Below are 111172 nucleotides of genomic sequence, written 5' to 3'. Positions count from 1 at the left end.
ATCGGGGCTGAACTGGCCTTCATGCTGACGGGTCTGGTGGTCATCGAGACCATCTTCGCCTGGCCCGGCATCGGCTGGCTGCTGGTGCAGTCCACGCTGAACCTGGACTTCCCCGTGGTGCAGGCCGTGGTCTTCGTCATGGTGGTCAGCGTCTTCCTCAGCAACGCCGTCACCGAGGCGGTGCAGGCCCTGCTGGACCCGCGCATCCGCAGCCGCGCGAGGGCTGCATCATGAGCCGCAGCCTGTCCCCCGCCATTGTCGGCGCCGGCGTGGTGGGCCTGTTCTGCCTCGCCGTCATGATCTTCGGCGACGCCCTGTCCGGCCACGATCACCGCGCCATCGATCTGTCTATGCGTCTGGCCGCGCCGCTGGCGCCGGGCCATCTGTTGGGAACGGACGAACTGGGGCGCGACGTGCTGGCGCGCCTGCTGAACGGCATGCGCTGGTCGGCAGGGTCGGCCCTGTGCGCTACCCTGATCGCCTTCAGCATCGGCACGACCTTCGGCCTGGCGGCGGCGCACAAGGGCGCCTGGCTGGGCGGCGCCCTGAAGCTGCTGACCACCTTCACCCAGTCCTTTCCGTCCTTCGTCATGGCGGTGACGGTGATCGCCCTGCTGGGCGACAGCGGCTTCTGGGCGGTCACACTGACGCTCGGCCTGGTGACCTGGCCGGTCTTCTCCCGCGTCGTCTACGCCGAGGCCAGCAGCCTGTTTCAGCGCGAATACGTCCAGGCCGCCGAAATGACCGGCATGAGCGTCGCGCGTCTTTACGCCCACCACGTTCTGCCGGCCCTGGTCCCGACGCTGTCGGTGCTGGTGGTCTTCCACTTCGCCGAGATGATCGTGGCTGAAAGCGCCCTGTCCTTCCTGGGCATCGGCGCGCCGCTGGGGGCCGCGACCTGGGGCGCCATGTTGAGCGAAGGACGCGCCTTCATGCTGCAGGCCCCATGGCTGACGCTGGGCCCGGCCTTCGCCATGGTCATCATCATCGTGGCCGCCCACAGCGTGGGCCAGCACCTGCGGAATCTGACCCGATGAGCGTTGCTGAGCTGAACACGGCGCACGAAATGGTGCTGGATATCCGCAAGCTGAGGCTGGAGACCGTCGCCGACCGCCGCGTCCTGATCCCCAACCTCGACCTGACGATCCGCCGCGGCGAGATCGTCGGCCTGGTCGGCCAGTCGGGGTCGGGCAAGACCCTGACCTGCTTCGCAGTCGGCGGCCTGGTTCCGCAGGGCGTGCGCGTCGCGGGCGGCGAGATTCATCTGGAAGGCCGCCGCATCGACAATCTGGCCGAGGCGGAATGGCGCGCCGTGCGCGGCGGTCGCATCGGCATGGTGTTCCAGGACCCCCTGTCCTCGTTCAACCCGGTGAAGACGGTCGGCTCCATTCTGATCGAGTCGGCGCGACGCCATCGCGGCCTTGACAAGGCGGCCGCCCGCGCCCTGGCTGTCGAAACCCTGCGCGCGATGCGCCTGCCGGGCGCCGACGCCTGCGTCGACGCCTTCCCGCACCAGTTGTCGGGCGGGCAACGCCAACGCGCCATGATCGGCCTGGCGCTGATCAATCAGCCCGCGCTGATCCTGGCCGACGAGCCGACCACGGCGCTGGACCCGACGGTTCAGTTGCAGATTCTGGCCCTGTTGCGGCGTCAGGCCCAGCAGGCCGCCGCCCTGATGATCACCCACGACATCGCCGCCGCCGGCGCCGTCTGCGACCGCATCGCCGTCATGCTGGAAGGCGAGATCGTCGAGGAAGGCCCCACGGCGCAGGTGCTGTACGAGCCCCGGCATCCCTTCACCCGCAGCCTGCGGGACGCCGCCCACCTGGGGAGACGGGCATGACCGCGCCGCTTCTGTCGATTCAGAACCTGGGGGTCGCTTACGGCAGCGGACGTGACCGCCGCTTCGTCCTGCGCGGCGCCGGTTTCGACCTGGCGCCCGGTCAGGTCATGGCCATCGTCGGCGAGTCGGGATCGGGCAAGTCGACCCTGGTCCGCGCCGTCGCCGGGCTGGCGACGCCCGCCGAGGGAGAAATCCTGTTTGAAGGCGTCGCCCTGCCGCCTCTGGGCAAACGCTCCAAGACTATGCTGCACGGCATCCAGATGGTCTTTCAGGACCCCGGCGCCAGTCTGAACCCGCGCCAGTCGATCCGCACCGTGCTGGAAGAACCGCTGATCGTGGTGGGCAAGCTGGACGGCGCGGCGCGACGGCGGCGGGTCGAAGAACTGATGGACCTCGTTCATCTGGACCATCGTCTGCTGGACCTGCGGCCCTCCGCCCTGTCCGGCGGGCAGAAACAGCGCGTCGCCATCGCCCGCGCCCTGTCCATGGAGCCGCGCCTGCTGATCGCCGACGAGGCGCTTTCGGCGCTGGACTTCGCCAATCAGGACAAGGTCTCCGCCCTGCTGCTGGAGCTGAAGGATCGGCTGAATCTGGCCATGCTGTTCGTCTCGCACGACATGCGCAGCGTGCGCCGCATGGCCGACCACGTCTGCGTCATCGAAGGCGGTCAGGTCGTAGAACAGGGGCCGGTCGCAGAGGTCCTCTACCACCCCAAGAGCGCCTATACGCAGTTGTTGCTGGCCGCCGCCCTCAACCCGGCCGCCGCCCTGGCCGACCCGCGCCTGAGCGCCGCCCTGGAAGCCGGCGGGCCGATCTCGGACGAGGCGCTGGCGGGCGTGATGGACATCATCGGCGCGAACGCCCTCATGCAGGAGCAGTCCCCCTCATGACGCCGAAAAGCCTTCGCCTCTTCATCGCCGCGTGTCTGGGAGCGGCCCTGGTCGCCGCCTGCGGACAGGGCGGCGCGAGCCAGCCGACGCCTGCGACCGGCAGCCAGGTGCTGCGCGTCGCCGCCGGCAGCCTGCCCTCCAGTCTGGGCAATCCGTTCCGGGGCAACAGCCGTCCCGGCTCCCTGCTGTGGCTGGCCATCTACGACGGCCTGACCGCCATCGACGACAACGACCAGCTGGGGCCGGGTCTGGCGACCGAATGGACGCTGGTCGAACCGACGGTCTGGCGCTTCAAGCTGCGCGAAGGCGTGCGTTACTCCAACGATCGCCCGTTCGACGCCGAGGCTGCGGCCGAGGTCTTCGCCTTCCTGCGCTCGGATCAGGGCAAGCGCAGCCTGATCGGCTCCGAAGCCCGCGGCATCGTCGAAGTGCGCGCCGTCGCGCCGCTGGAGCTGGAGATCCGCACCGAACGGCCCGATCCGGTCCTGCCGCGCCGCCTGGCCGCCATCATGATGATCGAGCCGAAGGCCCTGGCCGATATGGGCATGGACGCCTACGCCCAGAAGCCGGTCGGCACCGGCGCCTTCGTCATGACCGGCTGGGACCAGCGCACCCGCCGCCTGACCCTGGCCCGAAACCCGAAGTCGTGGCGCCCGTCGACGATCGACGGCGTGGTCTTCTATGAACTGCCGAGCGCGGCGGGGCGGACACAGGCCCTGCTGTCGGGCGATGTGGACCTGTCGCTGGTCGACCTGGAGGAGACGGAGCGGCTGGAGCGCAACGGCTTCCACGTCCTCTACACCCCCGCCATGCAGGTGAAGGCCTACTCCTTCCGCAATGTGGGCGGCGATCCGGCCTCGCCCCTGCGCGACGTTCGCGTGCGTCAGGCGCTCAACTACGCCGTCGACAAGGAGGCGATCGCCTCCCTGCTGCCGGAAAACGCCAAGCCGTCGGGCCAGCCTGCGGCCAGGGGGGTGTTCGGCTACGACCCGACCATCCCGCCCTACCCCTACGACCCCGCCAAGGCGCGCCGTCTGCTGGCCGAGGCCGGTTACCCGAACGGCTTCAATCTGACGATGGAGGTCCTGACCGACGCGGCGCCGGGCGACGACATGATGTCCCAGGCCGTGGCCGAATACTGGCGCGCCGTCGGCGTCGACACCCGCCTCAAGGTCATGACCATGCCGGACTTCCTGGTGAAGTATCAGACCAACAGCTGGTCGGGCGAGGCGCTGGCCCTGTCGTGGAACAGCTTCCAGTATTACGATGTCACTCGCGCGATGGAGGACTTCTCCTGCATGCGGCCGACGCCCTTCTTCTGCGACGCGGAAATCACCGACAAGCTGAAGATCGCGCGCGAGATCATGGATGATGACGAGCGGTTGAAGGCCTATCAGGCGCTGGGCCGTCTGTACCGCGAGGCGGCGCCCTCCCTGTTCCTGATCGAGCACCAAGACCTGTTCGCCTATGCGCCCAGGGTCGGCCATGTGAAGATTCGCCACCGCGTGCCGGTCTACGAAGAAATGACCCTGCGTTGAACATGACCTCAGGCGCCGCTCCCTGGGACCTCATCATCGTCGGCGGCGGCGCCGCCGGTATGGCGGCAGCCATCTTCTCGGCGGAACGTGCGTCCCGCGTCCTGTTGATCGACCACGCCGATGTGCTGGGCGGAACACTCTGGGTCGCCAACGGCCAGTTGAGCGCGGCGGGCACGCGCCTGCAGCGCGACAAGGGGATCGAAGACGACGCCCAGGCGCATTTCGACGATGTCATGCGCTTGAGCCGAGGCACGGTGAACAAGGCCCTGGTGCGGCTGGCGGTATGGAACGCCGCCGAGACGTTCGACTGGCTGATGGAACAGGGTTTCGACGTCGATCCCGCCTGTCCGGTCGACGGCGTCGGCCACGAGCCCTATTCGCGAGCCCGCTACTACTGGGGCCGAAACGGCGGCGCCTCGCTGCGCGACGTCATGATCCCGCGCATCGAGCAGGCCGTCGCAGACGGCCGGATCAGCCTGCGGCTGGGCCATGAAGCGCTGAGCCTGACGACCAACCCCGGCGGCGCCGTGACCGGGGTTGCGACCCGCGACGCCCACGGCGCCGAACATCATTTCGAGGCCGCCCAGACCGTGCTGGCGACGGGCGGCTATTCCGCCTCGCCTGACATCTATCAGGCCATGAACGGCGTCCCGCTCTACACCAATCTGCCCTATGTCTATTCGCAGGGCGTCGGGCACCGGCTGGGCTGCAGCGTCGGCGGATGGCTGCGCGGCCGGGAGAACTTCTTCATCAACTTCGGCTTCCTGCTGGACGGCGAAGGACCGCGCCCCGGCATGGTCGGCCGGTTGAACACCTATCCCCAGCGTCGTCCGCCGTGGGAGATCTACGTCAACGCCCACGGCGACCGCTTTGTGCGCGAAGACATGGAGTCGGTCGATGCCCGCGAAAACGCCCTGCTGGAGCAGCCCGAGCAACGTTACTGGGTCGTGTTCGACGAGCGGATCCTGAGCGAAGCGCCGCCGTTCATCGCCGGCTTCGACGCCGATGAAATCCGCGCTCTGTTCGAGGAAGACCGTCCCTTCTTCTACAAGGCGGACGATCTGAAGACTCTGGCCTCGGCGGCGGGCGTCGACGCGCACGGCCTGATGCGCGCCGTGCGCGGCTATAATTACGGCGTCCATTCCGGCAACGACTTCCTGGGCCGCCGCCATCTGCCTCTCCCGATCGCGCAGGGCCCCTTCTACGCCATACGGGTGCAGGGGGCGGCGGTCAGCAGCGCGGTCGGCCTGGCCGTCAACGACCAGCTTCAGGTGATCCGCCCGGACGGCTCGGCCATACCGGGGCTGTGGGCCGTCGGCGAACTGCTGGGCGCAAGCCAGACCATGGGACGCGCCGTCTGCGGAGGCATGATGGCGACGCCCGCCCTGACGTTTGGGCGCCTGTTGGGCCAGAGGCTCATCCCGTTGACCTCCCGAACATGAACTCCGCCTGGACCAGCGGGCGTCGCCGCTATGTCGACGGTCTCTGGGGGCAGGTCCACCTGCGCGAGTGGGGCTCCGGCCGCCCCCTGTTTCTGCTGCACCAGACGCCGTGGAGCGGGGTTCAGTTCCACCGCCTGGCCCCCTTGCTGGCGCAGACCGGCTGGCGGATCATCGCGCCCGATACGCCGGGCTACGGCCTCTCCGACCGCCCGTCCGCTCCACCGGCCATCGACGACTACGCCGACAACCTGGCCGTCGTGTTCGACAGCCTCGACGTTTCGGACGCCGTGATCGCGGGACATCACACCGGGGCGCTGATCGCCGCCGCCTTCGCCGCCGCCCGACCTGACAGGACCAGCGGCCTGATCCTCGACAATCCGCCCTTCTACACCGCCGCAGAACGCGCCCAACGTCTGGCCCTGCCGCACCACGCCCATGCGCCCGAAGAGGGCGGCGGCCATTTCACATCGCGCTGGCGTTTCATGCGAGGAATGGCGGACCCCAACCTCTCCGTCGCCGGACTGCACCTGGCCATCATCGCCCATCATGTGAACGACGCGGGCGCCGATCACGGCCATGCCGCCGCCTATGCCTGGGACATGGCCGACATCCTGGACGCCATCGTCGCCCCGACGCTGGTGTTGTCCAGTCGTGGCGATCCCGTTCATGCTCACGGCGCCCGTCTGCTGAAACGCAGACCCGACTGGCGCGAAAGAGATCTGGTCACAGGCACGGCGACGGCGTTGGAAACCCCCGAACGCTGGCGCGAAGCGGTCCTGCCCTTTTTGACCAGCCTAAGCGCCGCCACTCCAACCTCTGCTCGTTAAAAAGCACCACCGTTTAGAATCTCGAAGGCGTCAGCCCGAAATTATGCCGTCACCGGGCCTTCCACGCCCGCCGAGGCCATTTCCTGGGCCGCCTGCTGGAAGCCGAAGGCGGGGACCGCCTCGCCGGCGCGGTCGCTCGCCTCGCCCCAGCGCGCGATCAGCTGTTCGCCGGCGTCCTCGGCCCCGCCGATGCGCACGCCCTGCGTCAGGGTGATGTTGGACGTGGCGAAGTGGCCGGCGCCCGCGCACAGGATGGCGCGCGTCGGGGCGTCCTCGCTGACCAGGGCCAGCAGGCCGGGGCTGACCAGGGCCGGGTCCAGCGCCTTCAGCACCTCTTCGGACAGGATGCCCGCCGTCATCTGCGTCGCCGCCGTCGGGGCCAGGGCGTTGACCTTGATGTCGTATTTGGCCCCCTCGATGGCCAGGGTCTGCATCAGCCCGACCTGGGCCAGCTTGGCCGCGCCGTAGTTGGCCTGGCCGAAGTTGCCGTACAGGCCCGACGACGAGGTGGTCATGACGATGCGGCCGTAGGTCTGGGCGCGCATGATCTCCCACACCGCCTTGGAGCAGATGGCGGCGCCCATCAGGTGCACGTCCACCACCAGTCGGAAGTCGTCCATCGTCATCTTGGCGAAGCTCTTGTCGCGCAGGATGCCGGCGTTGTTGACCAGGATGTCGATCCGGCCCCAGGCCTGCATCGCCGCATCGACCATCGCCTGGACCGCGTCCACGTCGGTCACCGACCCGGCCGCCGCCATCGCCTGACCGCCCGCCGCGACGATCTCGTCCACGACACCCTGCGCCGCCGCCTCGGCCAGATCATTGACCACGACCCGCGCGCCCTGCGAGGCCAGATACAGCGCGTGACAGCGGCCCAGCCCCCCGCCCGAACCCGTCACGATCGCCACTCGGTCCTTCAGCAACATCCCTGCAAACTCCTACTCATGATGGAACACTAGACGCGACGTCTCAGGCCGGCGTCGCCAGAACCGCCTCGATCAGGCGGCGGAAGCCCTCGGCCCCCGTCCGGGTCGCCGCCACGTCGATGCAGCGCGCATCGTCCTCGGCCACGTGGTGGTAGCGGTGAATGCCGAAGGTGCCGGCGGCGGGCGCATAACCGGCGCGCACGACCTCATCGAGTTCTCCGGCCGTCATCACGGCGCTGGAGACCGGCGCCTCATGCCCCGGCTGTCCGGCGAAAAGGCTGCGTGCCAGAGGCAGGAACTCGGGCGAGATCGACAGATAGCGCTGGCTGTCCACGCTGGGCAGAGGCTCAAGGTAGCCGGGCAGTTCGTGCCAGTCGCGCGCGGCGAAGTTGGCGCCCAGGTGCAGCCAGAACCGGGTGCCGGCCGGGGGCGGGGCGATCTTCTTCATCGCCTCGGACGCCCCGAGATACTCATACTCATGACCCGTGTTGCAGACGAAGGCGAGGTCATGGTCCGGCAGGCCCTTCGCCGCCCAGCGCGCCAGCGCCAGCCAGGCCGCCGCCCCGCCGCCGCGCTCGGCCGCGCAGGTGAACCAGCCGGAGCGCGGCGTCGATACGGCCAGCCAGCGCCCCTTGCCCCGGTCGACACGGCCGACGAAGTTGAAGGCCGGTCGATGGCCGCCCGCGCCGTCGAGGGTCAGGCGCGCCTCCTGACGGGTGACGGCGCCGGTCAGGAACGCCCCGGCGTCCTCGGGCGCCAGCAGGGCGACCGGACCGCTGAACATCGGTTTGCGACCATCGGCGTTCAGGGCGATCACCTTGCCGGTCGGGCCGTTGGTGATGGCGACCACGGCCCTGGCCCCGGCGGCGAAGGCCGCTTCGACCGGACGGCGCGCCGCCGGAATGATCATGGTGGACCAGCGCCCGAACGGCAGGTCCACCAGGGCGATCGCCCCTTCAAGCGATCCGGCGTAGGCGCCGCGCGCATCAACCCGCACCAGCGGTCCGGACACGCCCTGCGGCCCCGTCGGGATGACGATCGGCTGAGGATAGACGGCGGCGCGCGCCTCTCCCATCGTCAGTTCCGCCGCCGTCGCCTCGAAATAGGGGACGTCATAATACTGGCGCTCGACGGCATAGCCTGCGGCGGTCAGTTCGGCCGCCATCCACTCCCCGCAGGCGTTGTCTCCCTCGCCGCCCGCCTGCTTGATGCCGAAGTCGATATAGCGGCGCAGGTCGTGCTCGACTTTTGCGTCGAAGCCGGCCGAGGTTGGGGCCTGCAAACTGGTCGATGCGGTCGCTGACGAGGCGCCCAGGCCGACGGCCCCGCCCACGGACAGCAGGGCGCTGGTTCCCAGAAAACGACGTCGGCTTGCATCAATCATGACAGTCTCCTTGATCTCTGACAGGCGGGCGCTGTCGACGCGCATTACTCGGCCATGCCCTGACGCAGCCGCTGGCCCAGCAGGATCACGCTCAGGAAGGACACGGCGCACATGGCGGTCAGATAGATGGAAATAGACAGGCTGGATTCGTAGCGCGCGAACAGGGCCGTCGCGATGATGGGCGCAAAGCCGCCCCCCACGACCGCCCCGACCTGATAACCCAAAGAAGCCCCGGAATAGCGGATCGACTTGGGAAACAGCTCGGCGAAGAGGGCTGCCTGCGGGCCGTACATCAGGCTGATGAACAGCAGTTGCACCGTAATGGCGGCGACGACCTGAACCGGCGATCCGCTGTCGATCATCGGGAAGACTGCAAAGGCCCAGCCCCCGGACACCACGGCGCCGATCAGGAAAATCCCCTTGCGACCGAAGCGATCCGACAGGGCGCCGCACGCCATCAATCCGGGAACCATCACCAGACTGCCGACCATCACCGCCCCCAGCAGCAGATTACGGTCCAGCCCTACGCTGGTCGCGCCATAGGCGACCGCATAGGTGATGGCGACATAGAAGCAGGTGTTGTTGGCCACGAAGGTGCCGCCTGCCAGCAGGATCTCACGCCAATGGCTGCGAACCGCCTGGAACAGAGGCGAGCGACGCCTGACCACTATCTTGGGGGCCTCCGCCTTGGGCGCATCCTTCCGGGGCGCGTCCGGCTCGGCCACCTTGAAGTGAATCAGCAGGCCGATGACGATCAACAGAACGCTCACCAGAAAGCCGATGCGCCAGCCCCAGACCATGAAGGCCGCGTCTGAAACCGAAGCGCTGGTGATCAGGAAGACCGTATTGGCCAGAACCACGCCCAGCGGCACGCCCGCCTGAACGAAACTACCGTATAATCCGCGCTTGCTCGCTGGGGCGCTTTCAATCGCCAGCAGGGCCGCTCCACCCCACTGGCCGCCGACCGCAAGTCCCTGAACGAAGCGCAGGGCCACCAGCATCAGCGGCGCCCAGACCCCGACCTGTGCATAGGTCGGCAGCAGGCCGATCAGCACGGTGGACACGCCCATGATGAGCATGGCTGCGACCAGAGCCCGCTTGCGACCGTGGGTGTCGCCCATATGCCCGAACAGCATCCCTCCGACCGGCCGGGCGATGAACCCCACGGCGAAGGTGCTGAAGGAGGCGATCTGCGCCACGAACAGCGGCAGGTCCGCCGGAAAGAACAGGTGCGGGAAGATCAGAGCCGCCGCTGTGCCGTAGATGAAGAAATCATACCACTCGACCGCTGCGCTGGCCGAGGCCATGACGGCCACCTTCAGCCCCGGCCTGCGGGTCGTCGCCGATATCTCCGCCATCCTGCCCTCCTCGCGTCCCCTGACGACATTCCCCGCTCAACGTCCGCCAGCCCTCCGGGGCTGTCAAGCAATTGCACGACAAGAAATATCTTATTGTTGGACATTAAAGCCTGGTGATGCACCGGGCCCTGCCCCCTCGCCTCTAATCAAGCCGCTAGGCCGGGACGCATGGCCCTCAGCTATAAAGTTATCCAATCTAGACACTATTGTCGTACAATGTTGACAAGCCAGGAAGGCGGAGAGATTGTCCCCCCTCAGCCGTCGCAAAGAAGTCGGCGTCATATGAGGGAGAGGAATCGGGCATGGCACGTTGGATTGCATGTTCATCAGCGGCGCTGCTGGCGGTAATGACGCCCGCCGTCGTCGTCGCGCAGACTCAGGACAGCCCGGCGCCGACAGCGGCGGATCAGGCGTCCGCGACCAACGTCGGCGACGTCGTGGTCACGGCGCGCCGTCGCGAAGAAGCCGTCCGCGACGTGCCCTCGACGATCACGGCCCTCAGCGGCGAACAGCTGGAGAAGAAGAGCCCGATCGAAGGCGTCGGCGATCTGCTCCAGACCGTGCCGGGCGTTCGCTTCAACGGCGTCCAGAGCGAAAACCTCTCTGAAATCTCGGTGCGGGGCTCAGGCACCCAGCGCGCCACCAGCGCCGATTCCGGCGTCGGCCTGTTCGTCAACGGCGCCTATGTCGGCAGCAGCACCCTGGGCGGGCGCAACTTCAAGCGGTTGGACTATTTCGACATCGCCCGCGTTGAGGTTCTGGAAGGCCCGCAAGGCGCCCTTTACGGCCGCAACTCCGAGTTCGGCACCGTCAACATCGTCCTGGCCGAGCCGACGTTCCGCAACGCTGGGCGTCTTTCGGCCACCTATACCGACGATCTGGGCCAACTGCGCGTCGAGGGCGTCGTCAACCAGAAGATCAATGACAAGGTCGCCGTGCGCGTCGGCGCCCAGGTCACCGGGCAGGGCGACGGCATCTATTACAACCCCAAGCGCGACGTTTATTACGACCACACCGACGGCTACATCGTGCGCGGCCAACTCCGCTACAACGACGGCCCGTGGGACGTGAAATTCCTGGTCGACGCCCAAGACATGAACCTGCCGACCTTCGCCAACCAGTGGGTCGTGCCGCCGGGCAAGCTGGCCAACCTGCCGCTGGGCTATACCGGCCCGCGTTATGACATTCCGCAGGACACCACCAACAGCCTGAACCAGAACGTCCAGCGCGCCATGCTGATCGCCAAATACGATCTGGGCTGGGGCGAGATCACCTCGACGACGATGGCCCAGCGCTATCGCTCGCGTCAGAACTTCTCGGCGGCGGTCGACCTGGCCACCCAGGCGATGTTCCAGTCCCAGGGCCAGGCCGGGCTCTACCCTCTGGGCCAGACCTCGACCGATGTGACGGACAAGACCTTCTATCAGGACATCCACATCACCAGCGAAGCCCTGGACGGCAAGCTGCAGTGGCTGGCGGGCACCGAGGTCCTGTTTCAGGACGACATGTATATTCGCGACTCGGTCACCAGCCCGTGCGTGATCACCGCCACGTCCGGCATCTGTGGCGGCACGCCGACGACGCCGATCTGCTATCAGCTGACGCCGAACTCCCTGCCCTGCCCGACGCCCTTCCCGCGCCCGTTCGGCGCCAAGCGCATCTCGCCGTCGGAATACGCCTCGGCCGCCGTCTACGGCTCTCTGAAGTACGACATCGGCCAGCTGTCGCTCAGCGGCGAGCTGCGTTATTCGCACGACGACAAGACGGTCAGCCAGGAAGACTATCTGCTGTACACGACCACCCTGTCGGGCACGCCGTCCACGTACAACTTCAAGCAGGACAACCTCAGCTACGCGGCCAGCGCCAGCTACCGCTTCGCCACCGAGCGCCCGACCCTGGTCTACGCCCGCACCGGCACCGGCTATCGCGCCGGCGGCGTCAACAACGGCCAGACCAATGAGAACGCGCCCAATCCCCTGCGGCCGACCTATGAGAACGAAAACACCACCAGCTATGAAATCGGCCTGAAGTCCGACCTGGCCAAGGGCGTCTTCCTGCGCGTGTCGGCCTATACGTCGCGCACCACCGACGCGATCGCCAGCGTGCTGGACGGCTGCACCGTGGCCAACGCCTGCGGACAGGCGGGCGCCAACTTCAACATCAACGGCGGCACCGTCGAGGTGAAGGGCGTGGAGGCCTCGCTGGATACGGTGTTCTGGATCGGTCAGGACCGTCTGGCCGTCAGCCTGAACGGCGCCAATCAGAACGCCGAGTTCACCAAGGTCGCCGCGGGCATCCCCGGCCTGCCCCTGCTGGGCAGCGCCGTGGCCCAGACGCCGGACTGGACCATGTCCGCCAACGTCAACTATCGCCACCCGATGGGCGACGACACGACCGGCTTCGTCAACGTCGCCTATAACGGCCAGCGTGGCGGCGGTCAGGACACGGTCACGGCGGCTTCGCCCTTCATCCCGCTGGAAGACATCGACAATGTCGACCTGCGTTTCGGCGTCGAGCACAAGCGTACCGCACTGGCCTTCTTCGTGAAGAACCTGACCAATGAAGTCGTGCCGGTGCTGAAGCTGCAGCAGGGCGATATTCCTCTGGCCTATCGCTACAGCCGCCCGCGCACCGCAGGCGTCACCCTGTCGTACCGCTGGTAAGTCAGGACAGAGCCTGAAAAACAGAAACCCCGCCGCTGTTCGACAGCGGCGGGGTTTTCATTGGGCGATCCGCAACGCCGCCGAGAGGGCGACTGCCGCCTCGGCGTCAGCTCAGGTCAGGGCCGAATAGATCAGGGTCTTCAGCTCGCGCCGGATCGGATACAGCAGCGACGGGCTGAGCTGGGTCATGAAGACCAGATGCAGCTTCTCGACAGGGTCGATGAAGAAGCTGGTCGAGAACATGCCGCCCCAATAGAATTCTCCGGCCGATCCGGGGATCATCGTCCGGGCCACGTCCTGGGTCACCGCAAAGCCAAGGCCGAAGCCGACGCCGCCGTTCTGCGTCTCGCTGAACAGCGACTGCGACAGGGTGGACAGGTCCGAGCGGCCCGGCAGATGGTTCATCGTCATCAGGTCGACGGTCTTGCGGCCCAGAAGGCGCACGCCGTCCAGTTCGCCGCCATTGGACAGCATCAGGCAGAAGCGGTGATAGTCGAGCGCCGTCGAGACTAGGCCGCCGCCGCCCGACAACAGCCTGGGCTTCTGCAACCACATGCTGCTTTCGCCGCGATCATACATGACCCGCCCGGCCGCAGGCCCGCCCCAGACATAGCAGTCGGTCAGGCGATCGGCCTTCTGGGCCGGCGCCATGAAGCCGGTGTCGTGCATCTTCAGCGGCGTGAAGATCTTCTCTTCGAAGAAGCGATCCAGCGTCATGCCGGACACCCGCTCGATCACCGCCCCCAGCACATCGGTCGCCACCGAATAGTTCCAGGCGGCGCCCGGCGCGAACTCCAGCGGCAGTCGGGCCAGGTCGGCGATGAAGGCGTTGATGTCGGCCTCGCCATACCAGTTCTCGACCGGCCCGGCGTTGGAGGCGCAGGCCCGATAGGCCGCGTCGATGTTGCTGCGATACTGGAAACCGTAGGTCAGGCCCGCGGTGTGGCGCAGCAGGTCCAGCATCCGCATCGGCTCGTCCAGCGGGCGCGTGGCGAACGGCGCCCCGGCCCCGCCGCTTTGATAGACGCCCACATCCTTGAACTGCGGCAGAACCTCATGGACCGGCGTGTCGACCGCGACCCTGCCCTCCTCGACCAGCATCATGAAGGCGACCGAGGTGACCGGCTTGGTCATGCTGGCGATGCGGAACATCGAGCCTTCGTCGATGGGCCTGTCCGACCCCTCCCGCGCCGCGCCCTGACTGCTGAAATGGACGATCTCATTGTCGCGGCTGATCAGGATCTGCGCGTGCGGCAGACGCCCCGTGTCCAGATAGCGTTCCTTCACAAAGGCGTCGACGCGGTTCAGCCGCCCGGCGTCGAAGCCGTGCTTTTCAGGCGCTTTCAACTGCATCGTTCCTCTTCCTCCGCTGGACGCTCAGCCGTTCTCTTCAGCCGCGAGCGCACGCCCTGCGGCAGACAGATGATGTAATACCATCGCATACTAATTGTCGTACAAAAACTTTGACAACCCCGCATGATGCGTCAAAGTCCATCCTAGAGCGCCGTCCGAGACGCGCCATCGGGAGGATGTATGAGGGATCGAATTACGGCGATGCGCGCGGCTGCATCCTGTGCCACGGGCGCGGCTTTCGGGGGGGCCCGCCCATGATCGAGCTTTATCACTGCGTCGACGCCCGCTCGTTCCGGGCCCTGTGGGCGCTGGAGGAGTTGGGGCTGGAGTATCGGCTGCACATGCTGCCCTTCCCACCTCGCGTCCATCGACCCGACTATCTGGAGCTGAACCCGCTCGGCACCATCCCCCTGCTGATCGACGGCGAGGTGCGGATGACGGAGTCCGCCGCGATTCCGCAGTATCTGGCGACCCGCTACGGCCCCTCGCCTCTGGCGGTCGAGGCGCACGAAACGGATTACGGCCTGTGGCTGGACTGGCTGCATCGCAGCGAGGCGACCCTGACCTTTCCCCAGACGATCGTCCTGCGATACACTCGCCTCGAACCCGAGGAACGGCGGCTGAAACAGGCGGCCGACGACTATACCCAGTGGTTCCTGTCGCGGCTGCGGCATCTGACCCGCGCGCTGGGCGACCGCGAGTGGCTATGCGCCGACCGCTTCACGATGGCCGACGTCTGCGTCGGCTATGCTCTTGTCTTCGCGCGGCTGCTGGATCTGGACCACCGGTTCAGCCCTGAGATCGCGGACTACTGGGCGCGCCTTTCCAGCCGCCCGGCCTTCCTGGCCGCCAAGGCGGCGCAGGACGTGGGCCTGCCCCCTCCCATTCCCCCAGCGCCCGGCACGAGCGGCGCCAGCGAGGCCTCGTCATGACCGCCGCCCCCGTGTCGCAGCCGACCCACAGCCGCGCCTATGCCCGCCTGGTGCTGGCCATGCTGCTGATCGTCTACATCTTCAACTTCCTGGACCGTCAGATTCTTGGGATCCTGGCCCCGGCCATCAAGGCGGACCTGGGCCTGACCAATACGCAGCTGGGCGCGCTGGGCGGCATCGCCTTCGCCCTGCTGTATTCGACGCTGGCCATTCCGCTGGCGGTCGTCGCCGACCGGACCAGCCGCAGTTGGGTCATCACCCTGTCGCTGACGGTATGGAGCGGTTTCACCGCCCTGTGCGGCATGGCCACAGGCTTCTGGAATCTGTTCTTCATGCGCGTCGGCGTCGGCGTCGGCGAAGCCGGCGGCGTGGCGCCCAGCTACGCCATCATTTCCGAATACTTCCCGCCCGAGCGCCGGGCCCGCGCCCTGTCGATCTATTCGCTGGGCATCCCGGTCGGACTGGCCGCCGGAGTCGTTCTGGGCGCCGCCATCGCCAGGGCGGTGGACTGGCGCGCCGCCTTCATCGTGCTGGGCGTCGCGGGGGTGGTGATCGCGCCGATCTTCCGTCTGGTGGTCAAGGAGCCGAAACGTCCCGCCGCCGCCAAGACCCGCCAGCCCATCGGCGCCGTCTTCTCGATCCTGGCGAAGAAGCCCAGCTTCTGGCTGATGGCTTTCGCCTCGGCCATGAGCAGCCTGGCAGGCTACGCCCTGGCCTTCTGGAGCCCGTCCATCCTGATGCAGATGTTCGGCTTCGACCTGACCACCACATCCTATTATTTCGGCTCCCTGCTATTCTTCGGCGGGGTGACGGGCGTGTTTCTGGGCGGGGTTCTGGCGGACAAGCTGGGCAAGATGGATCGCGGCGCCTACGCCAAGGTGTCCTTCATCGCCTGGGCCGTCACAGCGCCCTTCTTCATCGCCGGTTTCATGAGTTCATCGCCGGTTCTGGCCTGGTTCCTGCTGGTGATCCCCAACGCCCTGACGGTGCTGTTCGTCGGGCCGCTGACCACGGCCACGCAGCATCTGGTGCCGTCCCATATGCGGGCGACGGCGGCGGCCTGCTTCCTGTTCATCAATAATCTGATCGGGATCGGCGGCGGCTCGTGGCTGCTGGGCGGGCTGAGCGACGCCATGATCCCGCACTTCGGCGACCAGGCCCTGCGCTATTCCGCCGTCGCCCTGATGGGTTGCTATGTGATCTCGGCGGTGCTGGCCCTGCTGGCCGTTCGCACCCTGCGCAAGGACTGGGTGGAGGAAGGCGAAGCCTGATCCCCGCCGCCGTCGCCTGAAGAGCGGGTCGCCATGCGGCCCGCTCTTTTTTCATGTTGATGCTGGATCGGATAGCCGTTCGCCACGCATCAAAAAGGCCGCGCCCCCTCAGGACGCGGCCTTCTGGCTTTATGCCGAGCCCCTCAGCCCTGACTGTACAGCGCGCGCAGCTTCAGCTTGTCGATCTTGCCGGTCGAGGCCAGAGGCATGGCGTCAAGACGGATCACGGCGTCGGGCGTCCACCACGACGCGATCCTGCCCTTCAGCGCCGCCAGAATGGCCTCGTCGGATATGTCGCGGCCTTCACGCAGCTCCACAATCAGGATCGGGCGCTCGCTCCACTTCGGGTCGACGCGGCCGATCACCGCCGACAGCGCAACTTCGGGCAGGGCCGAGACGATCGCCTCGATGTCGGCCGGATTGATCCATTCGCCGCCGGACTTGATCAGGTCCTTGGAGCGGCCGGTGATCATCAGATCCCCGCGCAGGCTGATCTTCGCCAGGTCCCCGGTGTCGAACCAGCCGTCGGCGTCCACCACCGGCTCGCTCTGGCCGAAATAGCGCTCGATGACGGCGGCGCCGCGCACGAACAGGCGGCCCTCCTGATCGCGCTGCTGGGCCAGGGGCGCCCCGTCCTGATCAGCCACCATCAGATCGACGCCCAGCGCCGGTCGGCCCGACAGGGCGGCGAACCGTTCCGTATCGCTGAGGACGCCGAAGGCGCCCGTAGGCGACATCTCCGTCATGCCCCAGCTGGTCTGAACCATGACGCCCAACTGGCGCTCGATCCGCTCCATCAGGGCGGGCGGCATGGGCGCCCCGCCGACGATGATGCGCTCCAGCGACGGCAGGCGCGCGCCCGTCGCCTCCAGATGATCGCACATACCCAGCCAGACCGTCGGCACGCCCACCGCCACGGTCACGCCTTCGGACGCGATCAGCCGGGCCAGGCTGGCGCCGTCCATCTGACGGCCGGGCAGAACCATCTTGGCCCCCGTCGCCGGCAGGGCGAAGGGCAGGCCCCAGGCGTTGGCGTGGAACAGGGGCACGACCGGCATCACCACATCCACGCTGCGCAGGGCCAGCACGTCGGCCTGCAACAGCTTCCAGGTGTGCAGGAAGCTGGAGCGGTGGGTGTAGGTCACCCCCTTGGGCATCCCCGTGGAGCCCGAGGTAAAGCACAGGCCCGACGGCGCGTTCTCATCGAACTCGCCCCAGCGCACATCCATAGGGGCGTCGGCGATCAGGGGCTCGATCGCCTCGACACGGGCGCGAGGGTGAGCCAGGTCCGACGCGCCGTCGATGACGAAAACCTGCTCGACGCCCAGCGCCCGGTCCGCCACCTGCATGGCCAGCGGCATCAGATCGGCGCTGACGAAGACGATGCGCGCTTCGGACTGATCCAGCATCCAGGCCAGTTGTTCGGCCGTCAGGCGCGGGTTCAGGGTATGGCACACCGCCCCCATGCCCATGACGGCGTACCAGGTCTCGACGTGCGCCTGGGTGTTCCATGCCAGCGTCGCCACGCGGCTGCCCACCTCGACGCCCAGCCCTTTCAGGATGCTGGAGATCTTCAGGCCGCGCTGGCGCAGATCGGCATAGGTGACGCGGGCGTTGTCCTGCCCCTGACGGGCTGTGACCACCTCGGCCGCCGGATGCCATTTGGCGGCGTGCTCGACGATCTGATCGAGCGTTAGCGGGAAGGTCTGCATGCTGCCGTCAATCACGGGCTTCATCCTGTACTCTTGAGATCGGAACAGAAGCGGTCCGGGTCCCGGACAGGCTTCGGCGGCGCTCGCGACAGGTCACGAGCGGAATTTCGTCTGAAAAGGCGCGGCGTTTTAAGGTTCGGGCGCGGACGCCGGGCGGTCGCCCAGCACCTTCATCAACCGCAGCCAGAGTTGCTGATCAAAGTCCTTGTCGATGGCGGCCGCTCCCGTGCGGACCACCACCAGATTGTAGCTTGGCACGATGTAAAGGCGCCGTTCAAACAGGCCGTAAGCCCCCACCAGATCCATCGGAGCGGCTGCGATCAGGGGCCCCTCGGTCCGGCGATCGACGCCGCGCACCGCATAGTCGGCGCCGTTCAGCCACCACAGGCGCCCATAGGCCGGATTGGCCTGGGAGCGTTCGAACATGGCCGCCAGTTGAGCCTGGGACACCACCCGCGTCCCGTCCTGCGCCAGGCCGCCGCTCAACACCATCAGGCCCAGGCGGGCGATGTCGCGCGGCGTGGTCACCAGCGCCGTGTTGTTGCCGGCCGAGGCCAGGGCCGCCGGGCGCTGACGCCAGTCGGTGTCCTTCATCCCCAGCGGCTCGGTCAGCCAGGCGCGGGTCATGGCGTCCAGCGACTGACCCGACGCGGCCGTCAGCACCCGTTTGGTCACGGCGTAGACAGGGGTGTTGTAGAAGAACTGGTCGCCTGCGGGATGGGTATAGGCGAAGCCCTCGTCCAGCCCCGAGGTCATGTTCAGCAGATGCAGGACCGTGATGCGCCCTTCCTGCTCGGGCGTGGCCTTGGACCAGCCCGCGCCCAGATAGCGGCTGACCGGCTGGTCGACGTCCAGCAGCCCCTTGTCGACCGCGACCGCCGCCAGAACGGCGATAAAACTCTTCTGCTGGGACGCCACATCCTCCAGCAGGACACCATCGGCCGTATGCCCATACAGAAAGGCCGAGAACATCCGGTCGCCGACCGGCGGGCTCCACGCCTGATCGATCAGGGTGCGGTCGTCCTCGATGACGAGGAAGCCGGTCGTGTTCTGCGACCGCAGATAGTCTAGCAGCGCCTGCGTCCGCCCCTCGTCCGCAACGGTCGGCGCCGCCTGCGTCTGCGCGACGCCTGCCGCGCAACCCGTCGTGAACAGGAGCGCCGCAGCGGCCATGCCCGCCCCGGCCAGGCGCGAGATCATGCGCGGCATCAGCCCCCTCCTCTTTTCCTGGTCGAAGCCCTCTTCGACGCCGGCGGTTGCGCGGCCGGCGGCTCGGTCCTCAGGCGCGGTCCGCGCGCCAACATGATGCGGGCGACCTCGCCCTGCATGTAGTAGAGGATGTCGCGCGCGCCCTGGCTGGCCTTTTCGGCGTCGCGCGCCTCCAGCCCCTCGCGCACCTTGCGCCAGTATTCAAACGGCCCCGGCCCCTGAGCGTTGATTGCCAGAGCCACATAGGAGAAGTGAAAGCGCGTCTTGCGCCGCACCGCCTCGATCATGCGCTGGGCGTCAACGCTGGCGCAGTCGGCCATCTGGCTGAAGATGGCCTCGCTGGTCTCTATGATCTGCTCAGCCGGCGCGGTTTCCGCCGCCTGAGCCAGCAGGGCGTCGATCTTTTCAAGGATGCTGCGGATCACGGCGTCCGAACCGCGCAGACAGGCGAAACGCGCCGCCAGACCGTACAAAGCCGCCCGCACCTCATAAAGATCAAACACCTCTTCGACCGTCGTGGCCGACACGCAGGCGCCGCGATTTTCCTCGATCTCGATCAGGCCGTCGTCGGCCAGCGTCCGCAGCGCCCGGCGCACGATGGAGCGCCCGACCCCGAATTCATTGCACAGCTTGACCTCGCGCAGCCATTCGCCGGGGGCCAGCTCGCTTTTCTGGATGCGGATCCGCAGGACCTGGGCCAGGTCGTCCGCCGTGGACACGGCCGATACGGCCGCATCCGGCGCGTTCGCAGTTTTGTCCGTTGTTCCCAAAAGCCTAGCCTCCACGGCCCCCACGCTGCCCAGCCAGCGGTTTCACCATCCTGCGCCTGACATTCCTATTGCGACACCCCGGAATGAGCAAGCCCTTGTCGAACCTTATGGTCAGATTGTTGTACAATTGATTGCCGGCCGCCTCCGTCGACACGGGCGCTTTTCGCCGGATTTTCAGCTAAGGGGCGCGCATGAGCCTTCCCCTTCTTCCCAACCGGACCTGCGGCGGCTGCGTCGAGTGCTGCCGCGTGATCCCGCTGGACCTGCCCGAACTGGCCAAGCCGACGGGCGAGCTGTGCGGCTATTGCGTCGATGGGGCCGGGTGTTCGATGCACGCCATCCGGCCGCAGACGTGTCGCGTCTGGTTCTGCCTGTGGCGGGCGGTCGAACTGTCGGATGACTGGCGGCCGGACCGCAGCGGCGTCATCGTGCGGCCCGACGGGGTCGAGGATGGGGTGATCACCCTGTATGTGCTGCGCCGCTCGGATTTTCTGACGGGCATGGACTTCTTCGTCACTGTGGCGGGCTGGATCGCCGAGGGGATAGAGGTCGCCTTGAGCGTCCCCGGCCCGGTCGGGACCTATCCGGCGCGCGCCATCGTCACCGACTGGCTGCGCCCGGCGATCGAGGATGGCGACCCGGAGGATTTCCTCGCCCGCGTTCTGGCCTCGCTGGACCGGCTGGCGCAGCACGACTTCCAGCCGGACGGGATCACCGCCCGCTACGCGGTAGCATCATCCTTCTCCCACAAGGGGAGAAGGATGATGGATTAGCCCGCGATCTGACCGAAGTCGGCGACGCGGTTCATGACGCCGCGCACCTGAACAAGAAGCTTCAGGCGGTTTTCGCGCTCTTCGGCCACGTCGGAGTTGACCATGACCGCGGTGAAGAAGGCGTCCACCGGAGCGCGCAGGCGCGCCAGCGCCGTCATGGCGGCGGCGAAGTCCTCGGCCTCCAGCGCCGCGTCCACGGCCGAGGCGGCGGCGGCGGCGGCGAAGGCCAGGGCGGTCTCTTCCGCCGGCTGGTTCGGCAGGCCGGTGGCGACGGCGCCCTCAGGCAACGCCCCCTTCTTCTCCTCGGCCTTGAGCAGTTGGGCGGCGCGCTTGTAGCCCGCCAGAAGGTTCGCCCCATCGTCCGTGGCCAGGAAGGCGGCCAGCGCCTCCACCCGACGCACGATCCGCACCAGATCGTCGTCGCCCAGCGCAAAGACGGCGGCCACGAGGTCGTGGCGTTGGCCCTTGTCGCGCAGGAGGACGGTCAGGCGGTCGGCGAAGAAGGCGAGAACATCCCAGCCAAGCTGTGTGAGGCCAGCCTGATAATCCAGCGCGCCATGTTGCCAATCGGCGCCATCAGCCCCGTCAAGCATGGCCGCGATACGGATGCGATCCGCTTCGACCTCTTCCTTGCCCAGAACCGCCATACGAACCACAGAGGCGCGATCATAGTTCGGCAGCTTCTCAAGATTGCGCATGCCTGACAGATATTCGCCAGCGACGAACGCCATGCCCTGCAACGGCATCCGCACCCCATTCTCCAGCACCAGCCGGATCACGCCCAGCGCGGCGCGGCGCAAGGCGTAGGGATCCTTCGAGCCCGTGGGCTTTTCGTCGATGGCGAAGAAGCCGACCAGCGTGTCCAGCTTTTCGGCCATGGCGACGGCAACCGTGACCGGGGCGGTCGGGACAGTGTCGCCCGGTCCCTGCGGCTTGTAGTGGTCGCGGATGGCGTCGGCCACGGCGTCGGGTTGGCCGGCCAGACGGGCGTAGTAGCCGCCCATGATCCCCTGCAGTTCCGGGAACTCGCCCACCATGCCCGAGGCCAGGTCGGCCTTGGACAGGCGCGCGGCCTGGTCGGCCTGAGCCGGATCGGCGCCGACCAGCGGAGCGATCTCACGCGCCAGCGCCGCGATGCGGTCCACCCGCTCGGCCAGCGTGCCCAGTTTGGCGTGGAAGGTGACGTCCTTCAGTTTGGCGTTCCAGGCGTCGAAGCCGACCTTCTGGTCCTCGGTCCAGAAGAACTCCGCGTCGCTCAGACGGGCCGACAGCACCTTGGCGTTGCCCGCCGCCAGAGCCTGCCCCCCGTCGGTCGCCTCGACGTTGGCGACGACGACGAAGTGCGGGGCCAAGCCTTCCTTGCCCGGTTCGCGCACGGCGAAATACTTCTGGTGCACCTTCATCGACAGCTGGACCACTTCCGGCGGCAGGGCCAGGAACTGCGGGTCCATGTCGCCCAGGATCGGCGTCGGCCATTCGGCCAGACCCGACACCTCGTCCAGCAGGCCGTCGTCATCGACCAGGGCCAGCCCCCTGGCCGCGCAGACGGCCCTGGCGCCTTCGAGGATGCGCAGCTTGCGGTCGGCGGCGTCCAGCAGGACGAAGTTGCGCTCCAGCTTCTGGCGATAGTCGGCGAAGTCCTTGACCGCGAACGGCTGGCCCGCGCCCATGAAGCGGTGGCCCTCGGTCACGTCGCCCGATTGGATACCGTCCACCTCGAACGGAATCACCGCCCCGTCGAACAGGGCCAGGATGCGCTTGATCGGCCGCACCCAGCGCAGGGTTCCCGTGCCCCAGCGCATCGACTTGGGCCATGGGAAGTGGCGGATGATGTCGTCGACGCTCTCGGCCACGACCTCGGAGGTCGCGCGGCCCTTGCTGCTGATCTGCGCGAACCAGACGCCGTCGCGCTCGACCAGCTGGTCCTGCGTCAGGCCGGTCTTGCGCAGAAAGCCTTCCAGCGCCTGCGCCGGCGCCGAGGTCTTGGGCCCCTTCAGCTCTTCATTGCGGTCAAGCGTGGCGGCGGGCAGGCCGTCGATGACCAGCGTCAGGCGGCGCGGCCCAGCGTAGGTCGTCAGCGCGTCCCAGGTCAGGCCCGCGGCCTTCAGACGGTCGGACGCCATGCGCTCAAGGTCGCGCGCAGCGCCGGGCTGCATACGGGCGGGGATTTCTTCGGAGAAGATTTCGAGGAGAAGCTGGGACATCAGGCGGTCGCCCGTTCGTGTTCGACTTGAGCGAGGGCGCAGGCTTTGCACAGGTCGCGGATGCGGCCGATGTAGCTCTGGCGTTCGGCGACGGCGATGGCGCCGCGGGCGTCCATCAGGTTGAACAGGTGCGAAGCCTTCAGCACCTGATCATAGGCGGCCAGCACCAGCGGCTGCCCCTGCGGTCCCTTCATGGTCAGGAAGTGCGCGGCCTCGCGCTCCATGTCCTCAAAGCGGCGCTTCAGCGCGGCGACGTCATAGCCGTGGAAGTTGGCTTCCGACTGCTGGCGCTCGTTCTCGAGGAAGACCTCGCCATACGTGAGCCCCTCCTTGTTGAACTTCAGGTCATAGACGTTGTCGACGCCCTGAACATACATGGCCAGACGCTCCAGCCCGTAAGTCAGTTCGCCCGAGACCACGTCGACCTCGATGCCGCCGACGCCCTGGAAATAGGTGAACTGCGTCACCTCCATGCCGTCGCACCAGACCTCCCAGCCCAGCCCCCAGGCGCCGACGGTGGGGTTCTCCCAGTCGTCCTCGACAAAACGGATGTCGTGCAGGCTGGGGTCGATGCCGATGGCGCGCAGGCTGTTGAGATACAGCTCCTGCAGGTTGTCGGGGTTCGGCTTCAGGATGACCTGATACTGGTAATAGTGCTGCAGCCGGTTGGGGTTCTCGCCATAGCGGCCGTCGCCGGGGCGGCGCGACGGCTGGACATAGGCGGCCTTCCACGGCTTCTTACCCAGCGCCCGCAGCACGGTGGCCGGGTGCAGGGTGCCGGCGCCGACCTCGATGTCATAGGGCTGCAAAATGGCGCAGCCCTGCTCGCTCCAATAGTGGTGCAGGGTCAGGATCAGGTCCTGAAACGATAGAGGTTCAGCAGCGGCCACGGTCGACATTTCGGTCCGATTTCGGGAGGCGCGGACCATAGGGCCGCCACGCTTCGCCAGCAAGGCGAGGCGGCGCAATCCTTCACCCTTCTGCAAGCGCCGATGCGCTAGAAGGCGCCCATGATGCAGCAACGGATCGATCAGATGCGCCGCCGGGCGGCGCGCTACATGGGCGTCAGGCCGGTGACGGTCGCGCCTGCGCGCGGCATTCTCAGCCTCAGCTTCGATGATTTCCCGGCCAGCGCCTGGACCGAGGCGGGGCCGATCCTGGCCGAACACGGGATCAGGGCGACCTATTACGTCGCGGGTGGGCTGTGCGGCGGCGAGAACATCGGCAAGGCCCAGTTCGAGGTCGAGCACCTGCAGGCCGCGCATGAGGCCGGGCATGAAGTCGGCTGCCACACCTTCGACCACGTCAGCGCCCTGCGCCTGAGCCCCGCCGAACTGACGGACCAGTTGGCGCGCAACGCCGAATGGGTGGGCGAGCGGCTGAACGGCCACGTCATGACCACCTTCGCCTGGCCCTTCGGCGACGTGGCTTTAGGCGCCAAGGCGGTGATCGACGAGCGGTTCCTGCTGGGTCGCGGCGTGCGCGACGGGGTCAACGCCGGACGCGCCGACCGGGCCAACCTTCAGGCCATCGGCCTGGAGTCCCGCCGCCTGCCCCACTACGATCTGGAGGCGCTGGTCGCCCGCGCGGCCAAGTCGCCCGGCTGGCTGATCGCCTATGGTCATGACGTCGAGAGCGCGCCCACCCCCTACGGCTGCGCGCCCGAAGACCTCGACCGCCTGATCCGCCTGGCCAAGGCGGCGGGGCTGGAGATCCTGCCGGTCGGCGAGGCGTGGGAGCGCGTGAGCGGCGGCGCCAACTCGGCTCATCACGCCTAAAGAAAAACGCCGCCGCCCGCTGAGGGCGACGGCGTCTGTCCGTCAGGATCGCCGGAACCGAAGCCCCGGCGTCCGCACTGATCAGAACCGGAAGCTGACGCGGCCGGTCAGGCGATGATCCTTGTAGTCGTCGTTGAAGACGCCCGAGTAGCCGACCTCGATATTGGTCGACTTGTTGGCCTCGATGTTGAAGCCCAGGCCCGCCTGCAGGGCGCCCGAGTTCAGATCGGCGCCTTCGATGCGGAAGACCGGACCGTCCGCGAAGGCCGCGTTGAACACGGGGCCGTCGCCGCTCAGGTCTTCGGTCCAGGCCAGATGGCCCACCGCCGACAGCGCCGGACGGCCGTTGCCGCCCGCCAGATAGGTCTCGGTGCGCAGACCCGCCGTCAGCAGGTCCGAGGTCTGGGAGACCTGGCCCGACAGGGCCGCATCGCCGCCGCGCTCGACCACGTCCGCATCATACTCGACACGGGTGTAGTTCAGGTACGGCTCCAGAACCGTCGAGCCCATGACCGGCTTGCGCCAGGACACCTCGCCATAGGCCTGCCAGGCCTCGCCGTCGTAGCGGCCGGTCAGTTGCTCGTTGAAGCGGTTCAGCGAGGCCGTCCGGTCGGTCCGGGTGCGCGAGTCCATCCAGGCGCCGCCCAGACGGAAGTCGAAGGCGCCCAGGCTGGCGGCGCCGTAGACGCCGATGTGCTGGGTCTTGACCTCGCCGGTCGAGCTCAGGCGGTTGGCGCGGATTTCCGACTGGCTTTCACCAACCGCGACGCCGATATGAGCGCGACCGTTCAGCGTCTTCTCGACCCCGGCCAGATAGCCCGAGGTTTCGCTGCGGAAACCGGCCAGTTCGCCGTTGTCCTGACGCCCGCTGCCGAAGACGCCCGAAGCCCAGACGGCGACGCCGCGACCGTCGACCGCCTCGGTCGTGCCGTTGCGGCCGCGCGTCAGCATGGCGTCGCGAATGAAGCGCGAGTCGCCCGTCGCCACGCCCGCCAGGGTCGCGTGGACCTCGCCCGTCAGACTGTTCAGCGCGCCGCGCACATTGTCGAAGCTGCCGTCCAGGATAGCGTCTTCAAGGGCCGTGTTACGGCCTGCGGGCGCTTCGGGGATGATCGACGCCGTCATGACGTCCAGGGCCCCGCCGACAGCCCTCGTGTTCGGGGTGGTCCCGGCCGAGGCGATGGTCACATCGTTGCGGACCAGGGTCAGCTTCACGGTGTTGGCGTCATAGGTCAGGATCGGCTTCAGGAAGGCCAGATCGCTCTTGGCGCCGGTGAAGGTCCCGGTCACGCCGCCCGCCGACTGCAGGATGTTCATGCGGGTGCGAAGGTTCCATTCGCCCTGGTCAGCCTTGAGGATGACCTCGCCGCCTTCCAGCGTGGTCGCGCCCTCGACCGCCACCCGCGAATGCTCGGCGCCGTTCACGCTGGAGCGGATCCACAGATAGGAGCCGTCCTTGAACAGCAGGTCGTTGGCGATGGTCAGCGTACCGAACGGATTGGCCGTATCGCCGGGCGACAGGACGCCGCCCTTCTCGACCACCACATCGGCCAGACGGCCCAGGCCGCCCAGCATCCCCAGCTCGGCCACGGTCGAGGTCGAGTTGATCAGGCTGCCGTTGACCGTCAGCAGGCCGCCTTCGACCCGCGTGGCGCCGGTGTAGTCGTTATTCCCCGTCAGGATCAGCTCGCCGCCGCCCTTCTTGACGATGCCGCCGATATCGTCCGGGAAGGAGGCCAGAACCTCGGCGGAATAGCGGTCGCGCGCATCGCCGATGTCGTTGCTCCACACGTCCACCGTGCCGACGCGGACATCGACGTCCCGAACGTCGCGCAGAGCCGTCGGCCCCTTGAGCGCGACCTCCATCTGCGGCGCCCCCCAGCCCGACATCAGGTCGACGCCCGGCGCGTCCAGGTCCAGCGAGCTGGACAGCAGGATGTCGCTGATCAGGGCCGTGTCGTACTCAGGGAAGTGCTCCATCAGCAGGGCCGCAAAGCCCGAGATGTTCGGGGCCGCCATCGAGGTGCCGGTGTAGGCCGCATAGTCCGGCCCGGTGTAGGTGATCAGGCTCTCCAGCCGCTGCATCAGCAGGGCGTTGGCCTGGGTCAGAACGTCGGATGAGAAGGCCGGCGTCAGGATGGCCATGTTGTTGGTCGAGGTCAGCAGACTGGCGAGTACGTCGGTGAAGCCGTCCGGATCGCCCATCCGGCCGCCCGAGATCAGAGTGATGGCGACCGCGTCCTCGGCCACCTGGCGACGCGCGGCGGCTTCATCGAACGGCAGGCCCGCAGCCTCGGCGGCGAACTTGGCGTTCAGATAGGCGTTCAGCGTTCCCAGGAAACGGTTGACGGCGGCGTTCTGAAGCGCCGCAACCGTCGTCGGCGTATACAGCGACATGTAATCTGTCGGCCGATACATGGCGACAATGGCGTTGAAGTCGAAATCAAACCCCGGCACCGCCGAGATGATCTGATGGCCCGGACCGGCCACGCACCAGGTCGCGGTCTGGCCGCAGAAGCTGGTCGAAGGGCTGGGGGTCAGGGCGCCGGTATAGTTGGCGACGGACAGCCAGTTTGCGCGCAGGCGCGGGTCGAACATCGGCGTCGCCGCATCGATGCCGGCGTGCGCGCCATATCCGTTGCCCGCCGAGAAGACGACCAGGACGTCGTTGTCGAGAACCGGCTTGTAGAAGTCGCCGTAGTTGCGGGCCAACGCCTGACGGACCAGCGCCTCGGGGGCGTCGAAGGGCAGGCTGTTGGACGAGCCCCAGCTGTTGTTGATAATCCGCACCTCGCCCGTGGCGGCCAGATCAATGATGTTGGTCTGGGCGGTGCTGACGATGTCGCCGTTGATATAGACGTCGCGGAACCACAGGAAGTCGCCGGCGGCGAAGTTGGTCGTGGCCGAATAAATGTTGGCGCCGAAGGCGTTGCCGAACATCAGCTCGCCTTCCATGCGGCCGCCGCCGATAGTGCCTGCGACGTGGGTGCCATGACCTTCCCAGCCGCGCCGCGGATTGATGCGACCGTCGTTGCCGTAGTCGTCGGAGACGACGGTGTTCAGGCCCTTGATCTTGCCCGCCCCGCCGAACAGCGGGTGATCCATGTAGACGCCCGCGTCATTGACGCCGACGGTCAGGCCCTTGCCCGTCAGACCCAGGGCGTAGGCGTGCTCCAGACCCAGATAGGCCTTGGAATAGTCGATCGAGAATTGCGCGTCTTCGCGCCAGGAGGCCAACGCCGCCTGATAATCGGCGGTGCGCGATCCGTCCGCCATATAGAAACCGCCTGCGGGCGGCGTGACCGGCGCCTGGGCGGAGGCGTCGCTGGCCCAGACAAGGGCCGATCCGGCGACTGCAACAAGAAGACCGGCCTTGAACGCGTTGATCATGGTTCCCCGCAATGGTGACTGCACAAAAAGGCGCGTCCGTCCCGATAGTCCCCTGACCGTCGATTCACGGCGCTCCCTCCACCTGCATTTGAGCCGGAAAGTTCCGACTACTGTCAATCACGGAACGGAGGTTCTTCTTCACGATGAGGATTTTACGATACGGCCACGCTTCGACTGTTTGAAATTAGAATTTTTCTCCGAACCCCGCTTTCTCGAGCGCCGCCGGCAAGCGAGCACGAGATTTCGTTCCTCGGCTCAGCCAAGAGATCCGGACACGGCGCGCCAAGATGTCGCACCTGATAGGTTGGAGTTTGCAGCCTCTCCACCCTCAGATGAGGCCGTGCTGCGTCGCCCAGCGGATCAGCGGCCTGCGCGGCCAGCACAGCAGCCAGGAGCAGGCGCTGTATTCGCCCGTCTCGATCATGGCGCGGCGCGTGGGCGAGGAGGCGGAGGCGCGGTCGTCGTGGATCTCGCCGCCGCCCTGATGGATCATGAAGGCCCCGTTGTTCACCGGCGTCGTCCGTAGATAGGTCAGGCGGGGGCTGATGGTCTCCAGCGGCGGATCGAAAAACCAGCTGGAGCCGATGACGCCCGCCAGTTCCGGCCGTGTCTGCAACAGGGCGGCGGCGGCGGCCCAGTTCCGCTCCCAGCCCGGCTCGTTGAAGTCCGACAGGTCGCGCGCCTCGGTGTGGGTCTCCAGCCAGGGCCGCCAGCCGCCCGCCTGGACCCAGGCGATCAGGGGGCCGGGTCCGCGTCCGCCCAGCATGTGCCGCACCACCAGACCGGGCCCGACGGGCGAAGACAGGTCCAGCATCTGGGTGTTGCTGCCCGGCACGCTGAGCGCCAGTGAGACGCGCACGTCCTTGGCCCAGAAGTCGGGGTCATACGGGTCCGTCCCGCTATCGAGATACGCCGCCAGCCGGTCCACATAGGTCGGATAGCCCGCCAGCACAGCCTGTGGCAGACGCTCGGCGGCGATGCGGCCGGGCAGTTCCAGCGCCCAGGCGGCGATCAGGCCGCGCCTCTGGTCGTCGTTCGCGCCGTCACCCAGAATCCCGTCCACCGTCCGCGCAGGCAGGCCGAAATCCCAGTGAGGGGCGACCTCGGCGGCGGCGCGGGCCGCAGTGTCCTTGATCTCTTCGACGCGGGCGCGGTCGACGGGCGACAGGCGCGACAGGGCGCGGTCAAAGGCGGCGATCTGTTCAAGGGTGAGCTGGGTCATGGCCGTCAACTTGACCGCAGGGGCTGTAAATCCGGTTAAATTACCGAACGCGGCTCGATATCCGGCGCGCCCAACACCACCGGCCGCGACCACCAGCCTGGCCTATCAAGCGCGAAGGCCGCCTCGATCGCCGCCGCACGGTCATCGAACAGGCCGAAGACCGTGGCTCCCGAGCCCGACATCCGCGTCAGGCGACAGTCTGGCGCAGCGCGCATGGCGGCCAGCGCATCTGAGATCCCCGGCGTGACCGACAGGGCGGGCGCCTCCAGATCGTTCCTCTGCGCCGACAGCCAGTCGATGACAGAGGCGACCGACCAGTCGTCAGGCGACGGCGGCCGACCCGCCCCGGCGGCGGGCGCGGCGTCATAGGCGCGATAGACGGCGCCCGTCGGCGACGGCAGGCCGGGGTTCAGCAAAACGCCGTGCAGGGTCGGCAGACGCGGCTCGTCTTCCAGCGCCTCGCCGACGCCAGAGGCCCAGGCCGGGCGAGCGCGCAGGCACATGGGTCCGTCCGCTCCGGCGGCAAGGGCGAGGCGTTCCAGTTCGTCTTCCGGCAGATCGAGCTCCAGCAGCCGCGCCGTCAACCGCAGCGCCGCCCCTGCATCCGCCGAGCCACCGCCCAGCCCCGCGGCGATGGGCAGGCGCTTGTCCAGCGTGACCGCCACGGGCGGCGCGCCGATTCCGGCCGCTTCTCCTAACGCGAGCAAGGCCTTGATGATCAGGTTGTCGCCCTCCGCCTCCAGCCCGGCCGCGAACGGCCCCTCGACCTCCAGCGACAGAGCCTGCGCGCGACGCACGGTCACCCGGTCGCCGACATCGGCGAAGGCGGCCAGACTGACCAGCGGATGATAGCCGTCGGCCCGCACCGCCCCGACGTGCAGCAGCAGGTTGATCTTGGCGGGCGCCAGTCCGCTCAGGACGTCATCGCTCGGGGCGTCATCGCTCAGGGCGTCAGGGGTCGACATGGCGTCAGTCGGCCGCGCCGCCCGCAGAGCCCAGCCCCTTGTCCCCGGTCGGGTCCTGGCCCAGCCTATCGCGCAGCTTGGCCTCGACCTCGGCGCGGCGCTTGTCGTCAACCTCCAGCGTCAGGACGCGGTTCCACTGGAAGCCCGCCTCGCGCTGACGCCCGACCGCCCAATAGGCGTCGCCGAGATGGTCGTTGATCTCGGCGTTGGCGGGCTCCTTGTCGACGGCGCCCTCAAGATTGACCACCGCCGTCTCATACTGTCCCTGACGGAACTGGGCCCAGCCGAGCGAGTCCTGGATGTTGCCGTCCTTGGGATCAGCGGCATGGGCGCGGGCGATCATGGCGGCGCCCTCCTCCACCCGCGTCCCCGTATCGACCCACAGATAGCCGAGATAGTTCAACAGGGTCGGATTGTCGGGCTGCATCTGCAGGGCGGCCCACAGCTCGGCCTCGGCCTCGGTGTCCCGATCCAGCGATTCATAGGCGGCGCCGCGCAGGAAATGAACCTCGAAGCCCTGATCCTCAGTATTCAGCAGAGGGCCGTTCAGAAGCTCCAGCGCTTCCTCGTGCCGCTGCATCTGCAACAGCTGGCTGGCCAACATATAGGCCACCGCCGCCTCTTCGGGCCGCACCGAAGCCGCGCGCTGCAGCTCGATCAGGGCCTCGTCGTCACGGTCGGCCTTGGCCAGGCTGATGGCCATCTGCACACGGGCGGCGGCGTAGGTCGCGGGCGACGCCGCGCTGACCTCGGCCAGGGCGGCCCGGCCCGCAGGCTCGATCCCGCCCTGAATCAGGGTCTGGCCGATCAGCAGCTGGGTATTGTCGCTGGGCGCCAGGTTCTGGGCCAGACGCAGATAGACGGCGCCGAACTCATAGGCGCGCTGGGCGATCATCTGATCGGCGGCGGTGCGCAGGGCCTGGGCCGCGCCCTCCCGGTAGTTCAGCAAGGCGGGCGGGCGGGCCTTGGACAACACCCGTTCGCGCCCCTCCATGACCCGACGGTCGGCGGTGCGGGCGGTGACGGCGGCGTCATACTGAACCAGAGCCTCGTCCCGGCGGCCGCGCCGCTCCAGGAACTCGCCATAGGGCAGACGGAACAGGGCGCCGGCCAGGGCGTGGCTGGTCAGGTCCCGCCATTCGGCGTCGGCCTCATCATAACGACGGCGCTGTTCCAGCAGGCGTGCGCGATTGCCGCGCGCCACCAGATTGCTGACCGGGTCGAAATCGGCCGGCGGCATGGCCAGGGCGCGATCCCAGTCCCCGGCTGCGGCGGCGATCCAGGCCTGGACATAGAAACCGGCGCGGTCGTGCGGCTCGCCCACAGGGGCGGCGATCAACAGGGCGTTGGCGCGGCGCGGATCGTTCCGGGCATAGGCCTGCACCGCCTGCACCAGTCGCCCGGCCTGAACGATGACCGGCGAGACCTCGGGATCGGTCGGGGCGATACGCCCCGCCTCATTCAGGTCGCCCGCCAGAAGGGCGGCGGTGAAGGCCTGTTCGCGCACGCGCGGCTGCTCGGGCGTCAGGGCGAAGACGCGAGCCAGATAATCGGCGCCGGTCGCGCTCTCGCCGCTGGTCAGGGCGTTGCGGCCCGCCAGATAGAGGCCGAAGGCGCTGTTCCGATGGGCGTCCAGCGGTATGGGCGACCATTCGGCGGGAATGGGCGTGACCTTGGGTTCTTCGGGCGTTTCCGGCTCATCGGCGATGATGATGTGCGGAACCGGGTCGCCGTTCGGCTCGGTGTGGGTCTCTATATCCTGAGAGGGGGCGTCCTGAGAGGGGGCGTCGGGCGCAGGTTCCGGCGCCGCCTCCTGCGCCAGCACGGGTGCGGCCAGCGACAGCGCAAGGGCGGAGGCCGCCAGAAACAGGATAGGGCGAGAAGAGACGAAACGCATGGCCGGACCCTTCACGCTTTCCCTTTCGCCCGCAAGAGTCTGAAAGCGCAAATCCCTCTCCCGCCGGGAGAGGGATGTCGGCTTACATGTTCGGATAGTTCGGGCCGCCGCCGCCTTCGGGGGTGGTCCAGACGATATTCTGCGACGGGTCCTTGATGTCGCAGGTTTTGCAGTGGACGCAGTTCTGGGCGTTGATGACGAAGCGTGGATCAGCGCGGTTCGCCTCGTCCGCATAGACGACTTCGTACACGCCCGCCGGGCAATACAGCCGCGCCGGTTCGCCATACTTCGGCAGATTGACGTTGATCGGCACCGACGGGTCCAGCAGCTTCAGGTGGGCGGGCTGGTCTTCGGCGTGGTTGGTGTTGGAGATGAAGACGCTCGACAGCTTGTCGAACGACAGCTTCCCGTCCGGCTTGGGATAGGCGATCGGCTTGTGCTGCGAGGCGGGCTCCGTCGAGGCCGCGTCGGTCTTGCCGTGCTTCATCGTGCCGAAGAAGGAGAAGCCGCCGGTCAGGTGGTTGACCCACAGGTCGAACATGCCGACCGCACCGCCCATCATGGTGCCCAGCTTGGACAACATCGGCTTGGCGTTGCGGACGACCTTCAGCTCCTTGTAGACCCACGAGGCCTTGTACGCCGCTTCATAGGCCTCCAGCACATCGCCCGAACGGCCCGCGATCACGGCCTCATAGGCGGCGTCGGCGGCCAGCATGCCGGTCTTCATGGCGTTATGGCTGCCCTTGATCCGGGGCACATTCACGAAGCCCGCCGAACAGCCGATCAGGGCGCCGCCGGGGAAGGCCAGCTTGGGCACCGACTGGAAGCCGCCCTCGGTGATGGCGCGGGCGCCGTAAGAGACGCGCGTGCCGCCCTCCAGATGTTCGGCGATCGAAGGGTGGTGCTTGAACTGCTGGAACTCGTCGAACGGCGACAGGAAGGGGTTCTTGTAGTTCAGGTGGACGACGAAGCCGACGGACACATAGCGGTCGCCGAAGTGATACAGGAACGAGCCCCCACCCGTCTTGTCATCCAGCGGCCAGCCGGTCGTGTGCTGCACCAAGCCCGGCTGGTGCTTCTCGGCCGGGATCTGCCACAGCTCCTTCAGGCCGATGCCGAACTTCTGGGGATCGGCGGCGTCGCACAGGTTGTGGCGGGCCATGATGGTCTTGGCCAGCGAGCCGCGCACGCCCTCGGCGATGAAGACGTATTTGCCGTGCAGTTCGAGGCCGGGCTGGAAGTCGCCGGTCGGCTTGCCCTCGCGGTCAATGCCGAACACGCCCGCGACGACGCCCTTCACCCGGCCGGTCTCTTCCTCCCAGACCACATGGCTGGCGGCCATGCCGGGATAGACTTCGACGCCCAGGCCTTCCGCCTGCTCAGCCAGCCAGCGCGCGACGTTGCCGAGCGAGGCGATATAGCAGCCGTCGTTGTGCATGAAGGGCGGCAGGGCGAACATCGGCAGGGACGCCTGCCCCTGCGGGCCCAGCACCAGGAACTTGTCCTTGGTCACCGGCGTCTCGAGCGGGGCGCCGCGTTCCTTCCAGTCGGGGAACAACTCGTTCAGCGCCTTGGGATCAATGACGGCGCCGGACAGGACGTGGCCGCCGATCTCGGCCGACTTCTCCAGCACGGCGACGGAGATGTCCTTGCCGTCCTTCTCGGCCCGCTGTTTCAGGCGAATGGCGGCGGACAGGCCAGCGGGGCCGCCGCCGACGATGACGACGTCATATTCCATGACCTCCCGCTCGGCGCCGACCAGAGCCTCCAGCGGGGGCAGGTTGTCGATGACGGCTTCCTGCCATGCGTTCTTGGCGCCGCCTTCGATCATTTCATCGGCCATGTCCCCTCAATCCTCATTGTCGTCGTGGTTATTCGCCTTATCGGGAGGTGACGCGGGGGCGGTCAAGGCCTATTGCCTAGGGTCCTATGAACGCCCCCTCCGTCGACATGGCTGCCGCAGAGGCCCTGTTCGCCTTCTGGCGCGATGCGGGCGTGGACGCCTGTTTCGAGGACGAGCCGATCGACCGGACCGTCTTCGTCGCCCCGGTCGCAGCCAAGGGACCGGCCACGGTGACGCCCCTGCGCGCGCCCGGCGCGGCGCCGTCCGTCGATGAGGCGGCGGCCGAGGCCCGTCGTCTGGCGGCGGGCGCGTCGACGCTGGACGAACTGGCTGAAGCCATCGCCGCCTTCGAGGGCTGCCCCCTGCGCGCCATGGGCGCCCGTCAGGCCGTGTTCGCGCGCGGCAATCCCCAAGGGGCGCTGATGATCATCGGCGAAGGCCCCGGCGCCGAGGAAGACGTGCGCGGCCAGCCCTTTGTCGGTCAGGCGGGACAGCTTCTGGACCGCATCCTGACGGCGGCGAGCCTGCTGGACGAGGCCTTCATCACCAACACCGTCTTCTGGAAGACGCCCGGAAACCGCGCCCCGACGCCCCAGGAACAGGCCGCCTGCGCCCCCTTTGTCGAGCGCGCCGCGACCCTGCTGAAGCCCAAGGCGGTGCTGCTGGTCGGGGCGTCAGCGGCCAAGGCCGTGTTGAACACCGACGAAGGCATCATGCGGATGCGTGGGCAATGGCGCGAATGGCTGCCCGAGGGCGGAATCGCCGCGCCCGCCATCGCCACCCTTCATCCAGCCTTCCTGTTGCGCCAACCCCAGGCCAAGGGTCTGGTTTGGAAAGACATTCTCGATTTGTCCGTCCGTCTGCGAAGCGAAGTGGTTGAGCCGGGCGCCTGATTCAGGCATCCTGCCCCCTTGGAGACCAGTCCGCAGAGCGTCGTAGAATCCCGAATCGAGACGGGGCCGACGCCGACGAAGGGGGCCGCCGCGTCATGTATTCTTTCCGCCGGGCGCGTCGTGCGTCTCTGTTCGCCTTCGCCCTGTGCGCCGTCGTTGCAGGCGCCGCCTCTGCCGAGGATGCGGATTCTTCCCGCCCCTATGTCGCGACGGCGGCTGTCGCCGAGGCCTCGCCCACGGCGCTGAGCAGCGAGGACCGCCTCAGCTACACCACCGCCTTCGACGCCCTGCGTCGCGGCGATCTGGAGCTGGCCCGCAACTCAGCGCGTCAGGCCAAGGATCGCGTCCTACTCGGTCAGGTCGAGTTCGAGCGCCTGTTCCACCCAAGCCACGTGGCCAATTATGACGAGTTAGCGGCCTGGCTTGAGACCTATTCCGATCTGCCGATGGCCAATCGGGTCTATACGCTGGCCATGCGGCGCCTGCCGGACGGCGCGGCCGAGCCCAAGCGCCCTGGCGGCCTTCTGACCCGCACCTGGGCCAGTCTGACCAATCCCGGCGACGGCGGCGTCAACGATCCCGCCAAGGCCGCGCGCGTGGCCCTGAACAACGACGACCTGCCCGGCGCCTATGAAATGGGTCAGCAGATCGGCGACTGGTGGACGGCCGGTCTGGCCGCCTGGCGGATGGATCAGCACGCCGAGGCATTCCGCGCCTTTGAACATGTGGCTCAGGATCCGACCGAGGATCCCTGGGTGCGCTCGGGCGGCGCCTTCTGGGCGGCGCGGGCGGCGGGTCAGTCGGGCCGCCAGGAGCGCGTCGTCGAATACCTGCGCCAGGCCGCGCGCTGGCCGGCCACCTTCTATGGACAGATCGCCCTGCATCAGCTGGGCGAGGAGCCTGTAATCGAGAATATGGGGCCGCGCCCCTATGAGGCGACGCTGCAACGCGCCTCCCTGACGCCCGAGCCCCTCGGCGTCGATACGCGCGCGCTCAACGCCTTCATCCAGTCCGACGAGGACGCCCGCCGCACGGTGGCCCTGTACGAGGTCGGGCGCCGCAGCGACGCCGAACTGGCCGCCCGCAACGGTCTGCGCGCCGCCAGCGGCGACAACGCGGCCCGCCAGATGTGGGCCGGTCTCTATCGTCTGGTTTCCTCAGGCCGCGCCGCCCAGTCCGAGGCCAGCCGCATCGACGCCATCCGCTACCCGATGCCCGAACTGCAGCCGATGGGCGGCTTCACCATCGAGAAGGCCCTCGTCTACGCCATCGCGCGCAAGGAGACGGACTTCAACGCCAACGCCCGCTCGGGCGCCGGGGCCTATGGGCTGATGCAGGTGATGCCGACCACCGCCGCCCACATGACCGGGGATCAGGGCTATGTCCGCACGCCCCAGCGCCTGCTGGACCCGGCGGTGAACATGAAGCTGGGTCAGGACTATGTGAACCGCCTGTTCCAGATCGAGTCCTTCCAGGGCGACCTGCTGAAGACGGTGGCCTCCTACAACGCCGGGCCGGGGCCGATGCTGGCGGCGATCCGCAAACTGGGCGCCGACGCCGACCCCCTGCTGCTGATCGAGACCATCGACGTGCCTCAGGCCCGCGAATACGTCGAAAAGGTCGTCGCGGCCTATTGGATCTATCAGCGGATGATGGGCGCGCCGGTCAAGACGCTGGAAGCCCTGGCCGCGGGCGCGCGCGCCGTGCCGATCCGCCTCGACTACGTCCCTCCCGCCCCGGCGCCGCTACAGGTGGCCGAGGCGGTGCTGGGCGGCGGCTCGCGCTAGAGCCGAGCCTCGACACATCCGCGCCGGCCACCCTATTGGCTGGAGGCGAGCTTCAGCACGACCAGGCCGCTGACGATCAACACGGCGCCGAGAACGCGCATCGGCGTGATCGGCTCGCCCAGCACGGCGATGCCGACCACGAAGGCCCCCACCGCGCCGATGCCGGTCCAGATCACATAGGCCGTGCCCAAGGGCAGCGTCTTCATCGCGATCGACAGCAGACCGAAGCTGACGATCATGAAGCCGATGGTGCCGATGGTCGGCCACGGCCTGGTGAAGCCCTCCGACATCTTCATCAGGAAGGCCCAGACGATCTCGAACAGACCGGCGAGCAGAAGGAAAATCCAGGCCATGACAGTCTCCCTTGCATGGCGTGCCGGGTCGTCCCGGCGTCATGCCCATAATGGGAGAGGTCGTCCTCTGAGCGCGCTCTATCTGGGACTGGGCGCTGGCCAGTCAAGATTTTCACGCTGCAGAATGCCGATCCGCGCGGAAGTGATGCCCAAAAGCCTCCACTTCGACCCGGCCAACCTTGACTCCCGGCCCCTTGCGAACGACACGACGCGTCCATGATCACGCGCTATTCCCGCCCCGACGCCGTCGCCATCTGGTCGCAAGAGACCAAGTACAAGATCTGGTTCGAGATCGAGGCCCACGCCGCCACGAAGATGGCCGAGCTGGGCGTCATTCCGACCGAGGCCGCGCAGGCCATCTGGGCCAAGGGCAAGGACGCGACCTTCGACGCCGACCGCATCGACGAAATCGAAAGCGTCACCAAGCATGACGTCATCGCCTTCCTGACGCATGTGGCCGAGATCGTCGGCGACGAGGCCCGCTTCCTGCACCAGGGCATGACGTCTTCGGACGTGCTGGACACCTGTTTCGCGGTGCAGCTGGCGCGCTCGACCGACCTGCTGCTGGGCGGCGTCGACCGGGTGCTGGCCGCGCTGGAAAAGCGCGCCAAGGAACACAAATACACCCCGACCGTGGGCCGCTCGCACGGCATCCACGCCGAGCCCGTCACCTTCGGCCTGAAGCTGGCCGGCTATCACGCCGAGTTCCAGCGCGCCAAACGTCGTCTGATCACGGCGCGTGAAGAGATCGCCACCTGCGCCATCTCGGGCGCCGTCGGCACCTTCGCCAACGTCGATCCGGCGGTCGAACAATACGTCGCCGACCAGATGGGCCTCAGCGTCGAGCCGGTCTCGACCCAGGTCATCCCGCGCGATCGTCACGCCGCCTATTTCGCCGCCCTCGGCGTCGTCGCCTCCTCGGTCGAACGTCTGGCCGTCGAAATCCGCCACCTGCAGCGCACCGAAGTGCTGGAAGCCGAAGAATTCTTCGACAAGGGTCAGAAGGGCTCGTCGGCCATGCCGCACAAGCGCAACCCGATCCTGACCGAGAACCTGACCGGCCTCGCCCGTCTGGTCCGCTCGGCCGTGACCCCGGCGATGGAGAACGTCGCCCTGTGGCACGAGCGGGACATCAGCCATTCCTCGGTCGAGCGCGGCATCGGCCCGGACGCCACCATCCATCTGGATTTCGCCCTGCACCGTCTGGCCGGCGTGATCGAGCGCCTGAACGTCTACCCTGAGAACATGCAGAAGAACCTCGACCGCCTGGGCGGCCTGGTCTTCTCGCAACGGGTCATGCTGGCCCTGACCCAGGCGGGCGTGTCGCGCGAAGACGCCTATGCGGCGGTTCAGGAGAACGCCATGAAGGTCTGGCGCGGCGAGGGCGTCTTCATCGACTTCCTGAAGGCCGACGCCCGCGTCACCCTGCCCCACGACGAGTTGGAGGCCCTGTTCGACCTCGGCTACCACACCAAGAACGTGGACGTGATCTTCGCAAGGGTTTTCGGCGAGGGCTGATCGCTTGACCGTGCCCCGCCGGGTCGGTTTTGCGCCTGTCGTTGACGAACGCACACGCGTTCTCATTCTCGGCAGTCTGCCTGGCGACGCCTCGCTGAGCGCGGGTCAATACTACGCCCACCCGCGCAACGCCTTCTGGCGGCTGATGGAGGCCTTGCTCGGCATACCGTTGGCCACCCTGCCCTATCCAGCCCGGCTGGAGGCCCTCCTGACGCATGGCGTCGGGCTGTGGGACGTGATCGCCTCGGCTGAACGTCGAGGTAGTCTGGACGCCGCCATCCGCAACCCCGAAGCCGCCGACCTGATCGCCCTCACGGCGCGTCTCCCGGCCTTGAGAGCCGTCGCCTTCAATGGCGGAACGGCGGCGCGCGCGGGGCGACGCATCCTGGAGGGCGCGACCACTGCCGCCCTGATCGACCTGCCGTCCTCCAGCCCCGCCCACGCCCGGCCCTTTGATGAAAAACGGGCGCGATGGTCGGTTTTGAGCCCCTATCTGGTCGCCGCCGACAGGTGATCGGCCCGACCTCCGTTCACGGATCGCGCCGGAAAATTTGATCTCGCGCGCATCCTTTTCGGGCGCTGAACCGTAATCCCTTCCGACGCGGGCGCCGCCCGTTCACCGAAGGAGAGAAGCCATGACGACTTATCGCACCGCCACGCTCGCGGCTGTTTCGAGCTTCGCCCTGCTGGCGCTAGCCGCCTGCGGCCAGAACGACGCCAGGAAGGAGCCCGCCCCGGTCGAGACGCCAGCCCCGACCGTCGCCCCCGCCACAACCGAGCCCATGATCGGCGGCGTAGCGATGAATCCGTCCGACAATCTGGTCGCCAATGCGTCCAAGGCGCCGAACCTGACCACCCTGGTCAGCGCCTTGCAGGCCGCAGGCCTGACCGAGCGGCTGCAGGGCCCCGGCCCCTTCACCGTCTTCGCTCCGGATAACGCCGCCTTCGAGAAGGTTCCGGCCGCAACGCGCGAAGGTCTGATGCAGCCGGCGCAGAAGGCGGCCCTGACCAAGCTGCTGACCTATCATGTCGTGCCCGGCCGCGTGACGGCCGCCGACCTCGCCGCCCAGGCTCAGGCCAACGGCGGGACGGCCACCCTCACCACCGTCCAGGGCGAGAAGCTGACCGCCAAGGACATGGGCGGCGGCAAGTGGGAGATCACCGACGCCAAGGGCGGCAAGGCCATGATCACACAAGCCGATGTGGCCCAGTCCAACGGCGTGGTCCACGTCATCGACACGGTGCTGATGCCGAAGTAAGGCCGCGAAATGAAAGAAGGGCCGCGACCTTGCCGGTCGCGGCCCTTCTGCATTCCCATCGCGGGGAAGAAAATTATTCGCCGGCGCGGATCTGTTCGCGGGCGATCGAGGCCAGTTCGTCCATCTTGGAGCGCAGCTCGCCCTCGGACACCGTCAGGCCCGAGCCCTTGAAGTCGCCGGCGACCTTGCGGAAGACGTCTTCCTCGCCCGGCTGCTCGAAGTCGGCGCGGACCACGGCGGCGGCGTACTGCTCGGCGCTTTCGGTCGACAGGCCCATCTTCTCGGCCGCCCACAGGCCCAGCATCTTGTTGCGACGCGCGATGGCCTTGAATTCCTGTTCCTGATCGAGGGCGTACTTGGCCTCGAAGGCCTGTTCCCGATCGTCGAAGGTCGTCATGCGCGTCGTAACTCCAGTCACGGGCTAGTCTCGCCCGCAAACGGCTCTATGGCCCCCGGCGCGAGCGAACGCAACCAGACTTCGGTCGCGGATGCTGACGCAGGGTCGCTTCAGGATATTTGTGTCACAGACGCCCTTCGGTTAAAGGGCGCGTGGCTCTGTTATAGCCGCCGTCGATTCAGGATCGCGCCGCCCCGACCTTCGGGCCGCGCGTTTTTCGTTTTGCGGCCATCTGTTTTTCTTCCCGTCCGGGACCCGATGATGAACACCAAGCGCAAGAAGCTCTACGAGGGCAAGGCCAAGATCCTGTACGAGGGGCCTGAGCCGGGCACGCTGATCCAGTATTTCAAGGACGATGCGACCGCCTTCAACGCCCAGAAAAAGGCGACGCTTGAAGGCAAGGGCGTCATCAACAACCGCATCAGCGAATTCATCATGTCGCGCCTGAACTCGATCGGCGTGACCAATCACTTCATCAAGCGTCTGAACCTGCGCGAGCAGCTGATCCGCGAAGTCGAGATCATCCCGCTGGAAGTGGTCTGCCGCAACGTCGTCGCCGGTTCGCTGGCCCAGCGCCTGGGCCAGGAAGAGGGCACGCCCCTGCCCCGTTCGATCATCGAATTCTACTACAAGAAGGATGAGCTGAACGACCCGATGGTGACCGAAGAGCACATCACGGCGTTCAACTGGGCCTCGACGCAGGAACTGGACGACATCCTGGCCATGACAGTGCGGGTGAACGACTATCTGTGCGGCATGTTCGGCGCCGTCGGCATCACCCTGGTGGACTTCAAGATCGAGTTCGGCCGCGTGTGGGAGAACGACTTCAGCCGCGTCATCCTGGCCGACGAAATCAGCCCCGACTCGTGCCGCCTGTGGGATTCGACCACGGGCGAGAAGCTGGACAAGGACCGCTTCCGCCGCGACATGGGCGACGTCATCGAAAGCTACACCGAGGTGGCCCGCCGCCTCGGCATCATGAAGGACATGCCGACCGTGATTCAGGGAGGGCTGCATTAATGGCCAAGGTTAAAGTTCACGTCTTCCTCAAGCCCGGCGTTCTGGACGTTCAGGGCAAGGCCGTCGAAGGCGCCCTGCAGGGTCTGGGCTGGGCCGGCGTCGCCAACGCCCGCGTCGGCAAGCTGATCGAGTTCGACCTCGACGACGCCGTCGCCGACAAGGATGCCGAGGTGAAGCGCATGTGCGAGACCCTGCTGGCCAATACGGTCATCGAAAGCTACCGGATCGAAGTCGCCTGACATGATCCTGCGGCCTGAAACGGAAACGGATCCGGCCGCGATCCGCGCACTGACGGCGGCGGCCTTCGACGGCCATCCGCACAGCGACGGCTCAGAACCGCGCATTATCGACGCCCTGCGCGAGGCCGACGCGCTGACGCTGTCGCTGGTCGCCGAGGTCGATGGCCAGGTCGTCGGACACGCCGCCTTTTCCCCTGTTCAATGGCCCGGCGAGGGCGACTGGTTCGGCCTCGGCCCGGTATCCGTCGCGCCCGATCGCCAGAACCAGGGCATAGGCCGTCAACTGATCGAAGCGGGCCTCGCCGACCTGCGCCGAGGCTGCGCGCGCGGCTGCGTCGTCATGGGCGATCCCGCCTATTACGGCCGCTTCGGCTTCGTTCAGGACCCGCGCCTGACCTATCCCGGCCCGCCGCCCGAATACTTCATGGCGCTGGGCTTCGGTCTCATCGAAGGGTCGGGCCACGTCCGCTATCATCCTGCTTTCGGCTGAGGCTTAGCCGCACAGATAGTCCCGGCTCAGCGGCACGGCGGTCTGCTTCTTCGTCAGCTGCAGCTGGAAGACCATGTGGCCCAGTTCGCGGAAGGCGACCTCGCTGCAGGCCAGATAGAACTCCCACATCCGGCAGAAGCGCTCGTCATACATGGCCCGCGCCTCGCCGCGTCGGGCCAGGAACCGCTCACGCCAATGCCGCAGGGTTTCGGCGTAGTGCAGGCGCAAGATTTCCATGTCCGTGACCCACAACCCCGCGCGCTCGATGGCGGGCAGAACTTCCGACAAGGCGGGGATATAGCCGCCGGGGAAGATATATTTGCGGATCCACGGCTGGGTGCGGTTCGGCGGCGAGTTGCGGCCGATGGCGTGGATCACCGCCACCCCGTCGTCGTCCAGCAGGCGGGCGACGGTGTCGAAATACTCCTGATAGTTCGGCACGCCGACATGCTCGAACATGCCCACCGAGATAATGCGGTCGAAGGTCTGGTCCAGGTCGCGGTAATCCTGAAGCCTGAAGTCGGCCCGGTCCGTGACGCCCAGCGCCGTCGCCCGTTCATTGGCCGTGCGGTGCTGTTCGGTGGACAGGGTGACGCCGGTCACGTGCGCGCCGCGCTCGACCATCGACAAGCCCAGCCCGCCCCAACCGGCGCCGATGTCCAGGGCGGTGTGGCCAGGCTCCAGCAACAGCTTGTCGATCAGGCGGCGCTTCTTGGCGACCTGGGCCTGTTCCAGACTGGCATCCGGCGTCTCGAAGAAGGCGCAGGAATATTGCAGGTCCTCGTCCAGAAACAGGCGATAGAAATCGACCGTCAGATCGTAATGGTGGTGGACGTTGCTGCGCGCATGCAGGCGGTCGTTGGCCTGTTCCGCCCCTCGCCGGATGCGCTGCATCCAGTTGAGCTTCGGCGAACGCGGTCGCAGCGCCATCTGCGAAGTCGTCAATTGCAGGAAGTCGTAGACGCTGCCGCCCTCGATCCGGAACGTCCCGTCCATGAAGGCCTCGCCCAGGGCGAGGTCAGGGTTGGCGGCGATGGCGACCGCCGCCTTCATGTCCGTCAGCACGGCCGTCAGCTCCGGCTCGCCCGGACCTGCCGTCAGTTCCCGACCGTCCGGAAGACGCACCCGGATCGCTCGCGTCTGAAAGGTTCGGTCCAACAGGGCTTGCAGCATCCCGTTCCTCCGCTCATCAAGACAGCTTGACCTTAGCTAGGGACAGAATGTCGCGACGCAACGTCCGTGGCGAGTCTTCCGTTAGCTCAAAGATCGAATTCGCCGCCAAAGGGAGAGCGCCGCCATGAGCTTCACCGTCACTTCGACCGATTTTTCCGACGGAGGCGTCCTGCCCGACGCCCAGGTCAAGGCGTTCGGAAACACCTCGCCGCAACTGTCTTGGTCCGGCGCTCCGGAAGGAACCAAGAGCTTCGCCGTCACCTGCTATGACCCCGACGCTCCCACCGGGTCCGGCTTCTGGCACTGGACCGTCGCCAACCTGCCCGCCGATGTGACCGAACTGGCCGCAGGCGCGGGCGCCGTCGGCGGCGGCGGGCTGCCTGAAAACGCCGTTCAGGGCCGCACCGACTATGGCGAGCCGGGCTTCGGCGGCGCCGCCCCGCCCCCCGGCCACGGCCCGCATCGCTACATCTTCACCGTCTTCGCGGTCGACGTGGAGCGGCTGGATGTGACCGAAGACAACTCGGGCGCCGTCTTCGGTTTCAACCTGCATTTCCACACCCTGGCCAAGGCGTCGATCACGGCGACCTACGAAAACCGGGGCTGAGCCTCGGCTGAGACCTCGACACAAAGCGTGATCGTCTCTGTGACGCCGCCCCGGTTGATGCCGTGGGCGGCGTCCCTATTTTGCAGCGCAACCTCTCCCTGCTGCATCGCGACACTCCATGCCCCCTGCCGACGCTCCCTGCATCGACAATCCCGCCTGCGCTGCGCCGGACAGCGGGATCGAGCGCGTGGCGGAACCGGGGAAGGCGGCGCTGGTGCTGCTGGCGCTGGCCATGGGCGGCTTCGCCATCGGCGTGACCGAGTTCGCCGCCATGAGCGTCCTGCCTGACTTCGCAGCGGGACTGGGCGTCAGCGAGCCGAAAGCCGGCCATGTCATCAGCGCCTATGCCGCGGGCGTGGTGATCGGGGCGCCGATTCTGGCCGTGTTGGGCGCGCGCCTGCCGCGCTGGCTGCTGCTGATCGGCTTCATGGCCCTGTTCGCCGTCGGCAACGCCCTGAGCGCCATCGCCCCGACCTATGAGTGGATGCTGGCCTTCCGCTTCCTCAGCGGCATTCCGCACGGCGCCTATTTCGGCGTGGCGGCGCTGGTGGCGGCGTCGCTGGTTCCGCTGCGGTTGAGGACCCGTGCGGTCTCGACCATCCTGCTGGGCCTGACCGTCGCCACGGTGATCGGGGTGCCGGTCGCCAACGCCGTCAGCCACCATTTCGGCTGGCGCTGGACCTTCGCCATCGTCAGCGTTCTGGCGGTGCTGACCATGGCGCTGGTCGCTCTGTTCGCGCCGCGCGATCCGGCCCATCCTGACGCCAGCCCCTGGCGCGAGCTGGGCGCCCTGAAGCGCGGTCAGGTGTGGCTGACGCTGGGCGTGGGCGCCGTCGGCTTCGGCGGCATGTTCGCGGTCTACGCCTATCTGGCCTCGACGCTGAAGGCGGTGACGGGCGTGGGGCCGGAGGTCCTGCCGTGGGTCTTCGCCCTGTTCGGCTTGGGCATGATGGCGGGCAATCTGCTGGGCGCCTGGGCCGCCGACCGCTTCGGCATGGCGGCGGCGGGCGGCCTGTTGCTGTGGAGCGCGGCGGCGCTGGCGCTGTATCCCTTCGCCGCGCCCCATCTGTGGGCGGTGATGATCGTCGTGCTGCTGATCGGCGGCGGCGGCGGGCTGGGCTCGGTGCTGCAGACCCGGCTGATGGACGTGGCCGGCGACGCCCAGACTCTGGCCGCCGCCCTGAACCACTCAGCCTTCAACACCGCCAACGCCATCGGCCCCCTGCTGGGCGGCATGGCGGTAGCGGCGGGCTGGGGCTGGACCTCGACCGGCTGGGTCGGCGTCGCCCTGTCGCTGGGCGGTTTCGCGGTCTGGGTCGTCGCCTGGGCGACGGGCCGCAAGGCGCCGCAAAGCGACGCCTGACATTCGTCACGAAGGGTGCTAGGAGGCCCGGCCATGAGCGCAGCCGTCATTGTATTCCCCGGTTCCAACTGCGATCGCGACTGCAAGGTCGCCGTCGAACGTTCCACTGGCGAACAGGTCCAGATGGTCTGGCACGCCGAGACCGAACTGCCCAAGGGCCTCGATCTGATCGTGCTGCCGGGCGGTTTCTCCTACGGCGACTATCTGCGCTGCGGCGCGATGGCGGCCCAGGCCCCGATCATGCAGGCGGTCAAGAAGGCCGCCGACGACGGCGTCACCGTGGTCGGCATCTGCAACGGCTTCCAGGTCCTGTGCGAAGCCGGGATGCTGCCGGGCGCCCTGATGCGCAACAGCAGCCTGAAATACATCTGCAAGCCCATCAGCATCACCGTCGCCAACGCCCAGACCCGCTTCACCTCGGGCTATCAGGGCCAGCGCGAGATCATCATGACCCAGGGCAACGCTGACGGGAACTATTACGCCGACGAAGAAACGCTGAAGCGCATCGAGGGCGAGGGTCAGGTCGTCTTCCGCTACGTCGACAACCCCAACGGCTCGGTCGGCGACATCGCGGGCCTGCAGAACGAGCGCGGCAATGTGTTGGGCATGATGCCCCACCCGGACCGTGCGTTCGAAACCGAACTGGGCAGCGCCGACGGCGCCATCCTGTTCCAGAGCATCTACGCGGCGGTTTAAACGCCCAGCCTGGGCGCGCCTGAGCCGCTGGCGTCGATCGTGGCGAACAGGGCGCGGATCAGGTCCTGTTCCTCGGCGGTGACCTCGGGCTTCCAGACATCGAAGATCAGGATGGTGCGGTCCTGGTCGCTGTCGTTGGCGGCCTCGTGCTCGATGGTGTCGTCGAAAGCCCAGGCCTCGCCCGCCCTCCACTGGCGTTCCTCGCCGCCCACGCGGAACCAGCAATCCGGCGGCACAACCAACGGCAGATGACAGATCAGCCGCGTGTTGATCAGGCCGTGATGGGGCGGGATCGTCGCTCCCGCCTGCAGCTTCGAGAACAGGATCGACGGCGAGCGGCCGGGAATGCGGCACAGAGGCGCCGCCGCCAGCGCCTTCATCGTCTGCGGGCAGCGCTCCGCGATCTCAGGAACCTCGACCCCGTCCTTCCACAGGAAGACCGCGCTCCAGGCGTCATTGCCCAGCAGGCCCGCCTGATCGTTGCGGGGACGGTTGGCCCGATCCTCAATATAGGGTGCGAACAGCGCCGGTTCGGACAGGATGGCGTCCAGTTCGGCGCGGATGGCGGGCGCCGCCGCCTCGATCTCGGCCAGCCAGGCAACGGTCTCGCGCGGCTGGAACTCGATCTGCGGCAGGCCAGGGAACATGTAGAATTTGGGCTGCTGATAATAGAGCCGCCGCCTGCCCGTCATCAGGTCCAGAGAGGCGGCGAAGCGCGAACTGGAGGTTGCCGGGTCGAAGCCGCGCCTGGCCAGCCCGTCACGCAGGCCCTGCTCGAAGAGGCGCGCGCCCTCGGCCTGGGCGGCGGCCGCGTGTTGCAGTTCCGCCCGCAGGTCCGGCGGCGGGGCGGCGATCGCCCGACCCTGAGCCAGGGCGGCGCCGTAAAAGCTCATGGCCGAGCGATGATCCCCCTGGGCGCTGAGGGCGTCCCCCTTGAACACCAAGGCGCGCGGCTCGCGCGGGTTGATCCGCAGCACGGCGTCGGCCGCCGCCGCCAGAGCGGCTGCATCCGACCGTTCGCGCGCCTGCCGCGCCTCACGGATGAGGGCGTCGATCTGAGGTCGTGGATCGTGGGAGCGAACGTCGGTCATGGACCGATGGAACCGCCCTCCGTCCCGACGGTCAAGCGCCTCAGCCGTCCTTGCGATCCAGGACGCTGGCGCTGCGGCCGGCGTCGCCGACTTCGACCTCTTCCTCGACCGGTTCGCCGTCCTCATCGAGGCGCTCCAGCGTACCCTCGGCGCCGGATTCATGGATGGCGGCCAGTTCGCGGGCGCCGACGCCCAGGCCCTGCTCCAGGGCGCGGTTGGTCTCGACCTCCTCCTCGAGCATCAGTTCGATAGGGTCCGGTTGTTTCGGGTCGGTCATGGCGGCCTCCTTCTCAATGGCCTGAAAGCAAGGCGGGAGGCCCGGCCGCGGTTCCATCGGCCGATGAACCTTCTTGGTCCCGGCGCGTAGATACGGCGAAGCTCAGCCGGAGAGACGCATGACCGCCATCGAACGTCCCACCCCCGCCCAGCGGACGCGACGCCTCGCCGTTCTGGCCGCCGCCGTCTTCGCCGTCATCGTTCCGCTGGTTCAGATGCTGGGCGGCTTCGGCCTGAGCCAGGCCGAGTTCGCCACCGATGGAAACCAGACGCTGCAGGTGGCCGGCTACGCCTTCTCGATCTGGAGCCTGCTGTATCTGGGAATCCTGATCTACGCCGGGCGTCAGGCCCTGCCCCAGACAGGCGAGAGCGTGTTGATCAACCGCATGGGCTGGCCCTCGGTCGTGGCGTTTTTCGGCATCGGCTTCTGGATCGTGATGGCGGCGCTGAACCTGAAGGCGGCCAGCGTTCTGGTCATCTTCGCCTCGCTCCTGGCCCTGCTGCTGCCGATGTTGGCCAGCGCGCGCACGATCCGCGCGACCGGGGCGATGGAGCGCGACCTGTGGTTCGTGATCTGGCCGCTGGCGGCGCTGGCGGGGTGGCTGACCGTCGCGGCGCCCCTGAACCTGATCACCGTGGCCACCGCGTTCGAGGCCCTGCCCGCCGCCCTGTCGCCGACCGGCTGGGCCGTGTTGGCCGTGGTCGTCACCACCCTTGTCGGGATCGGCGTGACCTGGGCGCTGCGGACCCTGGCCTATCCCCTGCCCATCGCCTGGGGTCTGGTCGGCGCCTTTGTGGCCGAGCAGGAAGTCAAGCCCGTGCTGGCTTTCACGGCCCTGGCGGCGGCGTTCGCGCTGGTGGTGGCGGGAGTCATCATCGTCTTCGGTCTGAGGCGCGCCGTCGAACGCCGTTGACGGGCTGACAGACGCCTCGGAGAGGGCTAGAAGGCCCGCCCATGAGCGCGCCCCAGAAAACCATCGCCCAACTGGCCGAAGAGTACGGCCTCGCCCCCAATGAATATCAGGTCCTGCTGGACCGGCTGGGCCGCGAGCCCAACCAGGTCGAGTTGGGCGTGTTCTCGGTCATGTGGTCCGAGCACTGCTCCTACAAGTCGTCCAAGAACCAGCTGATGAAGTTCCCCGTCACGGGACCGCGCGTCATCTGCGGGCCGGGCGAGAACGCCGGCGTGATCGACATCGACGATGGCGACGCCTGCATCTTCAAGATGGAGAGCCACAACCACCCCTCCTACATCGAGCCCTATCAGGGCGCGGCGACGGGCGTGGGCGGCATCATGCGCGACGTCTTCACCATGGGCGCGCGCCCGGTGGCCCTGCTGAACGCCCTGCGCTTCGGCGATCCGTCGCATGAAAAGTCGAAGCATCTGGTCAAGGGCGTGGTCTCGGGCATCGGCGGCTACGGCAACTGCGTCGGCGTGCCGACGGTCGCGGGCGAGACCAACTTCCACAAGGGCTACAACGGCAACATCCTGGTCAACGCCATGTGCGTGGGCCTGGCTCGCGCTGACGAGATCTACTATTCGGCTGCGCCGGAAGCGGGCCACGACGTGGTCTATTTCGGCTCCAAGACCGGCCGCGACGGCATCCACGGCGCCACCATGTCCTCGGCCGAGTTCGACGACGAGTCGGACACCAAGCGCCCCACGGTTCAGGTCGGCGACCCCTTCGCCGAAAAGCTGCTGATCGAAGCCACGCTGGAGCTGATGGCCTCGGGCGCCGTGGCCGCCATTCAGGACATGGGCGCGGCGGGCCTGACCTCCTCCTCCGTCGAGATGGCGGGCAAGGGCGGCGTCGGCGTCGAGCTGGACCTCGACAAGGTGCCCCAGCGCGAAACCGGCATGACCGCCTATGAGATGATGCTGTCGGAATCGCAGGAGCGGATGCTGGCCGTCCTGAAGCCCGGCTATGAAGACGTCGGCTATCGCATCTTCCAGAAGTGGGGTCTGGACTTCGCCGTCATCGGCAAGACCACCGACACCGGCCATCTGGTGCTGAAGCACCACGGTGACGTCGTCTGCGACGTGCCGCTGGCCCCGCTGTTCGACGATGCGCCCCTGTATGACCGCCCGTGGGTCCAGCCCGAGCTGCAACCGCGCCTCGACCCGGCTGAAGTGCCCGCGCCTGACAGCTGGAACGACGCCGTGCTGAAGGTCGTCGCCTGCCCCGACATGGCGTCCAAGCGCTGGATCTGGGAGCAGTACGACCGCCACGTCATGGCCGACACCCTGCAGGATTCCTCGACCGGCGCCGATGCGGGCGTGATCCGCGTCCACGGCACGGAAAAGGGCCTGGCCGTCACCAGCGACTGCACCCCGCGCTATGTCCAGGCCGACCCCTATGAAGGCGGCAAGCAGGCCGTGGCCGAGGCGTGGCGCAACCTGACCGCCGTCGGATCGCGTCCCATCGCCATCACGGACAACCTGAACTTCGGCAACCCGCAGCGGCCTGAGATCATGGGCCAGATCGTGCGCGCCACCGACGGCATGGCCGAGGCCTGCCGCGAGCTGGACTTCCCGGTCGTGAGCGGCAACGTCAGCCTGTATAACGAGACCAACGGCGTCGCCATTCCGCCGACGCCGACCGTCGGCGCCGTGGGCCTGCTGACCAACTACGACGTGACCACCGGCTTCGGCGGCGCGGCCGAGGGCGACCAGCTGGTGCTGATCGGCCAGACCCACGGCGAGCTGGGCGCCTCCATCTATCTGCGCGAAGTTCTGGGCCGCGAGGACGGCGCCCCGCCGCCGGTCGACCTGAAGCTGGAGCGCAAGACCGGCGACTTCGTACGCAGCCTGATCGAGGCGGGCGAGCTGACGGTCGTTCACGACCTGTCGGACGGCGGTCTGGTCGGAGCGGCGGCGGACATCGCCCTGGCCTCGGACGTCGGCATTGAGCTGAACGCCTCCAGCGCCGCCCACGCTCACGCCTTCCTGTTCGGCGAGGATCAGGCCCGCTATCTGGTCGCCGTGTCGGACGCCGACGCCCTGATCGCCAAGGCCCAGGAAGCCGGGCTGCACGCCTCGCTCGTCGGTCAGGTCAAGGGAACGGACTTCGCCTCTTCGGGTCCGAAGGGCGAGCTTTTCCGCATCCCGGTCGCCCATGTGCGGGAGTTCCATGAAGGCTGGATGCCCAACTGGATCGAAGGCTGATGCGTAGCGCCGCCCTCATCCTCGTCGTTGCGGGCGCCGCCCTGCTGTCGGCCTGCGAGTTCGAGGGCGGCGATCCGGTCCAGCATGCCCTGCGCGACGCGGCGGCCGCCCGGCAGGCCGCCGCGCTGAAGACCACCGAAGAAGAGGAGGCGCAGGCGATCCGTCGCCCGACCGCCTCCGGCCCGGCCCTGCATGAGGCGGACGAACTGTCGCGCCTGATCGCCGCCCGTCGTCAGGCGGTGCAGGAGACGCGCACGGCGCTGGCCGCCATCGCCGATCCGGCGCTGAAGGCCCAACTGACCGAAGACCTGAAGGCCGAAGAAGCCAGTCTGCGCGCGCTGGAAGCCCGCGCCGCCGCCAGAACCCCCGACTGACCGGAAACGCACAGGCATGAGAACCGCCGTCGTCATGCCTGTCGGCGCGCGCTTCGACCTGCACCAGCCGAACTCGATGGAGACGGTGGCGCGCACCCTGGCGCAGGCCGACAGCGGCGAGGTCCGCATCTTCTGCTGCGAAGGCGCCCAGGATCACGGCGACCTGCCGGTGCAGACCCTGCCTGCCGCGAACAGGCTGAAGGCGCTGCGGCAGGCGTTGAGCGTCTACCAACCCGACGTCATCGAGTTTCATCAACAGACGCAGCAGGCCGTCGCCCTGGCCCCGCATTTCCCGGCCGCGGCCATCACCCTGTATCGCCACAATGCCGTGAAGCCGCCGCGCCATGTCATCGACCGATGGCGCTATGAGCGGCGCTATGACCGGATGGACGGCCTGATCTTCGTCAGCGAGGCGGCGCGGCGTGATTTCCTGAAAGACTTCGCCCGACTGGAAGCCAAGGCCTTCGCTGTGCCCAACCCAATCGACGTGGAGCTGTGGCGCAGCCCGACAGACCAGCGCGAGCCGATGATCGCCTTCGCCGGTCGGGCCATGCCGGAAAAGGGCGTGGATCTGATCTGCGCCGCCCTGCCCTCCGTACTGGAGCGCCATCCCGACTGGCGCGCGGTGCTGATGCTGAACGACTGGGACAAACACGCCGCCTGGGCCGCGCCTCACCTTGCGCCGCTGGAGCGGTTCGGCGAGCGGGTGCGTGTGCTGAAGTCGGCGCCGCTGGCGCAGGTGCGCGCCGAGATGCAGCGGGCGGCCATCGCCCTGACGCCCTCGGTCTGGGCCGAGCCTCTGGGCCTGGTCGCGCTGGAGGCCCATGCGGCGGGCGCGGCGCTGATCTCATCGGGACGCGGCGGCCTGCGCGAGGCCAGCGGCCCGCACGCCGTCTATGTCGATGATCTGACGCCCAGCGGCCTGAGCCGTGCGATCGACGATCTGATCGCCGATCCCGCGAGTCGCCTCAGTCTGGCTCTCGCGGCGCAAGCCTATGTGAGCGCGACCCACACCCCCGAACATCGCGCCGCCCAGTTGCACAGCCTGCGCGGGCGCCTGTTTCAGGCCAAGCGCTCGTAACCGTCAGGCCTGAGGAATCGCCTGGCTGAGGCGGCCGCCGACGCGGATCGGCTCGACCCGCTTGGCCAAGCCGGTGCGGTCGTCGGTCTCGACGAAGACGCCGCAGATGGTGGCCGGGCCGCTGGCGGGGGTGTAGCGCCCGCCCGACAGCCGGGTGGTGAAACGGCGCAGCGGCTCTTCCTTGTCGTTGCCGATGACGGAGTCATAGTCGCAGCAGCCGCCAGCATCGGTCTGATAGGCCGTGCCGCCGGGCAGGATCTGCGCGTCGGCGGTCGGGACGTGGGTGTGGGTGCCGACCACCAGACTCGCGCGGCCGTCGCAGAAGTGGCCCATGCCCATCTTCTCGCTGGTCGCCTCGGCGTGCATGTCGACGATGACGGCGTCGGCTACGACGCCCAGAGGCGCAGCCTCAAGCTCGCGCTCGACGGCGCTGAAGGGGTCGTCCATCGGGTCCATGTGGACGCGGCCCAGCACGTTGATGACCAGCACCCGGCGGCCGTCCGGCGTGACGAAGACGTCGGCGCCGCGCCCCGGCGCGTCCATCAGGCGCGGATAGTTGGCCGGGCGGATCAGGCGCGGCTCGCGCACGATATAGGTCAGGGCCTCGCGCTGATCCCAGCTGTGGTTGCCCAGCGTCAGGACATCGGCCCCGGCGTTGAAGATGTCGTTGGCGGTGTTCTCGGTGATGCCGAAACCGCCCGCCGCGTTCTCCGCATTGACCACCACGAAGTCGAGCTTGAGGTCGCGCCTCAGTCCCGGAAGATGATCCGAAAGCCCATCGCGCCCGGACTTGCCGACCACGTCACCGAAAAACGCCAATCTCATGGGACCGCTCTATAGCCGGTCTCGGTCAAAACGCCATGCAGGCGGATATCGTGCGGCTCCAGATCAAGCTGCTCGACCTGCTGTCCGGCATAGGCGAAGCCGATGCGCTGGGCATCAGGCAGAACTGCGAAGGTCCGGTCGTAATAGCCGCCCCCCTGCCCCAACCGTCCGCCGAGGGCGTCGAAAGCCAGCAGAGGCGTCACGATCAGGTCCGGCGTCACGGCGTCAGCGAGCGGCAGAGGCGCCGGACATCCGGCCGCGTCCAGCTCCAGAGGCTCGCCCGGCGCCCAGGCGCGGAAGATCATGGCCGCGTCGCGCTCCAGCACCACGGGCAGGCACAGGCGGCGACCCGACTGATGCAGGACGTTTGCGAGGGCGTCCGTATCCAACTCCGACCCCATGGCGCGATACAGGGCGACGATCTCGCCGGGAGGAAGGGCGTCGGCATGGCCCGCGGCGCGCTCGGCGGCCTCGGGATCCGCTCCGGCCAAACGCTTGCGCAGGGCGCGCATGGCCGCGCGCAGTTCTTGCTTGGGGGTCATGGGACGCTCGTTTCTGCCGTCATCCTCGGGCTTGACCCGAGGATCCAGCCCAACGGCGCGCTGAACGCCGACAGGCAGAGCGCGTCGCCCAACCCGATCCTCGGGTCAAGCCCGAGGATGACGGAGCAGATGGAAAATCGGGAAGCGCGCTCAAGCAGTGAGCGACCGCGTCGCAAGCGTTAGCGCACAAAACACGCTCAAGCAGCGAGGCCCTGCGGGCCGAGCGTAGCGCACTAAAAAAGATGGGTTGGCGGCGCCGCGTGAGCCGTGAAGAACGTTTAAATCCTCTCGACCTGGGTAGCCAGGTGGGCTCCGTATGCCCAAGCCCTCGAGCCCGGACAGGGACAGATCCCTATGAGTGAATTAAGGTCAGAAGGATATGTTGTCTTCGACGTGAGCCGCAGCAGGACCCGCCATCAAGCAAGATAGGCGTTCGGACCGATTTCAACAATGGCGAACATCCCTCTCCCTCCCCTTTATGGGGAGGGTGGCTGAGGCCGTTAGGCCGAGGTCGGGTGGGGACGGCATGACCATTCAAGCGCCAGCTCCTGATCATCAGGCCCTCTCCCCACACGGTCGCTGCGCGACCACCCTCCCCATGAAGGAGAGGGAGAGACCGAGCCCCTATATCGTCTGTGTGATCTTCTCGATCCTTGCGGCCACGGCGTTCAGAGCCTCGGCCACGCCTTCGCTGACCGGGGCCGGCGTCACGGCGGCCGCAGCCGCCTTGGCGCGGCCAGAGTTCTGGACCGCCGCCTGACGTTTGGCCTCCTGAAGCTCGTCGGCCAGCATCAGAGCCGCCATCAGGAACAGGCGCACGTCGCCGACCTGTCCGACCTGATCGGCCACGCCCTGCACCCGTTCGTTGAACTGGGCCGCCAGGTCGCGAACTCGGGCTTCCTGACCGTCGGCGCAGCCCACCGCATAGGGGCGGCCGTGGACCTCTACCGTCACCGTCGCCATCAGTTCGCCTCCTCTTGTTGCGCCAGCACCTCGCGCACGGCGTCGGCCGCGCGGGCCAGCGCCTGGGCTGTTTCCTGACCGACATCTTCAAGCTCGGCGATGCGCGCCAGGTCGGCCGCGTTCGAGGGACGCGGCGCAAACAGGTCGTCGTCAGGGATGGGCGGCGCCGAGGCGGGCCTCGCCTTCAGCTCCAGCACCTTGCGCTCCAGATCAGCCAGCGCTCGATCAATCCGCGCCTTTGCAGCCGTAACGGCGTCCATGGGGGTCCTTTCTTCCAGATTCCGTGTAGAACCTGCCGGCGCGCCGGGGTAAAGCGGCGCCGCCCCCGCTTTATCCTGTTCCTGAGGAAAGGTCTCGCCGTGACCGACGCCCAAGCTGCATTCGCCAAGCCTTCGCCCAAGCAGATGGCCGACGCCATCCGGGTGCTGTCCATGGATGCGGTTGAAAAAGCCAAGAGCGGCCACCCCGGCATGCCGATGGGCATGGCCGACGTCGCCACCGTGCTTTACTCGAAATTCCTGAAGTTCGACGCCAGCCGTCCCGACTGGGCCGACCGCGACCGCTTCATCCTGTCGGCCGGCCACGGCTCGATGCTGATCTACAGCCTGCTGCACCTGACGGGCTACAAGGACGCGACGCGGGAGCAGCTGGAAAACTTCCGCCAGTGGGGCTTCAAGACCGCCGGCCACCCGGAATACGGCCACATGACCGGGATCGAGACGACCACCGGCCCGCTGGGTCAGGGTCTGGCCACCTCGGTCGGCTTCGCCCTGGCGGAGCGGCATCTGGCGGCGCGCTTCGGCAAGGATCTGGTCGACCACCGCACATGGGTCATCGCCGGCGACGGCTGCCTGATGGAAGGCGTGTCGCAGGAAGCGATTGCGCTGGCGGGCCGCCTGAAGCTGAACAAGCTGTGCGTCCTGTGGGACGACAATGAGATCACCATCGACGGCAAGCTGTCGCTGTCGGACGCCACCGACCAGTTGGCGCGCTTCAAGGCCTCGGGCTGGGCGGTCAAGGCCATCGACGGCCACGACCACAAGCAGATCCAGAAGGCCCTGGCTTGGGCGACCAAGCAGGACAAGCCGACGCTGATCGCCTGCAAGACCAAGATCGGCAAGGGCGCCGCCACTCTGGAAGGCAGCCACAAGACCCACGGCGCGGCGCTGGGCGCCATTGAGATCGCCGCTACCCGTCAGGCGCTGAACTGGCCGTTCGAGCCGTTTGAACTGCCCGAAGGCGTCAAGACCGCCTGGGCCAAGGTCGGCAAGCAGGGCGGCAAGGCCCGCAAGGCGTGGGAAGCCCGTCTGCTGAACCACGACCACCGCGACGACTTCACCCGCGCCATGGCCGGCGACCTGCCCACCGGCGCCTTCGAGGCGCTGGACGCCAAGCTGAAGCAGCTGGTCGCCGATCAGCCCGCGATGGCCACGCGCCAGTCCTCGGGCGAGGCGCTGGAGACGGTGTTCAACGCCATCCCCGAAATGGTCGGCGGCTCGGCCGACCTGACCGGCTCGAACAACACCTTCGTCAAGAACACCCAGATCATGGACGCGCCGGACTATGCCGGTCGTTACCTGAACTACGGCATCCGCGAGTTCGGCATGGCCGCGGCGATGAACGGTCTGGCGCTGCACGGCGGGGTCATCCCCTACGGCGGCACCTTCATGGCGTTCGCGGACTACAGCCGCCCGGCGATCCGTCTGGGCGCCCTGATGGGCGTGCGCGTGGTCCACGTCCTGACGCACGACAGCATCGGCCTGGGCGAAGACGGTCCGACGCACCAGCCGGTTGAGCATCTGGCGGCCCTGCGCGCCATTCCGAACCTGCTGACCATGCGCCCCGCCGACACGGTCGAGGCGCTGGAGTGCTGGCAGGTCGCCCTGCAGCACAAGACCACGCCGACCGCCCTGTGCCTGTCGCGCCAGAAGACCCCCGCCGTGCGCGTCACCGACGCAGGCGAGAACCTGTCCCGCAAGGGCGCCTATGAGCTGAAGGCCGCCAACGGCGAGGCGAAAGTCACCCTGTTCGGCACCGGCACCGAGGTCGCCCTGGCCCTGAAGGCGGCCGAGACGCTGGAGGCCGAAGGCACGCCCACCCGCGTCGTCTCGGTCCCCTGCTTCGCCCTGTTCGAGCAGCAGCCCAAGGCCTATCAGGACGCCGTCATCGGCCGCGGCACCGTCCGCGTCGCCGTCGAGGCCGCCGTCAAGCAGGGCTGGGAACGCTTCATCGGCGAGGACGGCGGCTTCGTCGGCATGACCGGCTTCGGCGCCTCGGCCCCGGCCGAAATCCTCTACCGCGAGTTCGGCATCACCGCCGAGGCCGTGGTCGAAGCCGCCAAGGCCCGGCTGTAAGCCTCATGCGCCGTCTCGCCCTCGCAATAAGCCTCGGCTTGTCGATGGCGGGCGGCGCAACCGCCCTCGCCGCAACGGTCGAGGACGCGCCCGCCGTCGCCGAGACGCCCATCGTCATCGGCCGATCCTACGCCCTGCCCTCGGCCGTCATGGACCAGACACGCGAGATCAACGTCTGGCTGCCGCCCGGCTATGAACGCAGCGGCCAGACCTATCCGGTTTTCTATGTGCTGGACGGCGGTCAGGATCAGGACTTCCACCACATCTCGGGCATCGCCCAGCTGGGTACCATCGTCGGCACGACGCGCGATGTGATCGTCGTCGGTATCGCCTCGGTGGACCGTCGCAACGAACTGGCCCTGCCGACCGAAGACGCCGAACTGATCGCCCGCTATCCGACGCAGGGGCATTCCGACCGCTTCCGCCGCTTCATCGGCGAAGAGGTCCAGCCCTTCATCACTGGCCGGTTCCGAACTAGCGGCGAGACGGCGCTGATGGGCGAGTCTCTCGCGGGTCTGTTCGTGGTCGAGACCTTCCTGAAAGAGCCGCAGATGTTCGACGCCTATGTCGCCGTCAGCCCCAGCCTGTGGTGGGACGGCGGCCAGCTGGCGCGGCAGTCCGGCGCGCATCTGCGCGACCATTCCAACGATCCGCGCACCCTGATCCTGACGCTCGGCGACGAGGGCGAAATGATGCAGGCGCCGATGGACGTGCTGACCGCCAACCTGCGTGATCACGCCCTGCCCGGCGTCAAATGGGACTTCACCCCGCGCCCCGCCGAAAGCCACGCCACCATCTATCACGGCGCGGCGCTGGACGCCTTTCGCCGCCTCTATGCCGTTCCGGCCACGCCCGGAAGCTGAGCGAATTATCGGAGCCTGACGCCATGAAGATCGGCACGCCGCTTACCGACCACGCCACACGCGTCATGCTGCTGGGCTCGGGCGAGCTGGGCAAGGAGGTCGCGATCGAGCTGCAACGCCTCGGCGCCGAGGTGATCGCGGTCGACCGCTACGCCAACGCCCCGGCCATGCAGGTGGCGCACCGCAGCCACGTCATCCCCATGACCGACGCCCAGGTGCTGAACGGCGTCATCCTGGCCGAGGCGCCGCACATCATCGTGCCTGAGATCGAGGCCATCGCCACCGACGTGCTGGCCGGCATCGAGGCGGCGGGTCTGGCGCGCGTCATCCCCACCGCGCGGGCGACACAGCTGACCATGAACCGCGAGGGCATCCGCCGTCTGGCCGCCGAAGAGCTGGGCCTGCCGACCAGCCCCTACGCCTTCGCCGCCTCGGCCGAGGAGCTGGCGGCGGGCGCGCAGGCCGTGGGCTTCCCCTGCTTCGTCAAGCCGGTGATGTCGTCCTCGGGCAAGGGGCAGTCCTATGTCGAAGGGCCCGAAGGCGTGGCCGACGCCTGGGCCTATGCCGAAGCCTCGGGCCGGGTCGCGGGCGGCGTCGTCATCGTCGAGGGCAAGATCGACTTCGACTATGAGATCACCCTGCTGACGGTGCGGTCGCTGCGCGACGGCGCGGTCCGCACGGATTTCTGCGCCCCCATCGGCCATCGCCAGCAGAAGGGCGACTATGTCGAAAGCTGGCAGCCGCAGGCCATGAGCCCCGCCGCGCTGAAGGCAGCGCAAACCATCGCAGCCAAGGTCACCGACGCTCTGGGCGGGCTCGGCGTGTTCGGCGTCGAACTGTTCGTGAAGGGCGACGAAGTCTGGTTCTCGGAGGTGTCGCCGCGCCCGCACGACACCGGGCTGGTGACGCTGGCCACGCAGGTGATGAGCGAGTTCGCCCTGCACGCCCGCGCCATTCTGGGCCTGCCGGTTGACGTTTCCTTGCGCGAGCCGGGCGCCAGCGCCGTCATCTACGGCGGCATGGAGGCCGAGGGCGTGATGTTCGAGGGCGTGGCCGAGGCGTTGTCGGTTCCGACCGCCGACCTGCGGCTGTTCGGCAAGCCCGAGGCCTTCGGGCGCCGCCGCATGGGCGTGGCGTTGGCGCGCGGCGCGGATACCGACGAGGCCCGCCAGCGCGCGACCGAGGCCGCGGCCAAGGTGGGAGTGATTAAGCCCTGATCCTTCTCCCTCTCCCAATGGGAGAGGGCTTGAGCCTCCAAGAGCCGAAGGCGATTGGCTAAGGCGAAAGGGTGAGGGTTCGCGGCTGAAGTCGGCCGAAGGCAGTAGCGCGACGGCTTACGCCGACGGAAAGGACAAACCCCTCACCCTTTCGCGCAAGAACGATCGCTGACGCTCTCGTGCGCTCAAGCCCTCTCCCGCCGGGAGAGGGTTGAGAATCCGGCCACGCTCGCGCGCGGCCAAGCTTCTTCGACTTTTGTCGATTGGCGCCGGGCGCGATTAAGGTCCAAAAAAGGCGGAAGGCCGCAGGCAGTCGGCCACGGAGGTACCTTTCGCCATGGGCAAGTTCAGGACGGCGCTGATTTTCGGCGCCATCGCCATATTGGGGGCCGTAGCCCTCGGCGTCATCGCCCTGCATCAGGGCGAGAGCATCAGCGCCGTGTGGATCGTGGTTGCGGCGCTGTGCGTCTACGCCATCGCCTACCGCTTCTACGCCCGCTATCTGGCCGGGAAGGTGCTGGGGCTGAACGCGCGCAGGCCCACGCCCGCCGTCAGACACAATGACGGACTGGATTACGTCCCGACGCCGCGCAACGTCCTGTTCGGCCACCATTTCGCAGCCATCGCGGGCGCGGGACCGCTGGTCGGGCCGGTGCTGGCGGCGCAGATGGGCTATCTGCCCGGCGTGTTGTGGATTCTGGTCGGCGCCGTGGTCGCGGGGGCCGTGCAGGACATGATCGTCCTGTTCATGTCGACCCGTCGTGACGGCCGATCGCTGGGCGACATGGTCCGCACCGAAATGGGACCGATCCCCGGCGTCATCGCCCAGGTCGGAGTGCTGATGATCATGGTCATCATTCTGGCGGTTCTAGCGCTGGTGGTGGTCAAGGCGCTGGCCGAGAGCCCGTGGGGCACCTTCACCGTCGCCGCCACCATTCCCATCGCCATCTTCATGGGGCTGTACACGCGCTATCTGCGGCCCGGACGCGTGGGCGAGGTGTCGGTCATCGGCGTGGTGCTGCTGGTCCTTGCCATCATCGGCGGCGGCCATATCGCCGCTGATCCGTTCTGGGGTCCGGCCTTCACCCTGTCGGGCACCACTCTGGCTCTGGCCATGATGGCCTATGGCTTCATCGCCTCGGTCATTCCGGTTTGGCTGCTGCTGGCGCCGCGCGACTACCTGTCCACCTTCCTGAAGATCGGCGCCATCGTCGCCCTGGCCATCGGCATACTGATCGTGCGGCCGCACGTGCAGATGCCCGCCGTCACCCCCTTCATCGACGGGACCGGGCCGGTCTTCTCGGGCGCCCTGTTCCCCTTCCTGTTCATCACCATCGCCTGCGGGGCCGTGTCGGGCTTCCACGCCCTGATCTCATCCGGCACCACGCCCAAGTTGCTGGAGAACGAGAACCAGATCCCGCTGATCGGCTATGGCGCCATGCTGTGCGAAAGTTTCGTGGCGATCATGGCCCTGATCGCCGCCACCGTGCTGGACCCGGCCGTCTATTTCGCCATGAACAGCCCGGTCGCCGTCATCGGCGATAACGCCGCATCGGCCGCCGCCGCCGTGGCCCAGTGGGGCTTCCACATCACTCCGGCCGAACTGGAACAACTGGCCAGGGACGTGGGCGAGCACTCCATCCTGTCGCGCGCGGGCGGGGCGCCGACCCTGGCCGTCGGCATGGCTCACATCCTGTCGGGCGTCATCGGCGGCAAGGCGATGATGGCCTTCTGGTATCACTTCGCCATCCTGTTCGAGGCCCTGTTCATCCTGACCACCGTCGACGCCGGCACCCGCGTCTGCCGCTTCATGATCCAGGACCTGCTGGGCATGGCCGTGCCGAAGATGCGCCAGACCCAGTCGTGGACCGGCAACGTCGTGGCCACGGCCCTGACGGTCGGGCTGTGGGGCTATTTCCTCTATACCGGCGTGGTCGATCCTCTGGGCGGGATCAACAGCCTGTGGCCCCTGTTCGGCATCGCCAACCAGATGCTGGCGGCGGTCGCCCTGATTCTGGGCACAGTCGTCCTGTTCAAGATGAAGCGGCAGAGGTTCGCCTGGGCCACGGCGGTTCCGGCGGTCTGGCTGCTGATCTGCACCGTCACGGCGGGGCTGCAGAAGCTGTTCCACCCCGACGTGAAGATCGGCTTCCTGGCTCACGCGCGGAAGTATCAGGACGCCATGACCGCAGGAGAAATCCTGGCCCCGGCCAAGACCATCGGCGACATGCACCGCGTCATCGTCAACGACTACGTCAACTCGGCGCTGACGGCGGGCTTCCTGTTCGTGGTGCTGACGGTCGTGGTCTATGGCGTCGGCGCCTGCCTCAAGGCGCTGCAGTCAGAACAACCCACCGTGGTCGAGACGCCCGCTGAGCACGAGCTGACCCTGGCCGACGAAGCCATGGACATCGCCCGTGCTTAGGTCGTCGTCATCCTCGGCCACCGGCGGCGCGGACCTGTTCTGCGCCTGCCGGGATACGCTGGTGCGGTGGGGCAAGGACGCCCGCCGCACCGCCGGGCTGATGATCGGCCAGCCGGACTATGACGCCTATGTCGCCCATGCGAAGGCGACCCACCCGGATCAGGTGCCGCTGGACCGGACCGCCTTCTTCCGCCTGCATGAAGCGCGGCGGTTCGGCGAAGGCGGCGGCTTCCGCTGCTGCTGAGGCAGGCTGACCGTATCCGGACGGTTACACCCGATCATACCTTGTTACGGCGACGGGGTTGCAACCGGGCGCTCTCCGTCCCACTAAGGCGCCCATCATAATCGCCCCTTGTTCAGGAGACTGCTCCCCATGACCGTTCGCGTCGCCATCAACGGCTTCGGCCGCATCGGCCGCCTCGTCCTTCGCTCGATCGTCGAGCACGGCCGCAAGGACATCGAGGTCGTGGCGATCAACGACCTGGGTCCGGTCGAGACCAACGCCCACCTGTTCCGCTATGACTCGGTGCACGGCCGCTTCCCCGGCACGGTCACGACCGGCGAGGACTGGATCGACGTCGGCACGGGCAAGATCAAGGTCACGGCCGAGCGCGACCCCGCCAACCTGCCGCACGCCGAGTTGAAGGTCGACATCGCCCTGGAATGCACGGGCATCTTCACGTCGAAGGACAAGGCCTCGGCCCACCTGAAGGCGGGCGCCAAGCGCGTGCTGGTCTCGGCCCCGGCCGACAACGCCGACAAGACCATCGTCTTCAAGGTCAACCATGAGACGCTGACGGCCGACGACATCGTCGTCTCCAACGGCTCGTGCACGACCAACGCCCTGGCCCCGGTGGCCAAGGTGCTGCACGACCTGTTCGGCATCGAGCGCGGCTACATGACCACCATCCACGCCTACACCGGCGACCAGCCGACGCTGGATACGATGCACAAGGATCTGTACCGCGGCCGCGCCGCCGCCCTGTCCATGATCCCGACCTCGACCGGCGCCGCCAAGGCCCTGGGCCTGGTTCTGCCGGAACTGAAGGGCAAGCTGGACGGCTCGTCGATCCGCGTCCCGACCCCGAACGTCTCGGTCGTGGACCTGAAGGTCGTCGCCGGTCGCGAAGTCACGGTCGAGGAAATCAACGCCGCCCTGCTGGCCGCCGCAAACGGCCCAATGAGCGGCGTCCTGGCCACGACCACCGACCCGCTGGTGTCGATCGACCTGAACCACGTCGCCGCCTCCTCGACCGCCGCCCTGCCGCAGACGCAGGTCGTCGACGGCAAGCTGGCCCGCGTCCTGACCTGGTACGACAACGAGTGGGGCTTCGCGACCCGCATGGCCGACACCGCCCTGGTGATGGCGAAGTTCCTCTGATGATCAAGTGGACGTGCACTGTTGCGCTTTGGGCAGCAGGCACGCTCCTTGGATTTCTACTCATGATGGGCGGCGAGATTTTTTCGCCGCCCATTCTGGCTCTTGCTTTCATTCTTTGGCTGGCTGGCGTCATCTGGTGCGCGAGCCACCATCGCGGCAGAGCCTACTGGATATTGATTGTTGGCAGCGCCGCGTCCCTGACCTTGGGGCCCATCCTCTGGCCGCTACTTTACGCGCTGACAGTGCTGCTTCACTGATCTGCCTCTCTCCCAACAAGGGCCCCTTCAAGCCATGACCTTCCGCACCCTCGACGACGCCGCTGACCTGTCCGGCCAGACCGCCCTGGTCCGCGTGGACTTCAACGTGCCGATGGAGGACGGGAACGTCACCGACGACACCCGTCTGAAGGCCGCCTTGCCGACCATCCACCGCCTGCGCGAAGCCGGCGCCAAGGTCGTCCTGCTGGCCCACTTCGACCGTCCCAAGGGCGAGCGCGTGCCGTCGATGAGCCTGAAGCCTGTGGTCGAGCCGCTGGAGATGCTGCTGCACGGCCCCGTACGCTTCGCCGACGACTGCGTGGGCGATGACGCCAAGGCCGCCGTGGCCGATCTGGACGCCGGCGGCGTGCTGCTGCTGGAGAACGTCCGCTTCCACAAGGGCGAGGAAAAGAACGACCCGGCCTTCGCCCAACAGCTGGCGGAGCTCGGCGACCTCTACGTCAATGACGCCTTCTCGGCCGCGCACCGCGCCCACGCCTCGACCGAAGGTCTGGCCCGCCTGCTGCCCGCCTATGCCGGTTGCGCCATGGCGCGCGAGCTTGAGGCGCTGGACGCGGCGCTCGGCAAGCCGCAGAAGCCGGTCATCGGCATCGTCGGCGGCGCCAAGGTCTCGACCAAACTCGACCTGCTGAAAAACCTGGTCGCCAAGCTGGACTATCTGGCCATCGGCGGGGGCATGGCCAACACCTTCCTGTTCGCCCAGGGCGTCGATGTCGGCGGTTCGCTGTGCGAAAAGGACCTGGCCGACACCGCCCGCGAGATCATCGAGGAAGCCCGCCGTCAGGGCTGCGAACTGCTGCTGCCGGTCGATGTGGTGGTGGCCAAGGGCGTCAAGCCGGGCATCGAGTCGGGCGTGCGCGCTCTGGACCGCATCGCCGCCGACGACCTGATCCTGGACGCCGGGCCGGAAACCGTCGCCCGCCTGAACCGCGCGATGGACCTGTCCAAGACCCTGATCTGGAACGGCCCGCTGGGCGTGTTCGAGGTGCCGCCCTTCGACAAGGCCACGGTCGAGGCCGCCAAACACGCCGCTGAACTGGCCAAGGCCGGCAAGCTGGTCGCCGTGGCCGGCGGCGGCGACACGGTCGCGGCCCTGAACCACGCGGGCACGGCCGATGACATGACCTTCGTCTCCACTGCGGGCGGCGCCTTCCTGGAGTGGATGGAAGGCAAGGTGCTGCCGGGCGTCGAGGCCCTGCGCGCCGCTTAAAAACGTCAAGGCGAGGGCTGCCCGCAGCTCTCGCCCCTGACGCTCGAAACTTAGTCTTCGCCGTCCATGTCGACAGCGCGCGCGACCAGATCGCGCCACGTCGGATCGGTGTCGTCCACCAGATCGACATCGTCCAGCAGGGCCACCGCCCCGCCGCCGTCGGGCAGGATCAGGCCCAGCACTTCCATCAGTTCGCCGTCGGGCCCGACATGGGCCTCGGCCTGCACGATCACGGCCGCCTGCTCGCCGTCCTCCTCCCACCAGATGACGGGCTGAGGCAGCTCCATATCGATGACGCGCGCCTCTTCGGTGTCGCCGAGAGCGAAGACGGCCTTGCCCGCCTGAACATCGTCCAACGTCGCCACTGCCCCGGCGAAAGGCGTCAGCCGCGACCAGTCGTCGACATCGAAACCACCGCCGTCTTCATCCAGCGCATCGTCGTTCTGGCTCATCGCCGCTCCTTGATCAGACGCCTCGCAGGCGCCGGAGCACTTAAGGCCTGCGCGTCCAAAGTCCACCACGCAGAAGCCGTGTCACGTCGGCGTGACTTCCCGCACCCGACCGGCTAAGACCTCAGGCAAAATCACTATCGGTTCAGGAGACTACCCATGGCGCGCATTACGCTGCGACAACTGCTCGACCACGCGGCGGAGCACGACTACGGCCTGCCCGCCTACAACATCAACAACATGGAGCAGGGCCTGGCCATCATGGAGGCCGCCGACGCCGTCAACGCGCCGGTCATCATCCAGGCCTCGCGCGGCGCCCGCTCCTACGCCAACGACGTCGTCCTGGCCCGCCTGATCGACGCCCTGGTCGAACTGTATCCGCACATCCCGGTCTGTATGCACCAGGACCACGGCAACGGCCCGGCCACCTGCGCCACCGCCATCCAGTACGGCTTCACCTCGGTGATGATGGACGGCTCGCTGGAAGAAGACGCCAAGACCCCCGCCTCGTACGAGTACAACGTCGACGTCACGCGCCGCGTCACCGAAATGGCCCACTCGTGCGGCGTCTCGGTCGAGGGCGAACTGGGCGTTCTCGGCTCGCTGGAAACCGGCATGGGCGAGGCCGAAGACGGCCATGGCTTTGAGGGCAAGCTGGACCACTCGGCCCTGCTGACGGACCCGGATCAGGCCGTCGATTTCGTCAAGGCCACCAAGGTCGACGCTCTGGCGATCGCCATGGGCACTTCGCACGGCGCCTATAAGTTCACGCGCCAGCCGGACGGCGAAGTCCTAGCCATGAACGTGATCGAAGAGATCCACAAGCGCCTGCCCAACACCCACCTGGTGATGCACGGCTCCTCGTCGGTGCCGCAGGACCTGCAGGACATCATCAACCAGTACGGCGGCCAGATGCCTCAGACCTGGGGCGTGCCGGTCGAGGAAATCCAGCGCGGCATCAAGCACGGCGTGCGCAAGATCAACATCGACACCGACAACCGCATGGCCATGACCGGCGCCATCCGTAAGGTGCTGGCTGAAAAGCCGAGCGAGTTCGACCCTCGCGCGTATCTGAAGCCCGCCAAGGAAGCCATGCGCAAGCTGTGCATGGAGCGCTACCAACAGTTCGGCTGCGAAGGCATGGCGTCCAAGATCCAGCCGCTGTCCACCGCCCAGATGGCCAAGCGCTACGCCGCCGGCGAACTGGACCCGCGCATCGGCTGATCGACGCAAAAGCGGGCCTGAGCCTCGCTGAAACGATTGAAGGGCGGTCCCGGCGGGCCGCCCTTTTTTCATGGCGTCCGCCAGCCGTGCTAAACGGACGTTGTGACCGACATCCTGCCCGCGCCCGACGACAAATCCGACCTGACGGTCCTCCACGCTCAGGTCGCGCCCGGCGCCGCGCGGCTGGACCGCGCCCTGGCCGACGCCCTGCCCGAACTGTCACGCGCCCGCATCCAGGCGCTGCTGGAGGCAGGGGCCATATCCCTGAACGGCGCCGTGGTGGCGGCCAAGGCCAAGCCCGCACCCGGCGACTATGAGATCATCTTGCCGCCCGCTGCTCCGGTCGAACTGCGCGCCGAAGCCCTGCCGCTGACCATCCTGTTCGAGGACGACGACCTGATCGTCATCGACAAGGCGCCGGGCATGGCGGTCCATCCCGCCCCCGGCTGCGAGACCGGCACCCTGGTCCACGCCTTGCTGCACCACTGCGCGACCCTGTCGGCCCTTGGCGACCCCGACCGTCCCGGCATCGTCCATCGGCTGGACAAGGACACCTCCGGCGTCATGGTCGCCGCCAAGTCTGATCGCGCCCACGCGGGTCTGGCCGCACTGTTCGCCGCCCACGATATCGAGCGCACCTATGTCGCCCTGACGCGCGGCGCGCCCTCGCCCGAGAAGGGCCGCATCCAGACCCAGATCGGTCGCTCCAGCGGCGACCGCAAGAAGATGGCGGTGCTGAAATTCGGCGGGCGAGAGGCCATCACCGACTATGTCGTCCAGCAGACGTTCGGCCGCCCGGCCAAGGCCTCCAACGCCCCGCTGGCCGCCCGCGTCGCCTGCACCCTGCAGACCGGCCGCACCCACCAGATCCGCGTCCACATGGCGTCTAGGGGCTCGCCCCTGCTCGGCGATCCCGTCTATGGCTCAGGCAGCCCCGCCGCCCCCGTGCGCGCCGCCATCGCCGAGGTCGGGCTGAAACGCCAGGCCCTGCACGCCGCAATCCTCGGCTTCGTCCACCCCGTCACCGGCCAGCCCCTGCGTTTCGAGACGGCCCCGCCCGAAGACATGAAGCGGCTGGAAGCGCTGCTGGCGGACCTCTGACGCCACCGCTTTATTCGCAACAACATCTGTGCTAGATAGAGACGGGCGGCGACACAGCATCGCCGTTCAATTGGGACAATTCGCCCCTTTCGTTTCGGGCAACGGATTCCCATCTTGTCAGTTGAGGGGCGAGGTGATGATGCACGTCATGTGGTCGGAGCCGTAGCGCCAGCTCGTGAAGCCGGAGGGACCATATGGCCAATAAAACGCTGACGGTGATGTCGCCTGAACAGGGACTGTCCCGTTATCTTACGGAAATCCGTAAGTTTCCCATGCTCACCAAGGACGAGGAGTTCATGCTCGCCAAGCGGTGGAGCGAACACCAGGATACCGAGGCCGCCCACCGTCTCGTGACCTCCCACCTGCGCCTCGTGGCCAAGATCGCCATGGGTTATCGCGGCTACGGCCTGCCGATCGGCGAGGTGATCTCCGAGGGCAACGTCGGCCTGATGCAGGCGGTAAAGAAATTCGATCCCGACAAGGGCTTCCGCCTGGCGACCTACGCCATGTGGTGGATCCGCGCGTCCATTCAGGAATACATCCTGCGCTCCTGGTCCCTCGTGAAGATGGGCACCACGGCGGCGCAGAAGAAGCTGTTCTTCAACCTGCGCAAGGCCAAGAGCCAGATTTCGGCCTTCGAGGAAGGCGATCTGCACCCCGATCATGTCGAACACATCGCCACCAAGCTGGGCGTAACCCATCAGGACGTCATCGACATGAACCGCCGTCTGGGCGGCGACGCCTCGCTGAACGCGCCCCTGCGTTCGGACGGCGAAAGCGAGTGGCAGGACTGGCTGGCCGACGACAACGCCGTCAGTCAGGAAACCGAACTGGCCGAGAGCGAGGAAAAGTCCATCCGCATGGGCCTGCTCGAAGAAGCCATGCAGGAACTGACCGACCGCGAAAAACACATCCTGACCGAGCGTCGCCTCAAGGACGATCCCGTCACGCTTGAGGAGTTGGCCGGCCAGTACGGCGTCAGCCGCGAGCGCGTCCGCCAGATCGAAGTCCGCGCCTTCGAGAAACTCCAGAAGGCCATGCGCGCCGCCGCTGAAGAGCGCAATCTGGTCGACGCCTGACGGCGCTTACCCGTCACCCTTCTTCGTAGCGGGAGAAGGGGGGCCCCTACCCGGCCCGCGCCAGACTCTCGGGCGAGGCCAGCTTCAGCACGGCCTGAACCGGCGCCGTCAATGCGGCCTTGGTTGGCGCTCCCGCGGCCAGCACCGTGTCCAGTCCTGCCGCCGCAATCGCCAGCGGCGCGTCGCCTGTCTTGATGGCCAGCGCTTTCAGCGTCTCGGCCTGCTGCTTGATGGCGCGCACCGCCTGCATGGGATCGCTGTCGAACTGGGTCAGGGCCGAGAACAGGATCCGCATCGCCTGATCCTTGACCGCCAGGGCCGCCTCGGCGCTGGAGCGCGGCTTGTCCGCCTTGCGCTTCTGCGGCCCGGCGTAGTCGTCCGAGTTGAAGCGCCGCCGGTCCGGCCCGATATAGCCGACCGCCTCGACCCAGTCGCGCGGCTTGGTCGCCAGGTTCTCGATCCGCCGCTGCAGATCGCCGCTGGTGAAGGGCTTCCTCAGGAACTCATGCACGCCGGAATCGCGCGCGCCCTTGATGGCGCTGGCGGTGGCCTCAGCCGTCACCATGATGATCGGCGCGCGACGGCATGACAGGCTTGAGCGCCGGATACGCCGCGCCAGCGCCTCGCCGTCCAGCTTGGGTCCGGTCCGCTCGGTGAAGATCAGCGCCGGCTCCATTTCGCGCGCCAGGTCCAGCACCCGCGCCTCATCGCCCTCGACCACGATCTCGCGCGATCCGAACCCCTTCAACAGGTCCTGCAACAGGCGCGCGGCGGCGGGATTGGGATCAACGATGACCACGCGCCGAACCACCGGCGCGATCCTCTGCATCGTCTTGGCGTCTAGGGCGAACACAGGGCGAGCTCCATTTCAGAGCGCCACCTTATGCCCTACCGGTTAAGGCGTCGTTGCCTCGACCAGAAATGTAAACTCAACCCTGAAACGGATCGCGCATCAAAATGGTGTCGTCGCGCTCCGGGCTGGTCGACAGCAGGGCCACTGGCGCCCCGATCAGTTCCTCGATTCGCCGCACATATTTCAGCGCATGGGCGTTCAGGTCTTTGAAGGTCCGCACGCCTGCGGTGCTTTCGTCCCAGCCGTCCAGTTCCTCGAACACCGGCTCAGCCGAGGCCTGATCCTTCAGACTGCTGGGCAGATAATCGAGCACCTCGCCGTTGATGCGATAGCCGACGCAGATCTTCAGCGTCTTCAGTCCGTCCAGCACGTCCAGCTTGGTCAGGGCGATGCCATCGATGCCGTTGATCGCCACCGACTGACGCACCAGCACCGCATCGAACCAGCCGCAGCGACGCGACCGGCCCGTGTTCACGCCGATCTCGCGCCCCACGACCGCCAGGTGCTGGCCGACTTCATCGTTCAGTTCGCAGGCGAAGGGGCCTTCGCCGACGCGCGTCGTATAGGCCTTCACAATGCCCAGCACATAGCCGACGCCGCGCGGCCCGACGCCCGACCCGGCCGCCGCCTGTCCGGCCACGGTGTTGGAGCTGGTCACATAGGGATAGGTGCCGTGGTCCACGTCCAGGAAGGCGCCCTGCGCCCCCTCGAACAGCACCCGCTTGCCCGCCTTCTGCGCCTCATCCAGCACCCGCCACGCCGGTTTGACGTAGGGCAGGATCTTCGGCGCGATCTCCAGCAGTTGCGCCAGCAGCGCCTCCGGGTCGATCGGCTCCAGCCCCAGACCCGCGCGCAGCGGATCGTGGTGCGAACGCAGGCGGTCGATCTTGATCTTCAGATCGTCTTCATTCGCCAGATCGCAGGCGCGGATGGCTCGGCGGCCGACCTTGTCCTCATAGGCCGGACCGATGCCGCGTCCGGTTGTGCCGATCTTGGCGCCCGGCGCGCTGGCGGCGGCCTCGCGCGCCACGTCCAGCGCCGGATGGATCGGCAGAATCAGGCAGGCGTTGTCGGCGATGGTCAGGATGTCAGGCGTGATCGCCACGCCCTGAGCCTGGATCTTCTCGATCTCGCCGACCAGATGCCAGGGATCGACCACCACGCCGTTGCCGATGATCGAAGGCTTGCCCTGCACCACGCCCGACGGCAGCAGCGCCAGCTTATAGACCTTGCCGTCGACGACCAGGGTGTGGCCCGCGTTGTGGCCGCCCTGGAACCGCACCACCATGTCGGCGCGATTGGACAGCCAGTCCACGATCTTGCCCTTGCCCTCGTCGCCCCACTGGGCGCCGACCACTGCGACGTTCGCCAAGACCTATACTCCGCAATCCAGAATGCGGTGGGAGCCTATAACCCCTGAATCGTCCGGAGTCGCCCCCAAGGGCGTCTAATGGGCGACAGAATTATCTGTGCGCCGACTGAGCCAGTTCACTGACCGCCGTCTGAAACGCCCATTCCAGCCACGGCGTCGCCGCCACGACGTCCGCCGTCTCGACCGTACAGCCGCACCACAGACGCAGGCCCGGCGGGGCGTTGCGGTGCGGCTCCATGTCATAGACCGCCCCCTCGCCTTCCAGCAGCGCCTTGAACCGCTTCACAAAGGCCTTCTGTCCCGCCTCATCCAGCGCCGCCACGCGCGGATCGACGAACTTCAGACAGACCGAAGTCGTCGAGCGGATTTCCGGCTGCTCCGGCAGGAAGGCGATCCAGTCCGTCCGCTCCACCCACTCGGCCAGGGCGGCATAGTTGGCGTCTGTGCGCGCGATCAAGGCAGGCAGGCCGCCTTCGGCCTTCGCCCAGTCCAGGGCGTCGACCCAGTCCTCGATGGTCAGGACCGAGAAGGTGTTCATCACCACCCCGTCCGCGAGCGTCCGATCAAAGCCCGTCTTGTCGGCGATACGCAGCACCTTCGGCACCGCCCGATCCGGCCGATAGCTATCCAGCCGCGCCACCGCGCGCGGCGACAGCACCATGACGCCGACGCCCGCCTCGCCGCCCAGCGCCTTCTGGAAGCTGAAAGTAGTCACATCCAGCTTCTCCCACGGCAGATCCATCGCAAAGGCCGCCGAGGTCGCATCACAGATCGTCAGCCCCTCGCGGTCGTCGGCGATCCAGTCGCCATCCGGCACGCGCACGCCCGAAGTCGTGCCGTTCCACGGGAACACCACATCCTTCTTCGGATCGACCTTCGACAGGTCCGGCAGTTCGCCCCACGGCGCCGTCAGGGCCTCGGGCTCCAGCCCCAGATGCGTCTTCACATCCGCTAGCCAGGTCAGGCCGAAATTCTCATAGGCGATCACCTGCACCGGACGCTCGCCCAGCATGCACCACAGCGCCGCCTCGACCGCCCCGGTGTCCGAACCGGGCGTGTAGAGCATGACATAGTCGTCCGGCGGGCTCAGCACCTCGCGCGTCAGCCGCAGCCCATGCGCGAACCGCTCCACCACCTCCGGCGCGCGGATGCCCCGCCCCATCAGGTTCGTCGGCAGGTTCGCCAGCTCCCAGCCCGGACGCTTGGCCGTCGGCCCGGCCGAGAACCAGGGGCGAGCAGGCTTGGCGGCGGGATTGGGCGTCATATCGGTCTCTGAAGTCTCGGGGGAGGAGAAGGAAGCTTCCGCCTTAGGCCATCAACGGCCAGGCTTATAGGGCCGGCGCTCACGCCATTCTGTCGCAAACCGGACCAGTTCGTCATCCGGCGCCTCGGGCAGCGTCACAACCACCCTGGCCATCAGATCGCCGCGCTTGCCGTTCGCATAGGCGCCGCGCCCCTTCAGCCGCAGCACCTTGCCCGAGTTCGATCCCTTGGGAATGGTCATCATCACCGCGCCCTCGGGCGTCGGCACCTGAATCTTGCCGCCCAGCACGGCATCCGGAACCGACACCGGCAGATCCATCGTCAGGTCGGCCCCGTCGCGCTTGAACACCGGATGCGGCTGGATACGCAGCTCAATCAGCGCGTCGCCCGCCTGACCGCCCCGCCCCGGCGCGCCCTGCCCCTTCAGCCGGATCGTCTGGCCGTCCGCCGCGCCCTTGGGGATGGCCACGTCGAGCATCCGCCCGTCCGAGAACTGGATGCGCCGCGTCGTCCCGGCGATGGCGTCCTCAAGACTGATGTCGAGGGTCGCACGCACGTCCTGCCCTCGCCCTCCGCCAAAGCCGCGCCCGGCGCTGCGTCCGCCGCCTCCGAAGGCGCCGAAGATTTCTTCCAGGTCGATATCGTCAAAGCTCGCCCGCCCGCCGGGGCCGCCCTCGCCGCGCCCTCCGAAGCCGAAGCCGCCGAAACCGCCGCCGCCCGGCCGCCCGCCCTGAGCGCCGCCAAAGCCTCGGAACTGCTCGCGTCCGTCGGCGTCGATCTCGCCGCGATCATACTTCGCGCGTTTCTCCGCGTCGCCGAGCAGGTCGAAGGCGGCGGTGATACGTTTGAACCGCTCTTCGGCCGCCTTGTCGCCGGGGTTCTTGTCGGGGTGCAGTTCCTTGGCCAGCTTGCGGAACGCCTTCTTGATCTCGTCCGCGCTCGCGCCCTTGGAAACGCCCAGTTCCTGATAGGGATCGCCAGCCAATTTTCGCTCCACTCCGGATAAACACAGACCAGAGCGTCAGTTAAGCCATGCAACCGCCCGCCGAAAGGGGCGAGGATGGTTTCCTCATGTTGCGCACCTCCTCCCAGCAGACAGGGAGGCCGTTGTCACAACGGCGCCGTCGCCTCCGCCCCCCAGCCGAAGCCATCCCCCCACTGAGCGACAGCCACGTTCGCCTCAGCCCCGAAGCCACTCGGAAAGTCCGCCGCAACCTCCAGGGCTCCATAGACCGTCTCCAGCCCCTCGACCTCCCAGACCCGGCGCTCAACAGCGCCATCCAGCACCCGCACCCGGAAACGCCTCGCATCGACCTCGACCGGCTCGCTGTCCCATCCGCCGCCGCCCAATCGCACGCGGGGCGTCCAACTCAGCCGCCATCCGCTGTCCTCCGGCGTGGCGCGCAGGTGCGCCGGTCGCCAGGGCGCGGCGTTCCGGTTCGTCCAAATGAAGCGGACCTCCGTCGTGCCCGCCCCGCCCGGCGGCGCGCCTGCCGGTCCGGCCCGCCAGATTCGAGGCAACCCTCGCTCGACCGCATCGACCTCGGCGCGCGCCATGCCGCGTTCCAACAGCACGACCAGCGCCCCCGCTTCCGACCCGCGCGACGCTGCGCCTTCCGTCCCCTGCTGTCCGCGCAACAGACCACTCAAGCGCCACACATCCCCGCCGACCAGTTCGGCCCGACGGAACTGCACCATCTCCCATCCTTCCGCGCTGCTCACCGCCAGCAGATTGGCGCCCGACAGCACCGCCTCGGCCGCTTGGCTCTGCGGCGCCCGCCCCTCGATCCGCACGTTCAGCACGCCCGTCTCGTCCCAGCGACCGACCACGCCGGGCCGCAGGGGCGCCGTCAGCGTCCCCACCGTCGCGGCCGTCTCCACCACCGCCCTTGGCGTCAGACTGTCGACCGACGCGCCGCCATGCAGCGCCATCGTCCTCCAGGGTTCGGCCGCCGCCGCGACCACCGGCCGCCCGTCGACCTCCTCTCCCGGCAGCGGCGGCAGGTCCAGCAGCATCAGGAACGGCGCCCCCAGCGTTGCGATCCCGCCGCCCTCCCCGCGCCAGTCCTCCGGCGCATCCACGACGACGGCCTCGACCACGGGCGTCAACACCGCCCTGGGCGTCTCATCCCAGTCCAACCGCTCGACACGCCAGTCGCCCGCAAGCCCCTCCACGGCCGCCACATCACCCGGCTCCAGCTTCAGCGCCTCCAGCGGCCCCAGCTTGAGCGTCAGCCGCTCGGCCGCCTCGCCCTGCAACAGCCGCTGCGCCGCCGCCGTCGCCAGCCCCGCCCCGACCACGGCGGGCAGGGCCGCATCCACACCGCCGCCCTCGCCGTCCCCGCGCACCGTGACGGCGCCCAGTTGATAGTCCGCCGCCTCGTCGATGAAGCGCAGCCGCGCCGCGCCGGGCCGAGGCGTCAACCGCCGATCCGCCGCCGCGCTCACGCCCTTGTCAGGCAGGGCCAGCGCCGACAGATCCAGCGTCATCTCCCGCGCCGTCTCGCCCAGCACGGCCACCTTGCCGTCGCGCTCCGCCGCCGTCGCCCCCAGCGCCTGCACCAGCGGCGCCAGCGCATCCCTCGTCGCCATCGGTCGGTCGATGACATAGCCCGTCACCGCGTCGTCCACCGCACCAACTGCAAATTCCTCCTCCGCCAGCCCGCCGCGTTTCAGGATCGCTTCGATCAGCCCACGCGCATCGCCGCCCATACGCCCGTTCAGCCAGTGCCCCGTGCGCCAGGCGCCTGCATCCGCCCACACCTCCCCCAGCGCTGGAAACGCCGGATAGGGCCGCGCATCCCAGCACCAGACGTCCGCCCCCTGCAACATCGGCCCGCCATAGACGCCCGAGATCGGGTTGTTCACCGGCTGCGCATAGTGCGTCAGCACCGCCTCGATCAGCCGCCGCTGCATCCGGTCGTCGCGCGCTCCGCTCGAGTGCGGCGGCAGGGCGTTCTCGCTGCTCTTCGGATCCTGGAACAGGTTCGGTGCATTGCCCCCGCGATCCACCGCCGCACAGCCGAACTCGGTCAGACGGATCGGCTTCATCTGCGGAATCCAGGCCGTCGGCGTCGCCTGCCGCACCCCGCCGATGCGCTCATGGTGCGCGTTCGACCACCAGCCCTTCAGATCCTTGTAGCGCCAGATCCAGTCCTCGCCGTGTGCGCCGTCCTCGATCGCCGTGCGCCGCTGCGCCGCCCGATCCGCGTCCGAGGCGTAGTACCAGTCATACCCCTCGCCGCCCGCCACCTGCGCCGCCAGATAGGCCGGGTCCGACGGCCCCTTGAACTCATCCGCGTCCAACCCGCCCTCGCCGCCGCGCCAGTCGCCCATCGGCGGGTACCAGTCGATGGCGACGTAATCGATGTTCGGATCAGCCCACAGCGGATCGAGGTGAAACCTTACCTCTCCCTCCCTCTGCCAGCCGAAATATTCCGACCAGTCAGCGGCGTAGCTCAGCTTCACCCGCGGCCCGACCAGCGCCCGGCATTCGGCCGCCAGCGCCCGCAACTGCGCCACCGCCGGAAAGCCTCCGCCCGCATCGCGCGTCCAGGTCAGCCCGCGCATCTCCGAACCGATCAGCAGGTCGTCCGCCCCCTCCTCGGCCGCGATCTTCGCATAGTGCAGCGCCAGCCGACGCAGGCCCCAGCCGTCCGCCGCCCCGAACAGGGCCGCGACCTCGGCCGTCGCCCCCGCTCCATCCGTCCCCGTAATCCGCCCCCGCCACGGATAGCCGGGGCAGTCCATGAAGACGAAGGGATACAGCGTCACCTCCAGCCCGCGCGCCTTCAGCGTCCGGATCGCCTGCCTCACGCTGTCGTCCGACGGCGTGCCGCCATAGGCCGGACCATCCTCGACCTGAGAGATCAGATGCGCGTCCGCCCGCTCGACCCCGGCCACGCGCCAGACCATAGGCTCGGTCGGCTTCTGACGCCGCTCCACCCCCGGCCGGATGCGGCAATGGCTCATGCGTATGTCGTCGCCGAACCAGCCGACCACCAGACTGACCCGTTTCAGCCTCGGCGCCTGGGCCGTCAGCTGATCCAGCGACGCCTCCAGATCCGTCTGCCCCGCCGTCAGATGCACATTCTCGGGCGTCGATTTCGTCAGCCCCTCGCGCCGCATCACCGGCTCGGTCGCCAGGCAGAACTCGCCCGCGCCGGGAATCAGACACACGCCCTCCAGCCAGTCCTCCATCTGCGCTTCGGCGCCCTGCGGTCGGCGGAACACCTCAAACGACAGCTGCGGCGCCCGGTCGCCATAGGCGTCCAGCGGCAGGTCCTCGAACACCACATAGGCCGTCCCGCGATAGGCTGGCGCCCGCCCCTCCACCGCCTCGATCAGCGGGTCGGGCAATTGGCTCTCCGTCCCGCGATGCAGGCGCATGGTCACGGCCGCCATGTCCATCGGCTGGCCGTCGGCCCAGATGCGCCCCACCCCGTCGATCGGCCCCTCGCACAGGGCCACCGCGAAACTCAGCGAGTAGGCGTAGTCGACGGTCTTTCCCGTCTTCCCCGCCGACCGCTTCTCCTTGCGCTCCAGGAACCGCGCGGCCCAGATCACCTGCCCCGTCACCCGCGCCCGGCCGAAAACGCAGGCCATCGGCGCCCCCTCGGCGGAGGATTGCAGCTTCAGCCCCTCCAGCCTCGGCCCGATCTGCCGCGCCGGCGACAATCCCGCCACCAGCCGGTCGTCCAGCGCCCGCCCCAGCAGCCCTCCGGCCAGCAGGCCCAGGCTGCTGACGCCCGCCATTCCGCCCAGCCCGCCCAGCAGCACCTGCGCCATCGTCTACTCCTTCAAATTCCCGCCAGGGGTTCAGGCCAGCGAAACACCGCGACCAGCCGCCGCCGCCACCACGGCCCCATCCAGCTTTCCACGACCGAGCGGCCCCAATAGGCGTGGATCATCCGCCGCTCGGGCCCCTCCACCGCGCTCAACACCGCGCAGTGTTTGGCCGGTGCGCCCGCTGCCATGCGGAACAGCAGCACGTCGCCCAGCCCCGCCCGCCCGGGCGGTATCTCCACCAGCCAGCGCCGCGCCGCCGCCCACAGCGCCTCCTCTCCCCCGACCTCGGCCCAGTCAGGGCGATAGGGCGGCGGCGCCTCCGGCTCCTCGCCCATCACCTCGCGCCAGACCCCGCGCACCAGGCCCAGGCAGTCCGCCCCCTCGCCCTTCAAACTGCACTGATGCCGATACGGCGTGCCCAGCCAACCGCGCGCCGCCGCCACGACCCCCAAGCGCCGCGCCTCTCCCTCCCCTTCATGGGGAGGGTGGTCGCGCAGCGACCGGGTGGGGAGGGCTTGGTGATCAGGACACGACGCTTGTTCTTGCTTGCCGCCCTCACCCGGCTTCGGCTCCGCCTCAGCCACCCTCCCCATGAAGGAGAGGGAGAATTCCTGAGCGCCCTTCCTCATCGCCTGCGGCTCCCGCCGTCATTGCGCCCGCTTACCGGCCGCGCGGTCAGGAAGTCCTCGCCCGGCACATCCGGAAAGCCCTGAAAATTGACCCCATTCGCGAACACGCCCACACACGTAGCCCACCGTTTGTCGCAACTGCGCCCCGCGATCGCCGCCGCCTCCAGCCCGCAGCGCCCATCGCCCAGCACGGCGTCGCAGCCCCGGCCATAGGTCCGCCCCACCACCCGCTCCAGCGCCGCCATCGGCCCGTCCAGATCGGCGATGAACCGTCCGTTCTCGCGCCTTATCCGCGCCAGCCGCCCCTTCCACAGCCGCACCTTCAGGTCCGGCCGCATCCAGTCCACGCGCCACAGCTCGACCTCGGCGGCGTCATACCGCCCCGCCGCTATGTCCTCTTCGGTGATCGCCGCGTCATCCAGCCCGCCCGAGGCCGACAGCCCACCCGCCGCCAGACCGACCTCGCCTTCGCCTGCCCCGCCGGTCCAGCCGCTGGCCGCCCGGCACGTGACGCCCTCGACCTCCAGATCGCGGTCATGGTCTGTGAAGCCCATCGCCCGCCCGTCCGCCCGCCTCAGCAGCCAGACATGGCAAAGCGTCGCCGCCCCGCTTTCGATGCGGGCGGCCAGTTCATCGGGAACATTGCGCATGGCTCAGATCCGCACCTCGATCAGCGGCATGGCGACCATCCGCCCGGCGCCGAAGCTCTCCAGCGTCACCTCCATCCGGTCCGCGTCGAACCGCACCGGCACGTCAAAGGCGAAGCCCGCCGTCACCGCGGCGCCCTGCAGCGGCGCCGTCGCCAGCGTCACCCGCCCCGTCGTCGCCTCCAGGTTGAAGGCCGCCGTCTCCACGCCCGCCACGGCCACCCGCACCGATCCCTCGACCGGCTTGGCGATGAGCCGCCGATGATCGCCATAGGCCTTGCACAGCTGGAACGTCCGCCTTTCGCCGTCGCCCGTCCCGATCGTCTGATCCAGCGGCGTCACGGCCGCCCCCGGCGCCCCGCTCCTGAAGTCCGCGAAGTCGCGAAACCGGAAACCATGCAGCCGCCCGCGTCGCGCTTCGAAGAAACTCGTCAGCGCCGCCATGTCGTCCAGCGAGCGCAGTCCCGCCCCGATCAGATAGCGCCTGCGACCATCGGCCCACGGCGTCGAGCGCCGCTCGAACCCCGACGCCAGCGTCGTGATCTCCGTCCTGCGCTCGACGCCTCCGGTCGAGCCGAACGCCAGCCGCGCCGGCAGGCGCACCTCATGAAAGGCCATGCGTCCTCTCCCCATCCCTGTCTCAATGTCTGGATTGCGTCCCGGACGGGACGGATTGCGAACGCGTCGCGAAAAATCTTGCGTAACGTCACGCTGCGGGTTGTCCGCGCCGCCGGCGTCGGCCATGCTTTCGCCACACCACGGCAAAGCCGTTCAACGACAGGAGATCCGCGTGCGCGGCGAAATTCTCAGCTATGACGACGCCACGGGCACAGGGCTGATCAGCGGCGACGACAGCCTCCGTTACGGCTTCGCGCGCACCGCCGTTCAGGGCGACGGCGCAGTCGCCGCCGGCGTCCGCGTCGACTTCGTGCCCGAAGGCATGGAGGCGACCCAGATCATGCTCCTGCCGTCCGCCACCGCCGCCGCGGCCTTCGGCCAGGCAGCAGGGGCCGCCGCCTCGGCCAGCGCCGAGTCCGGCTCCGGCTACGACATCAAGACCGCCTTTTTCTCCTTCAAGGGCCGCCTGCGCCGTCGGGACTTCTGGATCAGCTGGGCCATCCTGTTCGTCGTCGGCCTGGTCCTGAACTTCGTGCCCAAGGTCAGCTTCATCCTCGGCCTGGTGCTGATGGTCCTGCACCTGGCGGTCGGCTTCAAACGCTTCCACGACATGGGCAAACCGGGCTGGCTGGTCGTCATCCCCTGGGCGCTCTGGTACGCCTCGCTCGCCATGCTGGTCAGCGCTTTCGGCCTGTCGGTCCTGAGCGACCCCAACGCCATGCAGTCGATGGACCCCGAACTGCTCTTCGCCACCGGCGGCGCCGCCTTCGGCCTGATGTTCCTGGCCGGTCTGGTCAGCTTCGGCTTCTGGATGTGGCTCGGCTTCGGCGGCAGCCAACCAGGCCCCAACAAATACGGCCCCAACCCCAAGGGCGAATAAGTCCCAAAGAGCGCTCTTCAGAGCGCTCTTTTTTTGTTGTCGCTACTGCTCGCCGCGCGGCGTCTTGCTGCTTGAGGTGGTCAGCGCGCTCCCAGCGCCGTGGCGCGCGCCAGCATGCGCGCGATCTGCGTCTCGGACCGCAACAAGCCCTCGGCGCCGCCGTCCACCGTGACGTTCACCGTCACCCCAGGCCCAGAGCCAGAGTGACCGTTCATCGGCTCCACCGTCCCGGCGCCGGCCGGGCGAAACACCTCCGGCCCGCGCTCGCCGACCAGATAGGCGCCGCCGCCCATGACCGGCCCGCCGTCCGCTCGCGCGCCGCCGAAGCCGCCCATCGCCGCCGCTATGGCGCCCGACAGACCTCCGCCGCGCACGCCTGCCGCCGCATTGACGGCGTTCAGCACCGCCCGCGCAAGCTCAGCCAGCGTCACCTGCCCATCCGCCGCCGCCCGCGCCAGCGACCGGGTCAGACTGGCCCCCGCCCGCCCGAACGCGTCCTCGATCGAGGCCGCCGCCCGCTCCGCCGGCTCCTTCAGCGCCTCCAGCGCCGCCGCCGCCTCAGCCGCCTTCACCGGCACGGCGTCGATCCCGTCCGGCCTGAAACCATCAGTCATCCGGCCACATCTCCTGCATCCGCTCCAGTTCGCCGCGCCCCAGGGGCGCCGCCTGCGCCGGCCCCGCCGTCAGCATCCGCCACTCCTTGAGCGACAGCCGCCAGAAGCCTTCCGGCCCCACGCCGATCCGCGCCGCCGCCTGCATCATCTCCGCCCATTGACGATCCTGGGGCGTCATCAGGCCGCCGCCGAGAAGGCCTTCGCCACCGCCTCCGCCGCCTCACGCGGATCGACCAGCGCCGTCTTCAGCCCATCCGCCAGCGCGACCTCGCCTCCCCCACGCAGCAGGGCCGCCAGCACCACCATCAGATCGCGCGCCGACAGCGAGCGCAGCCGCTCGGCCAGCGCCGCCACCCCGGTGACGCCCAGCCCGGTCTCGATCTCCGCCAGCGCCCCCAGCGTCAGGCACAGCGTCCGCTCCGCCCCCGCCAGGTTTGCGACCACCTCCCCCCGCACGCCGTTCGCCATCACAGCGCCTCGAAACTGATCTCGCCCGCGCTGGCCAGGCTCAGCGCAAAACTGGCCTCGCCCTCATGCTCGCCCGCATATTCCAGCGCCGCGACCAGGAACGGCCCTTCCAGCACGCCGAAATCCGGCACGATCAGCCGCCACGTCTTCGCCGCCTGCTCAAAGAAGGCCTCGCGGATCAGGGCGTCCGACGCCGCGTCGCGGAATATTCCCTGGCCCGACACCGCCGCCGACTTCACGCCCGCCCCCGCCAGCAGTTCGCGCCACCGTCCGGCGCTGTCGCTGTCGGTCGCATCCACCGTCCTGGCGTTCAGCGAGATCGTCCTCGCCCTCAGTCCCGCCACCGTTGCGAAGGCGCCGCCCGCGCCCTCGACCTTCAGCAGGATGTCCTTGCCCCGTTGCGCGCTCATCTCAGATTTCCTCCGTCACGGCTCTCAGCCGCATCACCGCCCACGCCCGCTTCAGGTCCGGACTGCGGAACAGGTCCGTAAACGTCACCGACACGCTGACCGCCTTCACCCCGTCCGCCTCCAGCAGCGCATCGGCGAGCCGCGCCCGCACCGCCGCCGCCACGGCCCGCGCCTCCTCCAGCCCCCGGAACCGACTGGCGCAGGTCAGGGTCAGCCGCTGCTCCACCCCGCCGCCGTCCGCATTCAGCGGCCTGCTCTCGCACCGCCCGATCAGCAGATGCGGAAATCCCGCACCCTGCGGCGGCTCATCCCAGATCCGCGTCGGGTCGCCCAACAGCGCCTTCAGCGCTCCATCGCCGCCCAGATGCGCGATCAGCGCCTTTACCAGCGCCCCTTCATGATCCTTCATCGCGCCCGCTCCAGATTCAGCCGCACCCGACCCGCCGCCTTCGGATCGGCCTCGATCCCGACCACGGCCCAGTCCGCCCCGCCGAAGCGCGCCGCCAATCCTTCCTCCAGCCTCGGATCGGCCCGCACCGTGGCGCTCAGCGTCTCTACCGCGCGCGTCACGCCCGCGTCCGTCCGCTCGCGCCGCCGTCGCGCCCCCAACGCCAGCCACAGCGACCCGATCGGCTCATAGTTGACCACCTGGCCGCCATAGGGCGTCTGCGCCGCCACCGGCCGCACCAGAGACGCCACCACCTTCATCGCGCCCGCGCTCACAGCCGCACCACGCGATAGGGTGCGATCCACCCCTCAACCGGCGCCGCCGACATCTCGCTCTCGCCGCGCTCAAAGGCGCGCATCACCAGCATCATCACCGCCAGCCTCAGCGGCGCTGGCGAGATCGAGGTCAGGCACAACCCGACTTCGCCCTCCACCCGCGCCCTGGCCGCGTCGATCAGGGTCTGGATCAGCCCATCCTCCGCCTCATGCTCGACGCGCAGGAACAGCTTCGCCTCCGCGAGGCTCACGGGTGCGCTCATTCAAATCTCCCTATGTTCCTTTTCCTTCTCCCCTTGCGGGAGAAGGTGGCCGCCGAAGGCGGACGGATGAGGGGTCTTGCGCCCGCGAAACCCCTCACCCTCCCACCGCTCACGCGGCGGGCCCCTCCCTCTCCCACAAGGGGAGAGGGCTCTCGTTCGCCACCCTTACGAGGCCGCGAACTTCATCAGCTTGATCGCGTCGAAGTTCTGCACCCCGCCGCCCACGCGCTTGGTCGTGTAGAACAGCACATAGGGCTTGGCCGAATAGGGATCGCGCAGCACCCGCACCCCCGCCCGATCCACGATCAGATAGCCGCGCGCAAAGTCGCCGAACGCGACCGACAGGCTGTTGGCGCCGATATCCGGCATCGTCTCGATCTCGGTGACCGGATAGCCTAGCAGACTGGCCGTCTCGCCCGGCCGCGTCGCCGGCGACCAGACATAGTTGCCGTCCGCATCCTTGAACTTGCGCACCGCCGAGACCGTGCGCCGGTTCATCACGAAACGCCCATTCGGCCGATACTGGGCCTTGGGCGCATAGATCAGGTCGATCAGCTTGTCCGCCGGGTTGGTCGAGGCGAAACCGCCCGCCGCCCCCGACGCCACCGTGCCGATCTGCCCCCAGGTCTGCGTCCCCTCGGCCGCATTGGCGTAGGCCAGAAAGCCCTTGGGCTTGTTGACCCCGTCGCCGCTGACAAAGGCCGCCGTCTCCTGCGCCGCGAAGGCGTCCTCGACCTCGGCCGCCAGCCATTCGTCCAGATCGATCAGGGCGTCGTCCAGCAGGCTCTGCGTCGCCGCCGGACAGGCGTAGAGATCGGCCGAGGAGAACTCCAGCAGCGCCAGCGTCGCCGGATCCGTCTCCGGACGGGCCGCCGTCTCGGCCACCCAGCCCGCCTGCACGCCCGCCGTCGACACCGGCTTGCGGAACACGCCCGAGCCGACCGTGCGCACCGTGGCGATCTCGCGCATCGGGCTGCCCGCCATCAGGCGCCGCTCGATAGCGCGCTCCGTCTCCGGCGGCACGACATAGCCCGCCGAGTTCGACGCCGACGACAGCCCCGCCTTCAGCTCCAGACCATGCGAAGCGCCCGACTTCATATAGCCGTCCCACGCCGCCTTGGCCTCCGGCGCCGCCACGACGGCAGGCGGCTCGGCGCCCAACCCAGAAGTACTGAGAATCGGCCTGCGGCTCTCGCTCAGCGCACGGTCCATGCGCGCCTGCGCCTGAGCCACGGCCTGGTCGATGCGCGCCACCTTCTCCTCCAGCAGCGCATCGGCCGAAGCCTTCTTCTCGATCTCGTCCAGACGGGCGTCGTTGGCCCCTTTGAACGCCTCGAACGCGGCCATCATCTCATGCATGGCGGCGCGTGCCTCGGGATGACCCGAGACGGTCTTGGTCTCTTTCATGATGTCTCCAGAAAAATGCGCGACCGTCCTGCGGCGCGCCGTCAAACCGGGCTAGGCCCGGAACCGTCCCATCCTTTGCCGCGCTTCAAAAGCGTGCGACCCTCCCGTTATCGAACCGGAGGACATGGAGGATGGATGTTGAAACTCGTAGGCGTCGCCCTCTCGGCTCCGCTGTCGGCCATGGCCCTCATGGCCTGCTCAACCCCTGAGCGTCCGACCATGTCCCAGAATTCGTCCCAAGGTTCGCCCCAGACGGCGCCCGCCGATCCGCCCCGCCTATCCGCCGACGTCTCCCTCGACGCCCGCCTGTTCGAGATCCTCGGCGCCTGCGAGGCCCTTGATCCGGACGGCGACCAGACCTTCGAGGCCCATCTGCGGCGCCACGCCCCCCACGCCGCCCCGGACCGACAGGACGCCCTGCGACAGGCTCACGCCCGCGGCCGTGCTATCGCCGCCCGACAGACACCCAAATCCTGCGCTCGCCTGCTACGCGCCTACCGTCAGCAAGAGCCCGGCCTGCACGGCCCGGCCGCCGACCGTTCGTCGTTGCAGACGACCGACTGATGCCCATCGTCTCAAGCCCAACCTCGCAGTTGCTGGACGTCGCCCGACAGTCCTGGCTTCTGAAACTGGTCTGGCCCTGGCCGCCCTGGCCCTGCTGGACGATCCTGTCGCTCTACTGACGCGTGGACTGGGTCGACCCCGGCCTCTCGGCTACTGGAGCACCTACGCCGTCTTCACTGCGATCGGCTTCCTCCTCGTGACCTGGCATTGGCTGCGCGCCATGCACGACCATTATGTCGCCGAGGGCCTCAATGCCGGCCGTCGTCCTTTTCCGGCCTTGCGCGCCTGAACCGCGCCCCCGGCAGCATCGGAAAGGTCACCAGCGACACCTCCCACAGCTCGGCCGCGCTCAACACCCGCAGGCGCCCGTCGCGGCGCGCCTTCGTCGCCCGGAACCCGATCGACAGCCCGTCCAGCGCCCCCGCGCGCGTCAGGGCGGCGGCATAACGGGCCTCTGCGGACCAGTCCTCGATCCGCCCCTCGACCCACAGGCCGCGCTCGTCCTCGACCATCCGGTCCCAGACGCCGACCACGGCGCGGCTCTCGTGCTGATGCAGCATCCGCACCCCGCCCGCGCCGGTCTTCGCCAGGCTCCCGGCGAAAACGCCGCGCGCCGTCACGTCCCCGTTCAGGTCCGCCACGCCCCACAGGGAGGCGTAGCCGGCAATGGCCAGCGCCCCCTTCTCCCTCCCCTTTATGGGGAGGGTGGCTGAGCCTTCAGGCGAAGCCGGGTGGGGGCGGCTTAGGTCATCCAGGTCCAAGCTTGACTTGTTCTCCCCTCCCCACCCGTCGGCTGCGCCGACACCCTCCCCATGAAGGGGAGGGAGAAATCCCTGCGCCATCATTTCTCCTCCAGCCGCCGCTCGATCCGCTCGACCGCGGCGCGCGTCGCCTCGCCCTGCGCCTCCAGCCGCGCCAGTCGCTCGGCGACCAGCCTTTGTTCATCCACGCGCTGCTCCAGGGTGGCGATCCGCGCCGCCGCCCCGCCGGCCCACACCAGGCCGCCGATGGTCTGCACCAGCAGCGCTGCGATGAGGGCGACGGGCATCTTCTTCATCGCTTCCATCACTCGCCCACCCCCGCCATCCGGCGCCGCTCGTCCTCGGTCAGGAAGCCAGCCGCATTCAGCCGCGCCCACAGCGCATCCCGCTCGACCTGAAGGGCCGGAACCGCATCCAGATCCGGCTCGATCCGGCAATCGACGAAGCGGCTGCCTAGCCACCCCGTCATCGCCCCGGCCGCCTTTCTCACCAGCGGGATCACCGTCCCGCGCCAGAAGGCCGCGTTCGCCTCGCGATAGTTGGCGTAGGTCGCATCGCCGGGTATCCCCAGCAACTGCGGCGGCACCCCGAAGGCCAGGGCGATCTCCCGCGCCGCGGCGTGCTTCCCGGCGATGAAGTCCATGTCGTGCGGCGTCAGGCTCATCGGCTTCCAGTCCAGCCCGCCTTCCAGCAGCAGCGGCCGCCCGGCGTTCCGCGCCCCGGCATGGGCCTCGCCCAACTCCGCCTTCAGCGCCTCGAACTGATCCGCCGTCAGCCGCTCCCCATCCTTGGCCCCATAGACCAGCGCCCCCGAGGGCCGCGCCGCATTGTCCAACAGCGCCTTGTTCCAGGCCCCAGACGCATTGTGCACGTCGATGGCGAAGGCCGCCGCCTCCAGCGGCGAAAATCCGTAATGATCGTCCGTCGGATGAAACAGCTTCAGATGCATGACCGGCGACCAGCCGTCGCCATGCCGCCCGATCCGCACCGCGCGCCCGCCGACCGCATATTCATAGGCTTCCGGCCAGCCCGCCCGTCCGGGAACCACCTTCACCCGATCCGGCCTCAACGCCCACAGTTCATCGGGCGCGCCGTCCCCGTCGGCGTCGCCGGTCGCCTCGACATAGGCGTTGCCCGCCGTCTGCAGCGCGCCGTAAACCGCCTCCATCAACTCGCCGCCCGACTGCTCGGGATTGGGTTTGTCGATCAGCCGCGCCAGCGGATGGTCCGCGCTGCGCACGCCCCCGACCATCACCATCAGCGGGGTCGAGGCCGCCGCCTCCGCGATCATCCGCACGCAGCGATAGGCCACGGCGTTCTTGCCGAACCCCTCGTCCGCCAGATGCGTATAATCGCGCGGCGTCCACCGCGCGCGGCCCGCCCCGGTCAGAGCGATCAGCGGCCCGGTGCGGCTGTCCTTGATTTCGGGCGCAGCAACGCGCCGCCGACCGAACGGTCGTCGCCAATCCATATGGTTCTCCATCGTCATTCTCCCTCCCCTTCATGGGGAGGGTGGCTGAGCCGCAGGCGAAGCCGGGTGGGGGCGGCCAGGCAAATCAACCGCCGCCCCCAGATCACCCACCCCTCCCCACCCGGTCGCTATCGCGACCGCCCTCCCCATGAAGGGGAGGGAGAAACGCAGCGCGCATCCTCACAACGCCCGCAGCCTCGGCTGCGTCTTCCCGGCCAGCAGCAGGTGCGTCAGCCCCCACACCAGAGCGTCCGCCCGGTCCGGGCTCTTGGCGCCCGGCGCCTCGCTCCCCAGCGCCATCATCTCTTCTTCCAGCGCCGGAAACGCCCCGCAGTGGACGACCCGGCCCTGCTCATAGAGCGCCGCCACCGGCTCGGCCCGCGCCTTCTTGGACCGGCTGGCGTGAACCAGCTTCACCTGCGCCGGACAGTCCGCCTGCCCCAGCAGGGTCCGCACCATCTCCCCGCCCTGATTGGCCTCGGCCAGCACCAGGTCGGCGTCGAACTCGCGCGCCGTCTCCGCCACGCGCCGCGCCCATCCGGCGGGCGACAGGCCGCGCGCCGAACGGTCGGCCAGCACATAGGCCGCCTTGTCCCAGCGCCCTGCGACCACGATCCCGCAGGCGTCGCCGTGGGCGCTGGCGGGCGGGTCGACCGCCACCACCACCCGTTCGAACCGCGCCGGACGGCTCCCCCGCGCGCGCGCCAGATCCTCAGCCCGGAACAGGGCGCCGTCGGCCTCGACCACCAGCCCTTCCATCTCCTGCGCCTCCAGCCGCGTCCCGGCGTAGAGGCTCTGAAGGTGGCCCAGGAACCCCGGCGCCAGATTGGCTTCGTTGTCCTTGGTCGCCAGCCGGGCCGTCGCCACGCCCGGCTCGGCCAACAGGCGCCTCAGCGCCGGGATCGGCCGGGGCGTCGTCGTGATCGCCAGCCGGGGATCAGCCCCCAGCCGCAACCCGAATCTCAGGTTCGACAACGTCGCCTCAATGTTCCTCCAGGCGCAGAACTCATCCGCCCAGGCCGCGTGAAACTGCGGTCCGCGCAGGCTGTCCGGGTCTTCGGCCGAAAACGCATAGGCCGCCGCACCCGAGGGCCAGATCAACCTGCGTCGCCCCGCCTCCCAGCGCGGCCGGTTGTCCGCCGTCGCCTGAGCCTTCAGCCCCGACGGCCCCTCGACCATCACCTCGCGCACGTCGTGCAGCGCCGTTCCGACCAGGGCGAAGGTCCGGTCCGCGCCCCGCGCCAGTTCGTTCATCCAGAAGCCGCCGGCGAAGGTCTTGCCCGACCCGCGCCCGCCCAGCAGCACCCAGGTGCGCCAGTCCTCACGCGGCGCGATCTGGTCGTCGTTCAGCCTCGGCGTCGCCTTGACCGCCGCCCTCAGCGCCGCCCCCCGCTGTTCGCGCGGCAGGCTCTCGATCCAGTCCCGCAGCCAGCGACTTGCGCTCAATGGCTGCGACGAGATGATCGACACGGGCGAAGAATTCGGCCTGAAGCCCGGCCAGTTCGGCGTCGCTGAGGTCACGGTCGTCGTCGCTCATTCCATCCTCTTCAGGGCTGCGGCTCTTGCGGATCAGGTCGGCCTCCAGCGCCGCCACCGCCTTGGCCGTGCGGGCCAGAACGCCGATGGCGCGCGCCCGCTTCTCGGCCTCGGCCACATCGGCGGGCGGCTCGGCCGCCGTCACCACGGCTATCGCCTGGTCTGTCGCAGCCCTCAGACTGGCGAAGACCTCGCCCAGCCACGCCGCCGTCGTCCCCGCCGCCCCGCCCTGATCCGCTTTTCCCGCCATGACTGAACCATAGCCGAGCAGCGTCCTCAGGCGCGCAAAGGGCGCCCGGATCGCGCCAAACGTAAGGATTTCCCGGCTTTGGCCCGCCTAGTCGCAAAGACCGTCGGCGTCAGGCGCCCGCCCGCGTCTCTTCAGGCGTCGTTTCAGCCTCGTTCAGCCACCACGACAGGGCGGCGGCCAGTTCCGTGATCTGGATCGGTTTGGCCAGATGGCCGTCCATGCCCGCCTCCAGGCAGCGCGTCACCTGATCGGCCTGGACGTTGGCCGTCAGCGCCAAAATCGGAATGCGGCGCTCGCCCTGGGCCTGCATCCGGCGGATTTCCCGCGTCGCCGTCAGCCCGTCCATGACCGGCATGTGCACATCCATCAGCACCAGGTCATAAACCCCCGAATGCGCTGCGTGCACCGCCTCGGCGCCGTCGGCGACCGTATCGATCTCCAGCCCCAGATTTCTCAGTATGGCGCTGACCAGTTCGCGGTTGGCGGCCGCGTCGTCGGCCATCAGCACCCGGCCGCGCATGGCGTCCTTGCGGGCGCGATCAGTCTCGTCCCTCGCCGTAACGCCTTCTTCCGTCGCCGCCGCCAGCGGCGCCTCGAACCAGAAGGTCGAGCCTGCGCCCGGCGCGCTCTCCACCCCGACCTCGCCACCCATCAGTTCGATCAGCCGCCGCGAGATCGCCAGCCCCAGACCCGTCCCGCCGTAGACCCGCGTCGTCGAGGCGTCGGCCTGGGTGAAGCGCCGGAACAGTTCCCCGATCTTTTCGGACGGGATGCCGATGCCGGTGTCGGTCACCTCCACCCGCATCCGCCAGCCGCCGCCCTCCTGCGCTCGCCCGCCGACCTTCAGCGTCACCGCCCCCCTGGCGGTGAACTTGGCCGCATTGGACAGGAAGTTCAGCTTCACCTGCCGCAACCGCCCCTTGTCGCCGGTCAGGCGCTCGGGCGTTTCCGCCGCCATCACCACATTCAGCGTCAGCCCCTTGGCCGAGCACTGGCTCTCGATGATCGCCGCCGCCCCCTCGACCAGGGCGCGCGTATCGAACGGCTCCGGGTCCATCTCGATCGCGTCGGCTTCCAGCTTGGAATAGTCCAGAATGTCGTTGATGACGCCCAGCAGCGCCTCCGATGCCGTGGCGATGCGCTCGACATAGACGCGCTCTTCGGCGGGCAGATGCTCCGACGCCTGCAACAGTCCGGAAAAGCCGATGACGCTGGTCAGCGGCGTACGCAGCTCATGGCTCATATTGGCCAGGAACTCGCTCTTTACCCGCGCCGCCGCCACGGCGGTCTCCTTGGCTTCCAGCACCTCCGCCTCCAGCGCCTTGCGCTGGGTCATGTCGCGGATCACCACCACCACGTCATCGACATGGCCGTGCTCGTCCTTCAGGGCCTTGAAGGTGCACTCGACCCAGACGGTCTGGCCCTTCTTGTGCACCGCCCGGTGCTCAAGGCGTGTCGGCTCGCCGCTCTTCACCGCCCTGCCGATGGCGCCCAGCACTAGGTGCCGGTCCTCGGGGTGAACATAGTCGGTCGACTGGCCGCTCATCTCCTCATAGGTCCAGCCCAGCAGTTGCTGGATAGCTGGCGAAATGTATTTGCTCGACCCGTCCATCTTGACGCGGGTGATGACGTCGCCGGTGTTTTCGGCCAGCAGCCGATAGCGCCGCTCATTGGTCTGGGCCGCACGCAGCAAGGCCTCGCGCTCGGTTACGTCCTGCAGCACGCCGAACAGGGCGATCACCCGGCCGGTGGCGTCCTTCTCGGCGGCGCCCTCGGCGGCGACCACCCGCTCGGTCTCGTCGACGCCCACCAGCCTCAGCTTGAAGGTATAGCCCTCGCCGGTCTTCAGCGCCCGCTCGACCAGCCGTTGAATCTCGCCCCGGTCGTCGACGTGATAGTGGTCGAACACATCCTCCAGCTTCGGATGGAAGACGCCCGGCGCCCGCCCGTGGATGCGATAAATCTCGTCCGACCAGGTCACCGTTCCGGTCGCGACCTCATAACGCCAGCGTCCGACCCCGACCATGTCCTCGGCCAGCCTCAAAGTCTCCAGGCGCGCCGCCTCCTGGCGCATCGCTTCGGCGTGTTCCATCAACTGTCCCGCCAGACCGGCCAGTTCGCGGATCAGATCGAGCTCCGTCTGCGTGGGCGCCGGGCGCGGCTGAACGTCCATGACGCCGATGGCTCCTGCGGGCCGGCCGTCAGCCCCGCAGACCGTGGCGCCGAGGAAGAAGCGGACATAGGGCGCCCCGACCACCATCGGATGGCGGCGATAGACCGGATGCTCATGCGCATCCTGGATCACCATCACGGCGTCCGGTCCCATGTCCGCCAGTTGGTGGCTGACGCTGTTCAGGCGCGGCACGCTCACCTCGTCCAGACCGACCCCGGACAGAAAGACCGCCCGGTCTTCATCCAGCGTCGCGATCATGGCGTGGGGCGTACGGAACGTCGCGCACGCGATCGCCGTCAGTCGGTCGAACGCGTCCCGCGCTCCGCTCCCCGACCCTTTTCGTGTTGCGACAATGTCCATTCCGCCCTCGCCCCTGACCACGCCCTTACCCCCGGTCGACGAATTATTCGTTAGCGACGCCGCGTTCCGCCATCCATTCCGGCGCCTCGAAGTCCAGGGCGTCCTCGGGTTCGTTCAGCGCCGTCTCGCACACGGTCTGACGCCGCACGGACACCCCGGCCGCATGCACCGTCTCCCGGTCGCCCGAGACCAGCGGGTGCCACCAGGCCAGCGGCCGCCCTTCATGCAGCCGACGATAGGCGCACGACAGCGGCATCCACTTCAACCGCTCGATATTGTCGGGCGTCAGTTGCACGCAGTCCGGCACCTCGGCCTGACGATCAGCATAATCGGTGCAGGTGCAGGCGTCCGTATCGAACAGCTTGCAATGCACGCGCGTAGGGATGATCTGGTCGGTGTCCTCGTCCTCGAACCGGATGACGCAGCACAGGCCGCAGCCGTCGCACAGGCTTTCCCACTCGCCCGGATTCATCTCGGCGAGCGTCTTGGTCTCCCAGAAGGGCTTGGCTGGCGCGGAACTCATGGGCGCGCCCTATACGCCTCAAAACCCCCGCTGTCGCCTTCTCCCTCCCCTTCATGGGGAGGGTGGTCGAAGCGAAGACCGGGTGGGGAGGGTCAGGCGATCCTGGTCTCAGCGATTCAGCCGCACCGCCGGCGCGCTTCAGTGCGTCACGCTCTTCGAGAACAGGTTGATCACCACCACCCCGCCGATGATCATCACCAGGCCGATGATCGCCGGAACGTCCAGCTTCTGTTTGAACAGAAAGACGCCGATCGCCGAGATCAGCACCACCCCCAGCCCGCTCCAGATCGCATAGGCCAGCCCCACCGGCATCTGCTTCAGCGCCAGCGTCAGCAGATAGAAGGCGATGCCGTAACAGACCGCCAGCCCGGCCGTCGGCAGCGGCCGGGTGAACTGCTGCGACTGCTGCAACAGGGTCGTCCCCATCACCTCAAAGCCGATCGCGCCCAGCAGGGCCAGCCAGGTCGCCGGATTCATGCGTCGGCCTTCCCATCGGCGTCGGCTTCCGAATAGCCATCCGTCAGCAGACTGCCCGGCGTCAGCAGCGACAGCAGGGCCTGGCGCTGTTCCAGCGACACCTCATGCGTGCCGAACAGGTCGCTCATCCACAGACCATCGGCGATCAGCCGCAGCATCAGGGCGTCGTCCCGGCCCATCGGATCCTCCGGGTCTCCCACCGTGAGGCTGCGGATCGCCTCGCGCCAGCGCGGGATCAGGCTCGGCTCTATGGCGCAGGCGGCCAGGACAGCGCGCCCGATGCTCACGTCCCGCTCGGTCGCCGGCTCATTGACCACCGTCCTCAGATAGGCCCGCGCATTGCGGCCATAGGGATTAGGATCACGCGCCGCCTCGGCCAGCACCACTGTCGTCATCTCCAGCGACAGATGGTCCAGCACGCCTTCCAGCAGGGCCTGCTTGTTCGGAAAATGGTGCAGCAGGGCGCCCTTGCTGAACGGCAGGCGCGCCACCACGGCGTCCAGCGTCACCGCCATCGCCCCCTCTTCGGCGGCCAGCTCGATGGCCGCCTCGATGATCTGGCGGCGGGTGTCTTCGGGCGTGCGGCGTATCGGTTGAGCGTCCATGCGGAGCGCCATACCGTCTGGACGGTTTTGTGTAAATCCTGAAATATTGGCCCTCGGCCCCCTCGACGCGCTATAGGCGTCGCCTCCCCTTTCGGACTGGTGTTCATGGCCCCTCGCCCCCCTCTCGTCGCCCTCAAGGACGTCCGCCTTCAGGACGGCCCCCGCCCGCTGTTCGACGGCGTCGACATGGCGATGGAGCCGCGCAGCCGCGCCGCCCTGGTCGGCCGCAACGGGGCGGGCAAGTCCACCCTGATGAAGGTCGTCATGGGCCTGATCGAGCCGGACTCGGGCGACCGCTCGTTCCAGGCCGGCACCCGCTTCGCCTATGTCCCGCAGGAACCGGTCATCACCAGCGAAACCCTGGCCGATTACGCCGCTTCGGGCGAGGCCGAACGGTGGACCGCCGAAAGCTGGCTGGAGACCTTCGGCCTCAACCCGAACAAGTCGACGCAAGGCCTGTCGGGCGGCGAGATCCGCCGCGCCGCCCTCGCCAAGGCCTTCGCCGAGGAGCCCGACCTGCTGCTGCTGGACGAGCCGACCAACCACCTCGACATTCTGGCCATCGAACTGCTGGAAAATGAGCTGATCCAGGCCCGTTTCGCCCTTCTGGTCGTCAGTCACGACCGCGCCTTCCTGAACCGCGTCACCGACACCGTCCACTGGCTGGAAGGCCGCAAGGTCCGCACCCTGAACAAGGGCTTCGTCGAGTTCGACGACTGGGCCGCCAAGGTCATGGAGGAAGAGGCCGAGTCCCTGCGCCGCCTGACCAAGCGCATCGAGGCCGAGACCTATACCTTCTACCGCTCCATCACCGCCCAGCGCACCCGCAATGAAGGTCGCGCCCGCGCCCTGCAACAGATGCGCCTGGACCGCGCCGAACGGGTCAAGGACATCCCGCGCGAGCTGAATCTCGGCGTCGATTCCGGCGGCGCCTCGGGCAAGCTGGTCGCCGACATCAAGGGCGTCAGCAAGTCGTTCGGCGACCGCACCATCTTCAAGAACCTGACCACCCGCATCATCCGCGGCGACCGGCTGGCCATCGTCGGGCCCAACGGCGCGGGCAAGACCACCCTGGTCAAGGTGCTGCTGGGCGAACTGGCCCCGGACGAAGGCACGGTCCGCATGGGCGCCAACCTGGAACCCCTCTACCTCGACCAGTCGCGCGAGGGGCTGAAGTCGGACATGACCCTGTGGGACGCCCTGACGCCGGGCGGCGGCGACTCCATCCTGGTGCGCGGCCGCTCCATGCACGTCGCCGCCTACGCCAAGGACTTCCTGTTCCAGGAGGCCCAGCTGAAACAGCCCATCTCCACCCTGTCGGGCGGCGAACGCAACCGCCTGCTGCTGGCGCGCGCCCTGGCCCAGCCCGCCAATCTGCTGATCCTCGACGAGCCGACCAACGACCTCGACATGGACACGCTGGAGAAGCTGGAAGAGCTGCTCGAATCCTATGACGGCACCCTGATCCTGGTGTCGCACGACCGCGACTTCGTAGACCGCCTGGCGACCTCCACCATCGCCCTGAACGGTCGCGGCGACGTGGTCGAGACGCCCGGCGGCTGGCAGGACTTCCTGCGCCAGAACCCCGGTTTCCTCGCCCCGCCCCCGACTCACGCCGACAGCGCGCCCTCAGGGGCGCGTCGGGTCGAGAAGGCGGAGCCTTCTGACCGCGCCCCCAAGAAGACCGTCAAGCTGTCCTACAAGGACGCCCGCCGTCTGGAAGAAGTCGAAAAGCTGATGGAGACCCTCCCCGTCGAAATCGCCAAGCAAGACGCCATCCTCGCCGACCCGGACCTCTATTCGCGCGACCCGGCCGCCTTCGACCGCGCCATGAAGGCCGCCGAAAAAGCCCGCGCCGAACTGGAAACCGCCGAACTCGACTGGCTGGAGTTGGAAGAGAAGAAGGCCGCATTGGCGGACTAACAACCTCGCCCCCAATGGTAGCGGCGGCCTCTCAAGGCCGCCGCAAGCTATGTAAACCGGTGATCAGTTAGGATCGCCGGGAAGCCCGGAACAGCGCGGCAAAGTCGCCGCAAGACACCGCTCAAATTGCGCCACTTCATCAATATTGCTGAGGTCCGGCGGGCGCGGCAGGCCATAGGGGTCCTGAGGATAACAGTCGTAGTATGCATTCAGCATGCACATATCGTATTCCGATATGGGATCCGCTTCCGCCGACGATGACCAGGGGAACGTAGCAACTAGCAGCGCCATCGCTGCAATTGACACGCTCGCCAGTACCTTCCGGGTGGCCAGATAGCTCATTTTCACCTTCCTTGAGTAATCTCGACCTAGTGAAGGCGAGATCCAACCGGCTCACAAAACAATAATATGTGAAATTCGTCTTTCTCGATATGATGGATAGAGCAGCAGGTCAGCCCCAGCACTGCATTATGCATCGCCTGCGGCCTTTCCGCCGATCGGATTGGGAGCCGAACGATAGGCCCGAGCCACAACGGCCTGCACCCATTTGAGAGCAACGGCGACGTTAGGCCTGGAAAACGGAACGGACACCTTTTCCTGTGGACAGCGCAACGCCCTGATCTGCCTGCACGAATTTCGTCCGTCCACAGATATCCACAGGCTTACCCACCGGGTCCGGGACGATTCCGCACAGACGCGCCGGTTTGGGCGCTTGCCCAATAACCGATTTCGCGGGAACGTCAACAGGCCGAAGGGACACGGAGGCGCGGAAATCCGGGGAGACCCGGAAATCAAGCGGACCAGTCCGGCTCTCTGACCCAGGGTTCCAAGCCTCCTCGGAGGACGCGGAAACACCGACGCAGGGCCAAGGCTCCCGATCCTTTAGCGTTTCGGCGCAGGGATCATGGAGAACCGGGCCGGGATCGACGGACGGCGCGAGGTTCGCCTTGCGGAACGCCGAAGACCAGGAGCCGATGAAACAGGCGCTGAACGACGCCGGGTTCGCCCGCCGACGCTGAGGCGAAGTTTCGACCCTATAGCGGCCAAGTCCAACCCGGACTTGGCGAGGGGACGCGATCCGCGATCCGACCGGCGACGGTCTGGCTCAAAGGGTTACGTCCCCTCGCTCAATTCCGGCGCTGGATCGCCGGATTTCCGGTCGGAAATCGGCCCGGCGACGCCCCGCCGCCTTTCCAAGCGCGGCCCGCCCCCCTACACCCTAGACGTGATGACTCGCCCCCACCTGGACCGACGCCGCCTCATGGTCGGCGCCCTTGGCCTGAGCGCCGTGGGCGCGCTGTCGGCGTGCGGCCGTACCCCTGCGCCGACCGACGAGTCCGGCCGCGTGCGCCTGCGCGTGGCGGCGGGCGGATCGGCCGACGCCCTGCATGGCGGCTTCTATCAGGCGCTGGCCGCCGGGGCCTATGAGCGGCGCGGCCTCAACGTCGAGATTCTGGCCGGCCCGACCGGCGCCGACATCCCCGCCCTTCTGGCCGCCAGCGCCGTCGAACTGGCCATCGGCCGCGACAGCTTCCTGCCGCTGCGGCTGATCGCCGAGCGCGCCCCAGTCAAGGCCGTGGCCGCCTTCCTTCAGAAAGACCCGGTCGTCCTTCTGGCCCATCCCGACCAGCAACTGGAGGATCTGACCGTCCTGCGCGGTCGCAGCATCCTGATGGAGCCCAGGGATCAGGGCGGCTTCTGGACCTGGCTGCGCGCCCGCTTCGACCTGACCCCCGACCAGGCCCGCCCCGGCGCTCCCGAGGATAATCTGAAGGCCTTCCGCGACGATGCGGACAGCGTGCTGATCGCCCGCCTGACCGACGGCGGCCCCGAGGCGGTAGCCCGCGCGGTCGACTTCCAGCCCCTGATCCTGTCCCCGGCCGAGGACGGCTACCCCTCCTATTCCGGCCTGGTGCTGGCGCCCAACGCCTTCGCCCGCGACAACGCCCAGGCCCTGCGCAACTTCATCGCCGCCTCGGTGGAGGGCTGGCGCGACTACGTCCACGGCGACGGGGCCAAGGGCGACGCCCTGATCCGCCGCGCCAATCCGGACCTGCCCCAGCGCGCGCTCGACGCCGCCCGCGCGGCCCTGCGCGCCCAGGCCATGGTCGACGGCGGCGACGCGGCCCTCTACGGCCTCGGGGCCATGACGCCCGAGCGTTGGCAGGCCTTCGCCGATCAGACGCAAGGCGCCTATCCCGCCGCGCCCGACTGGCGCGAGGCCTTCACCGGCCAGTATCTGCCCTCGCGCGGCTAAATCGCCCGACGTTAGGCGAGGATTAAGCCGCGCCGCCTAGGATGCCCGGCTGAACCTCTTCAGTTTTCACGAGGCGCCGTTGCCGCGCACCCTGACCATCGCCGCCCTTCTGCCCGCGCTCGGCGCGGCCACGGCCGCCTGGGCGCAGCCCGTCCCGCCGCAGCAAAGCCCCGGCCAACCGCCCTATCCGGCGCCCTCTCATGCACGCCAGCTGTCCTGGCCCGGCCGCCCTGCGGCCCATCCAACCAGCCAGCCTGCGCCGGACTGGACCAGCGCCCCGGCTGACAGCTTCGCCCCGCCGCAGCAGGTTGTGGCGGACAGCCCGACCTATGCCGCCCGTCCACCGATCATCCCGCACGGCGGATACCCCTGGCGTTCCGCTCAGGCCTACGGCGAGCCCCAGCAGGCCCCCGCGCCCGAGTTCCGTCCGGTGACCAGCCACCCGGACGCCGTCTGGCGCCCGTATGTGAGTCCTCCAGCCGAAACCCCGGCGCCCGACTTCACGCCGCCCCCGCCCTATCAGCCGTCCTATCAACCCCCGCCGTGGACGCGCCAGCCGACGCAGAGTCAGCCTGAGCCTGCGCCCTATGCGCCGCCTCAGATCCCCCCCCAGCCCGCGTATCAGGCCTCGCCCGCGCCGATTGAGCGCGCCCCGGCGCCGAGCCAGACCCCCTGGTCGCGCGCCCAGCCAGAGCGTCGGTCGCAACCCGCGCTGGCTCCCCCCGTCCAGCACACGCCCCTGCCTCAGCCGACGCCCGCGCCGATGCCCGAGCCTTTGCGGCCGATGCCGACGCCGCCGCCGGTTCAACCGGTCCCGCGCGTCGTCGAGCCTGCCCCTCAACCCGCTTCACAGCCGGCGCCTGAACCGGCGCGACAGCCGCCGCAGACCGTTATCGCCGAGCCCCAGCCTACGCCGCCCACGCCGCCGGTCCAGCCTGCCCCCCAGCTCCCGCCTGAACCTCAGCCCCAAGCTCAGCCAGAGCCCGCGCCCGCACCGGCCCAGCCGACCGTCGACCCGCTGGCGCCTCGTCGCGACGCGCTGATCTTCCAGCTGCAAAGGAATGCGCCTCAGGCGCCCGCCGCCTCGCCTCCCGCCTCGCCCGAGGCGCCCGCGCAGCAACCGCCCCAGACGGCGCCGCAGCCCGCGCCCCAGCCTGCCTCCCAGCCCGCGTCCAATGACGCTCCAGCTCAGAGCAGCGCCCGCTATTACTCCGTTCACCGTCAGGCGGGCCGCCAGCCGGACGCCACGCCCCTGCCCGCGCCCAACTATCTGGACGCCCTGCCGGTCGAACTGGATCAACCGATCAGCTCGGACGACCTGGCTCAGCCGCCCGAGGCGCCTGCCGTCATGCGCGACGCCCAGGGCCGCCTGCGCGCCGCCCCCATGATCGACGGTCCCGATCTGCCATGAGCGACGGCGCCCTGCACCCCGCCGCCGAGACCGGCTCGCGCCTGCCTGAGTTGATCGCCCTGGCCCAGGAAGGCTCCAGCCCCAAGCGGCGCGCCCTCCTGCGTGAGTTGACCGACTGCTTCTTCGGCGCAGCCGAGCGCACCGAGGCGGAAACCGCCCTCTATGGCGCCGTCCTGTCCGACCTCACCGAGGCTATGGAGACCGCCGTACGCGCCGAACTGGCCGAGCGGTTCGCCGAGGCGCCCGACGCCCCGCACCAACTGATCCGCCGCCTGGCCAATGACGAAGCCGAGACAGTCGCCGCCCCCGTCCTCAGCGCCTCGCCGGTGCTGACCGAGGCGGACCTGATCGGCGTGGTGCGCTCGCGCGGTCAGGGGCATATGCGCGCCGTCAGCCGCCGCGCCGCCGTGTCCGAGGCCGTGTCCGACGCCATTGTCGAACGCGGCGACGACGAAACTCTGGGCGTGCTGCTGGGCAATGAAGGCGCCAGCCTGTCGCGCGCCGCCTCGGAAACCGCCGTGGAACGCGCTCGCGCCAACCCGGCCCTGCACGCGGTGACGGTCGAGCGCTCCGCCCTGCCGCCCGACCTGCTGAACGACCTGTATTTCGAGGTCGAAGCCCGCCTGCGTCAGCGCATTCTGGAACAGAATGCGCGGATGGACCCGGCCCTGCTGGAAAGCGCCCTGGCCGCCGGCCGCACGCGCGTCGCCGCCGAAGACGGCGCCCTGCCGCCCGACTACGCCGAGAGCCTGGCCTATGTCGAAGAACTACGCGCCGCCCATCAGCTGACGCCTCAGGTGCTGGCCCGTTTCCTGCGCTCGGGCGGCCAGACGGCCTTCCTGATCGCCCTGTCGCAACTGGCTGACGTCGACTTCCATACCGCCCGCCAGATCATCGAGCGGCGCGAGCTGGACGCCCTGGCGGTGATCTGCAAGGCGGCCGACCTGGATCGCGCCCTGTTCCTGACCTACGCCGTCGTCCTGCTGAACACCGACGACAACGCGATGGGCAAGGCGCGAGCCTATGCCGGGATGTATCAGGAACTGACCCGTGAAGCCGCCATGCGGACGATCCGCTTCTGGCGCGCGCGCAAGGCGATGCAAGCGGCCTGACGCCCCCCGTCTTTCGATCCGGCTTTCGATCCGGCCCCTGAACAGCAAAACGCCCGCCTTTCGCTGGAAAGGCGGGCGTCTGTCTTTAGAGCGAAATCGGCTGAGTTGGACGCATGTCCAACTCAGCTCAGATATTCGCTCCAGCATAATTCTGGACCATTGTTCTGGGTTCAGTCGAATCCGACTGGACCGAAAATAGTCTAGCGTGGCGCCGCTTTTACTTGCGGGTCGCGCGGGCGGGTTTGCGGCCGCCCTGGCCCAGGCCCATCTGCTTGGCCAGTTCCGAACGCGCCTTGGCGTAGTTCGGGGCGACCATGGGATAGTCTTTCGGCAGACCCCATTTGGCGCGGTATTCCTCCGGGCTCAGATTGTATTTGGTGCGCAGGTGACGCTTCAGCGACTTGAACTTGCGACCGTCTTCCAGGCAGATCAGGAAGTCCGGCGTGATCGACTTGCGGACCGGGACGGCCGGTTCTTGCGGCTCGGGCTCAGCTTCAGCCGGGGCTTCCGAAACGCCCGACAGAGCGGCGTGGATCTGCGCGATCAGGACCGGCACGGTGTCGGCCGATACGGTGTTGTTGCTGACATAGGCCGACACGATGTCCGCCGTCATCTCTAGCAGTTCGGGTTTTTCTTCCATTCGGATCAGCCTTCTGTCGTCCCAAATTCAATCGACTGATCTGAAAGGATCCGCCGCTCGTCGGTTTCATACGGATGTTCGAGTTCGAAAGCAATGCAGCCGTCTTTTATCGCTTGATAAGCGAGTTCAACTACCCTGATCAGTAATTACGACAACGCCGATTTTTTATCGACCGAAGTTCTCCGCAAGGGCCAGCAGGGCTGCACGTTCGGGCGCCGAGTATTCGTCGATCAGCGCCTCCTCTCCCTCACGGATCGCCCGTAGAAGCGTTGGCGTCAGCGCCGAGGACAGAGACCAGTTCCAGTAACGCAGCACCGTCTGGGCTCGGTCCACCGCCAGCATTTCATAGATGGTCTGCACCCGGCGCCAATCGGGGTGCTGGGCGCCGTCAGCGGTGGTTTCCGGACGGCGCATAGCCCGCCACAGGGCCGCCAGGTCGCGCCGCGCCAACCCTGTCGCCTTGCACAGTATGGCCAGGGGCTCGCCCCCCGCATCGCCCATGATCTTGGCCGAAGTCAAAGGCTTGATCCCCGACAGATAGCCGATCTCAGCGACCAGCTCGCGCGTCAGTCCCCCGGCGCCCGCCGCCGCCACGGCCGCTTCCAGATCGGCATAAGGACTCCTGGCCACGGCTGCACGATTGCGCTGGCGCCGCTCGATGAACTGCAGCGCCTTGCGCGCGACGGGGTCGCTCCACCCCTCCTCCGCCGCCAGGGCGAAGACGTCCTCGACGCTGCTCTGCATCACCTCGCGCGACACGGCGAAGCGTTGCAGGATGATCCGCCGTTCCTCGGCCCCGCACCACCAGAACATGACATAGGCGCCCGAGGGCCGCAGTTCCGGGCGCCGCAGGATCAGGGCGCACAGAACCGGCGCGTTGCGGCTCAGGGCGATTACGCTCTCGACGGCGGATTGCGGCAGGCGCGCCGTGTCATTGCGCAGGACGTCGGCGATCACCGCCTCCTCGGCCCAGTTGAACAGGGCCTCGGTCACGACCTCGGACAGGCCGCGCCGCGCCGCCATCAGCAGGCGATGCTCCAGCCCGGCGTCGCGCGCGCAGCCGATCAGGTCCGCGTCCGACAAGGCGGCGCACTCCTCCAGCAGCGGGCGCGCCACCTCGGGCTCGTCGCGCAGCAGCAGCCGCTTCAGCGCATCGGGCAGTTCGCCCAGCGGCGCCAGCCGCTCGGCCACCCGGCGGCGCTCTTCCGTCGAGGCTGTTCGCAACACGTCGACCAGCAGGTCGCCGACCACCGAACGCTCGAAGACGTTGATCCGGCTGGCGGGCAGGCTGACCACATCGGCCAGACGACGCAGCAGGGCGCGACGCGCCCGCATCGGTCGCGTCCCGGTCTCTTGCGCCTTGGCTCCGGCATCACTCATGAGGGTGATCTTAGCGCCGACGCGTTAACCGGCCGTCACAACCCTTCGAACAGGGCGGTCGACAGATAGCGTTCGGCGAAGCTGGGGATGATGGTCACGATCGTCTGACCGGCATAAGCGTCCTGAGCCGCCAGCCTGAAGGCCGCCGCCAGGGCCGCGCCCGAGCTGATGCCGACCGGGATGCCGTCCTCGCGCGCGACGCGGCGGGCCATGTCGAAGGCGTCTTCGTTGGCGACCTGCTCCACCCCGTCGATGACATCACGGTCGATCACGGCGGGGATGAAGCCCGCGCCGATGCCTTGGATCTTGTGCGGCCCCGGCGCGCCGCCGGACAGGACCGGAGAGTCGGTCGGCTCCACCGCGATCATCTTCACGGAGGGCTTCTTCGCCTTCAGCGCATGGCCGACGCCGGTGATGGTGCCGCCGGTGCCGACGCCCGCCACCACTACGTCCACGGCGCCCGCCGTGTCGTTCCAGATTTCCTCGGCCGTCGTGGCCTCATGGATGGCGGGGTTGGCCAGGTTCTCGAACTGGGCCGGGCTGACCGAGCCGGGGATTTCGCTCAGCAGCTCCTCAGCGCGGGCGATGGCGCCCTTCATGCCCTTTTCGGCGGGCGTCAATTCCAGCTTGGCGCCCAGCAGGGCCAGCATCTTGCGCCGTTCGATCGACATGCTCTCGGGCATGACCAGGATCAGCCTGTAGCCCTTGGACGCCGCCACGAAGGCCAGGGCGATGCCGGTGTTGCCGCTGGTCGGCTCGATCAGGGTGGCGCCGGGCTTGATCCTGCCCAGTTGCTCCAGCGCCTCGACCATCGCCACGCCGATGCGGTCCTTGACCGAGGCGATCGGGTTGAAGAACTCCAGCTTGGCCAGCACTGTGGCCTTGGGCTTCAGCGCCGCCGTCAGGTTCGGCAGCCGCACCAGAGGCGTATCGCCGATGGTGTCGACGATGCTGTCATAGACCCGGCCGCGCCCCGCCTTCCTGTGGCGGCTGGCGTCATAGGCCTTGGTTTGAGCAGTGTCGGACATGGCGAGGTCTCCGTGCGTTCGGGGGCGACGTAACAGATAAGGCTTATACGCGCGAAGCAAGGCCCCGCTCCGCAGCTTTTCTGTCGCGGTGTTTAGCCGCGCTGGCCGCTCCCTGACGCGACGGACCTATTCGTCCGGAAAGCTCTTGTGATCCTGCCGGTGCTGGGCCGGCAGATAGGGACCGGCGGGCAGCCCCTGACCCAAGGTATGGGTCGCCGTCAGATTGGCCTGCTGGGTCAGCGGCATATAGTTGGGCTTGGCCTTCTCCAGCGCCGAAACGATGGCCTGGGCCAACAGATCGGCCAGCGGATTGCCAGAGTTCGACGCCTGCGGACTGTAGGTCATGGACTGATGATCCGACCACAGGACCTGACCGCTGCGACAGCTCTTCAACGTGTATTCAAACGCCACATTGGTCGAGGTCGAGATCAGGATGTATTGCGACTCCCACTTCTGGATTTCGACGAACAGCACCGCGTCGCAGCCGAACAGGGGACCGAAGCGCGCGGCGTCGGCCTGATGCACCAGACCTGCGTCCGACAGGCCTTCGTCCTCCAGCACCCCCTTCACCATATGGGCGGGGAATACGTAATAGCCGCGCTCGGCGACCGGCCGGGAAATGGTCGAGACGAAATAGTCCGCCGCATCCACGTTGACGGTCGAGTTCAGCGCCGGAACCACCATGACGCTGCGCGGATTCTCGGCGCGCAGGGCGGCGTAGCTCTTGGGCGCAGGCGCCGTGGCGCAGGCCGTCAGCAGGGCGGCGCAGGCCAGGGCGGCGACGGCGAGCGGTCTGCGGATAATCATTGCGCCTCTCCCCCGGCGACGGCGGCCTGACCACCGAGGCCGACGATCACCCGATCCATGAAAACGGCGGATTCGGGGAAGCGCGCACGCTCTTCCTGAAACAGCGTCAGGGCCTGCGTCGTCTCGCCCGCCTGCAGATGCAGATAGCCCAGCTCGGCCAGCAGCCCCGGAGCAACGGCGTCGCGCTTGCGCCCCGCCTCGATGGCGCGCTCCAGCGCGGTGCGATAGGCCTCGCGGTTCTCGGGGTTCTGGGCATAGGCGTAGAGCGCGGGCTCATAGGCGCCCCACTCGAACCGCGTGGCGGGCGCGCAGGCGGCGACGCCGCTCAGGGCCGTCATCGCAACGATCGTGATCAGGCGTTTCACGGCACCACCACCACAGCCTGCGTCCCGGCGGCGACGATCACCGTCTGGGCGTGAAGGATCCGACCGCCCTGACTGACGACGACCTCATGACGGCCCAGCGTCAGGGCCGCGCCCCCGCTCAGGGCGCCGACCGATCCCAGATCGCGCCCGTCCACGATCAGGCGGGCGTCGGCCGGAGCATTGCTCAGCTTCAGCGTGCCTGCGGATGCGCCCTGCACCGCCTCGCGCGTGGGATAGTTCTTGACGCACCCTCCGGCCGTCAGCGCGGCGCACAGGACGGTCAGCACGACCGCGCTCGTCTTCATGGTCTGATCTCCGTGACCCGCAGGCCGGTTGGATCGGCAGGCAGTTCGCCCTCGATCACGCGGGCGGTCGCGCCCTCGGTCTCAGGGCTGTCGCCGAAGAAGCCGGTGATCTCGATCTGCGCCACCCGGCTTCCGGGCAGGGTGATCGGCAGGCCCGACTGGCCGCTGACCACCATCTCGCCCGGCGTCTCGACGTGGAAGCGGTCGCCGGCGCGCAGACCCTGGCTGGGACCGCCGCTGACATAGACGGTCGGGCCGGACACCCGCAGGATGTCGGTGAACCAGGCCCGCTGCTGCAACTGGTTGACGATATTGGTCATGGCGTCGGCGATGGCCGCCGATATGGCCCGATCGTTCAGGGTCGAGTCATAGCCCGCGCGGCTGCCGAAACCCGCCACCTCGCCGGTCTCCGTCGTCGCCTCCCCGGCGCCCGAGGCGGTGAAGAAGACGCGGCCGGTGCGCACGTCGACCAGACGGATCTCGACCGTGGCGTTGACCGCCTGACGCCGCTGGGAGTTGAGGAAGCCCTGCTTGCCCTCATTGCGGCGGCCCAGCTGGGTGATCGAGCCCAGCAGCAAGGCGTCGACCCCGCTTAGCGCCTGACCGTCCGCCTCGGACAGCACCCGCTCGGCGTTCAGCGCCGTCAGATCGGACCGCTCGAAGACAAAGAAGTGGTCGGACGTGACAAGGGCGTTGACCAGCATGTCGCCTGCCTGGCTCGCCACCGGATCAGCCTGCCCCGGCGACAGCAGCAGGCGGCCATAGGGCGTGCTGTTGGTGAAGCGCCCGACCGCCACCCGACGCTTCAGCCCCACCCGTGCTGATCCCAGTTGCGCCGCCTCGGCCTGTACCGCGCCGGACGCGGCGAACGCTGTGGCCGGCCAGGCGGGCGCACAGACGGCCAGAGCCGCAAAAACTGCGAAAGCACGCTGGAAAATCATCTGAAACCGCCCCCGGCCAATCAGCGTTACTCATGACATGTCTGGTGCGCTCAGCGCAATCCCTTCGCCAAACCCGCGCCAATTCAACAGAAACATCCGGCGCCGACGCCTTGTCGCCGGTCGCTGCGTCAGGCAATCCAGATGCTGAACCAAGGGGATGACCAGATGACCGACACGCTTGAGCTTTCGCACTGGATCGGCGGCGAGAAGGTCGCCGGAACGCGCACGGGCGAGAGCCTGAACCCGTCCGACACGCGCGACGTCGTGGCCCGTACCCCCAAGGGCGGGGCCGCCGAGGTCGATCAGGCGGTCGCCGCCGCCCGCGCCGCCTTCGGCCCCTGGGCCGACGCCTCGCCCGAAGTCCGTTCGGACGTGCTGGACCGCGCCGGGACCCTGCTGATGGAGCGGCGCGAGGTCATCGGCCGCCTGCTGTCGCGCGAAGAGGGCAAGACCCTGGCCGAGGGCATCGGCGAGACGGCCCGCGCCGCCCGCATCCTGAAATTCTTCGCGGGCGAGGCCCTGCGCCTGCACGGCCAGAACCTGGCCTCGACCCGGCCCGGCGTGGAAATCCAGACCTATCGTCAGCCGGTCGGCGTGTTCGGCCTGATCACCCCGTGGAACTTCCCCATCGCCATCCCGGCCTGGAAGATCGCCCCCGCCATCGCCTTCGGCAACACCGTGGTCATCAAGCCCGCCGGCCCGACCCCGGCCACGGCCGAGGCCCTGATCGCCATCCTGCATGAGGCGGGCCTGCCCAAGGGCGTGGTCAACATGGTCATCGGCGACGGCGACGTCGGCCGCGCCATCGTCGCCCACCCGGACGTGGACGGCATCAGCTTCACTGGCTCGCAGAAGGTCGGCGCAGGCGTAGCCGAAGGAGCGATGAAACGTCAGGCCCGCGTCCAGTTGGAAATGGGCGGCAAGAACCCGCTGATCGTGATGGACGACGCCGATCTGGACCGCGCCGTCAACATTGCCCTGGACGGCAGCTTCTTCGCCACGGGCCAGCGCTGCACCGCCTCAAGCCGCCTGATCGTTCAGGACGGCATCCACGACCGCTTTGTCGCGGCGCTGGCCGAGAAGGTCGCGGCCTTACGCGTCGGCGACGCCCTGGACCCGTCCACCCAGATGGGCCCGGCCGTGACCGAGGCCCAGCGCGACGTCTCCTACGAATACATCGACATCGCCGCGTCCGGCGGCGGCCGCGTCCTGGCCGGCGGCCAGCGCCTCAACCTCGACAAGCCGGGCTGGTACGTTCAGCCGACCCTGATCGTCGACACCCTGGCCGACGCGCGCATCAACAACGAAGAAGTGTTCGGCCCCGTCGCCTCGACCATCCGCGTGGCCGATTTCGAAGAGGCCATGACCATCGCCAACGGCGTCGAGTTCGGCCTGTCCGCGGGCATCGTCACCCAGTCGCTGAAACATGCGCGTGAGTTCCAGCGCCGGGCGCGGGCGGGCATGACCATGGTCAACCTGGCCACTGCCGGGGTCGACTATCACGTCCCGTTCGGCGGCACGAAGAAGTCCAGCTACGGCCCCCGCGAACAAGGCTTCGCCGCCGCCGACTTCTACACCCAGATCAAGACCAGCTACTCGGCTTCTTAAGAGTAAAGCCCCCCTTTGCGGGGGAGGGTTCGCCGGCGACTAGCCTTTGAACCCGTCCTTGGCCGCACGGCGCTGGGCGAAGTCTTCGGCGTCGCGGGCGCGCAGGAAAGGGTTGAAGCGGCGCTCGACCCCGACCGTCGTCGGCACCGTCGCCTCGCCCCGCTCTCGTGCGGCGAAGATGGCCTCCGCATGGACCTGCAAGGCCGCGTCGGCGTCCGGCAACGACAGGGCGAAGCGGGCGTTCGACGCCGTATATTCATGGGCGCAGTACAGCGTGGTCAGCTCGGGCCAGGCGGCGATGCGGTTCAGGCTCTCCCACATCTGCTGCGGCGTCCCCTCGAACAGCCGCCCGCAGCCCAGGGCGAAGATGACGTCGCCGACGAAGGCCAGACCGTCGTCCGCCGCATGATAGACCACATGGCCCAGCGTATGGCCGGGCGACAGCACAACGTCGAAGGCCGTCTCGCCCAGCCGCACCGCCTCGCCATCGACCAGCACATGGTCCAGCGGCGCCGCGCGGCGCACCTCCTCCGGCCCGGCGATCTCGCAGCCCGTCTCGGCCTTCAGCCGTTCGTTGCCGCCGGTGTGGTCGAGGTGCCAGTGGGTGTTCAGGATCAGGTCCAGCCGCCCCCAGCCCGACGCCTCCAGATCGTTCAGGACCGCCTCGGCGTCCGGCGTGTCGATGGCCGCGACCAGCCCGGTCGCCTCATCGCGGATCAGAAAGCCGTAGTTGTCGGACAGGCAGGGGAACTGGCGGACGGTCAGGGTCATGGGGAGGTCTCCGATCAGGCGGCATCCTAGCAGGCCTACATACAATTTTCCGCTCATCCCGGCGGACGCCGGGACCCAGTCCTTTGGCCAAAGACGCAGCATGTGAATGAAGGGCGCCCTTCAAGTGTAGATATGGCGGCTCTCACTGGATCCCGGCTTCCGCCGGGATGAGCGGTTTTAAGCAGGAAAGCCGACATCCGCCGCGAAATCCGCCATACTGCCCCCCATGCGCCGCAGCATCGACGAGCTCCGCACCTTCTACGGCGAACCGACCGGGGCGCTGGCGCGGCGCATGCTGGCGCGGCGGCTGGACGACGCCTGGGGCGAGGCGAACGGCTGCGACGTGCTGGGACTTGGCTATGCCACCCCCTGGCTGGACGCCTTCATCGGCGCCCGACGCGTCATCGCCGCCATGCCGGGCGGTCAGGGCGCCGAGCAATGGACGGCGGCCGGGCGCAACCGCACCACCCTGATCGACGAGCGCCGCCTGCCCTTCGCCGCCGGGACCTTTGACCGCATCCTGCTGGTCCACGCCCTGGAAGAGGCGGACGATCCCAAAGCCCTGCTGACCGAGGCGGTGCGCGCCCTGGCGCCGTCGGGCCGCGTCATCCTGGCGGCGGCGGCGCGCGGCGGCCTGTGGGCCCGCGCCGAGGCCACCCCCTTCGGCCACGGCCGCCCCTTCACCCGCAGTCAGTTGGAGCGGCTGGTGCGCGAGGTCGGCCTGGAGCCGGTCGCCTGGTCCCAGGCCCTGTACGTCCCGCCGTGGCGCCCGCTGCTGGGTCTGGCCGACGGGCTGGAGCAGGTGGGGCCGAAACTGTTTCCCGGCGCAGCGGGCCTGATCATGCTGGAGGCCACGCGCCAGGCCTACGCCCGCGTCCGCCCGCGCGGCCTGGCCCAGACGGTGCTGGCCGGACGGCCCGCCCTGACCCCCTCGCCCGCCGCCCGCGACCACGCGCCCGCCTCGCACCCTATGGGCGCCGCGCGCAAACAGCCTTAAAGCCAGCCTCATGCAAAGATTGATCCTGATGCGTCACGCCAAGGCCGAAGCCTCGGCGCCCGGCGGCGACGTGGACCGCGCCCTGAGCCCGCGCGGCCTGCGGGACGCCGACGCCGTCGGCCGCGCCCTGGCCGAGCGGGGACTGAAGCCGGACATGGCCCTGGTGTCCGGCGCCCGGCGAACGCGCCAGACCTGGGATCAGGCCAGCGAGCATTTCGGCGACGTCGAACTGCGCGTGTCCGACAACCTCTACAACGCCTCGGCCGACGTGCTGCGCCGCGCCGTCGAGGCGTCCGAGGAAGAGGCGGGCTGCCTGCTTCTGATCGCCCATAACCCCGGCATTCACCAGTTGGCGGTCGAGTATCTGATCGAGAGCGCCGCCTCCCCGTCGGTGCTCGACAAGATGAGCGGCGGCTTCCCCACCGGGGCGGCGGCTGTCTTCACCGTCGATGTCGCCGGGCGCCCCTCCTATGAGGGCTGGCTGACCCCGGAGGCCCTCTAGGCCATGACCGACCTGCCCCACGTCGCCTTCAAGATCCTGAGCCGCGCCGACTGGCGCGCGACCCTGGCCGAGGGCCGCTATGACGGTTCGGCCGTGGATCTCGCCGACGGCTACATCCACCTGTCGGCCGCCGATCAGCTGGAGGCCACGGCGACCAAGCATTACGCCGGTCAGACCGACCTGATGCTGGTTGAGGTCGATCTGACGGCCCTGGGCGACGCCCTGATCTGGGAGCCGTCGCGCGGCGGCGCCCTGTTCCCCCACATCTACGCCCCCCTGCCCGTCGCCGCGACGCGCGGCGCGCGCGCCCTGTCGGTCAGCGCCGACGGCCGCATGATCATCGAAGAGACCGCCTGAGCCAGAACATGAGCATGAGCCTCACCGACCTGGGCGCTGTCCTGCTGCGCCAGATGGACCCCGAAACGGCCCACCGCCTGGCCATCCGCGCCCTGCAGCTGACGCCCCTGCCCGCCCCCGGCGCCGACGACCCGATCCTGAAGACCGTCATCGCGGGGCTGGAGATGTCCAACCCCGTCGGTCTGGCCGCCGGTCTGGACAAGAACGGCGAGGCGCTGGAAGGCCTGTCGCGGCTGGGATTCGGCGCGGTGGAGTGCGGCTCGGTCACCCCACGCGCGCAAGCGGGCAATCCGAAACCGCGCCTGTTCCGTCTGTCGGAAGACCGGGCGATCATCAACCGCATGGGCTTCAACAACGAGGGGCTGGAGCTCTTCGCCGCCCGTCTGGCCCGGCGCCCAACCCTCACCGCCATCGGCGCCAACCTGGGCGCCAACAAGGACACTGAGGATAAGGCCGCCGACTATGTCGCGGGGCTGAAGCGGCTGGCGGGACTGGCCGACTATTTCACGATCAATATCTCATCGCCCAACACGCCGGGCCTGCGCGCCCTACAGGGCCGCGAGGCGCTGGACGACCTGCTGGGCCGCATCCATGAGGCCCGCCCCGGCGACGGCGCCCCGGTCTTCCTGAAGATCGCGCCCGACCTGATCGGCGAAGAGATCGGCATGATCGTCGAGGCCTCCATCGCCCACCGCATCGACGCCCTGATCGTGTCCAACACCACGCTGGAGCGGCCCGCCTCCCTGCGCTCGAACTTCGCAGGCGAGAGCGGCGGCCTGTCCGGCGCCCCGCTGAAACCCTTCGCACTGAAGGCCCTGGAGGCGGCGGCCGAAGCCGCAGACGGACGCCTGCCCCTGATCGCGGTCGGCGGCATCTCCAGCGGTGAGGACGCCTTCGCCCGCATCCGCGCCGGCGCCTCGGCGGTCCAGGTCTATTCGGCTCTGATCTACGAAGGTCCGGGCCTGATCGGCCGCATCAAGCGCGACCTGGCCGCCCGCCTGCGCGCCGAAGGCTTCGCCAGCATGGCCGAGGCGACCGCCGCCCGCCGTTGACGGAGCATTAGCAACCCTCGGTCGATGATGAACCAATGGGCCCAGCGCCCGTTTGGAACGTCGTATGTCCGACACTATCGCCGACGCCCACATCGGGTGGGCGCCCGCCATTCGCCAACGTCGCAAGGCGACGATGCAGCGCCTTGTCACGGGCGGCGCGACGGCGCTTGTCTTTAGCCCCATTCTGGGACTGGCGCCCGCCATGGGATGGCTGGCCGTCTATGTCCTGATCCAGGGTGTTGAGGCCTGGCTGGCCGAGCCCGTGCTCCAGGGCCGTCAGGAGACGCCAAAGGGCTGGCGCGGGCTGGCGATGGACGCCGTTCTGGCGCTCAACGCCGGCTGGCTGGGTTTCCTATCCGTGCCCCTATGGCTGATCGGCGGTCCGATGGGCGGTTTCGCCGCCTCCGTCCTTCTTTCAGCAGGCTCGATCAACTCCGTGATCATGTCGGCCGGCAACATGCGTGTGTTCAGCTTCACCGTGCTGCCCCAGCTCGTCTTCATGGCCCTGACGCCCATGTTCATGGCCTTGTGGGCGGCCGAGCGGTCCCTGATCATCGCCGTGGCGATCGGCGTCTTCTGCTACGCCCTGTTCTGCTTCAACACGCGCGCGCGCCTGCGCAACGCCATGCTGGCCGAACGCCACGCCCTGGCCGAAGCCGAACGGGAACGTCGCCAGGTCGAGACCGCCATGACCGAGCGCAGCGCCTTCATGGCCGCCGTCGGCCATGACCTGCGCACGCCCATCAGCGCCATCCTGACCGGCGCCGACTATCTGCGCGCCGCCGCGCCTTCGACCGCCGCACGACAGCACATCGCCCTGATCGAGGACGCCGGGCTGATGATGAAGGCCCTGCTGGACGACCTGCTCGATCACGCACGGCTGAACGCAGGCCGTATGCACGTCGAGAGCAACGAGTTCGACCTGCGCCTGATGCTGGCCCAGACCGCAAGGCTGTGGCAGGGCCAGGCCCGCGCCCAGGGTCTTCAACTGCGGCTGGAGGGCGCGCGCCAGACGCCCCGCTGGGTGCGCGGCGACGCCATGCGCCTGCGTCAGGTGCTGAACAATCTGATCTCCAACGCCATGAAGTTCACCGAGGTCGGCACGGTTACGCTGAAGGTCCGCAGTTGGATGGACGACGAGGGCGCCTACGCCCTGCTGATCGACGTCGCCGATACGGGGCGCGGCATGAGCCCCGGCCAACTCCAACGTCTTTTCACGCCTTTCGACCAGACCAGGGACGGCGTCGCCGCCCGCTTCGGCGGTTCCGGCCTCGGACTGGCGATCAGCCGTGACCTGATCGAACTGATGGGCGGGCGCCTGACGGTGCGCAGCGAACCCGGCTGCGGCTCCCAGTTCACCGTGGCCCTGAGCCTGCCTCAGGGACGGCGCGATGCAGCCGCAGACGACATTCGCGACGAGCCGATCACCCCGCTGGCCGCGTCCGCCCGCCTTGACCCGCTCGCTCCCCCGCCGGGCATCGCTCCTGCGGCCCCGCCTTCGCAGCCCCTGCCTTCGCCGCCTGCATTCGAGGCCGCCGCGTTCGATGACGATGCGGCGGACGCCAGGCCTCTGCGCGTTCTGGTCGTCGACGATCACGCCATCAACCGGCGCGCCATCCAGCTGATCCTGCAGGCCTTCGACTGCGAGATCGTCATGGCCGAAAATGGTCTGGCCGCGCTTCAGGCATGCGAGGGCCAGGTCTTCGACGTCGTTTTCATGGATGTGCGGATGCCGGAACTGGACGGTCGCGAAACCACGCGACGTCTGCGCAAGGGCGGCGGCCCGAACGCTGGCGTTCCCGTCATCGCCGTAACCGCCGACACCGAGCCGGAAGACATGAGCGCGTGCCTGGCCTCGGGCATGAACGCCTTCGTATCCAAGCCCCTGACCCCGGCCGCCCTGCTGGACGCCCTATCCCGCACTCTGGACGCCGCCCAAGCCGAAGCGGACGCTGAAGCCGCAGCCTAGGCTGTTTCCCGGCGCAGCGCCGTGATCAGGCGCTCTTCCCAACCCGGCTGTTTGAGGTCGCATTCCCACAGGGTCAGGACGCGCCAGCCCGCCGCCGTCAGTTCGTCGGCCACGCGAGCGTCCCGGGTGCGGTTGCGGTCGATCTTCGCGATCCAGTAATCGGCGTTGCCCTTGGGCTGGCGGGCGCCGCGCGGACAGTCGTGGCCGT

The 111172-nt window shown here is 68.2% G+C and carries 108 protein-coding genes, 1 other RNA gene and 1 pseudogene (1 of these 110 cut by a window edge); 50 read left to right on the top strand and 60 right to left on the bottom strand.

The genetic code is table 11. The features are described 5' to 3' along the window. The 7 genes in view from D1604_RS12160 to D1604_RS12130 are tightly spaced (at most 2 nt apart) and all read left to right on the top strand, a layout consistent with a single transcriptional unit that may run on beyond the window. A protein-coding gene (locus tag D1604_RS12160; protein ID WP_119413489.1) for an ABC transporter permease crosses the window boundary here: on the top strand, positions 1 to 234 show its end. The gene continues 705 nt to the left of window position 1, outside the view; 234 of the gene's 939 nt are visible here — the last part of the coding sequence; the start codon falls outside the window, past its left edge; the stop codon is at positions 232 to 234. Continuing rightward, a complete protein-coding gene (locus D1604_RS12155) occupies positions 231 to 1037 on the top strand; it encodes an ABC transporter permease (RefSeq protein ID WP_119413488.1) in 807 nt (268 codons plus the stop codon). The genes D1604_RS12160 and D1604_RS12155 overlap by 4 nt, the downstream gene beginning before the upstream one ends. After that, complete coding sequence (locus D1604_RS12150) at positions 1034 to 1843, top strand: ABC transporter ATP-binding protein (RefSeq protein WP_158584928.1); 810 nt, start codon at positions 1034 to 1036, stop codon at positions 1841 to 1843. The genes D1604_RS12155 and D1604_RS12150 overlap by 4 nt, the downstream gene beginning before the upstream one ends. Continuing rightward, on the top strand, positions 1840 to 2733 hold the full coding sequence (locus D1604_RS12145) for an ABC transporter ATP-binding protein (protein WP_119413486.1): 894 nt from the start codon (positions 1840 to 1842) through the stop codon (positions 2731 to 2733). The genes D1604_RS12150 and D1604_RS12145 overlap by 4 nt, the downstream gene beginning before the upstream one ends. Continuing rightward, positions 2730 to 4271 (top strand): ABC transporter substrate-binding protein, encoded by a 1542-nt coding sequence (locus tag D1604_RS12140; RefSeq protein ID WP_119413485.1) that lies wholly within the window; start codon positions 2730 to 2732, stop codon positions 4269 to 4271. The genes D1604_RS12145 and D1604_RS12140 overlap by 4 nt, the downstream gene beginning before the upstream one ends. A 2-nt stretch (positions 4272 to 4273) precedes the next feature. Further along, positions 4274 to 5713: an FAD-dependent oxidoreductase gene (locus D1604_RS12135; RefSeq protein WP_119413484.1), complete on the top strand. Its 1440-nt coding sequence runs from the start codon at positions 4274 to 4276 to the stop codon at positions 5711 to 5713. Beyond that, positions 5710 to 6540 carry an alpha/beta fold hydrolase gene (locus D1604_RS12130; protein ID WP_119413483.1) on the top strand — a complete coding sequence of 277 codons (831 nt, stop codon included), beginning with the start codon at positions 5710 to 5712 and terminating at the stop codon, positions 6538 to 6540. The genes D1604_RS12135 and D1604_RS12130 overlap by 4 nt, the downstream gene beginning before the upstream one ends. Positions 6541 to 6581: 41 nt before the next feature. Here D1604_RS12130 and D1604_RS12125 read toward each other — a convergent pair whose 3' ends face one another. The 3 genes from D1604_RS12125 to D1604_RS12115 are packed head-to-tail and all read right to left on the bottom strand — an operon-like array spanning position 6582 to position 10208. Next, entirely contained in the window at positions 6582 to 7466 is an 885-nt protein-coding gene (locus tag D1604_RS12125) for an SDR family NAD(P)-dependent oxidoreductase (protein WP_119413482.1), read from the bottom strand. A gap of 43 nt (positions 7467 to 7509) precedes the next feature. Continuing rightward, positions 7510 to 8850, bottom strand: coding sequence for a hypothetical protein (locus D1604_RS12120; protein ID WP_199683770.1), 1341 nt, complete (start codon positions 8848 to 8850; stop codon positions 7510 to 7512). Between the two features lie 44 nt (positions 8851 to 8894). Beyond that, entirely contained in the window at positions 8895 to 10208 is a 1314-nt protein-coding gene (locus D1604_RS12115) for an MFS transporter (RefSeq protein WP_119413481.1), read from the bottom strand. Positions 10209 to 10510: 302 nt separating this feature from the next. On the opposite strand from D1604_RS12115, the gene D1604_RS12110 reads away from it, so the two are divergent. Then, entirely contained in the window at positions 10511 to 12871 is a 2361-nt protein-coding gene (locus tag D1604_RS12110) for a TonB-dependent receptor (RefSeq protein ID WP_119413480.1), read from the top strand. Between the two features lie 111 nt (positions 12872 to 12982). Here the strand turns inward: D1604_RS12110 and D1604_RS12105 are convergent, their stop codons facing one another. Continuing rightward, a complete protein-coding gene (locus D1604_RS12105) occupies positions 12983 to 14224 on the bottom strand; it encodes a serine hydrolase domain-containing protein (RefSeq protein ID WP_119413479.1) in 1242 nt (413 codons plus the stop codon). Between the two features lie 254 nt (positions 14225 to 14478). On the opposite strand from D1604_RS12105, the gene D1604_RS12100 reads away from it, so the two are divergent. Further along, positions 14479 to 15156 carry a glutathione S-transferase family protein gene (locus D1604_RS12100; protein WP_119413501.1) on the top strand — a complete coding sequence of 226 codons (678 nt, stop codon included), beginning with the start codon at positions 14479 to 14481 and terminating at the stop codon, positions 15154 to 15156. Further along, complete coding sequence (locus tag D1604_RS12095; protein WP_119413478.1) at positions 15153 to 16427, top strand: spinster family MFS transporter; 1275 nt, start codon at positions 15153 to 15155, stop codon at positions 16425 to 16427. The genes D1604_RS12100 and D1604_RS12095 overlap by 4 nt, the downstream gene beginning before the upstream one ends. Positions 16428 to 16570: 143 nt before the next feature. On the opposite strand, the gene D1604_RS12090 is transcribed toward D1604_RS12095, so the two are convergent. The 3 genes from D1604_RS12090 to D1604_RS12080 all read right to left on the bottom strand — a co-directional run bounded on the left by D1604_RS12090 (position 16571) and on the right by D1604_RS12080 (position 20067). Beyond that, complete coding sequence (locus D1604_RS12090) at positions 16571 to 18163, bottom strand: AMP-binding protein (RefSeq protein ID WP_233552071.1); 1593 nt, start codon at positions 18161 to 18163, stop codon at positions 16571 to 16573. A 105-nt stretch (positions 18164 to 18268) separates the two neighbouring features. Beyond that, complete coding sequence (locus tag D1604_RS12085; RefSeq protein ID WP_199683768.1) at positions 18269 to 19348, bottom strand: serine hydrolase domain-containing protein; 1080 nt, start codon at positions 19346 to 19348, stop codon at positions 18269 to 18271. Next, a complete protein-coding gene (locus D1604_RS12080) occupies positions 19348 to 20067 on the bottom strand; it encodes a GntR family transcriptional regulator (protein WP_147399912.1) in 720 nt (239 codons plus the stop codon). The genes D1604_RS12085 and D1604_RS12080 overlap by 1 nt, the downstream gene beginning before the upstream one ends. Positions 20068 to 20309: 242 nt before the next feature. Between D1604_RS12080 and D1604_RS12075 the strand changes: the two genes are divergently transcribed. Further along, the gene (locus tag D1604_RS12075) at positions 20310 to 20891 is read left to right on the top strand and encodes a hypothetical protein (protein ID WP_119413476.1); all 582 of its coding nucleotides are present in this window, start codon (positions 20310 to 20312) and stop codon (positions 20889 to 20891) included. Here D1604_RS12075 and glyS read toward each other — a convergent pair. Continuing rightward, positions 20888 to 23095, bottom strand: coding sequence for a glycine--tRNA ligase subunit beta (gene glyS, locus D1604_RS12070; protein ID WP_119413475.1), 2208 nt, complete (start codon positions 23093 to 23095; stop codon positions 20888 to 20890). The genes D1604_RS12075 and glyS overlap by 4 nt on opposite strands. Then, a complete protein-coding gene (locus D1604_RS12065; protein WP_003165881.1) occupies positions 23095 to 23994 on the bottom strand; it encodes a glycine--tRNA ligase subunit alpha in 900 nt (299 codons plus the stop codon). The genes glyS and D1604_RS12065 overlap by 1 nt, the downstream gene beginning before the upstream one ends. A 111-nt stretch (positions 23995 to 24105) precedes the next feature. Here D1604_RS12065 and D1604_RS12060 point away from each other — a divergent pair, with 111 nt between their 5' ends. Then, complete coding sequence (locus D1604_RS12060; RefSeq protein ID WP_119413474.1) at positions 24106 to 24873, top strand: polysaccharide deacetylase family protein; 768 nt, start codon at positions 24106 to 24108, stop codon at positions 24871 to 24873. A gap of 81 nt (positions 24874 to 24954) precedes the next feature. Here D1604_RS12060 and D1604_RS12055 read toward each other — a convergent pair whose 3' ends face one another. From D1604_RS12055 to D1604_RS12035, 5 genes are all read right to left on the bottom strand, one after another. Beyond that, the gene (locus D1604_RS12055; protein WP_119413473.1) at positions 24955 to 28263 is read right to left on the bottom strand and encodes an autotransporter domain-containing protein; all 3309 of its coding nucleotides are present in this window, start codon (positions 28261 to 28263) and stop codon (positions 24955 to 24957) included. Between the two features lie 328 nt (positions 28264 to 28591). Beyond that, positions 28592 to 29485, bottom strand: a complete 894-nt coding sequence (locus D1604_RS12050; RefSeq protein ID WP_119413472.1) for a hypothetical protein — start codon at positions 29483 to 29485, stop codon at positions 28592 to 28594. Between the two features lie 35 nt (positions 29486 to 29520). Beyond that, positions 29521 to 30450: a 4-(cytidine 5'-diphospho)-2-C-methyl-D-erythritol kinase gene (locus tag D1604_RS12045; protein WP_119413471.1), complete on the bottom strand. Its 930-nt coding sequence runs from the start codon at positions 30448 to 30450 to the stop codon at positions 29521 to 29523. Between the two features lie 4 nt (positions 30451 to 30454). Continuing rightward, positions 30455 to 32347, bottom strand: coding sequence for a tetratricopeptide repeat protein (locus D1604_RS12040; RefSeq protein WP_119413498.1), 1893 nt, complete (start codon positions 32345 to 32347; stop codon positions 30455 to 30457). 82 nt (positions 32348 to 32429) lie between these two features. Next, positions 32430 to 34085: an electron transfer flavoprotein-ubiquinone oxidoreductase gene (locus tag D1604_RS12035; RefSeq protein WP_233552079.1), complete on the bottom strand. Its 1656-nt coding sequence runs from the start codon at positions 34083 to 34085 to the stop codon at positions 32430 to 32432. Between the two features lie 191 nt (positions 34086 to 34276). On the opposite strand from D1604_RS12035, the gene D1604_RS12030 reads away from it, so the two are divergent. Further along, a complete protein-coding gene (locus tag D1604_RS12030) occupies positions 34277 to 35083 on the top strand; it encodes a uracil-DNA glycosylase (RefSeq protein WP_119413469.1) in 807 nt (268 codons plus the stop codon). Between the two features lie 95 nt (positions 35084 to 35178). Next, positions 35179 to 36870, top strand: coding sequence for a lytic transglycosylase domain-containing protein (locus tag D1604_RS12025; RefSeq protein WP_119413468.1), 1692 nt, complete (start codon positions 35179 to 35181; stop codon positions 36868 to 36870). A 32-nt stretch (positions 36871 to 36902) separates the two neighbouring features. Here D1604_RS12025 and D1604_RS12020 read toward each other — a convergent pair whose 3' ends face one another. Beyond that, positions 36903 to 37223 (bottom strand): DMT family transporter, encoded by a 321-nt coding sequence (locus D1604_RS12020; protein ID WP_024354701.1) that lies wholly within the window; start codon positions 37221 to 37223, stop codon positions 36903 to 36905. Positions 37224 to 37439: 216 nt separating this feature from the next. Here D1604_RS12020 and purB point away from each other — a divergent pair, with 216 nt between their 5' ends. The 3 genes from purB (at position 37440) to D1604_RS12005 (ending at position 40000) form a co-directional block, all read left to right on the top strand. Further along, entirely contained in the window at positions 37440 to 38741 is a 1302-nt protein-coding gene (gene purB, locus D1604_RS12015) for an adenylosuccinate lyase (protein ID WP_119413467.1), read from the top strand. A 4-nt stretch (positions 38742 to 38745) separates the two neighbouring features. Continuing rightward, a complete protein-coding gene (locus D1604_RS12010) occupies positions 38746 to 39255 on the top strand; it encodes a DNA-deoxyinosine glycosylase (RefSeq protein ID WP_119413466.1) in 510 nt (169 codons plus the stop codon). A 121-nt stretch (positions 39256 to 39376) separates the two neighbouring features. Continuing rightward, a complete protein-coding gene (locus D1604_RS12005) occupies positions 39377 to 40000 on the top strand; it encodes a fasciclin domain-containing protein (RefSeq protein WP_024354698.1) in 624 nt (207 codons plus the stop codon). A gap of 73 nt (positions 40001 to 40073) precedes the next feature. Here the strand turns inward: D1604_RS12005 and D1604_RS12000 are convergent, their stop codons facing one another. After that, entirely contained in the window at positions 40074 to 40397 is a 324-nt protein-coding gene (locus tag D1604_RS12000) for a DUF1476 domain-containing protein (RefSeq protein WP_024354697.1), read from the bottom strand. Positions 40398 to 40658: 261 nt separating this feature from the next. Between D1604_RS12000 and purC the strand changes: the two genes are divergently transcribed. From purC to D1604_RS11985, 3 genes are read left to right on the top strand one after another with little or no spacing between them, the layout of a single operon-like run. Next, a complete protein-coding gene (gene purC / locus D1604_RS11995; RefSeq protein WP_119413497.1) occupies positions 40659 to 41417 on the top strand; it encodes a phosphoribosylaminoimidazolesuccinocarboxamide synthase in 759 nt (252 codons plus the stop codon). Next, complete coding sequence (gene purS, locus D1604_RS11990) at positions 41417 to 41656, top strand: phosphoribosylformylglycinamidine synthase subunit PurS (protein WP_119413465.1); 240 nt, start codon at positions 41417 to 41419, stop codon at positions 41654 to 41656. Before purC ends, purS begins: the two co-directional genes overlap by 1 nt. 1 nt (position 41657) lies before the next feature. Beyond that, positions 41658 to 42146, top strand: coding sequence for a GNAT family N-acetyltransferase (locus D1604_RS11985; protein ID WP_119413464.1), 489 nt, complete (start codon positions 41658 to 41660; stop codon positions 42144 to 42146). Between the two features lie 3 nt (positions 42147 to 42149). On the opposite strand, the gene D1604_RS11980 is transcribed toward D1604_RS11985, so the two are convergent. Beyond that, complete coding sequence (locus tag D1604_RS11980; RefSeq protein WP_119413463.1) at positions 42150 to 43319, bottom strand: SAM-dependent methyltransferase; 1170 nt, start codon at positions 43317 to 43319, stop codon at positions 42150 to 42152. A gap of 124 nt (positions 43320 to 43443) precedes the next feature. Here D1604_RS11980 and D1604_RS11975 point away from each other — a divergent pair, with 124 nt between their 5' ends. From D1604_RS11975 to purQ, 3 genes are all read left to right on the top strand, one after another. Continuing rightward, positions 43444 to 43926, top strand: coding sequence for a YbhB/YbcL family Raf kinase inhibitor-like protein (locus D1604_RS11975; RefSeq protein ID WP_119413462.1), 483 nt, complete (start codon positions 43444 to 43446; stop codon positions 43924 to 43926). Positions 43927 to 44044: 118 nt separating this feature from the next. Next, the gene (locus D1604_RS11970) at positions 44045 to 45289 is read left to right on the top strand and encodes an MFS transporter (RefSeq protein WP_024354692.1); all 1245 of its coding nucleotides are present in this window, start codon (positions 44045 to 44047) and stop codon (positions 45287 to 45289) included. Positions 45290 to 45322: 33 nt separating this feature from the next. Further along, on the top strand, positions 45323 to 45985 hold the full coding sequence (purQ, locus tag D1604_RS11965) for a phosphoribosylformylglycinamidine synthase subunit PurQ (RefSeq protein ID WP_119413461.1): 663 nt from the start codon (positions 45323 to 45325) through the stop codon (positions 45983 to 45985). On the opposite strand, the gene D1604_RS11960 is transcribed toward purQ, so the two are convergent. Both D1604_RS11960 and D1604_RS11955 read right to left on the bottom strand, forming a co-directional pair. Further along, positions 45982 to 47076: an aspartyl/asparaginyl beta-hydroxylase domain-containing protein gene (locus D1604_RS11960; protein ID WP_119413460.1), complete on the bottom strand. Its 1095-nt coding sequence runs from the start codon at positions 47074 to 47076 to the stop codon at positions 45982 to 45984. The two genes, purQ and D1604_RS11960, sit on opposite strands and share 4 nt — an antisense overlap. Before the next feature lie 40 nt (positions 47077 to 47116). Beyond that, positions 47117 to 47353 carry a hypothetical protein gene (locus D1604_RS11955; protein ID WP_233552070.1) on the bottom strand — a complete coding sequence of 79 codons (237 nt, stop codon included), beginning with the start codon at positions 47351 to 47353 and terminating at the stop codon, positions 47117 to 47119. A gap of 118 nt (positions 47354 to 47471) precedes the next feature. Here D1604_RS11955 and D1604_RS11950 point away from each other — a divergent pair, with 118 nt between their 5' ends. Genes D1604_RS11950 through D1604_RS11935 form a run of 4 tightly spaced genes read left to right on the top strand, consistent with a single transcriptional unit; the run spans position 47472 to position 51973 of the window. After that, complete coding sequence (locus D1604_RS11950) at positions 47472 to 48266, top strand: hypothetical protein (protein WP_119413458.1); 795 nt, start codon at positions 47472 to 47474, stop codon at positions 48264 to 48266. A 41-nt stretch (positions 48267 to 48307) separates the two neighbouring features. After that, positions 48308 to 50518, top strand: coding sequence for a phosphoribosylformylglycinamidine synthase subunit PurL (gene purL, locus D1604_RS11945; protein ID WP_119413457.1), 2211 nt, complete (start codon positions 48308 to 48310; stop codon positions 50516 to 50518). Further along, positions 50518 to 50892 (top strand): indole-3-glycerol-phosphate synthase, encoded by a 375-nt coding sequence (locus D1604_RS11940; RefSeq protein WP_119413456.1) that lies wholly within the window; start codon positions 50518 to 50520, stop codon positions 50890 to 50892. Before purL ends, D1604_RS11940 begins: the two co-directional genes overlap by 1 nt. A gap of 16 nt (positions 50893 to 50908) precedes the next feature. Beyond that, positions 50909 to 51973: a glycosyltransferase family 4 protein gene (locus tag D1604_RS11935; RefSeq protein ID WP_233552069.1), complete on the top strand. Its 1065-nt coding sequence runs from the start codon at positions 50909 to 50911 to the stop codon at positions 51971 to 51973. A gap of 3 nt (positions 51974 to 51976) precedes the next feature. On the opposite strand, the gene D1604_RS11930 is transcribed toward D1604_RS11935, so the two are convergent. The 5 genes from D1604_RS11930 to D1604_RS11915 form a co-directional block, all read right to left on the bottom strand. After that, positions 51977 to 52798, bottom strand: coding sequence for a TIGR00282 family metallophosphoesterase (locus D1604_RS11930; RefSeq protein WP_024354684.1), 822 nt, complete (start codon positions 52796 to 52798; stop codon positions 51977 to 51979). Next, positions 52795 to 53340 (bottom strand): 5-formyltetrahydrofolate cyclo-ligase, encoded by a 546-nt coding sequence (locus D1604_RS11925; protein ID WP_119413455.1) that lies wholly within the window; start codon positions 53338 to 53340, stop codon positions 52795 to 52797. The genes D1604_RS11930 and D1604_RS11925 overlap by 4 nt, the downstream gene beginning before the upstream one ends. A 249-nt stretch (positions 53341 to 53589) precedes the next feature. Next, a non-coding RNA gene (gene ssrS, locus D1604_RS16105) (6S RNA) lies at positions 53590 to 53750 on the bottom strand. 214 nt (positions 53751 to 53964) lie between these two features. Beyond that, entirely contained in the window at positions 53965 to 54303 is a 339-nt protein-coding gene (locus tag D1604_RS11920) for a cell division protein ZapA (RefSeq protein ID WP_119413454.1), read from the bottom strand. Then, positions 54303 to 54563 carry a hypothetical protein gene (locus D1604_RS11915; RefSeq protein ID WP_024354677.1) on the bottom strand — a complete coding sequence of 87 codons (261 nt, stop codon included), beginning with the start codon at positions 54561 to 54563 and terminating at the stop codon, positions 54303 to 54305. The genes D1604_RS11920 and D1604_RS11915 overlap by 1 nt, the downstream gene beginning before the upstream one ends. Before the next feature lie 144 nt (positions 54564 to 54707). Between D1604_RS11915 and tkt the strand changes: the two genes are divergently transcribed. From tkt to D1604_RS11875, 8 genes are all read left to right on the top strand, one after another. Then, positions 54708 to 56657, top strand: coding sequence for a transketolase (tkt, locus tag D1604_RS11910; protein WP_233552078.1), 1950 nt, complete (start codon positions 54708 to 54710; stop codon positions 56655 to 56657). A gap of 5 nt (positions 56658 to 56662) precedes the next feature. Next, positions 56663 to 57520, top strand: coding sequence for an alpha/beta hydrolase (locus D1604_RS11905; RefSeq protein ID WP_119413452.1), 858 nt, complete (start codon positions 56663 to 56665; stop codon positions 57518 to 57520). A gap of 23 nt (positions 57521 to 57543) precedes the next feature. After that, positions 57544 to 58737, top strand: a complete 1194-nt coding sequence (gene purT, locus D1604_RS11900; protein ID WP_119413451.1) for a formate-dependent phosphoribosylglycinamide formyltransferase — start codon at positions 57544 to 57546, stop codon at positions 58735 to 58737. A gap of 337 nt (positions 58738 to 59074) precedes the next feature. Further along, positions 59075 to 61162 carry a carbon starvation CstA family protein gene (locus D1604_RS11895; RefSeq protein WP_119413450.1) on the top strand — a complete coding sequence of 696 codons (2088 nt, stop codon included), beginning with the start codon at positions 59075 to 59077 and terminating at the stop codon, positions 61160 to 61162. Then, positions 61155 to 61406, top strand: a complete 252-nt coding sequence (locus D1604_RS16040; RefSeq protein ID WP_255413963.1) for a YbdD/YjiX family protein — start codon at positions 61155 to 61157, stop codon at positions 61404 to 61406. Before D1604_RS11895 ends, D1604_RS16040 begins: the two co-directional genes overlap by 8 nt. A gap of 129 nt (positions 61407 to 61535) precedes the next feature. Continuing rightward, positions 61536 to 62543 (top strand): type I glyceraldehyde-3-phosphate dehydrogenase, encoded by a 1008-nt coding sequence (gene gap, locus D1604_RS11885; RefSeq protein WP_024354671.1) that lies wholly within the window; start codon positions 61536 to 61538, stop codon positions 62541 to 62543. Next, positions 62543 to 62800, top strand: a complete 258-nt coding sequence (locus D1604_RS11880) for a hypothetical protein (RefSeq protein WP_024354670.1) — start codon at positions 62543 to 62545, stop codon at positions 62798 to 62800. The genes gap and D1604_RS11880 overlap by 1 nt, the downstream gene beginning before the upstream one ends. 34 nt (positions 62801 to 62834) lie before the next feature. Next, the gene (locus D1604_RS11875) at positions 62835 to 64031 is read left to right on the top strand and encodes a phosphoglycerate kinase (protein WP_119413449.1); all 1197 of its coding nucleotides are present in this window, start codon (positions 62835 to 62837) and stop codon (positions 64029 to 64031) included. 50 nt (positions 64032 to 64081) lie between these two features. On the opposite strand, the gene D1604_RS11870 is transcribed toward D1604_RS11875, so the two are convergent. Then, positions 64082 to 64483, bottom strand: coding sequence for a hypothetical protein (locus D1604_RS11870; RefSeq protein ID WP_119413448.1), 402 nt, complete (start codon positions 64481 to 64483; stop codon positions 64082 to 64084). 156 nt (positions 64484 to 64639) lie between these two features. Here D1604_RS11870 and fba point away from each other — a divergent pair, with 156 nt between their 5' ends. The 3 genes from fba (at position 64640) to rpoH (ending at position 67884) form a co-directional block, all read left to right on the top strand. Further along, on the top strand, positions 64640 to 65704 hold the full coding sequence (gene fba, locus D1604_RS11865; protein ID WP_024354667.1) for a class II fructose-bisphosphate aldolase: 1065 nt from the start codon (positions 64640 to 64642) through the stop codon (positions 65702 to 65704). 102 nt (positions 65705 to 65806) lie between these two features. Continuing rightward, positions 65807 to 66805 carry an RluA family pseudouridine synthase gene (locus D1604_RS11860; protein ID WP_119413447.1) on the top strand — a complete coding sequence of 333 codons (999 nt, stop codon included), beginning with the start codon at positions 65807 to 65809 and terminating at the stop codon, positions 66803 to 66805. Positions 66806 to 66999: 194 nt separating this feature from the next. Further along, entirely contained in the window at positions 67000 to 67884 is an 885-nt protein-coding gene (rpoH, locus tag D1604_RS11855) for an RNA polymerase sigma factor RpoH (RefSeq protein WP_024354665.1), read from the top strand. 46 nt (positions 67885 to 67930) lie between these two features. On the opposite strand, the gene D1604_RS11850 is transcribed toward rpoH, so the two are convergent. From D1604_RS11850 to D1604_RS11815, 8 genes are all read right to left on the bottom strand, one after another. Next, positions 67931 to 68737: a response regulator gene (locus D1604_RS11850; RefSeq protein WP_119413446.1), complete on the bottom strand. Its 807-nt coding sequence runs from the start codon at positions 68735 to 68737 to the stop codon at positions 67931 to 67933. Between the two features lie 76 nt (positions 68738 to 68813). Beyond that, complete coding sequence (locus tag D1604_RS11845; protein ID WP_119413445.1) at positions 68814 to 70109, bottom strand: adenylosuccinate synthase; 1296 nt, start codon at positions 70107 to 70109, stop codon at positions 68814 to 68816. Positions 70110 to 70200: 91 nt separating this feature from the next. Further along, positions 70201 to 71373 carry a phosphoserine transaminase gene (locus tag D1604_RS11840; RefSeq protein ID WP_119413444.1) on the bottom strand — a complete coding sequence of 391 codons (1173 nt, stop codon included), beginning with the start codon at positions 71371 to 71373 and terminating at the stop codon, positions 70201 to 70203. 51 nt (positions 71374 to 71424) lie between these two features. Further along, positions 71425 to 72357, bottom strand: coding sequence for a DnaJ C-terminal domain-containing protein (locus tag D1604_RS11835; protein ID WP_119413443.1), 933 nt, complete (start codon positions 72355 to 72357; stop codon positions 71425 to 71427). Positions 72358 to 72482: 125 nt separating this feature from the next. Then, positions 72483 to 76160: a baseplate multidomain protein megatron gene (locus D1604_RS11830; RefSeq protein WP_119413442.1), complete on the bottom strand. Its 3678-nt coding sequence runs from the start codon at positions 76158 to 76160 to the stop codon at positions 72483 to 72485. Positions 76161 to 76171: 11 nt separating this feature from the next. Then, positions 76172 to 76603, bottom strand: a complete 432-nt coding sequence (locus D1604_RS11825) for an NlpC/P60 family protein (RefSeq protein ID WP_233552075.1) — start codon at positions 76601 to 76603, stop codon at positions 76172 to 76174. Positions 76604 to 76785: 182 nt separating this feature from the next. Continuing rightward, complete coding sequence (locus D1604_RS11820) at positions 76786 to 77439, bottom strand: baseplate hub domain-containing protein (protein ID WP_119413441.1); 654 nt, start codon at positions 77437 to 77439, stop codon at positions 76786 to 76788. A gap of 3 nt (positions 77440 to 77442) precedes the next feature. After that, a complete protein-coding gene (locus tag D1604_RS11815; RefSeq protein ID WP_119413440.1) occupies positions 77443 to 78054 on the bottom strand; it encodes a DUF2460 domain-containing protein in 612 nt (203 codons plus the stop codon). 172 nt (positions 78055 to 78226) lie between these two features. On the opposite strand from D1604_RS11815, the gene D1604_RS11810 reads away from it, so the two are divergent. After that, entirely contained in the window at positions 78227 to 78934 is a 708-nt protein-coding gene (locus tag D1604_RS11810; RefSeq protein ID WP_158584927.1) for a DUF805 domain-containing protein, read from the top strand. An 80-nt stretch (positions 78935 to 79014) separates the two neighbouring features. On the opposite strand, the gene D1604_RS11805 is transcribed toward D1604_RS11810, so the two are convergent. The 8 genes from D1604_RS11805 to D1604_RS11770 all read right to left on the bottom strand — a co-directional run bounded on the left by D1604_RS11805 (position 79015) and on the right by D1604_RS11770 (position 82819). Beyond that, positions 79015 to 79548: a phage tail tape measure protein gene (locus D1604_RS11805; RefSeq protein WP_119413438.1), complete on the bottom strand. Its 534-nt coding sequence runs from the start codon at positions 79546 to 79548 to the stop codon at positions 79015 to 79017. Continuing rightward, positions 79541 to 79726: a phage tail assembly chaperone gene (locus tag D1604_RS11800; protein ID WP_119413437.1), complete on the bottom strand. Its 186-nt coding sequence runs from the start codon at positions 79724 to 79726 to the stop codon at positions 79541 to 79543. Before D1604_RS11800 ends, D1604_RS11805 begins: the two co-directional genes overlap by 8 nt. Continuing rightward, positions 79726 to 80016, bottom strand: coding sequence for a GTA-gp10 family protein (locus tag D1604_RS11795; protein WP_119413436.1), 291 nt, complete (start codon positions 80014 to 80016; stop codon positions 79726 to 79728). Before D1604_RS11795 ends, D1604_RS11800 begins: the two co-directional genes overlap by 1 nt. Then, positions 80016 to 80426, bottom strand: coding sequence for a phage major tail protein, TP901-1 family (locus D1604_RS11790; RefSeq protein WP_119413435.1), 411 nt, complete (start codon positions 80424 to 80426; stop codon positions 80016 to 80018). The genes D1604_RS11795 and D1604_RS11790 overlap by 1 nt, the downstream gene beginning before the upstream one ends. A 1-nt stretch (position 80427) precedes the next feature. Continuing rightward, complete coding sequence (locus D1604_RS11785; RefSeq protein WP_119413434.1) at positions 80428 to 80835, bottom strand: DUF3168 domain-containing protein; 408 nt, start codon at positions 80833 to 80835, stop codon at positions 80428 to 80430. Further along, positions 80832 to 81149, bottom strand: coding sequence for a phage head completion protein (locus tag D1604_RS11780; RefSeq protein WP_233552068.1), 318 nt, complete (start codon positions 81147 to 81149; stop codon positions 80832 to 80834). Before D1604_RS11780 ends, D1604_RS11785 begins: the two co-directional genes overlap by 4 nt. Beyond that, positions 81146 to 81412, bottom strand: coding sequence for a head-tail connector protein (locus D1604_RS11775; protein ID WP_119413432.1), 267 nt, complete (start codon positions 81410 to 81412; stop codon positions 81146 to 81148). The genes D1604_RS11780 and D1604_RS11775 overlap by 4 nt, the downstream gene beginning before the upstream one ends. A 165-nt stretch (positions 81413 to 81577) precedes the next feature. Next, positions 81578 to 82819, bottom strand: coding sequence for a phage major capsid protein (locus D1604_RS11770; RefSeq protein WP_119413431.1), 1242 nt, complete (start codon positions 82817 to 82819; stop codon positions 81578 to 81580). Between the two features lie 135 nt (positions 82820 to 82954). Here D1604_RS11770 and D1604_RS11765 point away from each other — a divergent pair, with 135 nt between their 5' ends. Then, positions 82955 to 83383: a hypothetical protein gene (locus D1604_RS11765; RefSeq protein ID WP_119413430.1), complete on the top strand. Its 429-nt coding sequence runs from the start codon at positions 82955 to 82957 to the stop codon at positions 83381 to 83383. Between the two features lie 248 nt (positions 83384 to 83631). On the opposite strand, the gene D1604_RS11760 is transcribed toward D1604_RS11765, so the two are convergent. The 9 genes from D1604_RS11760 to D1604_RS11720 all read right to left on the bottom strand — a co-directional run bounded on the left by D1604_RS11760 (position 83632) and on the right by D1604_RS11720 (position 91539). After that, a complete protein-coding gene (locus tag D1604_RS11760; protein ID WP_119413493.1) occupies positions 83632 to 84081 on the bottom strand; it encodes an HK97 family phage prohead protease in 450 nt (149 codons plus the stop codon). Positions 84082 to 84224: 143 nt separating this feature from the next. Next, a complete protein-coding gene (locus D1604_RS11755) occupies positions 84225 to 84440 on the bottom strand; it encodes a hypothetical protein (protein ID WP_306460735.1) in 216 nt (71 codons plus the stop codon). A gap of 8 nt (positions 84441 to 84448) precedes the next feature. Then, positions 84449 to 85627 carry a phage portal protein gene (locus D1604_RS11750; RefSeq protein WP_119413428.1) on the bottom strand — a complete coding sequence of 393 codons (1179 nt, stop codon included), beginning with the start codon at positions 85625 to 85627 and terminating at the stop codon, positions 84449 to 84451. A 168-nt stretch (positions 85628 to 85795) separates the two neighbouring features. Continuing rightward, positions 85796 to 86920 carry a DNA-packaging protein gene (locus D1604_RS11745; protein WP_119413427.1) on the bottom strand — a complete coding sequence of 375 codons (1125 nt, stop codon included), beginning with the start codon at positions 86918 to 86920 and terminating at the stop codon, positions 85796 to 85798. A 16-nt stretch (positions 86921 to 86936) separates the two neighbouring features. Further along, on the bottom strand, positions 86937 to 87401 hold the full coding sequence (locus D1604_RS11740) for a hypothetical protein (protein ID WP_119413426.1): 465 nt from the start codon (positions 87399 to 87401) through the stop codon (positions 86937 to 86939). A 109-nt stretch (positions 87402 to 87510) separates the two neighbouring features. Beyond that, positions 87511 to 89934 carry a PAS domain-containing protein gene (locus D1604_RS11735; protein ID WP_119413425.1) on the bottom strand — a complete coding sequence of 808 codons (2424 nt, stop codon included), beginning with the start codon at positions 89932 to 89934 and terminating at the stop codon, positions 87511 to 87513. Between the two features lie 43 nt (positions 89935 to 89977). Continuing rightward, complete coding sequence (locus D1604_RS11730; protein WP_024354640.1) at positions 89978 to 90457, bottom strand: YcgN family cysteine cluster protein; 480 nt, start codon at positions 90455 to 90457, stop codon at positions 89978 to 89980. Between the two features lie 138 nt (positions 90458 to 90595). Continuing rightward, positions 90596 to 90934 carry a DMT family transporter gene (locus D1604_RS11725; protein ID WP_024354639.1) on the bottom strand — a complete coding sequence of 113 codons (339 nt, stop codon included), beginning with the start codon at positions 90932 to 90934 and terminating at the stop codon, positions 90596 to 90598. Continuing rightward, entirely contained in the window at positions 90931 to 91539 is a 609-nt protein-coding gene (locus D1604_RS11720; RefSeq protein ID WP_119413424.1) for a TetR/AcrR family transcriptional regulator, read from the bottom strand. Before D1604_RS11720 ends, D1604_RS11725 begins: the two co-directional genes overlap by 4 nt. A 105-nt stretch (positions 91540 to 91644) precedes the next feature. On the opposite strand from D1604_RS11720, the gene D1604_RS11715 reads away from it, so the two are divergent. Further along, positions 91645 to 93462 carry an ABC-F family ATP-binding cassette domain-containing protein gene (locus D1604_RS11715; RefSeq protein WP_119413492.1) on the top strand — a complete coding sequence of 606 codons (1818 nt, stop codon included), beginning with the start codon at positions 91645 to 91647 and terminating at the stop codon, positions 93460 to 93462. Between the two features lie 63 nt (positions 93463 to 93525). Here D1604_RS11715 and D1604_RS15655 read toward each other — a convergent pair whose 3' ends face one another. Then, positions 93526 to 93804: a hypothetical protein gene (locus D1604_RS15655; RefSeq protein WP_147399911.1), complete on the bottom strand. Its 279-nt coding sequence runs from the start codon at positions 93802 to 93804 to the stop codon at positions 93526 to 93528. Between the two features lie 886 nt (positions 93805 to 94690). On the opposite strand from D1604_RS15655, the gene D1604_RS11710 reads away from it, so the two are divergent. From D1604_RS11710 to D1604_RS11700, 3 genes are all read left to right on the top strand, one after another. After that, a complete protein-coding gene (locus D1604_RS11710) occupies positions 94691 to 95719 on the top strand; it encodes an ABC transporter substrate-binding protein (RefSeq protein ID WP_233552067.1) in 1029 nt (342 codons plus the stop codon). Between the two features lie 79 nt (positions 95720 to 95798). Continuing rightward, positions 95799 to 97130 carry a hypothetical protein gene (locus tag D1604_RS11705; protein ID WP_119413422.1) on the top strand — a complete coding sequence of 444 codons (1332 nt, stop codon included), beginning with the start codon at positions 95799 to 95801 and terminating at the stop codon, positions 97128 to 97130. After that, positions 97127 to 98242: a DUF2336 domain-containing protein gene (locus D1604_RS11700; protein WP_119413421.1), complete on the top strand. Its 1116-nt coding sequence runs from the start codon at positions 97127 to 97129 to the stop codon at positions 98240 to 98242. Before D1604_RS11705 ends, D1604_RS11700 begins: the two co-directional genes overlap by 4 nt. A 217-nt stretch (positions 98243 to 98459) precedes the next feature. Here the strand turns inward: D1604_RS11700 and D1604_RS11695 are convergent, their stop codons facing one another. The 7 genes from D1604_RS11695 to D1604_RS11665 all read right to left on the bottom strand — a co-directional run bounded on the left by D1604_RS11695 (position 98460) and on the right by D1604_RS11665 (position 103708). Continuing rightward, positions 98460 to 98882: a MucR family transcriptional regulator gene (locus D1604_RS11695; RefSeq protein WP_024354633.1), complete on the bottom strand. Its 423-nt coding sequence runs from the start codon at positions 98880 to 98882 to the stop codon at positions 98460 to 98462. Between the two features lie 165 nt (positions 98883 to 99047). Beyond that, positions 99048 to 100262, bottom strand: coding sequence for a DUF2336 domain-containing protein (locus tag D1604_RS11690; RefSeq protein ID WP_119413420.1), 1215 nt, complete (start codon positions 100260 to 100262; stop codon positions 99048 to 99050). Between the two features lie 35 nt (positions 100263 to 100297). Continuing rightward, positions 100298 to 101290 (bottom strand): cysteine synthase A, encoded by a 993-nt coding sequence (gene cysK, locus D1604_RS11685; RefSeq protein WP_119413419.1) that lies wholly within the window; start codon positions 101288 to 101290, stop codon positions 100298 to 100300. A gap of 126 nt (positions 101291 to 101416) precedes the next feature. Beyond that, on the bottom strand, positions 101417 to 102097 hold the full coding sequence (locus D1604_RS11680; protein WP_119413418.1) for a GNA1162 family protein: 681 nt from the start codon (positions 102095 to 102097) through the stop codon (positions 101417 to 101419). Beyond that, positions 102094 to 102462 (bottom strand): DUF4810 domain-containing protein, encoded by a 369-nt coding sequence (locus tag D1604_RS11675; RefSeq protein ID WP_024354629.1) that lies wholly within the window; start codon positions 102460 to 102462, stop codon positions 102094 to 102096. Before D1604_RS11675 ends, D1604_RS11680 begins: the two co-directional genes overlap by 4 nt. Beyond that, positions 102459 to 102767 (bottom strand): hypothetical protein, encoded by a 309-nt coding sequence (locus tag D1604_RS11670; RefSeq protein ID WP_119413417.1) that lies wholly within the window; start codon positions 102765 to 102767, stop codon positions 102459 to 102461. Before D1604_RS11670 ends, D1604_RS11675 begins: the two co-directional genes overlap by 4 nt. Beyond that, positions 102764 to 103708 (bottom strand): CsgG/HfaB family protein, encoded by a 945-nt coding sequence (locus D1604_RS11665; RefSeq protein ID WP_119413416.1) that lies wholly within the window; start codon positions 103706 to 103708, stop codon positions 102764 to 102766. The genes D1604_RS11670 and D1604_RS11665 overlap by 4 nt, the downstream gene beginning before the upstream one ends. A 165-nt stretch (positions 103709 to 103873) precedes the next feature. Here D1604_RS11665 and D1604_RS11660 point away from each other — a divergent pair, with 165 nt between their 5' ends. Then, positions 103874 to 105316: an aldehyde dehydrogenase family protein gene (locus D1604_RS11660; protein ID WP_119413491.1), complete on the top strand. Its 1443-nt coding sequence runs from the start codon at positions 103874 to 103876 to the stop codon at positions 105314 to 105316. A 39-nt stretch (positions 105317 to 105355) separates the two neighbouring features. On the opposite strand, the gene gloB is transcribed toward D1604_RS11660, so the two are convergent. Next, positions 105356 to 106087 (bottom strand): hydroxyacylglutathione hydrolase, encoded by a 732-nt coding sequence (gene gloB / locus D1604_RS11655; RefSeq protein WP_119413415.1) that lies wholly within the window; start codon positions 106085 to 106087, stop codon positions 105356 to 105358. Between the two features lie 226 nt (positions 106088 to 106313). Here gloB and D1604_RS11650 point away from each other — a divergent pair, with 226 nt between their 5' ends. From D1604_RS11650 to D1604_RS11630, 5 genes are all read left to right on the top strand, one after another. After that, positions 106314 to 107084 (top strand): methyltransferase domain-containing protein, encoded by a 771-nt coding sequence (locus D1604_RS11650; RefSeq protein WP_119413414.1) that lies wholly within the window; start codon positions 106314 to 106316, stop codon positions 107082 to 107084. A gap of 10 nt (positions 107085 to 107094) precedes the next feature. Further along, on the top strand, positions 107095 to 107586 hold the full coding sequence (locus tag D1604_RS11645) for a SixA phosphatase family protein (RefSeq protein ID WP_119413413.1): 492 nt from the start codon (positions 107095 to 107097) through the stop codon (positions 107584 to 107586). Between the two features lie 3 nt (positions 107587 to 107589). Further along, the gene (locus D1604_RS11640) at positions 107590 to 107943 is read left to right on the top strand and encodes a DUF952 domain-containing protein (protein WP_119413412.1); all 354 of its coding nucleotides are present in this window, start codon (positions 107590 to 107592) and stop codon (positions 107941 to 107943) included. Between the two features lie 14 nt (positions 107944 to 107957). Then, positions 107958 to 108995, top strand: coding sequence for a quinone-dependent dihydroorotate dehydrogenase (locus tag D1604_RS11635; RefSeq protein WP_119413411.1), 1038 nt, complete (start codon positions 107958 to 107960; stop codon positions 108993 to 108995). Positions 108996 to 109059: 64 nt separating this feature from the next. Beyond that, positions 109060 to 110964, top strand: a complete 1905-nt coding sequence (locus D1604_RS11630) for an ATP-binding protein (protein ID WP_119413410.1) — start codon at positions 109060 to 109062, stop codon at positions 110962 to 110964. Here the strand turns inward: D1604_RS11630 and D1604_RS11625 are convergent. Next, positions 110961 to 111172 (bottom strand): annotated as a pseudogene (locus D1604_RS11625) (very short patch repair endonuclease); the annotation flags it as partial. The gene D1604_RS11630 and the pseudogene D1604_RS11625 overlap by 4 nt on opposite strands.

Source organism: Brevundimonas sp. LPMIX5 (assembly GCF_003576505.1).
In the GTDB taxonomy this organism is placed as follows: Bacteria; Pseudomonadota; Alphaproteobacteria; order Caulobacterales; family Caulobacteraceae; genus Brevundimonas; species Brevundimonas naejangsanensis.
This window is presented reverse-complemented; position numbering and strand designations above follow the sequence as displayed.

What these genes read in the sequence shown, in the direction of transcription:
- D1604_RS12155 (WP_119413488.1), top strand. Translation starts at nt 231, where the DNA reads ATGAGCCGCAGCCTGTCCCCCGCCATTGTCGGCGCCGGCGTGGTGGGC.
- D1604_RS12150 (WP_158584928.1), top strand. Translation starts at nt 1,034, where the DNA reads ATGAGCGTTGCTGAGCTGAACACGGCGCACGAAATGGTGCTGGATATC.
- D1604_RS12145 (WP_119413486.1), top strand. Translation starts at nt 1,840, where the DNA reads ATGACCGCGCCGCTTCTGTCGATTCAGAACCTGGGGGTCGCTTACGGC.
- D1604_RS12140 (WP_119413485.1), top strand. Translation starts at nt 2,730, where the DNA reads ATGACGCCGAAAAGCCTTCGCCTCTTCATCGCCGCGTGTCTGGGAGCG.
- D1604_RS12135 (WP_119413484.1), top strand. Translation starts at nt 4,274, where the DNA reads ATGACCTCAGGCGCCGCTCCCTGGGACCTCATCATCGTCGGCGGCGGC.
- D1604_RS12130 (WP_119413483.1), top strand. Translation starts at nt 5,710, where the DNA reads ATGAACTCCGCCTGGACCAGCGGGCGTCGCCGCTATGTCGACGGTCTC.
- D1604_RS12125 (WP_119413482.1), bottom strand. Translation starts at nt 7,466, where the DNA reads ATGTTGCTGAAGGACCGAGTGGCGATCGTGACGGGTTCGGGCGGGGGG.
- D1604_RS12120 (WP_199683770.1), bottom strand. Translation starts at nt 8,850, where the DNA reads ATGATTGATGCAAGCCGACGTCGTTTTCTGGGAACCAGCGCCCTGCTG.
- D1604_RS12115 (WP_119413481.1), bottom strand. Translation starts at nt 10,208, where the DNA reads ATGGCGGAGATATCGGCGACGACCCGCAGGCCGGGGCTGAAGGTGGCC.
- D1604_RS12110 (WP_119413480.1), top strand. Translation starts at nt 10,511, where the DNA reads ATGGCACGTTGGATTGCATGTTCATCAGCGGCGCTGCTGGCGGTAATG.
- D1604_RS12105 (WP_119413479.1), bottom strand. Translation starts at nt 14,224, where the DNA reads ATGCAGTTGAAAGCGCCTGAAAAGCACGGCTTCGACGCCGGGCGGCTG.
- D1604_RS12100 (WP_119413501.1), top strand. Translation starts at nt 14,479, where the DNA reads ATGATCGAGCTTTATCACTGCGTCGACGCCCGCTCGTTCCGGGCCCTG.
- D1604_RS12095 (WP_119413478.1), top strand. Translation starts at nt 15,153, where the DNA reads ATGACCGCCGCCCCCGTGTCGCAGCCGACCCACAGCCGCGCCTATGCC.
- D1604_RS12090 (WP_233552071.1), bottom strand. Translation starts at nt 18,163, where the DNA reads ATGAAGCCCGTGATTGACGGCAGCATGCAGACCTTCCCGCTAACGCTC.
- D1604_RS12085 (WP_199683768.1), bottom strand. Translation starts at nt 19,348, where the DNA reads ATGCCGCGCATGATCTCGCGCCTGGCCGGGGCGGGCATGGCCGCTGCG.
- D1604_RS12075 (WP_119413476.1), top strand. Translation starts at nt 20,310, where the DNA reads ATGAGCCTTCCCCTTCTTCCCAACCGGACCTGCGGCGGCTGCGTCGAG.
- glyS (WP_119413475.1), bottom strand. Translation starts at nt 23,095, where the DNA reads ATGTCCCAGCTTCTCCTCGAAATCTTCTCCGAAGAAATCCCCGCCCGT.
- D1604_RS12065 (WP_003165881.1), bottom strand. Translation starts at nt 23,994, where the DNA reads ATGTCGACCGTGGCCGCTGCTGAACCTCTATCGTTTCAGGACCTGATC.
- D1604_RS12060 (WP_119413474.1), top strand. Translation starts at nt 24,106, where the DNA reads ATGATGCAGCAACGGATCGATCAGATGCGCCGCCGGGCGGCGCGCTAC.
- D1604_RS12055 (WP_119413473.1), bottom strand. Translation starts at nt 28,263, where the DNA reads ATGATCAACGCGTTCAAGGCCGGTCTTCTTGTTGCAGTCGCCGGATCG.
- D1604_RS12050 (WP_119413472.1), bottom strand. Translation starts at nt 29,485, where the DNA reads ATGACCCAGCTCACCCTTGAACAGATCGCCGCCTTTGACCGCGCCCTG.
- D1604_RS12045 (WP_119413471.1), bottom strand. Translation starts at nt 30,450, where the DNA reads ATGTCGACCCCTGACGCCCTGAGCGATGACGCCCCGAGCGATGACGTC.
- D1604_RS12040 (WP_119413498.1), bottom strand. Translation starts at nt 32,347, where the DNA reads ATGCGTTTCGTCTCTTCTCGCCCTATCCTGTTTCTGGCGGCCTCCGCC.
- D1604_RS12035 (WP_233552079.1), bottom strand. Translation starts at nt 34,085, where the DNA reads ATGGAATATGACGTCGTCATCGTCGGCGGCGGCCCCGCTGGCCTGTCC.
- D1604_RS12030 (WP_119413469.1), top strand. Translation starts at nt 34,277, where the DNA reads ATGAACGCCCCCTCCGTCGACATGGCTGCCGCAGAGGCCCTGTTCGCC.
- D1604_RS12025 (WP_119413468.1), top strand. Translation starts at nt 35,179, where the DNA reads ATGTATTCTTTCCGCCGGGCGCGTCGTGCGTCTCTGTTCGCCTTCGCC.
- D1604_RS12020 (WP_024354701.1), bottom strand. Translation starts at nt 37,223, where the DNA reads ATGGCCTGGATTTTCCTTCTGCTCGCCGGTCTGTTCGAGATCGTCTGG.
- purB (WP_119413467.1), top strand. Translation starts at nt 37,440, where the DNA reads ATGATCACGCGCTATTCCCGCCCCGACGCCGTCGCCATCTGGTCGCAA.
- D1604_RS12005 (WP_024354698.1), top strand. Translation starts at nt 39,377, where the DNA reads ATGACGACTTATCGCACCGCCACGCTCGCGGCTGTTTCGAGCTTCGCC.
- D1604_RS12000 (WP_024354697.1), bottom strand. Translation starts at nt 40,397, where the DNA reads ATGACGACCTTCGACGATCGGGAACAGGCCTTCGAGGCCAAGTACGCC.
- purC (WP_119413497.1), top strand. Translation starts at nt 40,659, where the DNA reads ATGAACACCAAGCGCAAGAAGCTCTACGAGGGCAAGGCCAAGATCCTG.
- purS (WP_119413465.1), top strand. Translation starts at nt 41,417, where the DNA reads ATGGCCAAGGTTAAAGTTCACGTCTTCCTCAAGCCCGGCGTTCTGGAC.
- D1604_RS11985 (WP_119413464.1), top strand. Translation starts at nt 41,658, where the DNA reads ATGATCCTGCGGCCTGAAACGGAAACGGATCCGGCCGCGATCCGCGCA.
- D1604_RS11980 (WP_119413463.1), bottom strand. Translation starts at nt 43,319, where the DNA reads ATGCTGCAAGCCCTGTTGGACCGAACCTTTCAGACGCGAGCGATCCGG.
- D1604_RS11975 (WP_119413462.1), top strand. Translation starts at nt 43,444, where the DNA reads ATGAGCTTCACCGTCACTTCGACCGATTTTTCCGACGGAGGCGTCCTG.
- D1604_RS11970 (WP_024354692.1), top strand. Translation starts at nt 44,045, where the DNA reads ATGCCCCCTGCCGACGCTCCCTGCATCGACAATCCCGCCTGCGCTGCG.
- purQ (WP_119413461.1), top strand. Translation starts at nt 45,323, where the DNA reads ATGAGCGCAGCCGTCATTGTATTCCCCGGTTCCAACTGCGATCGCGAC.
- D1604_RS11960 (WP_119413460.1), bottom strand. Translation starts at nt 47,076, where the DNA reads ATGACCGACGTTCGCTCCCACGATCCACGACCTCAGATCGACGCCCTC.
- D1604_RS11955 (WP_233552070.1), bottom strand. Translation starts at nt 47,353, where the DNA reads ATGACCGACCCGAAACAACCGGACCCTATCGAACTGATGCTCGAGGAG.
- D1604_RS11950 (WP_119413458.1), top strand. Translation starts at nt 47,472, where the DNA reads ATGACCGCCATCGAACGTCCCACCCCCGCCCAGCGGACGCGACGCCTC.
- purL (WP_119413457.1), top strand. Translation starts at nt 48,308, where the DNA reads ATGAGCGCGCCCCAGAAAACCATCGCCCAACTGGCCGAAGAGTACGGC.
- D1604_RS11940 (WP_119413456.1), top strand. Translation starts at nt 50,518, where the DNA reads ATGCGTAGCGCCGCCCTCATCCTCGTCGTTGCGGGCGCCGCCCTGCTG.
- D1604_RS11935 (WP_233552069.1), top strand. Translation starts at nt 50,909, where the DNA reads ATGAGAACCGCCGTCGTCATGCCTGTCGGCGCGCGCTTCGACCTGCAC.
- D1604_RS11930 (WP_024354684.1), bottom strand. Translation starts at nt 52,798, where the DNA reads ATGAGATTGGCGTTTTTCGGTGACGTGGTCGGCAAGTCCGGGCGCGAT.
- D1604_RS11925 (WP_119413455.1), bottom strand. Translation starts at nt 53,340, where the DNA reads ATGACCCCCAAGCAAGAACTGCGCGCGGCCATGCGCGCCCTGCGCAAG.
- D1604_RS11920 (WP_119413454.1), bottom strand. Translation starts at nt 54,303, where the DNA reads ATGGCGACGGTGACGGTAGAGGTCCACGGCCGCCCCTATGCGGTGGGC.
- D1604_RS11915 (WP_024354677.1), bottom strand. Translation starts at nt 54,563, where the DNA reads ATGGACGCCGTTACGGCTGCAAAGGCGCGGATTGATCGAGCGCTGGCT.
- tkt (WP_233552078.1), top strand. Translation starts at nt 54,708, where the DNA reads ATGGCCGACGCCATCCGGGTGCTGTCCATGGATGCGGTTGAAAAAGCC.
- D1604_RS11905 (WP_119413452.1), top strand. Translation starts at nt 56,663, where the DNA reads ATGCGCCGTCTCGCCCTCGCAATAAGCCTCGGCTTGTCGATGGCGGGC.
- purT (WP_119413451.1), top strand. Translation starts at nt 57,544, where the DNA reads ATGAAGATCGGCACGCCGCTTACCGACCACGCCACACGCGTCATGCTG.
- D1604_RS11895 (WP_119413450.1), top strand. Translation starts at nt 59,075, where the DNA reads ATGGGCAAGTTCAGGACGGCGCTGATTTTCGGCGCCATCGCCATATTG.
- gap (WP_024354671.1), top strand. Translation starts at nt 61,536, where the DNA reads ATGACCGTTCGCGTCGCCATCAACGGCTTCGGCCGCATCGGCCGCCTC.
- D1604_RS11880 (WP_024354670.1), top strand. Translation starts at nt 62,543, where the DNA reads ATGATCAAGTGGACGTGCACTGTTGCGCTTTGGGCAGCAGGCACGCTC.
- D1604_RS11875 (WP_119413449.1), top strand. Translation starts at nt 62,835, where the DNA reads ATGACCTTCCGCACCCTCGACGACGCCGCTGACCTGTCCGGCCAGACC.
- D1604_RS11870 (WP_119413448.1), bottom strand. Translation starts at nt 64,483, where the DNA reads ATGAGCCAGAACGACGATGCGCTGGATGAAGACGGCGGTGGTTTCGAT.
- fba (WP_024354667.1), top strand. Translation starts at nt 64,640, where the DNA reads ATGGCGCGCATTACGCTGCGACAACTGCTCGACCACGCGGCGGAGCAC.
- rpoH (WP_024354665.1), top strand. Translation starts at nt 67,000, where the DNA reads ATGGCCAATAAAACGCTGACGGTGATGTCGCCTGAACAGGGACTGTCC.
- D1604_RS11840 (WP_119413444.1), bottom strand. Translation starts at nt 71,373, where the DNA reads ATGACGCCCAATCCCGCCGCCAAGCCTGCTCGCCCCTGGTTCTCGGCC.
- D1604_RS11830 (WP_119413442.1), bottom strand. Translation starts at nt 76,160, where the DNA reads ATGGCGCAGGTGCTGCTGGGCGGGCTGGGCGGAATGGCGGGCGTCAGC.
- D1604_RS11820 (WP_119413441.1), bottom strand. Translation starts at nt 77,439, where the DNA reads ATGCGCAATGTTCCCGATGAACTGGCCGCCCGCATCGAAAGCGGGGCG.
- D1604_RS11815 (WP_119413440.1), bottom strand. Translation starts at nt 78,054, where the DNA reads ATGGCCTTTCATGAGGTGCGCCTGCCGGCGCGGCTGGCGTTCGGCTCG.
- D1604_RS11805 (WP_119413438.1), bottom strand. Translation starts at nt 79,548, where the DNA reads ATGACTGATGGTTTCAGGCCGGACGGGATCGACGCCGTGCCGGTGAAG.
- D1604_RS11800 (WP_119413437.1), bottom strand. Translation starts at nt 79,726, where the DNA reads ATGACGCCCCAGGATCGTCAATGGGCGGAGATGATGCAGGCGGCGGCG.
- D1604_RS11795 (WP_119413436.1), bottom strand. Translation starts at nt 80,016, where the DNA reads ATGGCGAACGGCGTGCGGGGGGAGGTGGTCGCAAACCTGGCGGGGGCG.
- D1604_RS11790 (WP_119413435.1), bottom strand. Translation starts at nt 80,426, where the DNA reads ATGAGCGCGCAACGGGGCAAGGACATCCTGCTGAAGGTCGAGGGCGCG.
- D1604_RS11785 (WP_119413434.1), bottom strand. Translation starts at nt 80,835, where the DNA reads ATGAAGGATCATGAAGGGGCGCTGGTAAAGGCGCTGATCGCGCATCTG.
- D1604_RS11775 (WP_119413432.1), bottom strand. Translation starts at nt 81,412, where the DNA reads ATGAGCGCACCCGTGAGCCTCGCGGAGGCGAAGCTGTTCCTGCGCGTC.
- D1604_RS11770 (WP_119413431.1), bottom strand. Translation starts at nt 82,819, where the DNA reads ATGAAAGAGACCAAGACCGTCTCGGGTCATCCCGAGGCACGCGCCGCC.
- D1604_RS11765 (WP_119413430.1), top strand. Translation starts at nt 82,955, where the DNA reads ATGTTGAAACTCGTAGGCGTCGCCCTCTCGGCTCCGCTGTCGGCCATG.
- D1604_RS11755 (WP_306460735.1), bottom strand. Translation starts at nt 84,440, where the DNA reads ATGAAGAAGATGCCCGTCGCCCTCATCGCAGCGCTGCTGGTGCAGACC.
- D1604_RS11750 (WP_119413428.1), bottom strand. Translation starts at nt 85,627, where the DNA reads ATGGAGAACCATATGGATTGGCGACGACCGTTCGGTCGGCGGCGCGTT.
- D1604_RS11740 (WP_119413426.1), bottom strand. Translation starts at nt 87,401, where the DNA reads ATGGCGGGAAAAGCGGATCAGGGCGGGGCGGCGGGGACGACGGCGGCG.
- D1604_RS11735 (WP_119413425.1), bottom strand. Translation starts at nt 89,934, where the DNA reads ATGGACATTGTCGCAACACGAAAAGGGTCGGGGAGCGGAGCGCGGGAC.
- D1604_RS11730 (WP_024354640.1), bottom strand. Translation starts at nt 90,457, where the DNA reads ATGAGTTCCGCGCCAGCCAAGCCCTTCTGGGAGACCAAGACGCTCGCC.
- D1604_RS11725 (WP_024354639.1), bottom strand. Translation starts at nt 90,934, where the DNA reads ATGAATCCGGCGACCTGGCTGGCCCTGCTGGGCGCGATCGGCTTTGAG.
- D1604_RS11720 (WP_119413424.1), bottom strand. Translation starts at nt 91,539, where the DNA reads ATGGACGCTCAACCGATACGCCGCACGCCCGAAGACACCCGCCGCCAG.
- D1604_RS11715 (WP_119413492.1), top strand. Translation starts at nt 91,645, where the DNA reads ATGGCCCCTCGCCCCCCTCTCGTCGCCCTCAAGGACGTCCGCCTTCAG.
- D1604_RS15655 (WP_147399911.1), bottom strand. Translation starts at nt 93,804, where the DNA reads ATGAGCTATCTGGCCACCCGGAAGGTACTGGCGAGCGTGTCAATTGCA.
- D1604_RS11710 (WP_233552067.1), top strand. Translation starts at nt 94,691, where the DNA reads ATGACTCGCCCCCACCTGGACCGACGCCGCCTCATGGTCGGCGCCCTT.
- D1604_RS11700 (WP_119413421.1), top strand. Translation starts at nt 97,127, where the DNA reads ATGAGCGACGGCGCCCTGCACCCCGCCGCCGAGACCGGCTCGCGCCTG.
- D1604_RS11695 (WP_024354633.1), bottom strand. Translation starts at nt 98,882, where the DNA reads ATGGAAGAAAAACCCGAACTGCTAGAGATGACGGCGGACATCGTGTCG.
- D1604_RS11690 (WP_119413420.1), bottom strand. Translation starts at nt 100,262, where the DNA reads ATGAGTGATGCCGGAGCCAAGGCGCAAGAGACCGGGACGCGACCGATG.
- cysK (WP_119413419.1), bottom strand. Translation starts at nt 101,290, where the DNA reads ATGTCCGACACTGCTCAAACCAAGGCCTATGACGCCAGCCGCCACAGG.
- D1604_RS11680 (WP_119413418.1), bottom strand. Translation starts at nt 102,097, where the DNA reads ATGATTATCCGCAGACCGCTCGCCGTCGCCGCCCTGGCCTGCGCCGCC.
- D1604_RS11670 (WP_119413417.1), bottom strand. Translation starts at nt 102,767, where the DNA reads ATGAAGACGAGCGCGGTCGTGCTGACCGTCCTGTGCGCCGCGCTGACG.
- D1604_RS11665 (WP_119413416.1), bottom strand. Translation starts at nt 103,708, where the DNA reads ATGATTTTCCAGCGTGCTTTCGCAGTTTTTGCGGCTCTGGCCGTCTGT.
- D1604_RS11660 (WP_119413491.1), top strand. Translation starts at nt 103,874, where the DNA reads ATGACCGACACGCTTGAGCTTTCGCACTGGATCGGCGGCGAGAAGGTC.
- gloB (WP_119413415.1), bottom strand. Translation starts at nt 106,087, where the DNA reads ATGACCCTGACCGTCCGCCAGTTCCCCTGCCTGTCCGACAACTACGGC.
- D1604_RS11650 (WP_119413414.1), top strand. Translation starts at nt 106,314, where the DNA reads ATGCGCCGCAGCATCGACGAGCTCCGCACCTTCTACGGCGAACCGACC.
- D1604_RS11645 (WP_119413413.1), top strand. Translation starts at nt 107,095, where the DNA reads ATGCAAAGATTGATCCTGATGCGTCACGCCAAGGCCGAAGCCTCGGCG.
- D1604_RS11640 (WP_119413412.1), top strand. Translation starts at nt 107,590, where the DNA reads ATGACCGACCTGCCCCACGTCGCCTTCAAGATCCTGAGCCGCGCCGAC.
- D1604_RS11635 (WP_119413411.1), top strand. Translation starts at nt 107,958, where the DNA reads ATGAGCCTCACCGACCTGGGCGCTGTCCTGCTGCGCCAGATGGACCCC.
- D1604_RS11630 (WP_119413410.1), top strand. Translation starts at nt 109,060, where the DNA reads ATGTCCGACACTATCGCCGACGCCCACATCGGGTGGGCGCCCGCCATT.